Raw genomic sequence first — 115343 nt, 5'->3', positions numbered from 1 at the left:
AGTTGCTGAGACTGGTGATCCACTCGATCTACTCGAACAAGGACATCTTCCTGCGCGAGCTGATCTCGAACGCCTCTGATGCCTTGGACAAACTGCGGCTGGCATCGCTGACCGACTCCAGCCTTGCTGAGACCGATACCGCTGACCTGCACATCTCGCTGGAGGTCGACAAGGACGCCCGCACCTTGACCGTCCGTGACAACGGGATCGGCATGACCCGGGACGATCTCGTGGAGCTGATCGGGACGATCGCCAAGTCCGGCACCGCCGGCCTGCTGGAGAAGATCAAGGAGTCCAAGGATGCCGCCACCGCCGAGAGCCTGATCGGGCAGTTCGGCGTCGGCTTCTACTCGGCGTTCATGGTTGCCGACAAGGTCACCCTGCGCACCCGGCGGGCCGGCACTGACTCCGGCACCCAGTGGGAGTCCGACGGCGAGGGCACCTACGACATCCAGGCCGTCGACGGCCTGGATGTGGGCACCTCGGTCACCCTGCACCTCAAGCCTGCCGACAGCGAGGACGGACTCGCCGACTATCTGTCCGAGCCGAAGATCCGCCAAATCGTCAAGCGGTACTCGGACTTCATCCGCTGGCCGATCCGCATGGCCACCGAGCGCACGGACGCCGAGGGCGCGACCACCCGCGACATCGACACCCTCAATTCAATGAAGGCGCTGTGGGCCCGGCCGCGCAGCGAGGTGACCGAGGACGAGTACAACGAGTTCTACCAGCAGATCAGCCACGACTGGCTGCCCCCGGCCGAGACGATCCACATGCGCGCCGAAGGCACCTTCGAGTACGAGGCGCTGCTGTTCGTCCCTTCGCAGGCACCTTTCGACCTGTTCTCCCGCGAGACGAAGCGCGGCGTGCAGCTGTACGTCAAGCGGGTGTTCATCATGGACGACTGCGAAGCGCTCATGCCCAACTACCTGCGCTTCGTCAAGGGTGTCGTGGACGCACACGACCTGTCGCTGAACGTCTCGCGCGAGATCCTCCAGCACGACCGACAGATCCGCGGGGTACGCCGGCGCCTGGTCAAGAAAGTCCTCGGCGCCATCAAGGACATGCAGTCCAAGGACCCCGAGCGCTACGCAAAGGTGTGGGCTCAGTTCGGCCGGGCACTGAAGGAAGGCCTGGTCGAGGACACGGACAACACCGAGACCCTGCTGGAGCTGGTGTCGACCGCCTCCACCCACCACCCGGAGAAGACCACCACGCTGCGCGAGTACGTCGAGCGCATGAAGGACGGCCAGGACACGATCTACTACCTCACCGGCGAGAGTCGCGCGACGGTGGAGAACTCCCCGCACATGGAGGCCTTCGCCGCCAAGGGCTACGAGGTCCTGATCCTCACCGACCCCATCGACGAGGTGTGGGTGGACCAGGTTCCGGACTTCGGCGGTCACCGTCTGCAGTCCATCGCCAAAGGCCAGGTCGACCTCGACGAGTCCGCCGAAGGCGAGAAGGAGACCGGCGCCGACAAGGCCCAGCGCGAGAAGGACTTCGCCACCCTGCTGCCCTGGCTGACCACCACCCTGTCCGACCACGTCAAGCAGGTCCGCCTGTCGTCACGCCTGACGACATCGGCGGCCTGCATCGTCGGCGACGCCCATGACGTGACACCGACCCTGGAGAAGATGTACCGGGCGATGGGCCAGCAGATACCTCCGGTCAAGCGGATCCTGGAACTCAACCCCGTCCACCCCCTGATCACCGCGCTGCGCACGGCACACGCCGCGGGCGCCGACGCCCCCGCACTGGCGGAGATCGCCGAATTGATCTACGGCAGCGCGCTCCTCGCCGAGGGGGGCGACCTGCCCGACCCGGCCCGTTTCACCCGGCTGCTCACCGACCGCCTGACCCGCACCCTGTAACCACGGGTGCGGCCCGGCAGAACCGAAGCGTCCGGCCGCACCCACCGCTCGGGCGCCCCGTACGGGGCGTCCGAGCCGACGGATGCGTTCGTGACGGTACGCCCGCACCGGCGCGCTACGCCCGCACCGGCGCGCTACGCCCGCACCGGCGCGCTACGCGCGCCGAAAAACGCTGAGCCAGCACGACAATGGCCTGCGGCCGGTGGCCAAAGGGGTGATGACGATGGTTCCCCTCCTGCTGGTACGCGGCATTCCGCAGCGCCGCCCCCGGACGAACTGTACGTCGAGGGGACAACTCAAAACGATGCGAAGGCTGTGTGTACATCAGGCGGGGTCGGTGCGTCCGGCCGTGAACCGTTGGGCGACGTCACGCAGTTTGATCAGGGCGTGTTCGAGCCGGTTGATGGTGCGGGCGTCGGACAGCGCGATGGCGGCGTGGGAGGCCGGCAGCCAGCCCGCGGTCTCGATGTCCTTGGTGAAGGGGCCGGGGGAGCGGGTGTACCGGTTGAGTGCGCCGAAGTCCTCGTCGGCGTGCAGAGCAGCACGCCGGTCATGGTCCGGGCACCACAGGCCAAGGGCACCCCGGATTTGGAAGATCCGTTCGGGACGGGCGCCCCCGACGCGTCTTTCACGGCCGCCGGGTCTTTGCGCGGCCCGAACTGCCAGGGCCGCCACACTGACCTCAATTCGACACCAACGAGGTGTTGCGCCGGCTCGTGGCACTGCTCGTGCCCCGGCTTGCGGACTGCCGGCCGAGCCGGCCCGGCTGGCGATCTGCCTGGTCCGCTTCACCCCGGTGCCCGCACCAACAGGCACTGTCACGCAAACGGCCAGACCCTCTGCACTGCCGACGGTGTCGGCCTCGTCGCCCCTACGGCGGCCGACGGCGTACGTGTCGGCGCCGGCCAGACCCTCAAGTCCCCGTCCGGGGAGGAGTACTGGGCAGGACCTCCTCGGTGGCGCGGGCGGTGGCGCGAGCGGTGGTTCGGGTGGGTGATCGCGGCATCGCGGGATGGAGGCCGTGCACCGTTGGACAGATAGTCTCTGCACAGATAATCTATGGATAGATCACCTAGTCGAGGAGACCACTCATGTGGGAGTACGAGCACAGCATTGAGACCAGCGCCACCCCCGAGGCGATCTGGCGGCTCTGGGCGGACGTTGAGAACTGGGGCACCTGGAACGCCGAGATCGAGAAGATCGAGATGAATGGCCCGTTCGCGGCGGGCACGCAGATCACGATGACGCCGCCCGGGGACGACCCGGTACTGCTGCGCATCGCCGAGGCGGTCGAAGACGAACTATTCGTCGACGAGGCGCGCTTCAACGGCCTGCTGCTGCGCACCACCCACCGGATCGACCGGATCGAGCAGAACCGGATCCGCGTGGTGTACCGGATGGAGATCACCGGCACCGGCGCCGACGAGGCCGGCCCGCAGATCGGCCCGGGCATCACCGCCGACTGGCCCGAGACAATGGCCTCGCTGGCCGAGCTGGCGCTTCGCTGATGCCCCTCAGCCCCGGCGACAGCCCCGGATTCCTGCTGTGGCACGCCACCCTGCGCTGGCAGCGCGACATCGCCACAGCTCTGGCCCCGCTCGATCTCACTCACGTGCAATTCGTGCTGCTCGCCTGCACCTGGTGGCTCAACACCCAGGGCGAGCATCCCAACCAGCTGGCCCTCGCCCGCCAAGCCGGCACCGACGTCAAGATGACCTCCCAGGTCCTACGCACCTTGGAACACAAAGGACTCATCGAGCGTGAAGTCGATCCGGCCGACACCCGCGCCAAACGACTGCGCGTCACCGACAGCGGCGCCGACCTGGCCCCACGCGCAATTGCCGCCGTTGAGCGTGCCGACGCCCGGTTCTTCCGACCAGTGCCCCTCGACGACGCGGTAGCCCTGCTCGGCCGCCTGGCCCATCCCGAAACCTGAAACGCCCTCACCGACAACCGCAGGCCAACGAACCCGAACCCGCCGGTCGGTACCTGGCCGTGGACACCAAGGGCCTGACGCTGTTCGTCATGGCCACCCCGGCCGACGTGACCGGCCGCAACGCGGCCAAGGAAGTGCTGTCCGGCTGCGGCTGATGCACCTCGAAAGCACCACCGTCTGGGCCGACTCCGTCCATGCCGGACAGCTCGCGACCTGGGCGAAGGCCTTCCTGCACCTGACGACCAAAACCGTCAGCCGTCCGAGGGGCGCCTCGGGGTTCGTCCGCGATGACCTTGATGACCTTGATGACGAAGTCCAGCGGGACTGATCGTTCTCAGGATCAGGGCCATCACCTTGGCCTTGCCCCGGCCTGAACCGCGGCCCTGAGCACGAGCCGACTTACCCGGCAGCGATCCGCGCAAGGCAGTCTTGGAGTCGGCGGACGGCCTCCTCCGCCTCCGTGTATTCCTCAGGACTCCGCCGTCGCTTACACCGGACAGGAGGGCGTCCTCGGCAGCCCGCAGCGCACCAAGTAGGGGTTTCCCGGTGGCCAAGGAGCCCAGGGCAGCAACACATCAGGTCGATACCTCAGGTCGATACCCGCGGTCGCGAGACCGCCTTCGGGCACCGGGAAGGCGACGGGCGGGAGGTCCGGGACATCGCACGGATCACGGATCGCGGCCTTGCTGCATGGGTCGGCCGCCTGGTTGTCCAGTGTCACGCTGCAGGGCACGTCGTCGGTTGTCCCGCCCGCATAAGGAGCGAGCCGAGCGTACCGCTGGACGCTTTTCTGAGGAGTCTTACGGACAGCCACGTCATCGCCCCCTGGGGGTCAGGGTTGCACCTCGTCAGACCACTCTTCCTGAAATACAGCGCTCCGATTGGATCAAAATCTGTGCTCGCGAAGTGAGATTTTGACGGACCCCGTAGTGAGAGTTTTTGCCGCCCTGAGCAGAGCGAAATCGCTTATTGTGCACGGGGCGTTCCAGTGTGCTACTGTCGATCTCAGTTGCAGTTGTGGTTCCCGAAACTTCAAGTGTCCCATCCGGTTCTGCCGGTTGGAGCGCTTCTGTATTTCCGGTCGTTTCCGGCGGGGTAATCATCGCGGCGACGCGGCGTCCGCACGGTGCGGATGTCCGATGTACTGCCCCAAGGAGATATGACATGGCTGCTGGTACCGTGAAGTGGTTCAACGCGGAAAAGGGCTTCGGCTTCATCGAGCAGGAAGGTGGCGGCGCTGACGTGTTCGCCCACTACTCGAACATTGCCGCGCAGGGCTTCCGTGAGCTGCTCGAAGGTCAGAAGGTAACCTTCGACATCGCGCAGGGCCAGAAGGGCCCGACGGCCGAGAACATCGTTCTCGCCTGACGCTCACGCACAATCTGTAGCTGGGGCCCGCATCCCTCGGGGTGCGGGCCCCAGCTGCACGCGTCTCCCGCGTCGGTTTCACCCGCGGGACTACGCGGAGGAATCCGCAGTCCCAACACACGCGACTCCTCCTTCGGGCGTGCAGGCGCATCCTGAAGAGCTGCACCGCAGTCGACGCCCGGATCTCAAGATCCCCATTGCGTCCCCCCGCAGCGCCTGGGCCGCGGAGATTTCCGTAGGCCAGATCTGCTTTCTTTTGTCATCGGTCCATACTTGTAATTCTCCACGCCGCTCAATGCCGCAGGAATTCCTTGATATGTGCCACATCGAGGAAGGTTCCGCATGAACCGCACACGCACGAACGACCGATCCGTCCGCGCCCGTAAGGGCAGTGCCGACGCCGGAAAGGGCGGCAGCCGCTTCGCCTCGCAGGCACCGCACCGTTCCGGCGGCCCTGCCCGTTCCGGCGGTCACGGCCGCCGGGCCGCCGCAGTGCAGGGTGAGTTCGCGCTGCCCAGGACGATCACCCCCGTGCTGCCCGCCGTCGAGGCGTTCGCCGATCTCGGCATGCCCGCGCAGCTCCTGGCCGAACTCGGAAAGCAGGGTGTGACCACACCGTTCCCGATCCAGGGAGCGACACTGCCGAACTCCCTGGCCGGCCGTGACGTACTGGGCCGCGGGCGCACCGGTTCCGGCAAGACCCTCGCCTTCGGCCTCGCCCTGCTCGCCCGCACCGTGGGACAGCGTGCTGAGCCCCGCCAGCCGCTGGGGCTGATCCTCGTACCGACGCGTGAGCTGGCGCAGCAGGTGACCGACGCGCTCACACCGTACGCCCGTTCCGTCGGACTGCGGCTGGCCACGGTGGTGGGCGGAATGTCGATCGGCCGGCAGGCCGGCGCGCTGCGCGGCGGGGCCGAGGTCGTCGTCGCGACGCCCGGACGGCTCAAGGATCTCATCGACCGCGGCGACTGCAGGCTGAACCACGTGGAGATCACCGTGCTGGACGAGGCCGACCAGATGGCCGACATGGGGTTCATGCCGCAGGTCACCGCGCTGCTCGCCCAGGTGCGTCCGGAGGGGCAGCGGATGCTGTTCTCCGCCACCTTGGACCGTAACGTCGACCTGCTGGTGCGCCGCTATCTGACCGACCCCGTCGTGCATTCGGTCGACCCGTCGGCCGGTGCGGTCACAACGATGGAACACCACGTCCTGCACGTCCACGGCGCCGACAAGCACGCCGCCACGACCGAGATCGCCGCCCGCGACGGCCGCGTGATCATGTTCCTGGACACCAAGCACGCCGTCGACCGGCTGACCCAGGATCTGCTCAACAGCGGGGTACGGGCCGCGGCGCTGCACGGTGGCAAGTCGCAGCCGCAGCGCACCCGCACGCTTGAGCAGTTCAAGACGGGGCACGTCAGCGTGCTGGTGGCGACCAATGTCGCGGCGCGCGGCATCCACGTCGACAACCTCGATCTCGTCGTCAACGTCGATCCGCCGACCGACCACAAGGATTACCTCCACCGCGGCGGCCGTACCGCCCGTGCCGGCGAGTCCGGCAGCGTCGTCACGCTCGTCACACCGAACCAGCGCCGTGCCATGGTCCGCCTCATGTCGGACGCCGGAATCCGGCCGCAGACCACCCAGATCCGCTCGGGAGACGAGGCCCTGAGCCGGATCACCGGAGCCCAGGCACCGTCAGGCATCCCGGTCGTCATCACCGCACCGGTGGTCGAACGCCCCAAGCGCAACGCTTCCTCCCGAGGCCGACGCAGCCCTTCCTCGGCGACCCGGCGCGCCCCCGCACGCCGGCCTGTCCTCGACACAGTGGCCTAGGACCTTCGTGATCAGAAAATTGACCCATCTCTGCAGGAGGCACGTTTTGACGCTGATTCAGGTGCAGCTCCGCACGGCGGACGCCAACACGGTGCACAGGACGGCGGTGGAGGCCATGGACGCGGCCGGACCGCAGGTCTGTGACGACATGAGCGTCGAGGTCGCGCTGGCCGTCATGGCCGCCGCACGCACGGGCCGACTGGTCGTCTGCGACCAGGACGACCAGCGCATCGGTCTGGTGACCCGAACCGACCTCATCACCGTCCGCGACAGCGGCGCTCACACGGACAGCGTCCGCCTGCGCGACATCCGCGGCTTCCACGGATCGGTCACCCCACCCATGACCACGATGGCGAAGCCGAGCACGCGATGCGCCCCCGTCCCCTCGGTGCTCTGCGAGTCGTAGACGAGCAAGGGAGCGCCCCGGGCTCCCTGTCCTCTCCCGCTGAACCGCCTCGCCTTCTGGTCGGACCATTCTTCCCTTCTCCCCGCGAGGTCACATGCGCTGCGTCATCGCCCGCTTCCCCTTCGAACTCACCAAGGGCGGAGTTCTGGAATCGATGAAGGGCATCAAGCCCGAACCGGTCGCCGGAGAATCGGTGATCATCGGCCGCCGCCACTACCCCGTCAAGCAAGTCGGCCAAGTCATCACCCGCCAGGACCGTCGTGACTTCAGCGCCGCCGAAGTCCTCCGGGCCATGACCCAGCTCGGATTCACCTGCCGCCCCCTTACCAAGGCCGCGCCTCGGGGCATTCCCGGCTCGCCGCAGCACGCCTCCGCGATGCTCGGCACCCCCGTGGCGGTCTGACCGGGTCAACAGGCGCGATCCGACATCTGACCAGCAGTGGGGGCCGGACCGGTACGCCGGTCCGGCCCCGCACTACGTGCGGTGGGTTCCCGTCACCATCGCTCAGTGGTCGGAACAGCTGAAGTCGCCCGTAGTCCAGGCGCTGACGTCCTCGATCGCAACCCGGGACATCCCATCCATCTCCGGGATCCCCAGGGTGCTCTACGGGAACTGGGCGACCTGGAGGTCCGGATGCGTTGGCGGCCCGTCCTTCTGCAGTTCGTCGGGCTGCGACATGAGGCGGACCATGTTCGCCGGTCATCCGGCTGCGTGAGCGGTGACGCTACCAGGCAGGACAGGCGCTGACGGTCGTGCCGCCGGAGGCCCGGCGAGTGACCGTCGTGGTGTGAGCGAGGCGATCGACGATGGGCGACCGAAGCCTCCGGTGCCGCCGTTCAGGTCAGGGGTGCTCATGCGCGGCGCATGCCGACTGCCGTCTCGTGGACGGCCACCTCGATGGCCTCGGGTGCGCGGCCAGTTCCAGTGTGCAGCGGCCCCTGCCGTGGAGCAGGCATTGATGCTGCGGATCGGACGGCGGCGGCGCAGGAAAGCACCGTGATCATCAGGGTTCACCTGGTCTATGGATCGTCCACGCCCTGCCCGTGCCCACCCCACCTGTGCCCGGCCCTGCCACCCGCCGACGCCGCAGAGCCACAGTGCTTGCCTGAAGGGGGAGGACCACAGTCGTCGACTCATGACGGCACCTGACTGCCGTGAACCCCTGTCCCGGCGGCCCGCGGTTTGCCCGAGTCGGGGCAGTGCCGGTTCGCGCAAGCGGCCCATCCGCGGCGATACCGCCGGCCGGGCGAGCGCGAGAGAGTGATCGCGCGCTGAGGATGCGGATCCTCGTCAAGGCGCTGAGGCGGCAGCAGGGGCGTCGACCCGCGGATCGCGGCACTCGCGTGCACACCTCCACGACCTGGTCGACTGTCCTGGGATCGTCGGGGGCGGCGCAGACCCTCGTGCCGCGCCCGTCAGCGGCCGACCGAGGGGGGCATGGCTGGAAGCGTCCGTCCCGGTCGGCGGTGTTCTTCGCGAGACGCAGTGGCGGCCGGTGCCCGCCGACGGTAGCCGTGGCGCAGTCGGCGACGTCACGCTCAGCCCGAGGTGCTGTACGGCGGGGGCCAGTGTGAGCGCCGGACTGAGCCGCGGAGCTGCTTGAACCACCCATGGACCGGCCGAGGTGGATTACCTCGCCTTCGAGCATCCGGAAATCTATGCCAGCCAGAGTAGACATTAGGGGGCAGCGTGGTTATGGTTTCTGTCGTAGCCGAGATCGAACGAGCCCGGCAGAGATGAACTGCCGGGCAGCAACACCGGAGTTGCAGTTCGCAGGACGGTGCGGTGGTGGAGTTCCGAAGCCAGAGCGGTTACAGGATGGCGACGGGACTGACGACCGGACGGGGTGGCCCGCAGTGATCAGGGGTCACCATGAGCAGAACCGCAGTGGCAGTCCGATAAGTGCAAGTTCGCAGCACCCAGCAGTGAAGTGAGCAGTACCTCGGTGAAGGCGTCGGCTGCGGGCGCGCGCACCGGGAGGTTCGGCGGTGGGGTTCCAAGCCAGAGCAGACGCAGGACGGGCGACGGGGCTGGCTGCCGAAGAGTGGCCTGTTCGAGGCCGCCAGCAGTATGCGGTACCAGCAGTGCGCAGTTCCGTAGGTGAGTAGTTGATCAAGAGAGAAGAATGGAGGAGCCGAGCGCCATCAGGATCGTCCGGGTGGAAGTCCAGGACCCGGGTACCGCAGGACATCGATAGTGAGGTGGTCTCCGGTCAGACAACCGCGATCCCAGCGCTCCCGACAGTCTTTCGGTCGGGTCTGCGGAAACAGAGGGCCGGTGCAGTATCAGGTCCGGCAGATGGTGTAGTAGTTCCTCCGGGGCCCTGGTGCCAGTACGGCGCCAGGGCCCCTCGACGCGTTCCACAGTGAGGTGCAATGACAGCAGACGACACGTTCGGCCGTCTCGATGACGACGATTACCCCGCCTACACCATGGGCCGGGCCGCCGAGATGCTCGGCACCACGCAGGGCTTCCTCCGCGCCATCGGCGAAGCCCGCCTCATCACCCCACTCCGCTCCGCAGGCGGCCACCGCCGCTACTCCCGCTACCAGCTGCGCATCGCCGCCCGCGCCCGGGAACTCGTCGACCACGGGACCCCCATCGAGGCCGCCTGCCGGATCGTCATCCTCGAAGACCAGCTCGAGGAAGCCCAGCGCATCAATGCCGAGTATCGCCGCGCCGCCGAATCGGTGAACCCAACGGCAACGGCATGAGATGAGAGTGCCCGTCAGCGTCGGGCGGGCATCGCGCGCCCGGTTTCTCTGAGCGGCGTGATCATTCCTATGGTGACGCGGTGTGTGGGCGTGTAGCGTCTGTGTCAGCTGTCGTGGTTCGGAATTCCCTCTTGCCCACGCCTCCGGCGTGGACGTTTTGCTGTGCTGTGCCGCAGGAACCAGGGCGATCACCTCCGTCTGCCACAGGGAGTGGGAGGCGTTCATCGACTGGAAGGCATGACCATGGCTACGGGAACTGTGAAGTGGTTCAACGCGGAGAAGGGCTTCGGCTTCATCGCTCAGGATGGCGGCGGCCCGGACGTCTTCGCCCACTACTCCGCGATCAACTCGACAGGCTTTCGTGAGCTCCAGGAGGGCCAGACCGTGACGTTCGACGTCACCCAGGGCCAGAAGGGTCCGCAGGCCGAGAACATCAACCTGGCCTGATCTCGCAGACCTGCGCGAGGGATCTCGGCAACGGGTGAAATGCGGCCGTTGCCGACAAGGGATGCGCACGCCGCGTCCGGTGACCTCCGCCCGTGCGGGCCCTGCCGCCCACCTGGGTGAAGACGCTCGCTCTCGTGCCGGGCCGGGCACAGGATCAGGGACCGCGCAGCAATGGCCGCGCGGTCCCTGGTCCGTGGGGGCCCGGGGCCGGTATGGCCGGTGGCCGCATAGCCATCGGAGTGGAGCCGTCTCGAAAGTGGCGTCTACGCCGCCGATGGAGACGCGGCCGTCAAGGAGAGCCTCGATGTGCTCGTAGGTGTATGCGCTGACGCGTAGCGGCCGCCTACCGATACTTCGCGAGCAAGGATGAGATCATCCTCGCCATCGCGGAAGACGCCTTCCGGCTGGTCTTCGCCCCGGCACCCCGGCCTGCCCGTACTTCGACGGGTCAGCGTTGGCGGTGGCGGATGCCGTCGAGTAGGAGGGCGACGTGCCTGCGCCAATCGCCGGTACCAGTCATGTTGGCCATGGCGCCGCGGGTGATGAGGATGAAGTCCTCGGCGTGGAAGTCTTCCCGGAGGCAGCCGGCGCGGACGGCGCGCTGCACGACGCGTTCGGTGATCGCCGAGAAGTCGGTCTTCTCGGCGGCGATGTCGTTCCAGCGCGGCTCCTCAGGGCCGAGGAGCGCGAAGCGGAACGCGGCGTCGGCCTGCGCGGACTCCAGATAGCCGTAGAGCAGCGTTTCGAACGCCGTCCAGGGGTCCTCGGTCGCGTCGGCGGTGCGGGCGAGCGTGGTCATCTCCTCGAACCGGCGGCCGATGATGGCCGCGAGGAGCGCCCGCTTGTCGGCGAAGTGCCGGTAGAGGGTGCCGACGCCCAAGCCGGCCCGCTCGCGATCTCGTCATCTGCACGGTGTCGCCCCGCCGGGCGAAGAGTTCGCCGGCGGCGTCGAGGACGGCCTCGCGGTTGCGCCGGGCGTCAGCGCGCAGCGGGCGTTCGGGTGCGGTCATGGTCGCTCCACTGTAGTTGACGATGCGTGGAAGGCACCTTTGCATTCAGAACCGGAGTTCAGGTTCATGTTGTGGAGGGTTCGATGATCGTCGTCACCACCCCGACAGGCCAGATCGGCAGTCAACTGATCCGTCGGTTGCTCGACCTCGGTCCGCGAGCAGGTCGAGACCGTCGTCGGCTCCCACGGCGATCCCGCCGTGCTTGACCAGGCCCTGCCCGGCGCCGAAGCGCTGTTCTGGCTCGTGCCGCCGAACTCGCGGGCACCGAGCGCGCAGGCGCACTACCTCCATTTCGCGCGGGCAGGCGCCGCTGCCATTGCCCGCCACGACGTCGGCCACGTCGTCGGGGTCTCCAGCGCAGGACACGGTTGGCCGGCCCCGGCCGGCGTCCTGTCGGCGGCCTTCGCGATGGACGCCGAACTGGGCGCATCCGGTGCGGCGTACCGGGCGCTGTCCATGCCCTTCTACATGGAGAACCTCCTGCGACAGCTCGATGCCATCCGTGAGCAGGGTGCGTTCTACCTGACCTGTGCGGGTGACCTGCCACTGGCGTCGATCGCGACGAAGGACATCGCCGGTACCGCCGCCGACCTCCTCACCGATCTGTCCTGGGCCGGGCAGGAGAACCTCCCGGTGTTCGGCCCCGATCGGCTGTCCCCTGACGGTATGGCCGAGGTGATCAGCCCGAACTCGGGCGTCCGGTCACCTACCGCCGTATGGGCATCGACGACTACGCCTCACTGCTCCGCTCCCAAGGCGCCGGCGGCCAGACGGTCAAGGACCTGACCGAGGCGTTCGCCGCACAGGACCACGGCATCTATGACGAGGACTGGGCGACCGCCAAACCGACACCAACGGACTTCCGGACCTGGTGCAGGCACGTCCTCAAGCCCGCCGCGGTGGCCCGCCCGTCATGATCTGAGCGAGGCCCTGGCCCGTGGAGTGCCGCGCGATGTGCCACAGCGGGGGAGGCTCGCCGATGCGTGCTACCAGCGTGTCCCTGCCGAGCTGATCAAACGGTTCCGACGAAACCGTCCACTCAACCAGGAGGCAGCAGATGAGGTCTCACCGCGCAGCGGAAAGGGGGGAGACGTGACGGTCTGCTCGACGCTTCGCCATGGGAGACCGAATTCGGAGAAGGCAAGTCCAATGGGGATCATCGCCACAGGTACGCACCCGCCCATCGAGTCATCGGGTGAGCGCGTCCTCACGCTGGGCGCCTCGCCCGGAGAATTGGCACGGCTGGGCTTTTCCAGCCGGCGGGTCCAAGGCTCCGCGACCCGCCCGCTGATCACGGTCGTTAGTCTGTCCGGATGACTGAGATCTTCGACGAGGCCGTCCGCAGCCGGCTGCAAGCCGCCAACATCTGGTACGTCGGTACCGTGTTCGCCGACGGAGCGCCGCAGGTCAGCCCGATGTGGGTGGATCTGGAAGGCGAGGGGGAGCTGACGTTCAACACCTCGGTGGGGCGGGTGAAGGAGGAGAACCTGCGCCGCGACCCCCGTGTCTACCTTTCACATGCGGACGCCGCCGATCCCTTCGACCGGGTACAGATCAGCGGAGAGGTGGTCCGCTTCATCGAGGGGGAGGAGGCACACGACCGGATGGACCGGCTGGCCCGCAAGTACCTGGGCAGCGAGCGGTTCGAGTGGGTCATGCCGGGCGAGCAGCGGGTCGCGGTGATTGTGCGCCCGGTCAAGGTGCGGCACATCGTCGGCGTGGAGCGGTTCCGGCCCGGCGGTCCGGTTCCCGCGCCCTGAGGGGTCCGCCCGGGCGCCGCCCCACCCCACCCGGATGTACGGCTCCCCCGCTCCTGAGGGGTGATCCGGCCCACGCGATCAGCGTCGGCTGCGGCCCCTGCGGCGGCAGGGCCGTTTTGACAGGCCCTCTCAGCCGCCGGCCGCCGGCCGCCGGAGCGGTGCGCTCGCGGGCGCTGGCTCAGACGTGGGCGATGACGGGTGAGGTGGCGAAGACGACACCGAGCTGCGCGAGCCAGTCGGCCTCGGCCTCCAGCAGCTGGTGGAGCGCGTCCGTGCCGGTGGCATTGGCGTCGGGGGGTGTCGGGAGGGCGCCGACGGCCGCGCGTTCGAGGCCCCTGTCAGGGACGCGGCCTCGGCGATGAGGGAGACCTGCTCTGCGGCCGGGGGAAACCGACGGGTTGCCTCGGCAAGCCAGTCGAAGGTGCGGGGATCCGTGTAGTGACGGAGGATCATACGGGCATCCTGGATCTCGATGACTCTCCTGTAGAGCGCGAAGTGCACCTGGGACGGCCCGAACTGCCCTCGCGGCGGAATGAGCCTGATCTCCGGCAGTACGGCGCGCAGTTCGCCCCATAACGGGGTGAGTGCCCGGTAGCGGCGATAGGTGCCGAACCAACCGCGCACGGCGGTGGAGATCGGTGCCCACAACGTGGTGCCGGCCCCGGCCCCGGCCGCGAGCAGCCCGATGCACAACGCGCCCAGCACGGCGGACAAGGTGTCGTCCCCGCTGTCCTGGGGGCTGGTCATCGCCTCGCGGACCATGTCGTCGACTCCTGAGGCTCCCACGCCAGGCCGGCCGGGGTGCCGAGGGTGAACAGCCACATCGCGGTGCGCAGGAGGCCGGGTCCGGCCAGGCGGGCACGCCGGGCGAGCGGGCGGACCAAGGCAGCCAGGCAGTGGCCGAGACACACGTCGTGGTCGTCATCGACGCGAGCACGCGTGATGATCGCGTCGTACCCGACGAGGTACCACCGGTGCGACGGACTGGTGACCAGATCGCCGCTGACCAGCCGCGGACGAGCGAGGAATTCCAGTGCGCGTGAGGTCAGCAGGGCCCCTCCAGCCAGGACCAGTTCACGGCAGACGGCACATCGTGGCGGCTCCGCGGCGTACAGGGCGAGAGCGAGCAGCCGGAACGCACACGCCGCGAACATGTAAAGGACGGCACCCAGGAACACCGGCAGCAGGACCAGCCGTAGGCGCGCGGCACTTTCGATGGTCAAGGGATCGGGCAGGCTCAGTTTGGCGCCCAGTGCCGCCGCCGCGAGAGAGCCGTACCGGCGAGCGGCCGCGAGGCCCTCCCAGCGGACGCGGCGGAGGTAGCAGGCGCTGAGCAGGAACATCGCGGCGACCAGGTAGAGGGCGATGTCAGTCACGGCCGTCCTGGTCCGGTGCCGGAGCGAAGAAGACGTTGAGGCCCAGGAACCGCTCGCGGTGCAGCGACGCCATACCGGCTCGGGCCACCCTGCTCATGATCAGCGAAGCCGGCAGTTCGGCCTCCCGCTCCTGTGGTTCGTCGTAGCCGGTGCGTTCGAGCACCTGTCGTACCAGTTCGGAGGACAGGTGAGGGAGGAGCGCTTGGGACGTGGCCGGAGAGAGCGGTGTGATGCCGGCGTGGTCGAACAGCAGGTGGGCGGCCCCGCGACGGCGCAGCTCCAGTGGGCAACGGGAGGGTCGTGCCATGACTCAATCCTTACCTGGAGTCGAGTCTCCACCTGACACGGGGCGGTTCAGTGCGGTCAGTTGGTGCGGTCGGACCAGCCGGCCGGGAGGTCATCAGGGGCGACGGAGATGACGGAGTCGTCGTCGGTGCCGACGTACTCGAAGAAGGTGATCTTCGCGAACTCAGGGACGACGTAGATCGGGTAAGTGGGCCCCTGGTCGCGGTAGCGGCGCATGTCGTCCAGGTGGTCGTTCTGGAAGCATACGGTCCGCTCACCGTGCTCCTCGACCCAGTGTGGGAAGAAGATCACACCGTGCAGGCGCCGCTTGGCGGGCATGACGTTGACCGCGACGGAAGTGCCGGTGGGCTCGTTCCAGGAGACCTTGAAGTTGTCATCGTCCAACTGGACGAGGTCGACCTGCTGGTCCTTGACCCAGCGACCACCGACCATTCCGGAGTGGATCCGGTAGTCGATCGTGTGGTCGTTCTTCACGTACATCTCGTACTGCCAGCCGTTGGCGTAGGTGTAGATGAAGCGATGGCCGACGATCTTGGACAGGTCCTGTGGTGGGGCGGGCTGCTCGACGGTGGCCTGGAAGGCCCCGTTACTGGTGGTGCCGTCGTTTGTCATGGGTGACCTCCTTGGGTGGTGCTCGCTGACGTGGGCTGTTCGACCATTTCAGTTTGCCACAAAACTATTTTGCAGCAAAATCATTGGTGCGAGAGACTCGGCCCCATGGACACTGCCACCGAGTTCGGCCGCCTCATCGGCCCGCTACGCCGGGCCATACTGCGCACACGGCGCACTGCCGACCTCCCCGACCTGTCCGAAGCCCAAATCGAGCTACTCCGGGCACTCGCCGAAGCCGGGCCGCTGTCACCACGCCAGGCCGCCGACAGACTGCGTCTGGCCCCCTCCACGATCAGCAACCTCGTCCGCACCATGTCCGCCGCCGGCTTGGTCGAGCGCGAACCCTCCATGACCGACCTGCGCACCGTCCACCTCACCCCCTCACCCACCGCACTGGAGATGCTCCACACCTACGACCGGACCAGCACGGCCGCCCTGCACCGCGCCCTGGCCAATCTGACCCCGAACAGCCGCGAAGCGATCGAACACGCCCTACCCGCCCTCGCTGAGCTGCTCACCGTCCTCGAGAACGACTAAGCCCGGGATCCACCGCCTCTTGGTGTGGACGGATCACGGATTCGAACGGAAAGGTGCCCTCTGGCTTGGGATGATCTCGGTTGCTGAGGCCGAATCGTTCCGCGTCGAGAGGGCATCTGACTAGTGCGGGCTTCTCATGGGCTGGGCCGGGTGCCGGTGAGTTTCGACGAGCCGAACCTTGTGCCGTGCGCCGGGTCGCTGGCTCCGGCTCATCTCGCCCAGCGGACCGGCCTGGCAGAACTGGTCGAGAGCCGTGTGCACTTGCAGGTCCACGGAGCACACGGCGGAGCGAAGGCGCTCACGGTCATCGGGTCGGTGCTGGCCGGGGGGGTGACTCGATCGACGACACCGCCGTACTGCGGGCAGGTGCGACTGGTCAGGTCTTCAACGCCACTCGCGCTCCCTCCACCGCGGGCACGTGGCTGAGGTCGTTCCGCTGGCACAACATCCGCCAGCTCGCCGTGGTCTCCCGCGAGTTCCTCAAGCGCCTGTGGGCTGCAGGCGCAGGGCCCGCTGACCTGGCCGGACCGCTGACCGTCGACCTGGACTCCACCATCGTTCCGGTCTACGGACGGGCCAAGCAGGGTGCTGCCTTCGGCTACACCAAGACCCGCGGCTATCACCCGCAACTGGTCACCTTGGCCCAGAGCCGACAGGTGTTGTTCTCCCGCCTGCGAGGGCGGAAGCGCCGGTGCGGCCCGCGGAGCGAAGTCCTTCCTGACCGAGACCGTCAGCCGAACCCGCCACGCGGGACGGTCGGCGACGGCATCCGGGCAGCTGACCGTCCGGGCGGACTCCGCGTCCTACTCCAAGGGCGTGCTGCTGACCGCCCGCAAACTGGATGTGCGCTTCTCGATCACGGTCCGTCAGGACCCGAAGATCAAGGCCGCCATCGCCGCCATCCCCGACGACGCGTGGACGCCGATCCCGTACTGGCGGTCCACCCCGGACGTCTCCGGCGCGGACGTCGCCGAGACCACCTGCACCTGCTTCGCGCACACCAAGACACCGGTCGCCGTGCGGCTGATCGTGCGCCGGGTCCGCCCCGCTCCCGGCTCCCAACCCGCTCTGTTGATGGCGGTGTCGCCCGGCTGCCGTCCTCGAGGACGCCGCTTTCCTGCACTGCTTGTTCTTCTGTTGCCATCCTGCGTTCCTACCTGCTGTCACAGCGGAGTCACAGCCCGAAACTGCCCCGCCCCATCGCGGTCGGTCCAAGCCATGCCCACTTCTCGCCTGAATCGGTTCACACAGATCGACACGAAACGAGTTGATTCGTAAGCACACAGTAACGACACCCAGTACAAGGCAAGTCCGAATCCTCCGTGGCTGTCTCAAAGTGATCTGCGTGGCCGCGACGCAGGTGCCAACTCCTGGTGGCTTTGGCGGTTTGAGTAGGGGTCTGGCACAAGTTCCGTGAGCCGGTCACGCGTTGTAGTTGTTGATCTTCTTGCGGTGGGTGCGGAAGTCGCCTTGAAATCGTTCCTCGTGTGGGTGGCACGGCCGACATTCGGTGGCCGTGAACGAGGTGTTGTCCCGGCTCCAGGAGTTGTTGTTCCCGTCGGTCCCCGGCGTCGCCGTCGTGGCCGTAGATGCGCACGGCGAGGCGATACGCGTCGAGGCCCGGTGCACGCCCACCGGGGCCGCCTGTCCCGACTGCGCTCACTGGACGGACCGGGTCCACAGCTCCTACCTGCGGTTTCCGGAAGATCTGCCTGCCGCCGGGCGACGAGCACAGCTCGCGTTGCGGGTTCGGCGGTTCTTCTGCACGGCCTCGGCTTGTGGGCGGCGGACGTTCGTGGAGCAGGTGCCGGGGCTGACCCGCCGGCACGGCCGGGTCACCGAGCGGCTACGCCAGGCGATGAGTGAGATCGGGCTGGCCCTGGCAGGCCGGGCCGGTGCCCGCCTCGCCCGGGTCATGGGCATCACAACCAGCCGCACCACGCTGCTGCGCCGGGTGATGGACCTGCCCGACCCGGCAGCGACGCAGCCCCGCGCCGTCGGCGTGGACGACTTCGCGCTCCGGCGCGGCCACGTCTACGGAACGGTCGTGATCGACGCCCAGACCCACCAGGTCCTCGACCTGCTGCCCGAGCGCGATGCCGCCACCCTCGCCCCGTGGCTCGCGGCCCATCCCGGAATCGAGGTCATCTGCCGCGACCGCGCCGGCGCCTACGCCGAGGCAGCCAGCACCGCAGCACCCCAGGCCCTCCAGGTCGCCGACCGGTTCCACCTCTGGCAGAACCTCGCTACCGCGGTCGAGAAGACCGTCGCCGACCACCGCTCCTGCCTGCGCGACCTACCGCCGCCCAGCCTGGAACCCGAGCCCGCATGGGAGACGCCGGCCGAGGCAGCACCCGGCCAGGAGGCCGAAACGGATGACCCGACCGGCAAGTTCGCTGAACGGGCCCGCGCTCACCACGCTCTCGTCCACGATCTCCTCGCCCGGGGCATGAGCCTGCGGGGCGTTGCCCACCACCTGGGCTGGGGACGGCACACCGTGCAGAGGTACGCCCGCGCCGCTCGCTGGCAGGACATGGTCAAAGGCCGCAAGCGGCAACTCCCCAGCAAACTCGACCCGTTCAAGCCCTACCTGGCCGACCGCTGGGCCGAGACCGACGGGAACGTGGCCATCCTCGGTCTCCACCGGGAGATCACCACGCGCGGTTTCCGCGGCCACTACTCCACCGTCCGCGACTGGATCCGCCGCGATCTGCCGCGACAGGAAGGCTTCACGCCCGCCCCACCACCACTGTCGATACGACAGGTGACCGGCTGGCTCACCCGGCATCCCGCCACCCTGACGGAAGAGGAGAAGCTGCGCCGCAAGGCTGTACTCGACCGCTGCCCGGAACTGGCCTCCGCCGCAGAGCTGACCAGCTCGTTCGCGGAGATGCTCACCACCCTCAGCGGCGATCGCCTGCCCGAGTGGATTACCGAGGCCGCCGACGCCGACCTGCCCGGCATCAGCAGCTTCGCCGTCGGCCTGAACAGCGATTTCGACGCGGTGACCGCGGGACTGACCACCGACTGGAACTCCGGCCCGGTCGAAGGAGCAGTCAACCGGATCAAGATGCTCAAGCGGCAGATGTTCGGCCGCGCCGGCTTCGGCCTGCTGCGTAAACGGGTCCTTCTCTCCTGAGGGTGCGGTCAGACCGCGCCCTCCACCAGTCCGAAGCCGTCCGGGAACTCCTCCAGAAACGCTCGCCGCGACGGATCAGACTCCTCGCGGGCCATGGTGGCGAGTAGGGCGAGGAACTCGTCCTGCTGCTCACGCGACAGCTTGCTCACGACGTGAGCGACGCCCTCCAGGACCTTGACGGCGTCGTCTGGATCCATTTGCTCGTCTTCACAGCCTTCGACGAACCAGAGGACATCGACCAGAGCCTCGGCCAGAGCTCGCGTCAAGGAGGGGTACGCACCAGGCATCGAGACGATCTCCCAGCAAGTCGGCAAACAGAGTCCCGTCATCTCAACACATGCCGCTGACATCACGGTCAGCAACCGGGTCACGGAACTTGTGCCAGACCCTTGAAGTGGCCCCGGTTTCCGGGGCAAGTCGGCCCCGGCTCACAGCTGGCTCATCGCAGTAGAGGGTGTAGTCGGGGTCTCTCGGTTTTCGGGGTCGCTGGCACGGTTTTCAGGCTCGGCTGCGCTCCTGTCCGAGCGCGACCGGACGTGCGCCGCGGAACGAGCTATGCACCCTCGTGGTCATCGCGCAGGGAATGGATCATGCTCTGCAGGATCCGGAACGCGTCTGACTGCTCGGCCTCAGTCAGGCCGGCCAGCATTCTGGCCTCGATGGACCGGACGGCTGTGCTCGCCTTCCCGAGGCTTTGCCGGCCGCGAGGCGTGAGCTGCGTGGGAAGCACCTTCCCGACGGGTGGCTGCGCAGGCCTGGTGACGTAGCCGTCTCGTTCCAGGGCCTGGAGCAGTACGTTCATCGTCTGCCGTGTCACGAACGCGCCCCGCGCGAGCTCGGAGTTCGACAAGCCCGGCCGCTGCGCCAGCAGTTCGAGGCAGGAGTAGTGCGTCACGCTCATCCCGAGCGGCCGCAGCACTTCCTCCATGGCCGCACGGAGGGCGCTCGACGCTTCTTTGAGCAGGTAGCCCAGCGACGTCTCCAGGTCGACGCCGACATCTTCTTGACTCATGTCAGCATTCTGACATAGCTTGAGGCGTGTCAGAATACTGACATGTAAAGAAGGAGCGTCACCATGCCCGCCACCGGCCCCGACTTCATCTCGCTCCAAGTGCGCGACCTCGACGCTTCACAGGCGTTCTACGAGCAGTACCTGGGCCTCGTCCGCTCGCCGGCCGGACCTCCGCACGCCGTCGTCTTCGAGACGAAGCCGATCGCGTTCGCACTCCGCGACGTCATTCCCGGCACGGACCTCGCATCCGTTGCTCAGCCCGGCATCGGCGCCGCGATCTGGCTCCACGCCACCGACGTCCAGGCCATCCACGATGCGCTCGTCGCCGACGGTCACACCATCGTCTCCGCACCGATCGACGGCCCCTTCGGTCGGACCTTCACGTTCGCCGACCCCGACGGCTACCAGGTCACACTCCACGACCGCGCTTGATCGGCCAGGCGCCACCAGACGATCATCAGCGGTTGCGCCCTGGGCCCGTGCGTGACCGTGCGGCTCCCAGACACAGGTTTCGGCATTGCTTCCCCAGTCCCTGGGAGCCGCGGTTGGTGGGGATGCGGTTCGGGTGAGGCAGAACCGTGGCGAGTGTGAGGACTCGGCCGCGTCGGAGCTGAGTCCGTCGACGCGGGAAGGCAGCTGCGGCGAGGACTCCTGTGTCGACCTTGGCACATCCCTGGGTCAGCTCGCCAGGTACGCGGCGAACTGCGTCTCGAGGCCCGGGTACAGCAGGGTCAGGTCGTCGTGCAGCGGGGACTTCACGTTGCGACTGAGCTCATCGACGATGGCCTCGGGCCGACCTGTCTCCAGCGCGTCCAGGGCGCTGCGGGCCACGTCGGCGGGCGGGGTCTTGGCGATGTCGATGCCGGCTTGCATGTCCGTGTCGACCGGCCCGACGTGGACGGTGACGACTTCGGCCCCCTGCGTCTTGAGCTGCTGCCTGGCGGCGTTGGTGTAGCTCCATGCGGCCGCCTTCGACGCGCTGTACGTTGCGGCCACGGGGTACGCCGCCCAGGAGACGACCGAGAGCATGTTGACGAAGGCACCGCCACCGTTGGCTGCCACGACCGGGGCGAAGGCTTGCGTCATGGCGATGAGCCCGAAGTAGTTCACCTCGAGCTCGTTGCGCGCGACGTCGAGCGGTCACAATCCGCAATGCGGGAAGAAGGTCGGATTTATAGGACCCCGGGCCGGTGGTCTGCGACAGGGGCCGGCCGCCGCCCCCGTTGGTGTGGGCGGCGATTTCGGCTGTGATGGCGACGGCGGTCTCCTCGGGTGTTCGGGCGCCCAGGTCGAGGCCGATCGGTGAGTGCAGTCGGGCTGGCTTCTCCTCTGACATGTCTGCCTCGCGCAGCAGGCGCAGACGTTCGTCGTGGGTGCGCCGGGAGCCCATTGCGCCGATGTAGCCGGCGGGAAGACCGAGGGCCATGCGCAGGAGGGGAATGTCGAACTTGGTGTCGTGAGTGAGGACGCAGACGGCCGTCCCAGCGTCCACCCCGGTGTTCTCCAGGTAGTGAGGCCAGTCGGCCACGACCTCGTCCGCGTGCGGGAAGCGTGCCGCGGTGGCGAAGATGGGGCGGGAGTCGCACACGGTGACCCGGTAGCCCAGGAAGCTTCCGGCCTGGCTGAGGGCGGCGGCGAAGTCGACGGCGCCGAAGATCAGCATGCGCGGACGGGACATGTGGGCGTGGACGAGGACGGTTAGCGGTGCGGTGCAGTCGTGGCCTGCTCCGCCGATGGTCACCTGTCCGCTGAGGCCCGTGCGCAGCAGGGCGCGGGCCTGGTCCGCCACCGCCCGTCTTGTCGTCTCGCCTGCTATGTTCCCGTAGGCGGCGTGATCATCACCGAGGATGGTCAGCGTCGCGCCGATGAGGTGGCCGGGCCCGTCCACGACCTGAACCACGGCGGCGGGCCGGTCTCCGGTGAACGCGGCGAAGGCGCCGGTCAGATGGGGATGTTCGGTGGGTGGATGTACTGGAAGAGGACATACAGTTCGCCACCGCAGGTAAGACCGACGGCGAAGGCGTCCTCGTCGGAGTAGCCGAACCGGGCGTGCTGCGGGGCTTCCCGGTCGCGGAGTACCTCTTGGCGCAGTTCGTAGTCGGCTCCTTCCACGCAGCCGCCCGAGATGCTGCCGACCACGTTGCCGTCCTCGTCGACCGCGATGGACGTCCCGGCGGGCAGCGGTGCGCTGCCGCTGACCTCGACGACGGCGGCCAGGGCGAACGGGCGGTCCGCGCGGCACCAGTGGTGCAGTGGTCGGCGATGTTCAGCATCGGGCGTCTCCCGGGCAGGCACAGGTCTGTGGGGGCGGGCTGCCGCCGCGCCGACGGGGGCGGGTAGCGGCGGCAGCCCTGGATGGCCCGGCAGTCGTAACGGGGGGAGCGGCTGCCGGGCCGGTCTCGGTGCCGGGGATCAGAGCAATGCCTCGGCGGTGATGGGTAGTTCGCGGATGCGGCGGCCGGTGGCGTTGAAGACCGCGTTGGCGATCGCCGGGGTCACGCCGACGTGGACGACCTCACCCAGCCCCTTGACGGACGCCGAGCGGGTCGGCCTCCCGGTCCTCGCCGTCCAGGTAGATGCCCTTGACCTCGGGGACATCGGCGTTGACCGGGACCAGGTAGTCGGGCAGGTTCGCGTTGACGACGCGACCGTCGCGGTGGTCGGTGAGCGTGTGGTCGAGCAGAGCGGTGCCGATGCCGCCCACGATGCCGCCGATGGCCTGGCTCTCGCCGGCGGCGGCCTCGACGATCGCTGTGCCGTCGCCGTCCAGCCGGACCCGGGCCTCGGCGTGGTTGCGCTGGGTCTCGTAGACACCGGTGGCCATGCCCATACCGATCAGCCAGTCGCCGTCCCGCCGTGAGCGCGGCCTCTGCTCCCGGCGGTGCCAGCCGAACTCCCGGGCGCCGACGGTGTAGCACTCGGGTAACCGGCGGGTGGAGAACGGCAGGTTGGTCGACTCGTCCTCACGCGGCTCGTTACCACGGCGGAGCTCGATCGGGTCAATGCCGAGCTCCTCGGCGAGTTCGTCCAGGGCTGATTAGATGACGAAGGACGCATTCGCGAAGCCGGGCCCGCGCATCCAGATGGTGTGTATGCCTTCGCATCGTTGACGCAACAGCCGTACGTGCGGGACTGACTGGGGCAGCGGGCGCCGTCGCCGTGAGCCGGGGCCCGGCCGGTTCACGGCGACGAGGCACGTGCGACGACCTGCGTCAGAGGGTGAGGAGGACCTTGGTGGCGCGGCGCTCGTCCATGGCCTTGTAGCCCTCGGGTGCCTGGTCGAGGGGCAGGGTGAGGTCGAAGACCTTGCCGGGGTCGATCTTGCGGTCCCAGATGAGCTGGATCAGGTCGGGCAGGAAGCGGCGCACGGGGGCGGGGCCGCCGAGGGTGTGGATGCCGGCGAAGAACAGCTGGATGCCGGGGATGGTGACGTCGTAGTTCACGCCGACGTAGCCGAGGTGCCCGCCGCCGCGGGTGGCGCCGATGGCCTGCATGAAGGATTCCTGGGTGCCGACGGCCTCGATGACCGAGTGCGCGCCGAGCCCGTTCGTGAGTTCCTTGATCTTCGCGACGCCCTCCTCGCCGCGTTCCTCGACGACGTCGGTGGCGCCGTAGTAGCGGGCCAGCTTCTGCCGCTCGGGGTGGCGGGACATCGCGATGATGCGTTCCGCGCCCAGCTGCTTTGCGGCGAGGACGGCCATGAGGCCGACCGCGCCGTCGCCGACGACCGCGACGGTCTTGCCGGGCCCGGCCTCGGCGGCGACGGCGGCGTACCAGCCGGTGCCGAGCACATCGGAGGCGGCCAGCAGTGAGGGAATGAGCTCGGGGTCGGGCTGGCCCGGAGTGGCGACCAGGGTGCCGTCGGCGTGCGGGATTCGGGCCTTCTCGGCCTGGGTGCCGATCGTCTGCGCGACGAACTCGGCGTGGACGCACTTGGACTGGAACCCGGCCTGGCAGATCTCGCAGGTGTTGTCGGAGATGACGAACGACCCGACGACGAAGTCGCCGACCTTGACGTTCTTGACCTCGGAGCCGACCTCCTCGACGACGCCCGCGTACTCGTGCCCCATGACCTGGTGGTCGGCGGGCTCGATGCCGCGGTACGGCCACAGGTCGGAGCCGCAGATGCAGGTCGCGGTCAGCTTCACGACCGCGTCGGTCGGCTCGATGATCTTCGGGTCGTCGCGCTCCTCCACACGGACGTCGCCGGCGGTGTGCATCACTACTCCACGCATGGTGGCATCTCCTTGCTGATTGTTCTGGCGCCGTGGGGCGCCGGTTCTTGTTCAGGAAGGCACGGGACTGCCGCGGCTTCCACTGTTTGCGGGCCCTGACCGCGCCGAGCCCGCTGGAAGGGCGTAACCCGTCCCAGGGGCGAGTCCGGCCGGTTGGTCTAGGAGGACGGGGGCGATGGGCGGCGGCGCTGGGTGAGTGCGCTGGCGATGGTGGGGATCAAGGTCAGCGCGGCGATGACGGCGCCGACCGCGGCCGGGCCCGTGGCCCCTAGGGGTGATTCGAGGGCGAATCCGGCGGCCCAGGAGCCGGCGGCGGTGCCGAGGTTGAACGCCGACACCGTCAGCGCGGAGCCCAGGGTGGGGGCGCGGCCGGCGAAACGGACGGCCAGCGCGATGAGCACCGGGTTCGCGCCGAGCCCGAACAGGCCCAGCAGGGCGACCAGCATGATCGTCGGCACGGCCTGGCCGGCCGGCAGGCAGATCGCCAGCAGGAGGACCGTCGTGACCGCGGGGGCCACGATCGTCGTTGCGTACGGGCGACGGTCCCCGAGACGGCCTCCCACGAGGAAGCCCGCCAGGGCGCCGATCCCGAAGCCGACCAGGACCAACGGCACCAGCCTGGAGGCCAGACCCGCACGGTCGGTCAGCAGCGGCGAGATGTAGGAGTACGTCGACAGCACGCCGCCGGTGGTGGTCGCACAGGCCGCGAGCGCCAGCCACAGGCGTCCCGACCGCAGAGGGGACAGTTCCGACCGCACCGAGACCGCCTCCTGGGCGGGCCCGTCGTGCGGGACGTGGCGGGCGATCAGTGCCATGGCGGCCACGGCGAGGGCCGCGAGCGCCCAAAACGGGCCGCGCCAGCCCATGACCTGCCCGGCGAAAGCGCCGAGCGGCACTCCGACGACGTTGGCGAGCATCGCGCCGGCGCCCACCACGCCCAGCGCGCGGGAACTCGCGGCCGAACCGGCCGCGCGAGCGGCCACCACGTTGGCCACCGCCCAGAACGCACCGGTCGCCAGTGCCGTCAGGAACCGGGCCGCCAGCAGCAGCGCGAAGCTGGAACCGAGAGCCGCGATGACATGACCGACAGCGAACACGGCCAAGGCGAGGATCAGCGTCCATCGCCGTGACAGTCGCAGGGTCAGCATCGCCATCAGCGGCGCGCCGACGACCATCCCGACGGCGAACACCGTGATCAGCAGCCCGGCCCGGGCCACGCTGACCTGCACATCGGTCGCGATCTCGGGCAGCAGGCCCGCGACCACGAACTCGGTCGTGCCCATCAGGAACGTGGCCAGGGCGAGTACGTACACGACGAGTGGCAGCCGGGCGGGCGGACGCTTGTGGTCACCTGCCGAAAGGTCGGCAGGGGCGTGGAGGGTTCCTCCTCGCAGGGTCATGTGCGGTCTCCGCAGGGTTTCGACATCGAGGTGCGCGATCCACGAAACCGCTCCGGCTGTGTGCGCGGCAGGCTGCGTTTATGGGGGTACAGGCTCAACCCCCCTCCGGGCGGGGTCTGGCCGTAGCGTGGAAGGCATGGAACGCCGCTCCGACAACCGTGCCGACATCCGTGATTTCCTCGCCCGCCACCGTGCCCAGCTCACCCCGGAGCAGGTCGGGCTGCCCACCAGCGGCCGTCGCCGGGTCCCCGGACTGCGCCGAGAGGAGGTCGCCGTCCTCGCCGGGGTGAGTACCGAGTGGTACACCCGGCTGGAGAAGGGGCACATCAGCGGCGTGTCCGAGGAAGTCCTCGACGCGGTGGCCCGCACCTTGCAGCTGGACGACGACGAACGCACCTACCTTTTCGACCTCGCCAAGGCCGCACAGCCCAGCCCGAACCCCCGGCGCCGCCGCAAGGCCGTCGACGTCCCGCCCCGCGTGCAGTGGCTGCTCGACTCCATGACTCTGTCCGCGGCCTTCGTCACCAACGGCCGTCTGGACATCGTGGCCACCAACGCACTCGCCCGCGCCTTGTTCGTACCTGTGTTCGACAGCCCGACCGTCGGCGCGCGTGGCCGCCCCAACTTCGCCCGGTTCTGGTTCCTCGACGACGCCTCCCACGACTTCGCCGCCGACTGGGACGGAGCCGTCAGCATCACTGCCGCACTCCTGCGCGCCGAGGCCGGCCGTTACCCCAACGACGCGGCGCTGCGCGAGCTCATCGGTGAGCTGTCCACCCTCAGCCCCGAGTTCCGCTCCCGGTGGGCCTCGCACAACGTGCGCATCCATCACGGCGGCGTCAAACGCTTCCACCATCCCGAGGCCGGGGACCTGGAACTCATCTACCAGCCCCTGGACCTGCCCATGTCCGCCCGCGAGGCGCATTCCTTGACCATCTACACCGCCGAACCCGGCTCGCCTTCCGAAGACGGCCTACGCCTGCTCGCCTCCTGGGCCGCCACCGACGCGCCACACCCGCCCAATCGGCAGTCCCCGGCCCGCTGAAAGCCGTCCAGCACAGCCATTCCCGGCAACAACGCCAGGAGCTCCTTCCGTGCAGCACATAGGACGATCATGAGCCGGGTCCTCGTCACTGGTTCCGCGGACGGCCTCGGATATGCCACGGCGGAAGCGCTGCTGTCAGCAGGGCACGACGTCGTGGTCCACGCCCGCACCCCTCAGCGGGCCAGAACCCACGCCCCACTCGTCCGCCGCGGTGCAGGCATCGTCGTCGGTGACTTCACCGACCGTGACGCCGTACGGCACATTGGCGCCGAACTGGACGCCACACCACCGCTCGACGCAGTCGTCCACAACGCCGGCGTCTGGAGCGGACCTGCGGTCATGCCGGTCAACATCATCGCCCCGTACCTGCTCACCGCGCTCCGGCGCGGGCCGCGTCGCCTGGTGTACCTGAGCAGCAGCTCGCACTTCGACGGACGGCCCTCACTGGACGGCATCGACTGGCGTGGCATGAAGCCCGGGTGCGCCCTGGTGGTCAGCGGCCCGTTCGGCGCGGTCACGGAACAGGCCTCGGGGCTCTACGCCAACGAGTTCGCCCGCCGCGGCTACGTCGCCCTCGCTTTCGACCCCGCCGCGGACCGTCGGGACCGGCTCCCGCCCCTGTGGGCCGGAGTACTGACCGCGGTGGCTCTCAGCCTCGCCTTCGGCGCCGTGCTCACTTTCTTCTCCTCCCAGATGTCCTTTGAGGCCCAGGAGGCTTTCGGCCGGGCCGTCCGCGGCGCGACATTCCAACTGCCCTCGGCTGCCGTATCAACCGTCACCCTGCTCGATGGCGAGATGGATCGGCCCCCGGAGAACGGGGCTGGGCCGGTACGGCGGCGGGTCAGTGACCAGCCTGGGGCGGTCGAGCCGGCGTACCAACCCGGTCAGCGCGATCTGGGTTTCCCGCCGGGCCAGCGGGCCCCCGAAGCACAGGTGGATGCCGCTGCCGAACCCCAGGTGCTGGTTGTCATGCCGGTCCGGGTCGAAGCGGTCAGGATCGTGGAAGCGCTTCGGATCGCGGCTACCTGAGGCCAGCATGAGCATGATCTGGGAGCCCTGGGGGATGACGGTGTCGGCGACGGTGATGTCCCTGTATGCCACCCGCCAGGGAATGATGTGCACGGGGGGTTCGTAGCGCAGCAGTTCCTCGACCAGTGGCACGACGAGGTCCGGGTCGTCGTGCAGTCGATGCAGCACCTGTGGGTGGCGCAGCAGTGTCAGCATGCCGTTGGTGATGAGGTTGACGGTGGTCTCGTGGCCGGCGATGAGGAGCAGTCTGGCGGTGGCGACGATGTCGGCGTCGGACATCCGGCCGTCGTGCCCGTCGTCGTTGGCCAGCCGTGACAGCAGGCCATCACCCGGCCGGCTGTGGCTCCGTTCCACCAGTTCGCCGAGGCGCTGGCGCAGGTCCTTGCGGGCCTGTACGCCCTTGTCCAGTTTCTCCTTCGGGTCGGTTTCGGGGTTGTAGTCGACGGAGTTCATGATGTCGTTCACCCAGCGGTGGAACGTCGGTTCGTCCTCGCGTGGCACGCCGAGCAAGTGACAGGTCACGGTTACCGGGAGCGGGAAGGCGAAATCGTCGACGACGTCGATTTGCTCCTTGCCCGCACAGTCGTCGATCAGGCTGCCGACGGTGGCGGTCAGGTCGCTTTCCATGCCGGTCACCAGGCCCGGGGTGTGTGGGGGACCGAAGTGGCGCATCGCCATGCGCCGCAGCCGATCGTGCTCGGGCGGGTCCAGGTGGATGAACGACGACGTGGCCCCTCCGTCGACTGGGGGTATCGGATGCGACAGATTGCGCAGGTCGGAGCTCAGGTGCGGGTCGTTCAGCGTGTCCGCGATCTCACGATAGGTACTGATGACGTAGCTGCCGTCCTCCTGCCGAGCCACCGGCGTCTCGCGCAGCTCGGCATACAGCGGGTACGGGTCGGCCCGGGCGGAGTAGTCGAAGATCCGTTGCAGTATGCCAGCCGTCTCGGTCTTGGTCGTCCGGTCTTCCGCCTGCCGACGCCGGTGTACGGCCGTGATGCGGCGCCCACCCGGGTCATGGCCGGTGACGACCACGGTGGCGCTCTGAGCGAGCAGGGTGGGGCCGGGGAGGTCGACGGGCACCGGTTTCATGTCAGCCGGCTGGTCCGGCGTGGGGCAGGGGGGCGGGAACGGCGCGGCCGTCTCGATGAGACGTCGGTAGTGGTTCAGCCACTTCGCGTTGTTGAAGCTCACGGCGGCCGTGACGCGGCCCCGGTAGCCGTATGCGGTGACGAAGCGGTCATCGCCCAGCGATCCCTGGGTGACGGCCACTTCGTCGGCGAAGGTCGGCACTCCGACGGACTTGATGTTGACGCCGAACTGGATCGACCAGAACAGCGGGATGGACAGGTGGGGCCTGCGGTCCTCCGGGGCGCTGACCATGTTGTGTGCCGCGACCTCTGCCTGCTCGACGGCGTTGGCCCAGTGCTCCATCGAGATGAGCCGGTTTTCGTAGACGGGATTCGGGCAACGTGCCACGTCTCCAGCGGCGAAGACGTCGTCGGTGACGCGGCCGTTGATGTCGAGGGCGCGGCAGCCCGTGTCGCAGGTGATGCCCCATACGCCCGCCGCCAGGCCCGACTCCCGCAACCACTCGGTGTTGCGGATGCTCCCGAGTGCCACCACCGCCACATCGGCGTCGACCATACTGCCGTCGGCCAAGTGAGCACGGCGAAACCGTCCCTGCGCGTCGCCCTCCAGCCGGGAGACCTTGGCACCGCACCGTAGGTCGACACCGTGTGCGCGCTGCATGTCGGCCGCGACCTCACCGATCATGGCGCCGAGCGCCCCGACCAGCGGGGCCGGCGCGAGTTCGGCGACGGTGACCGGGATGTCCCGCTCGCGGCAGACGGACGCGATCTCGGAGCCGGTGAATCCCGCGCCGATGACCAGTACCCGGGAGGGTCCGGCGGCGAGGGCCCGCTGCAGGCTCTCGGCATGCTCGCGGGTCCGCACGACGAACACCCCGTCCAGGGCCGCCTCGGACTCGACGAACCACGGCCGGGCCCGTACCCCGGTGGAGATCAGCACCCGGTCGAAGGGAATCTCGCGTCCGTCGGCCAGACGCACGTGGTTCGTCGCGAGGTCCAGCCCGCTGGCGGGCACGCCCAGCAGCCACTCCGCGTCGATCTCACGGCGTCGCGGCAGCTTGGTCCCGTCGGCCGGCACCCACCCGGTCAGTACTTGCTTGGACAGGGGAGGCCGGTCGTAGGGCTCGGCCGACTCGTCGCCGATCATGGTCAGCGATCCGGTGAAGCCCTCGTCGCGCAGTGCCTCCGCGGCCCGCAGCCCTGCCAGCGAAGCCCCGACGACCACGATGCGGCCGTCGCGCTTGAACGCACGCAGGTTGTCGGCACTCGTCATGACGGTGACGCCTCCGCCGGTGCGTGCCGTGCCTTCATCTGATCGACCAGGATCGCTTGGACCGGGCACGCCGCCGCGGCGCGTTGCACCTGGTCGCGCCGGGCGTCATCCGGATTCGGGTCGTACATGAGCGCTTCCTCGCCGTGCATCCGGAACGCCTCCGGAGCCAGGAACGCGCACTGCGCATCCCCCGCACATCGGGAAAGATCAATGACAACCTTCACCCCGACCTCCACAGGGAGTGGGAGCTGCAGCCCCTCAGCCGGCACCCGGCGCGCAGGGAGGATTCGGCCGCTGTCCACCCCTGCGAAGTGCCGGGAGGTGCACCGCGCTCGTCGGGTCCCAATGGAAAGAACTGATCATCGCGGCGCAGGTGATCGGCGGCTGAACAGGACGTATCGCTGGTGCGGCTGCATTTCGGTTACAGGCGGCGCTTTTTTGGACTTGCCGTTTCGACGGAGACCGTGTGGCACGGTACGCCGGAAAGCCGTCACCACATCAGCGTACAGCGGCACCGATAGCGGCGAGTTCGATGGCCCGGGAGGTGAACGCCGGGTACCGCCAGGAGCTGCCCCGACTTCCCGTCCCATGACAGCTCTGCCGTCGTTGAGTCCGAGGAGCATGAGCGGGGCAGCGCCGGCACGACCCCTGTCTGACGCAGTCGGACTTGCGCCCGCTGCACGACTCGGCTGCTCCGGACGAGGACGACGATCAGCGGTGAGACAGAGCACGGGGGACAACGCCTGTCTCGGCGTGCCTGTCGGCCTGGCGCGCACAGCGGCGTGATCAAATAGGGTATGGCATCGTCCTGGACCGGTAATCGGGTACGCCTGCGGGCTGTCGAGCCCGACGACTGGACGGCGTTCGCGCGTTTCGCCGACGAGGACGGGACGCGAGCGGGCCGGCTGGATCTGCCGAGGTCCGCCGAGAGCTACCGTGCCTGGGCGAAGGAGCAGGCCGTTGCCGAGTGCGATGACGACCGCTTCCGGTTGGCGGTCGAAGCGACGGCCACGGGAGAGCTGGTCGGTACAGTCGGCTCACATCGCACCGGCCCTCGCTCAGGCTGGTTCGAGTTCGACATCACCATCAGCGCCGGCCACCGGCGCAAGGGCTACGCGACGGAAGCCGTGGTACTGCTGCTGCGCTTCATGTTCGCCGAGCGGCGGTACCACAAGTGCCTGGCGGCGGTTTTGGCCCACAACGAGGCATCGCTGGCACTGTTTCGCGGGCTCGGCTTCACCGAGGAGGGGCGCTTGCGGGAACACGTCTTCTTCGCCGGCCGACACCACGACCTCGTCATGATGGGCATGCTCGTCGACGAGTTCGACCGGCCACACATGATGAGCGAACCATGAGCCGGTGATCCGAGCGCGCGTGGAACGGCACTTGGACTTGATCGACGTTCGTTGTTCGCGGGTGGAGGCGGCCTGCCACCGGAAGCAGGACTGCCTTCAGTCGCGCAAGGTGGCACGCAGGTGCAGGCCGGCGGTTGCCAGACCTTCGAAGGTGGTGACCCGGTAGCCGGGTTCCGCGCCGGGCGGCTCACTCAAATGGTAGCGGCGGGCGGTCTGCGCGGTCATGAGCGTGAGCATGGCCATGGCCAGAGCGGCTCCCTCGCAGCCGTGCGGCCCGGTACCGAAGCCGAGGAAGGCCCCGGGGTTCGCCGGCGAGCCCGACTCGTCGAGCCAGCGTTCGGGCCGGAACCGGTCCGGTTCGGGGTGTTCCCGTGCGTCACGGTGGGCGGTGTAGGGGCAGACGAGAACGGTGGATCCGGCGTCGATGGTGTAGCCGGCGAGCTGAGTCTGCCGCGGGGCGCGCCGGGTGAGCAGCCAGCTCGGGGGGTGCAGTCGGAGCACTTCGCGTACCAGCGCCTGGGTGTACTGCAGGTTGTCGAGGTGGGTGCTGGTCGTCGTGGCCGGGTCGGCGGGCAGGAGGGCGGCTTCGGCCGCGACGCGGTCCGCGGCCCGGGTGTGCCGGGCCAGGTGGAGCAGGATCCATCCGGCTGCCCGGGAGGGTGTCTCGAAGGTGGCGACGGTGATTCCGGGGAGGGTGTCGAGGATGACTTCTTCCGACAGCGTGCCGTAGCGGGGGGAGGGCCGGAGCATCTGTCCCAGCACGTCGTCACCGAGCCGGCCCGATGAACGGCGTCGGCGGACGATGGGCCGCACGGCGTTGGTGAAGGCGACTTGCCGCCGTGTGCGGAACCGCCGTGCCGGTGTGGGGACCCAGCGCGGCCACACCCAGTGCGAGGGGCGTACGAGCACCTCCCGGGCCACGAAGAGCTGCCAGGCGAAGGGCAGCAGGGCGGGAGCGTCTTCGGAGAAGAGGTAGCGCACGCCGATCTCTGCCAGAACGGGCCGGACCAGGGGCAGAATCTCGACGTCCTGGCCCCTGGGCCACTGATCGGCAAACCGAGCGGTCCCGGACGCGATCTCACCGATCCGGGCCGCAACCGCCTGCGGGCGCAGTCCACGCATACGAGCGGCGCGAGCGTGCGCCCGCTCCTCGGGCATCGGCGCTCCGCCGGCCCGCTTCAACGGCGGGAAGAGGGGCGAGGACGGCTTGGGGAAGTCCTGCGCGCGGTGCAGGACCGCTTCACACACCCCGGCCGTGGCGGCTACGTAGACACCCGGCTCCAGCTGCCAGACGTCCCCGCACTCGTCAGCGCCACGGCGCGCGAGTGCCAGCCGGTCGCGGCTCCAGGCCGCGAAGCTGCCTCCGGGCAACCGCGGCGGCTCATTCACTCGGCCCATCAGATCGCCCCTGACCTCTCGTACCAGTCAGGCCGATATCGTCTGCGGCGCGGCCAGGAGTCGGCGGGAGCCCGGGGCGCCCGCCGAACGTGTGGTCACACCCTGTCGTCGCCGGTGTGCGTTCCCCAGTCGTGGGCGCCGTACGCACCGTAGTTGCGGGTGAAGGACAACTTGGCGAGCAGCTTGGCGATCATGAGGCACTCCTCTCGCTTACCTTCAGCACTATGTACCGTAGGTCCAATTTTTCGCATATGACACGTGGATTCAAGGCGCGTGTTTGCGGGCCGGGCCCGCAGCCAGCCAACGTCGCTCCGGCGCCGCTCAGTGCCGCACCTGTCCGCGAGATGCCGCGGCGCCGGGCATCTCAAGACCGGCGGCACCAAGGCGCCGGAGGAACGGAACGGCTTTCGTGCGAACCGGTCACCTCGGACCTCGGGAAGGCGGCGGGTCGGCGAGCTGTGACGACTGCCGATAGTGGCCGACGACGGCACCGATCCGGCGCCGTCCGCGAGGCCGGGCGCCCGGAAGCCGTTTAGATACCAGGACGCCGCCGAGTACCAAGCCAGGGCGATCACCGTGACAAGCGCGCCGCCGGCTTGCGGGAGCGCCCAGCCCCGGCCGGCGGCGGTGGCGCACCACGACGACCTTGGCGTCGAAGGCCCCGCAGAGAAAACAGCCGGCGAGCGAGTGCAGCGCCTCGCGGGGCCCGCTCAGGCTGACGCGGTAGGCGATGATGCGCTGCTGGGCGATCGGGACGAAGAACAGGAAAGCGAACAACCGATGAGGCGGTGCCCGGTGCCCACCGGGTGCGGCGCGGCGCGCAGACCGGGCAGCCGGTCGTACATCCACAGCGCGAGAAACAACTGGATCAGAGCCAGTCCCAACAGGACGCTGCCCAGCTGGGCCTTGAGCAGGGGCACGGCGTGGCCGTGCGCCGAAGAAGCTGCGCCGGTACTCCCGAGTGTGTACCCGGCCGTACCAGAGCAAGGCGGCGGTCACCGCCAGGGGCAGCAGCCACAGCAGCCACAGCAGCCCCAGGAGCTGCCGGGTTCGGTGCGGAGGGTGAGGCGTGGCACGTGATCAGCCGCTCCCGCCGTCGGCCTGGCCGCCCCGAGCAACGCCGGCCCCAGTGGACGCGAAGCGCGTCGGGCCGGTGATCAGAAAGCCGACGAGCGCGGCCACGGCGCCGACGGCCTCGGCGATCGCGCTGGCGGTCTTACTCGGCCCCCAGACCGGCTCGTACATGTTTGGCAGCGGACCGAACGTGCCCACGTTCACGAACTGATAGAGCAGCACGGCGCCCAGGGCGGAGACGGACACCAGGAAGGCGAACGCCCACACCGGCCGCCGGCGACCGAGGAGCAGGACCAGCAGCGCGGCCAGGGACGCCACGGCGGCTTCGAGGCGGAATACCGTTCCCTGGCTGATCTGCTGCCCGACCCGGTCATACGGAGAGGCGAGGCTGGCGTGCACGTAGGCGTCCACGGCCAGTGCGGCCGCGGTCACCGCTTGGAGCAGCAGGCGCACGACCGTGCGCCTGCTGCTGGCGGTGCGGTGCGGGCGGCCGCCGGGTCCGGGAGCCACCGCTACTGCCCGGTCGCCGTCACGGCGGCGCTGCCGGGGTCCCGTGACGCCGGGCCGTTCCCGCCGACCTGCGGGTGTGTGTCCATACTGAGTTCCCGGTGCTTGTCGATGGAGCACCCCAGTTCCTAGCCGTCGGCCTGGAGGCTGACGGCTGAGCCGCGCCTGGCGGAACTTCACTCCGTCGCGGGCGGGGCGCGGAGATCCGAAGCAGTGCACGGCCAGGTGTGGCGGGCCTCCCTTCCGCGACAAGACTGGCCTGCGCTCCCGGCCGCGCCAACGCCGACACTCTCCGCGGGCGCGCCATCACCCGATCGGGCCGCCGCAACCCCCAGCGCAACACGGGGCCTTATGAGGTGAAGCGGCGGCCGGGCGGGCTGGTCACCGTGTCGCCCTGCGATCGGTGCCCACGATCTGGAGTTGGTCGCCGGTCGCGCGCACGACCAGGTCCAGGACGTCGTCCAGGGCGAGCCGCAGCTCGCGTCCTTCCTCCGACACGGCACGGTCGGACCTGGTCGGGGCGATGGTCTGGCGTGGAGGGCTCTTGGGCGGATCCAGACCTCAGCTTGATCGTTATCCTCGCTGCTGTTTCAAGCGGACGTGTTCGGTGAGGGTTTCGGCTCGTTTCACGGTCTTCCCCGGTTCGTGGCGTGGGGCCGGCCTGCGGTTTTTCGAACCGTGTGGGCGCCCGGGGCCGGGCTTGGACGGTTTGGGAACTCGGGCGGGACGGGCGGTCTTCGCGCGGAGGTGGCGGAACCCCCGGCGGACCCGGGCTGGTGTGAGCCGGCGAGGCTCGGCCGGTCGTTCCCAGGGGCGGCGCAGGTCTTCGGCGAGGGGCCGGGCGAGGCGGAGCTGGGTGTGGGCGACGATGATCAGCCAGGTCCACAGGTCGGCGGTCGAGGGGTCGCGGACCTTGGGGACCGTCCAGCCCAGGGTCTGCTTGAACAGCCGGAAAGTGTGCTCAAGATCGAATCTGCGCAGGAACGCCTGCCGGCGCCCATCGACGTCTTCTCCGGTCAAGCCGGTGCGTGAGGACCACAGCCAGACGGGCTTCGGGTCGCGGTCACCTGGCAGGCGGCCCACCTTGAGACGGATCAACATGCCGTGGATCAATGGGAGTTCGCCGCAGTGGTCGAGCCAGGGGACGCGGGCGGTCAGACGGGGGTGTATCCGGTCCCAGGCGAAGGATTCGGCCCGGCCGTAGCGGGTGGTGTCGCAGGTGGTGGCCTGGTCGGGGGTGTGTCAGGAGTCCGGCTTGGAGAAGGTGAGAACGCCGCCGTGCTTGCGGGGCTGCCCGCCGCTCGGGGCCGAGCGGCGCGGGCCGGCGTCGCGGAGCATCACCCGGTCCGAGCCCATCCGGCCGACCAGCTCGATGGGCAGATCGGCCAGGACGTAGGCGAGGCGGGTGACGTCGTGGCCGGAGTCCATCACGACGAGGACGTCCGTGTCGCCCGGCCGCCACTGCCCGGCACGCACCAGTCGGGTGAAGACGTCGCGGATCTGGGTGGCGGTCACCGCCGTGGCGTCGTCGGCCGGCCCGAGCCGGATCGCGTCCAGTACGGCGGTCCACGAGGTGCGTCCCGTCTGCAGGGCGGCAACGAAGGAGTATGGCCAGCCGGGGATGAACTGATCCGCGCTACGGCCTCGCCCGTAGACATGGCAGAACAGCAGACCAGGACAGGTCGGTGCGTCGGGACGCAGCCAGTTGCTCACGTCGACGGCGAGGACGATCCGCCCGTCGGCGGCTCGCGGCAGCGGCGTGGAGCCGAGCAGCCTGCGCAGGCGCCGCGGTTCCAGCCAACCGTGGTTGACCGCGTCGTACATCGCACCGTGCCCGCGCCGGTGCTCCGCCGTGAGCGTCAGCCCGACCAGCGATGTCACCGGGCCATCGGCGCACAGCACCGCGTCGGTGAGCTCGAAGAGCGCATCCGCACGGCTGTAAAGACAGTCGCAGAACTCGACACGAAAGTGGGACAGCACGCTCAGCGCGGCGTCAGCGGGACCTGCAGAAGCCAGACTCTTCACCGCGGCCGTTCCTTCACGCGACGTTGCTCGACACCTCGAAGCGTGAAGAACGGCCGCCCCTGCTGTCTCACGAAACCGCCAAGATCAGCAGGTCAGGTGACCCGGCGAGGTTAAAGGTCAAGCCAAGCAAGCGGCGTGGACGGGTTCACCCAGAAGCGAGCCGTGGGCTTGGCTGTCCGAAGTGCCTTGTATGCCTCTGGCGCCATCACCTGGCGGCATGGGGCCGTGTCTGTGACACGTCGCGAAGCGTTAGGCCATGCGGTCACGGTCGGTCCGGATTACGACGGGGGAGGAGACGGGCGTGGAGATCAGGGATGTGCATCATGCCTACCATCGGCGTGTGGTTCTGCGGGGCGTTGACTTTCGGCTTCGGGCCGGAACTCTGTGCGGGATCGTCGGGGAGAACGGCGCCGGCAAGTCCACGCTGCTGAAAATTCTGTCCGGCGAACTGGCGCCCACGCGGGGATCGGTCCTTCATAGCGGCCGGTTCGGCTACTGCCCACAGCACGTGGTCCTCAACGACGCGCTGACCGTCCGGCAGCACCTGACGTTCTTCCAGACGGCCTACCGTCTCTCCGATGTGCGCTACGCCGAAGAGATCATGGAGGTGCTGGGCTTCACCGGATACGCCGATGAGCGGGCCGGGGTTCTCAGCGGCGGCACGCGTCAGAAGTTGAACGTGACGCTGGCGCTCATGCACGATCCGCAGGTCCTGTTGCTGGACGAGCCGTACCAGGGCTTCGACTGGGACACTTACCAGCGGTTCTGGGATCTGGCCGCGCGGCTGCGGGATGCGGGACGCTCGGTCCTGGTCGTCTCCCACCTCGCCTACGACACTGAGCGCCTAGACGAGCTGTGGCGCTTGGACAGCGGAATGCTGCGCGCGGACAAAGCGGGAGCCGTCGCGTGAGGTTCCACCTGACCCGCTTCGCTGTCGCCGCCCGGTTCACGCTCGTCGAACACGGCCGCAACCGGTTCGCCATGATTCTGGTGATCCTGTTCGTCCCGGTGTGGACCTCACTGGCGTACCTGGCGACGCCCGACACCCCGGCCCGAATGCGGCTTCGCGCCACCGGGGAAGCATTGGCCCCGCACGGCAATGAACTGACCGCGATCAGCGGAGCACTCAACGCCGTCACCCTGATCACCGGTTTCATGATGTTCGCCGCCACCTTCTCCGGCAGCGCCTTCGACCGCCGTCTGGCGATGGCTGGCTACCCCCGCGCCCACCTCGTCCTGGCGAAAGGCACCGCTCTGGCCCTGGTCTCGGCGGCGGTGGCGGCTTATGCCACCGCGGTCATCTGCCTGGCCTGGACCCCCCGCCAGCCTCTCCTGCTCGCCGCCTCCCTGTTATGCGCCGGGCTCACCTACGGCGCTCTGGGCGTCCTCTTCGGGTCCCTGCTGCGCCGGGAAGTCGAGGGGATGTTCGCCATCGTGATGACCAGCATCATCGATCTCGCGCTGCAAAACCCCATCACAAGTTCCGGGGCCGACAACCCGATCATGCGCTACCTGCCCTCGTACGGGGCCATGCAGGCCAGTACAGCGGCCGGATTCTCCACCAGCCCGGTCCCTGGGCATCTGGCCCTCCAGCTCACCTGGTTCGGGCTGGCCGCCCTCGTCGCCCTGCTGGGCTTCCGCCACAGCACCCGCAACTGCCTGCCGGCCGCCTCCACTGCGCCGCCCAGGCCGGGAAGCAGCGAACCCGGCATTCCCGCACCGCGCCAAACTGCCAGTCCATCGGCTACGGCGTCCGACACGAAAGCGCACTGAGGTCCCGGCTCCTGACATGCGCCCCACCACGCACTCCTCCACGGCAGACCTCGACGCCGCTCTTCCAGCACAACGAGCGCGACCCACTCACCGCCCGCCCACCGGCGACGACCCGTCTCTGCGGGCCGCGTACCGGCTGTGCCGGCGCATCACACGAGTCCACGATCCCGGGATCTACGTCCTCATCCAGCTGATGCCGACCGTGCTGCGCCGGGCCGGGTGGGCCTTGTGGGCGGCAGCGACTGTCCTGGACGACCTGGCCGACCAGCGGGATGCAGAGCGGGCCGAACGTGTGGCCCGCGTCGAAATGTGGACCCACGCACTGCAATGCGACCTGGCGGCCGGCACGAGCAGGGATCCGGTCCGGCACGCCCTGGTGGACACCGTCCTGCGATGGGGCCTGGACCTGTCCAGCTTACGAGGCGCCCTGAACAGCACACGCGATGACACCTGCGGCCGGCACTTCGCGGACTGGGCCGAGTGGCGGGTCTGGTGCGGCGAGGGGCTCGTGCCCTGGGTCGACCAGCTACGGCACCTGTTCGAACAGGCCGGAGCGCCGATGACGCTCCGGCTGGACCGGCAGCAGGACTACAAGCGGTTTATCGACGGAGCCCAGCTCACCGACATCCTCACCGACCTGAGCGCCGACCTCGCCCAAGGCGACCTGCTACTGCCGCAGGAGGCCCTGGACTCCTTCCCTGGCGCCGAGGACGACCTGCGGCAGGGGAGCTGGAGCCCGGCCACAGCGGCTTTGGTCCGGGAGCTGACGACTCTGGCCCGTCAATGGGTGACCAGGCCCGCAATGACCAGAGGTATGCACCCGGGCGCTGCCACGGTGCTCGACACTGCCGCCTGCCTGATGCGTGCCCAGCTCGATGCTGTCGAAGGGGCCGGCCCCTCCGTGCTAGAGCGCGTCCCGCGCCCCTCTCTCGCGGTCCGCACCCGCATCCTCGCCCCCGCCCGCATCCGCTCGAAACTGGCCTGGAGTCTGACGCCCCTGACCGTGCCCGGCCCCCGGCGACCCGCGGTGACCGTGAGCGGTCTGAGCCCTGAGGCCGAAAGCACCACCCTTCGGCCCCCGCCACCACACCGCGACGGTGCCCGGCCCCCGCAGATCGCGGCCCACCGGATGCCCGCCCACGTGGCGGTCATCATGGACGGCAACGGCCGCTGGGCCGAGCGGCGGGGCCTGCCCCGCCCGGAAGGTCACCGCGCCGGCACCGCCGCCGCCCGTGAGATGGTCTACGGCGCCCTGGAGATCGGCCTGCGCCACCTCACCCTCTACGCGTTCTCCACCGAGAACTGGAAACGCGACACCAAGGAGATCAACGCGATCCTGGAAGCGATGCGACGCGACCTCGACGAGGGACCCATTCGTGACCTCGACGTACGCCAGCGCTGGTTGGGCCGTCCCGACAAACTGCCCGATGAACTCGTCCAAGCTCTCATGTGCGCGGAGCGCCGCACCCGCAACCGCACCGGCCTGACCCTCACCGTCTGCATCAACTACGGTGGCCGCAGCGAGATCACACGGGCAGCCGCAGCCCTCGCCCAGGCAGCCCAGGCCGGCGACATCGACCCCCACCTCATCGGTGAAGACGACTTCGCCCGCCACCTGCCCTACCCCGACATGCCGGACGTTGACCTGCTGTGGCGCACCGGCGACGAACAGCGCACCTCCAACTTCCTCCCCTGGCACACCACGTATGCCGAGTTGTACTTCACCCCCAACTACTGGCCCGACGTCGACCGGCGTGATCTGTGGCAGGCCATCACCGAATACAGCCGGCGCCAACGACGCCACGGCGGCGCCACGATCATGGACACCGTGCTGGAAGAAGCTCTCCAACTCACCGAAGATCCCGAAGCAGAACCGACCGAGGCGGAGACGGGCACATGACCACGGTCGGCGACCCCACCGACGCCGTTCCCGTGCTGCGGGCCGGACGGCAAGAGCAGTGGGGTCTGCTCGACGAGACACAGGTGCGCCACCGCGTGGATGGCCGCCTTCATCGAAGCCCAGCGCCGCAGTGCGGGGCCGCGGCTTCCTACCGAAGTACCACACGTGCTCGGCGAGCTCCTCGCCGCCGACGGGAAACGAATCCGGCCTCTGCTGTGTGTGCTGGGCTGGCAGGCCGCCGGTGGAGCAGGCGATGCGGAGCAGGTAGTGCAAGTGGCGGCCGCGCTGGAGATGCTCCACGCCTTCACCCTCATCCACGACGATGTCATGGACCACTCCGAGCTCCGCCGCGGCCAGCCGACCGTGCACCATACCCAGGCCATCCGCTTTGCCCCAGGGCGTAGCCCCGCCGAGGCGGAGGAATTGGGGAAACACACCGCAGTCCTCATCGGGAATCTGGCCCTGTGCTGGTCCGACGGACTCCTGCACACCGCGCGCCTGACCCTCGAGCAGTCCGCCCGCGTACTGCCGCTGATCGACGATATGGGCAGCGAGGTGTTCCATCCTGAATCCGCAGGTAGTGGACCTGGAGTCGGTCGAGGACAGGGGACTCGGGCGGGTCGGGCCCGTAATCGCGAGGGGGTGATCGTCCGTCACCTCTGGATCTCGCTGTTGTGGGCGGTGGCGAGCCCTGTTGCTCGGCTAAGACGGCTGGGCAGTGGCTTCGGGCGGCAGCTCGGCGTCGGCGAACCGTCTGAGTAGACCTACGAGTTGGGACTGCTCGTCGTCGTCGAAGCAGGCCAGCAGGCGGGCTGCCGTCTCGTCGGCGACCTTGCTCGCGTCCGCGAACAGGGCCCGGCCTGCCCCGGTGAGTTCGACCGCGTACGCCCGCCGGTCGACCGGGGAGGGGTGGCGCTCGACGAGGCCGCGCGTCTCGAGATCGTCGACGGTGCGCACCATGGTCGACTTGTCGCTCGACGTCCGGTCGATCAGCTGGCGCTGGCTCAGCGGTCCGTGGAGGTTCAGGTTGAGCAGTACGCCGTAGTGCCGCCCATCGATGCCGAGCTGCTGCAGGGCCGCGCTGAAGGTGCGCGCGGCTCGCGTCTGGGCGCGGCGCAGCAAGGGGCCGATCAGTTGACCGGGTGCCGGGTGGCCGCGGTGGGGGCCGAATCCGTCTGCCGTGCTGGGTTCCTGGTTCATCGCAACCGAGCATACGGGATGACTGAGATGGTTTCGTATGGCACTATCTCATCGCTAACCAAATTCCTGTTGGGGGGAGTCCCGTGACGACCGCTGAGCGCATACCGGTCCGGCACTGGCCGAGAACCGTCTTTCGAACCATGGTGACCTGCGAGGCCGCCTTCGCACTGGGGCAGGCCGCCCTGGCGGGCAGTTTCCTGTCCGGGCACTACGGCGCCCTCGACCTGCACGCGCTCAACGCCACCCTCACCGGCCTCACCGCAGTCGTGCAGACCATCGCCGGCGTCCTGCTCTGGCGGCTCGGCGGCGGCCCTGCCTGGCCGGCCTGGACGAGTGCGCTGCTGTTCGCGGCCGAGGCCGGTCAGATCGCCATGGGATACGCCCGGGTGCTGGCCGTGCATGTGCCGCTCGGTGTGACGATCATCGCCTGCATCGCGCTGATGCTGGTCTGGGTCTGGCGGCCCGAGGGCGAGCGGGCGGTGGCGGCATGACGGAACTGCTGGGACGGCGGGGCTTCCTCGGCGCGGCGGCCGTTGCCGCAGTCAGCGGGGCCGGTTTCCTCGGGATGTCGGCCTGGTCACGCATGGCCGGGCTGCTCTCCCCGGGGGAGCCAGGACTTCTGCTGCCCAGCCTGACCCGGCTCCCCCGCCCGTACCAGACCGACCTGCCGATTCCGCAGGTGCTGGCCCCGGTCAGGACGGACACCACCACCGACTACTACGAGATCACCCAGCAGCCGTCCCAGCTGCGGATCCTGTCCGGCCTCGAGACTCCCGCCTGGACCTATCAGGACAGCTTCCCCGGGCCCACCATCGTCTCCCGCTCCGGACGCCGCACCGTCGTCCGGCACCGCAACGAATTGCCGGAGCCCGTGGTGGTCCATCTACACGGCGGCCACACCCCGCAGGAGAGCGACGGCTATCCGACCGACCTAATCCTGCCCGTCGGCACCGGGTCGGCCACAGCGGGTATGGCGGGCATGCCCGCGACACCGCCGCAGGGCATCGGTGGCGGCAGCGAGCGGACGTACACCTACCCGCTGGACCAGCGGGCCGCGACGCTCTGGTACCACGACCACCGGATGGGATTCACCGGACCGAACGTCTGGCGCGGACTGGCCGGGTTCCACCTGGTGCAGGACGAGGAGGAGGCCGCCCTCCCGCTCCCGCGCGGCGAGCGCGACATCCCGCTGATGATCGCCGACCGGTCCTTCGCCGCCGACGGGAGCTTCCGCTATCCGGCGCTCGGCGGCGGCCGCCCCGGCGTGACGGACGCCTACATGAACGGCGTCCTGGGCGACGTGATCCTGGTCAACGGCGCCCCCTGGCCGGTGCTGCGCACCGAGCGCCTGCGCTACCGGCTACGCCTGCTCAACGCCTCCAACGCCCGCCGCTACCGCCTCCAACTGGACCCGGCGCCGCCCGGCGGCGGGGGCCTGGTGCAGATCGGCGGCGACGGCGGCCTGTTGGAACGGCCGGTGACTCACGAGGCGCTGGAGATCGCCCCAGCCGAGCGGTTCGACGTGGTGGTGGACTTCTCCCGCTACCGCCCCGGTACCGCCGTCCGGCTGGTCAACCGGCTGGGCAGCGGCACCACCGGCGAGGTGATGCGCTTCGACGTCTCCGCCGCCTCGGGCACCCCGGCCGATGACACCGCCGTCCCCGAGCGGCTCTCCACCATCCCCGCACTGGACCCGGCCGAGGCGGTCGCCACCCGGACGTTCCTGTTCCAGCGCCAGGCGGGCTCCGCCGGCTGGACCGTCAACGGCCGTCCATACCAGCCCGGTCGGCCGCTGGCGACCGCACGGCTCGGGACCACCGAGGTCTGGCGGTTCGTCACCGACTTCCACCACCCCGTCCATCTGCATCTGAACCACTTCCAGGTGGTCGCCCGCAACGGTCGCGCGCCGGGACCGTACGACGCCGGCTGGAAGGACACCATCGACCTGCGCCCGGCCGAGTCCGCCGAGATCGTCACCCGCTTCACCGACCACCCCGGGCGGTACCTGCTGCACTGCCACAACCTGGAGCACGAGGACATGGGGATGATGGCCGACTTCGACACGGTCTGAACGTCCCGCACCGCGACAGCCCGAGGGCCGACGGGGCCGCGTGTCAGCGGCCTCCCAGTGTCCCGGAACGGCCCGTTCGTCGGGCTCGGCCGACCGTTCACTGATCAACATCTCGGGCGTGACGTGGGCCCACGACGTCCGCTTGGACCGAGCTTGCAGGGTCACTGATCAGGTCGGAAAGGGCTCACTGAAGTGCCTCCGGCCATTGCGATAACAAGGGGGTCAGGGATCCCTGCTTTCGCTGGCCGGAGGCACTTTCTAGATCTCGGAGGCAGGGTGAATGGTCACTCCGCATGAAAGCCCGAGGTCAGCTGTAGACGGTCAATTCTGCGATTGACCACCAGTTACTCGCGACATCGCCTGTGTTTACGATCTTGATGTAGCGAGCTGTCTGAGTCGGGAAGGAAATCAGCTCGACTCGCTGGCCGTCCGCTATGGAGGAAACCTTGGTCCAGTCGGTGCCGTTCGAGGAGACGTACACGTCCGCGCTTCGCGCATAGTCGTCAATATTGCTGCCGGAATCCAGCAGAATCTTGCCGAACGTCTGCGTCTGCCCCATGTCCACCTGGATCCACAGTCCGTCGTACTGGCCCCTTCCGGAGCTGTACCGGGTGCCGGCATCGCCGTCCAGCATGTTCGCGGGACCGTCGTTGTCAGGGCTTGCGTCGGAGGCCGTGGCGCTCCAGCCCGTGCGCGACAGCGCGGGCCCCAGGTCGATGACGTCGAACGAAGCTGAACCCGCTTCCGCTCCGCCGGCGCTGTTCACCGAGACCTTGTACGTACCCACTGCGAGACCGCTCGGCACGTACGCGCTGATGCTCGTGTCCGACCAGCTGTCGATTTCGGCGAAGAGCTTCCCGAAACGCACCGTACCCAGCCCCTGCGCGTCACCGAAGTGAGAACCGCTGATCGTGAACTTGGCGCGCGGTATGCCTTGCTTCGGCTTCAGGCTTCCGAAGACCGGTGCGGGGAAGCCGGACAGCTTCTGCGTGGTGAACATCGCCGACGTTCCGCTCGGCAGGGTGTAGGTGTACGAGCCGTCGGCGGACACCGGGAAGCTCCGGCTGCCGGAGGTGCCGTTGAACACCGCGGTGACCTGCTCCCCTTCCGGACTGGTCCAGGTCTTCAGCTGGAGGCCCTTGGGCACCGCTGTCGGGGCTGCGATGGAACCGGTGCCGCTCGAGGATCCGTATACGTTGATTTCGGCGATGCTCCACCAGAATCCGGATGCCGCGACACAGACGATGCGAATGTACCGTGCCGTCTGGGCCGGCAACGTGACGGCTATCTTCCCTATGTTTCCGCTGCCGTTCGCGACCGCGCTGCCCCAGTCGGCCCCGTCGTCCGAGACGTATATCTGGTACTTGGTGACGTAGTCGAAGGAGTTGCTTTCTCCGGTGGCGAAGACGATCTTGTTGAAGCTCGTCGGGCTCCCCAGATCGACCTGGAACCAGGCGCCGCTGGTCGTCCCCTGGCCGAGATTCCACCGGCTGTTGATGTCGCCGTCGAGCGCGTTCGAGGCCGCACCCCAGTCCGGGCTCGACGAGGCCGTGGCGGTCCACTTGCCACGGCTCAGAGACGTTCCGGGCGTCTTGATGGACGCTCCCATCGGCAGGGAGTACGTGAGCAGCTTGCTTCCGGTGCGGACGGCGTTCTGGTACTGCAGGAGTGCCGGGTCGTACGTGACCGTCATCAGCCCCGCCGACGATTTGAACGTGAAGTCATGGGTCGGGTCGGAGACGTTGGTCGCCGCGGGGGTCCCGCCGCTGCGAACACCCGTGTAGGTGAACGTGACGGCGTCGCCGGCGTTCAGGGTGTAGTCGAAGGACTGCTTCCCGTCCGCGACGCTGAAGTTCTTCGCGGCGCTGCCGGAGTTGTACGCGATCACGACCTTCGAGCCGTCCGGGTTGAGGAATGCGACACTCTCGATGCTTCCTTTCCCGAAGGTGTTCGAGTAGATGCGATGCGCTCCGGGCCTCACGAACCGGCTGGCGTGAGCGAGTGCGTGGTAGTCCACGTTGTAGGACACCTGCCCGCTGTCCGGATCGACCGTGACCAGTCCCCGGCACATGGGGATGCCGTTGGTGTCGCTGTTGAGGGGCCCCAGCTTGGGGTCGAGCGCGGTGTTCCAGAGCATCACACCGTTCGCCCAGTTGCGCATGCCCTTGATGATCCACGTGCCGAGTGCGTCACTGAACGCCGTCTCGTCGTCGCCCTGCCAGACGCCGCCGCTGGCTTCCGTGATGTAGGTTTCCTTGCCCGGATAGTCGTTGTGGACCAGGGTCTGGTACGTCGGGTTGCCGCTGTAGATGTGCCATCCGGTGCCGGCCGTGTACTGGGAGGCTGCGGGGTCGCTGAAGATCGTCTCGGGATAGGAGGGCACATCCCAGTTGTGGTCCCAGGCCAGGATCTTCGTGGAGATGCGGTTGGCCGCGAACGCCTGGCCGATCTCCTGGATCACCGCGGATTCCTGGTATGCGGACAGGAACATGCCGGGCCAGCTGGGGGTGCCCATGGGCTCGTTCTGCGGCGTGATGTAGGAGATGGGCACGCCGGCCTTGTCGTAGGCCTTGATGTACTTCACGAAGTAGTCGGCCAGCGTGGAGGCGTAGTCGCTCTTGAGGGTGCCGCCGATCATGGAGTCCGAGGTCTTCATCCAGCCTGGCGGGCTCCATGGGTTGGCCAGGATCTTGGCGGACGGGTTTTGTGCCAGAGCCTGCCGCAGGACCGGAAGGATGTACTTCTCGTCGTGCTGGACCGAGAAGTTGGACAGCGTCGGGTCCGTCTGTCCCGCCGGCATGTCGTCGTAGGAGTAGTTGCCGGACGCGTTGAAGTCCGTGGCGCCCATCGGCGTGCGGATCAGGCTGAGGCCGATGCCCTTCGAGGGGGCGTACAGCTTCTGCATCAGCTTCGCTCGGTCAGCGGTGGGCAGCTTGTTGATGAGCCAGGCGGAGGAGTCGGTCATGGCCGCCCCGAAGCCCTGGATCTTCTGGTACTTGACGCTGTCGTCGATCTTGATCGTGAGCGGGTTGTCCGTGTTCTTCGTCCGGAACAGCACATCGCGCTGGGCGACGACCCACTTCTTGGCCGATATGTCGGTCAGCCAGACCTGCACGGACGAACTACGCGACGAGGTGGCGGCGGAAGCGTTGCCGGAAACCTGGGTCCAAGCGGCGGCGACGCCGATGGCGGTGGTGAGGAACTGACGTCGTCCAAGACCGTGCGAGCTCATTGAGGATCCTCCTTCAGACCTGTTGGTTCAGTACTGCTCTGCGGTGCCGGCGGTCGGCGCCTTGATCACGAGCGGGTGCAGCTCCCACGCGTCGACCGCGTAGCGAAGGCGCGTGCCCGGTGCGGTGCGGGCCTGAAGTCGCCACGGGCCCTGCCCTGTCGGGTAGAACCGCAGCGTGAGGACCTGGCCGGTGGTGGTCAGGAAGACCTCGGCGATGGAGTGGTCGACGACCACGCGGAGGTCCACCGGCTGTCCGGTGGGGGAGGGAATCCGGTAGGCGCCGCCGTGGGCCCGTGTGTCCAAGGAGGCGTGGTGGCGGTCGACGACCAGTTCGCCCGCGTCCGGATCGAGGCGGATGTCGAGGTACTCGGATCCGTCCGGGGTGGTGAGCAGCCGCAGGCCGGCGGTCCCGGTCGGCTCCAGACGGGCCGTGAGGTCGAAGGCCCGTCCCATGCTGCCCAGTTCCACCGGCTCCGGGCCGTGGGTCGCACCCTCGGCCTGCACGGTGCGCTCACCGCGCAGCGCGAGCAGCTCGGTGGCGGGCCGCTGACGCAGCGTGCCGTCGCCGCCGACATGGATCTCGCGGGGCACGGTGAGGACCCCGGCCCATCCGCCGGCGACGGCCCAGGCCTGGTCGCGGGCCTCCCAGGACCAGCCCCACAGCAGCCATCTGCCGCCAGGTGCACGCAGCAGGGCGGGTGCGTAGCAGTCCGGGCCGTGGTCCGCCCACACCGGTGCGCCTGCCTTGAAGCGGCCGTCGTGCTCTTCGCCGATCAGAGCTGCGACGCGCATCGGGCCAGTGGGTTCGGTCCAGGTACTGAAGATGAGGGCTGCCTGTCCGCCGGCTGCCGGGAGGTACTGGGGGCATTCCCAGCCATCGCCGGTGAGCTGGTCGGTGCCGCTGATGGGCTCCGGATGACGGGCCACGAAGGGCCCTCGGTAGGCCCAGGTCTCCAGGTCGGGCGAGTCGTACAGGAGAGTGGCGGCGCGGCCGTCGGCGAGAGCGGCGCCGACCAGCATCCGCCAGCCGTCAACGTCCCGCCAGACGTACGGGTCGCGGTACATCGTGCAGCCCTCGGGCAGTTCGGGGATGAGCAGTTCGCCTCGTGGGCGGAAGGTCGTGCCGCCGTCATGGGAGACGGCGCAGGTGACCGGCTGGTGCTGGGGGGAGCGGGCCACGAGGTGCGCGGAGTAGAAGGCGACGAGCCGGTCGCCGTCGGAGACGGCGTTGCCGGAGAAGCAGCCGTCGCCGTCCACGCCGCCGGGCGTGGGGGACAGGGCGATCGGCAGCGGCTCCCAGCTCAGCAGGTCGGGACTGCGGAAGTGGCCCCAGTGCAGGTTCGCGTGTGTCGCGCCGTACGGGTTGTACTGGTAGGAGACGTGGTAGTAGCCGTCGTGAAAGACCAGCCCGTTGGGGTCGTTGAGCCAGTTGCGGGGCGGGCGCAGATGCGCGACGGGGTAGTGCGGATCGAGGGGTGGAGTGGACACACGCGTGCCTTTCGGTATGTCAGGCAGGGCCCGCCGGCTGCCCCCGAGGGCAACCGGGCGGCGGCCCTCAGGCCCGGATGCGGAATCCCGCGCTGAGCTGGTGCTCCCGTCGTGAGCTGGGGCCGACGCGGAGCATGAACTCGCCTGGTTCGACCACGCGACGGTTGTCGGCGGTGACGAGTGAGCAGTGTCCGGCAGGGATGCTGATGCCGACGGCGAGGGTTTCCCCGGGCGGGACTTCGGCCTGGGTGAACGCCTTGAGCTCCTGCTCGGCCCACGTGACGCTGGTGGTCAGGTCACTGACGTACGCCTGGACCGTCTCCAGGGCAGGGCGGCTTCCGCTGTTGGTGAGCCGCACCGTGGCGTGGACGGTGCCGTCGGCGGAGACCTCGTCCTCGTGCACGGTGAGGTCGGAGTAGGTGACGGTGGTGTAACTCAGGCCCTCGCCGAACGCGAACAGGGGGTCCTGGGTGAGGTCCGCGTAGCGGTCACCGTGCTGGCCCCGCACCTGGTTGTAGTAGACCGGCTGCTGCCCGACGTGGCGAGCGAAGGAGACCGGGAGCCGGCCGCTGGGTTCGATGAGTCCGAGAAGGAGTTCGGCGACGGCACGGCCGCCGCGCATGCCCGGGTTGAACGCCTCGATGAGCGCTGCCGCGTTCAGTGCCGAGTCGGGGAGGGTGCTCGGCTTGGACTGCAGCAGTACAACGATCATGGACGTGCCGGTGGCGGCGACCGCGTCCAGCAGCGCGATCTGGCCGCCCTGGAGGTCGAGGGTGGCCGTGGAGCGCACCTCGCCCGTGAGGGCGATGGTGTCCCCCACCACCACGACGGCGTAGTCCGCGGCCTCGGCAGCGGCGGTGGCCTCCCGAAGCTGTGCCTCATCGACCGGCGCGGGGAGGAACACGGGCGGCTGCGGCTGGCCGTCGGGCCCGGCGACCCACCGGTCGGGGTCGAAGGCGGGGCTTTCGATGTCGGCTCCGCGGGCGTGCGTGACCGTCCAGTCGGCGGGGACGACGGCGCGCAGGCCGTCCAGCACCGTCTCCACCAACTCGCGTGGATGTCCTTCGGGCATCCACGGCACCTGGCCGGTCGCACCCGCCCAGTCGCCGAGCATGGCCTCCGTGCTGTCGGCGTTGGGGCCGATGACCGCGATGGTGCGTGGCGTGCCCCGGCTCGCGGCGCGGCCGGTTCCGTCCGCGGTCAGCCTGCCTTCGAGGGGCAGGATCCCCTCGTTGCGCAGCAGTACGAGGGAACGTCGGGCGGTCTCCAGGTTGAGGTCGGCGTGTGCGCGGCAGCCGATCACCTGCGCCTGCCGCTCGGGGTCGGGGGCACGGGGGTCCTCGAAGAGCCCGAGCTCGAACTTCAGCCGCAGCACCCGCCGTACCGCGTCATCGATCTGCTTCTCCTCGACCAGGCCGCGGGCGACCGCCTCCTGCGCGCCCTCGAAGAACGCCGGCGTGGCCATGATCAGGTCGTTCCCGGAGTTGACCGCGACCGCCGCCGCCTCGGCGTAGTCGGCGCAGGTCCGCTGGTCGTAGACCATCCGGCCGACGTTGTCCCAATCGGTCACCAGCGTGCCGGTGAAGCCCCACTCGCCCTTGAGCACATCGTTGATCAGCCACTCGTTGGCGGTGATGGGCACCCCGTCGATCGACTGGTATCCCAGCATGAAGGCGCGGCAGCCGGCCTGGGCCGCCCGCTCGAACGGGGGCAGGAACCACGAGCGCAGCTTGCGCGGGCTGAGATCCGCCTCGCTGGCGTCGCGTCCGCCCAGGGTCTCGGAGTAGCCCGCGAAGTGCTTGGCGTACGCCAGCACGGCGGTCGGGTCGCCGAGGCCCTCACCCTGGTAGCCGCGCACCATCGCGGCCCCCAACTCGCCTATCAGGTACGGGTCTTCGCCGAACGTCTCGTTGATCCGGCCCCAGCGCAGGTCCCGGGTGATGCACAGCACCGGGGAGAACGTCCCGTGGATCCCGGTCGTCGAGATCTCGATCGCGGACGCACGGGCGACCCGGCGGATCAGAGCGGGATCCCAGGTGCAGGCCATGCCGAGCTGGGTGGGGAAGATGGTCGCACCGGGCCAGAAGGAGTGGCCGTGGATGCAGTCGTCGGCGGTCAGCAGCGGAATGCCGAGCCGTGTCCGCCGGGCCCGTTCCATGGCCTCCGGCATGCGCTCGGGCATCACATGCAGGACCGACCCGGCCAGCTTGGCCGACACGATGTCCTCCAAGTCCCCGTGCTGGGCGTCGAGCATCAGCAGCTGCCCGACCTTCTCCGCAAGGGTCATCCGGGACAGCAGATCCTCGGTTCTCGCTTCCACGGAGGCGTCCGGATCCAGGTACACGGCAGCGCGGACCGGCTGTCCCACGGTGGTCTCCAAGTCATGAGTCATGGCAGGTCAGAGAGTTGATGAGGGCGAGCGACGGAGGTCACTTCAGGCCCGTGGTGGCGATTCCGGCGACGAACTGGCGCTGGAAGCGGAGGAAGACGAGCATCACCGGCAGCAGGACGACCACGGCGCCGGCGAGCAGGATGCCGTAGCGCGTGAAGGACTGGCCGCTGCTGGCCAGGGCCAGGCCGACGGGAAGGGTGTACTGGTCCTGGTTCTGGGCCACTACCAGCGGCCAGAGGAAGCTGTTCCACGAGCCGAGGAAGGCGATGATCCCGAGCGTGGCCAGAGCCGGCTTGGTCAGAGGAAGGATGATCCGCCAGAAGATGGCCAGCTCACCGCAGCCGTCGACGCGGGCGGCGTCGATGAGTTCGTCGGGCAGGGTGGAGATGAACTGCCGCATCAGGAACACCCCGAACGGGCCGGCCAGGAACGGCAGGATCAGTCCGACCAGCGAGCCGGTCAGCTTCATGTTGGCCACCAGTACGTACAGCGGTACGAAGGTGACCAGGGCGGGGACCATGAGGGTGCCGATGACCAGGCTGAACACGACTTGTCGGCCGCGGAAGTCCAGCTTGGCCAGGGCGTAGCCGAGCATCGAGCAGAAGAGCAGGTTGCCCGCGGTGATGGCCAGGGACACGAGCACGGAGTTCGCGAACATGGTCGTGAAGTCGAGGCTGCGGAACAGCTGGCTGTAGTTGGCGGTCGTGGGTGCGGTGGGGATCAGAACGGGCGGCAGTCTGCGGATGTCGGCCTCGGGCTTGAAGGAACCCGAGAGCATCCACAGGAACGGCGCGATCATCAGCAGGAGGCAGCCGGTGAGCGGCAGATACAGCCAGGGCTGACCCCACTTCTGCCGGGCGCGGCGGCGCCGCACGGACCGGTCCGTGCCCGCGTGTCCGGTGCCAGGGTGCGTGAAGGTACTCATGGGATCAGTCCTTGTCTCGCAGTACCCGGAACTGCAGAACGGTCAGCGCGACGATGAGGACGAAGACGACGTAGCCGGCGGCCGACGCCAGGTCGTAGTTGCCGTTGCCGAACTGGTTGTAGCTGTACAACGTGGCCGACAGGGTCGAGTCCAGCGGTCCGCCGTTGGTCATCACGAACGGCTCGTCGAAGAACTGCAGATAGTTGATGCCGGTGGTCACCGCGGTGAGCAGCAGGGCGGGGCGCAGGAGCGGGAAGGTGACCCGCCAGAATCGTTGCCAGGCTCCGGCCCCGTCGAGTTCGGCCGCTTCCATCAGCGACTGGGGTACGGACTGCAGCCCGGCCAGCATGATGATCATGACGGTGCCGAGGTTGCGCCATACGGCCATCAGGATCATGACGGGAAGCGCGAACCGGGTGTCCGCCAGCCAGGCCGGGCCGTCGATCCCGAACCAGGCAAGGACGGTGTTCACCAGTCCCGCGCGCGGGTCCAGCAGCGTCTTCCAGATCACGGCGACGGCCACCACGCTGGTGATCACCGGCAGGTAGAAACCGACCCGGAAGACGGCCCGGAAGCGGCGGATGCCGCGGTCGAGGGCGACCGCCGCGGCGAGCCCCGCGGCCAGGGTCAGGGGCAGGCCGACCAGGACGAACACGCCGGTGTTGCGCAGCGCGTGAACGAACTGCTCGTCCTCGAAGAGCCGTACATAGTTGTCGAAGCCGATGAACGACACGTTCAGCGGTGTCCGCAGATCGGCGCTCTCTGTGTCGGTCATGCTCATCAGCAGCGACCAGACCACCGGCAACACCATGAAGGCCGCGAACAGAGCGAGGAAGGGCACGCCGAGGATCCAGGCGGCCCGGGCCTGCGCCCGCGCCGTGCGGCGGACCGCGGAGTGCCGACGGCAGGCACTCCCGTCCGGCCGCCCGGTGAGCGGCTCATGGACGTCGCCCCGCCCGGGGAGCGTTTTCGTGGACATGGGTGTCATCCGTCCGTAAGAAAGCCAAGAAGGCTGAGAAGGCTGCTGGAGGGCTGCGCACGCGCCGGCGCTCAGCGGCCGGTGCCGATGCTGGTGGCCTTGGACTGCAGCGTCTGCTGCACCTGGGCGACGGTGGCCTTGCCGAGGGACAGCTTCTCCAGTTCGGAGTCGATGGCGTCGGCGATCTGCTGCCAGGTCGTGATGGCGGGCGGCGCCTTGCTGACCTTCAGCTGCTCCTCGAACGCCTTCTTCGTCTCGTCCTCGGTCAGCTTCCCCTCGGACCAGGCGGCGGGCGACGGGGGCAGGTTGCCGGTGGCCTTGCTGTAGGCGGCGAGGTTGGCGGGCTCGGTCAGGAACTGGGAGAACTTCCACGCCGCCTTGGAGTTCTTGGCGCCCTTGAACACCGCCAGGTCGCTGCCGCCGGCGAACCCGGCGGGCTGCTCGCTGTACGGCACCGGCATGGTCTTCCACTTGCCGTCCAGCTTCGGGGAGTCCTTGTGGAAGGCGCCGCCGGCCCAGGCAGCCTCCTGGTAGACGGCGAGCAGCCCGTCCTGGAAGCCCTGGACGTTGTCCTCCTTGTCGGTCGGCGCCAGGTGCTGCTGGGGGACGCTCGCGTAGTACTCCAGCGCCTTGGCGACCTCCGGCGTGTCGAAGGTGAACTTCTTGGTCTTGGCGTCGTAGATGTCACCGCCCTGCTGCCAGACCATCGGCACCCAGAAGAGCCAGGAGTTGAAGCCGATCAACCAACCGCTGGCGTAGCGCAGCTTGGGGTTCTGCTTGCCGGCGGTGGCCTGGATGGCCTTGAGGTCCTTGATGTATCCCGCACGGTCGCTGGCCAGGGGGCCCTTGATGCCGGCCTTCTCGGTGATGTCGGTCCGGTAGTAGACCGCCGAGGTGTCGGCGATGAACGGGACGCCGTAGGAGGTGTTCTTGTACTTGGTGGTGTCCCACTGGCCGGCGTAGAAGTCCGACGACTTGAACGTCGTCGGGGTGGCCTGGAAGGCGTTCATGGAGGCCATCTCGGCCATCCACGTGGAGCCGACCACGGACATGTCCGGTGTGTTGCCGCCGGCGATCGCGGTAGTCAGCTTGTCATGGGCGGAGGCCCAGGGAATCGGGGTGATCTGGACCTTGACGCCGGGGTTCTGCTTCTCGAACTTCTTGGCCAGGCTCAACAGGGCCGGGTCGGTGTCGCCCATGGACCACATGACGACCCTCCCCGTGGCCTTGCCGCTGCCGATCTTCGCGGGTGCGTCCTTGCCTGGCCCGGAGTCGGCACTGCGGCCGCAGCCGGTGGCCATTAGGGCCGCGGTGATGGTGATGCACAGGACCTGGGCGGTTCTGACGGTGTGACGAGTAGAAGTACGCATGGGGCGGCTCCTTGCCGTTGAGCGAAAAAGGGCGCGGGGGGCGGCGAAGAGGTGGAAGCGGGCAGGCACCCGGATGGGCCGGCCCAAGAGGTGCGTTCGTCTGCAGCGGCATCGGTCGTCAGCCGCGGGTCGCGGCTGGAACGTCCGACCCGGAGCGGGCAGCGTCCGGGCGGGGTGTGCCCGGCGTACCGTTCGTGTGCCGGATCAGGTAGCCCACCGAGGGAAACCGCACCTCGGCGGTGACGCGTGAACACGGTTCCGCGTGGAGGGTGATGAAGTCGGCCGGCAGGCGAACAGGCCGGTCGGGGCCGCTGCGTGGAGCGGCTTCAGGTGGAGCTGGCCGACCTACCGCCCTGCCCGAGGGCCGGTAGGTCAGTTCATGGGGCGGATGGGGTCCGTCCCCGCCTGCGGGGCTGGGCTGGAGCGGCGGAGACGGACAGTCGGTGAGACGCCGACGCCGTACACATCCGGATGCCGCAGCGTCAGTTCGATCCCGGCCGTAACGTCGAGCCCCGGACCACGAGGCTGGTGGGGACGATGCACGAGGGGGCGGCCTTCGGCGATCCGCGCACGTGGTCCAGCAGCAGCCGCGCCGCCGCCTCACCCATCTCCCGCATCGGCTGGCGGATGGTGGTCAGTGCCGGGTAGGTGTACGACGCCATCTCGAGGTCGTCGAAGCCCACCACGGCGACATCCTGCGGAACCCACAGACCGGCCTCGTGCAAGGCGGCGAGCACGCCGGCCGCCGAGGGATCGTTGTGCGCGAAGACCGAGTCGAACTCCACGCCGTCCGCGCGAGCGCGCGCCACCGCGCTACGACAGCGTTCGAAGTCGAAGTCGCCGGGAATGATGCTGCGTTGGCCGATCTCGATCCCGGCTTCGGCGTAGACATCGACGAAGCCGTCCAGCCGTTCCCGGGTACAGCCGAACGCCTCGGGACCGGTCACCACCAGGGGACGACGGCGCCCGATCTCCAGCAGGTGCCGTGCTGCCTGCGCACCCCCCTCCCGATTGGTGGTGGCCACGTAGGGGAATCCCGGCCGCTGGAAGCGATCGTCGATCAGCACGACCGGCAGCCCCGCTTCGTGCAGCTCCGTGATGTACCCCATGGCACCCTCGGGCTCTATCACCAGCAGACCGTCGAACGACTTGGCGGCGACCTGCAGGCCGAGCCTGCGCAGTGACTCCTCACCGCGGTTCCAGGTCAGCATGCGCAACCCGAAGCCCTCGGCCTCCAGCGTTTCGACGACCGCCTGCACGATGCCGGCCCAGGCCCAGGCCATGTCCGGGACCAGCATGCCGATCATCTGTGTGGTGCCGCGTGCGAGCCCGACTGCTCCGGCGCTCGGCACATAGCCCAGCTCCGATATCGCCTCGCGGACCTTCAGGACGGTGTTCTCGTTGATCTCGCCTTTGCCGTTCAGCACTCGCGAGACCGTCGTCTTGCTGACGCCGGCCCGTGAGGCCACGTCGGCGATGGTGACTCCCATGCCACCTCCTCTCACTCCACGCAGAGGCGGAAGAACTTCCTCCCGCACCGAAGGACCGATCGTACAGAGATCGGTGGAATCGGTACCGGCAGCGGTTCCGGAACCGGTTTCGGTACCGGTTCCGGCAGTGAAGCACCGAGAAGCCCGACCCGTCAACACACCGGAAACAACTCGTTCACGGGGAAGTAGGGGGAAGTCGTCAGCTGTCCTCGGGAGCGGGGAGTTCGCCGGAGCCGCGGGCGAAGTAGCGGGTGGGCAGCACCCGGTGACGGGCGGGCCCGCCCTCGCCGTCGAGCCGGTCGAACAGCAGGTTCGCGGCCTCCCGACCGATGGCGGAGTGATCCTGGGCGATCACCGAGATGCCCGGTTCGAGCAGGTCGGCGAGGGGGAGGTCGTCGAAGCCGGTCAGCGCGACGCGGCGCTGCAGCTGGAGCTCCTGCAGGGCCATGCGGGCCCCGATGGTCAGGAGGTTCTGGCCGGAGACGAGTGCCGTGGGCGCATGGGCGAGCGCCAGGAGTCCGCGGGTGGCCTCCTGGGCGGCGTCCGCGCCGTGCAGGCCGCGCTCGACGAGAGAAGGGTGCAGGACGCATCCCACCGCGGCGAGCCCCTCCACGAACCCGGCGTAGCGCTCTTGGGCGGTCCAGATCGTGCGGAGGTCACCGAGGAAGGCGATGCGCCGGTGACCTGCCTCGTACAGCCTCTTCACCGCCGCCCGCACACCCTCGCGGTTGTCCACCGTCACGGTGTCCACCTGCGGCGCTGTGGTCCGGCGGTCCACGCAGACGACGGGTGTGCCGGCGCGGCGGGCCGCGTCCAGGTCGGTGTCGTTCTGCCCGGTGGGCACCACGATGAGGCCGTCGACCCGGCGGGCGGTGAACGTCTTCAGCAGGCCGCGTTCCCTGACCGGGTCCTCGTCGGTGGACCCGGCCAGGACCAGCATGCCCCGCTCGGCGGCGGCGTCCTCCACCGCGCGGTGCAGCGCGGCGGAGAAGGGGTTGGCCGCGTCCTCCAGGACCAGGCCGAGGGTGTGTGTGCGGCGGTCGGCCCGGCGCAGGCTGCTGGCCGTCAGATCCTGGCGGTAGCCCAGCTGCTCAGCGGCGCGCGTCACCCGTTCCGCCAGGTCAGGGGTGACGCGCTGGCCGTTGATGACCCGCGAGACGGTGGCGATGCCAACCCCGGCCATGGTCGCGACGTCGCGCATGGTCGCCGGTCGCCGACCCGTGTCGCTCTGCTCGCTGGACAACGATTTCTCCCGGGGATCAATGGCACGGTGCAGCCCCCTCATCCTCGCATTCAGGAGTTTTCCCGCACAGGGTCTGGACTTCGGCGACATGTTGCCCGTACGTTCGGCGAAACGTTTCCAGCCCCAATCCCTGGCTGGAGCCGCCGGTGCCGTGCTGCCCCCACAGCCGGGCTCGCCCGTGGCCTTGGACGAGGCCACGGCGCAACCGCCGCCCGCACCTGACACGCGTCAAGCGTCACTCGTCACGCGTTAAGTCCCCTACGGCTGAGCCGAAGCCCGCCCGTTTGCAAGGAGCGCCATGTCCAGAACCCTTCGTCCGCGCCGCAGACTCCTGGCCGCACTGGCCGTCCTGTCCGGGCTCGGCCTGGTCGCCGCCTCCCCCGCCACGGCCGACACGCTCTACCACGAGCAGTACCGCCCCCAGTTCCACTTCACCCCGGCCCAGAACTGGATGAACGACCCCAACGGCCTGATCTACTACAAGGGCAAGTACCACCTGTTCTTCCAGTACAACCCGTCCGGCAACACCTGGGGCAACATGTCCTGGGGCCACGCGGTCAGCACCGACCTCGTGCACTGGAAGCAGCTCCCGGTGGCCATCCCCCAGGACGACCAGGAGATGATCTTCTCCGGCAGCGTGGTGCTGGACAGGACCAACACCACCGGCTTCGGGACCAAGAAGAACCCTCCGCTCGTCGCCGTCTACACCAGCGCGCAGAAAGCCTCCGGCAAGCAGCAGCAGGCCCTCGCCTACAGCACCGACGGCGGCACCACCTGGACCAAGTACTACGACAACCCGGTGCTCGACATCGGCTCGAACAACTTCCGCGATCCCAAGGTCTTCTGGTACGCCCCCACGGGCCGCTGGCTGATGGCGGTCTCCCTCGCCGACCAGCACAAGATCTCCTTCTACAGCTCGGCCGACCTCAAGCACTGGACCCACCAGAGCGACTTCGGCCCGGCCGGCGCCACCGGCGGGGTGTGGGAGTGCCCGGACCTGTTCCCGCTCCCGGTCGACGGCGATCCGAAGAAGACCAAGTGGGTACTGGCCGTCAACCTCAACCCCGGCGGCATAGCGGGCGGTTCCGGCGCCCAGTACTTCGTCGGCGACTTCAACGGCAAGAAGTTCACCTCCGACGACGACGGCAGCTACACCCCGCCGAGCGGCACCGTGATGCAGGACTTCGAGTCCGGCTCGTTCGGCGACTGGAAGGCCACTGGTGACGCCTTCGGCAGCGCGCCGGCGACCGGGGCGGTGGACTGGCAGTCACAGGTCACCGGCATCGAGGGCAAGGCTTTCGCCAACAGCTTCCACGGCGGCGACGCCTCCACCGGCACCCTGACCTCGCCCGAGTTCACCGTGACCAGCGACTACATCAACTTCAAGGTCGGCGGCGGCAACCACCCGTACCAACCTGATACCGTCCTGGGCGACCAACCGGCACCCACCGGCGAACCCCTCGCCGACTTCGAGGGCAGCACCTACACCAGCCCCATCGGCGACTGGACCACCACCGGCGACGCCTTCGGCACCGGACCGGCCCAGGGCGCCCTCCCGGGCCAGCAGCAGGTCTCCGGCTACCTCGGCAACGGCCTGGCCAACACCTTCCTGAACGGGGACGCCTCCACCGGCACCCTCACCTCCCCGACGTTCACCATCGACAAGAAGTACCTGGACTTCCTCATCGGCGGCGGCTACCACCCCGCAAGCTCCGACGCCCCCACCGCGGTGGAACTCATCGTGGACGGCAAGGTGGTCCGCTCCGCCACCGGATCCAACGGCGAAGCCCTGCACTGGTCTTCCTGGGACCTGTCCGACCTGCAGGGCAAGCAGGCCCAGATCAAGGTCGTGGACGACAACTCTGGCGGCTGGGGACACCTCAACCTCGACCAGGTCGTCCTCTCCGACACCCAGGCGAAGCCCCCCTCCATCGAGACCGGCGTCAACCTGCTCGTCGACGGCAAGGTCGTGCAGAACGCCACCGGCGCCGACTCCGAGAACCTCGACTGGGCCTCCTTCAACACCACCGCCTACAAGGGCAAGAAGGTCCAGATCCAGATCGTGGACGCCAACTCCGGCGGCTGGGGACACGTCCTCGCCGACCAGTTCACCACCGCCGACAAGCCCGCCCTGAACACCACCCAGCGCGCTCACTGGCTCGACTACGGCGCGGACTTCTACGCCGCCAACACGTGGAACGACGCCCCCGGCGGCCGCCGCGTCATGATCGCCTGGATGAACAACTGGAACTACGGGCAGGCCATCCCCACCAGCCCGTGGCGCAGCGCCGACTCCTCCCCCCGCCAGCTCTCCCTGAGGACCGTGAACGGCAAGGTCCAGCTGATCCAGCGGCCGGTCCGCGAACTGACCACCCTGCGCGGCGCCGGCACCAAGGTGCCCAGCACGCGCGTCACGAACACCACCACCCCGCTCGCGGTGCACGGCAGCAGCCAGGAACTCCAGGCCGACCTCACCGCCGGCACCGCCGACCGCTTCGGCCTGGACGTCCGCACCGGCGCCGGACAGCGCACCCGCATCGGCTACGACACCGCCACGGGCGAGGTCTACATCGACCGCACCGCCTCCGGCGCCACCGACTTCGACCCCACCTTCTCCGGCGTCCAGCGCGCCCCCCTGGACCTGCACGGCGGCCAACTGAGCCTGCACGTCCTCGTCGACGCCTCCTCCGTCGAGGTCTATGCCCAGAACACGCGCGGCGAACAGGTGGTCCTCACCGACCAGATCTTCCCCGACCCCTCCAGCACCGGCGTCGCCGCCTTTGCCGAAGGCGGCAGCGCCACCCTCGACCACATGCAGGCGTGGCAGTTGAAGTCCATCTGGCCGTGACATGGGGAGTGTCAATTTGGCGGCCCTGCCTCACATTCGGTGGTGACGGAGAGTCGCGAGGGTCGTTGACCTTCACGTGATGGATGTCAACGAGCTTGCGCAGACGGTGTTTCCGGGTCTGCCACCGCTGGTCATGGAGGATGTGGCCGACGAGGGTGAGCGGATCGTGGTGCGGGCCCGGACGCCGTTGGACACCACGGTCTGCCCGGTGTGCGGGGGCTCGTCGGGACGGGTGCACGGCTACCACTGGCGGACGGTGGCCGACGTTCCGGTCGACGGGCGAGGGGTGGTGGTCCGTGTGCGGGTGCGGCGTCTGGTGTGTCCCGCCTGCGGCCGCCTGCACACCTTCCGCGAACAGGTACCCGGAGTGCTGGACCGGTACCAGCGGCGTACGACCCGCCTGACCAGGCAAGGCAAGGCCGTGGTCAAGGAGTTAGCGGGCCGGGCGGGGCGCGTTGCCGGCGATACCGGCGGTGAGCCTGTCGCGTCACACGGCCCTACGCGCCCTGCTGAGGATGCCGTTGCCCACCGGGCGGGTGCCCCGTGTGATCGGCGTCGACGACTTCGCTCTGCGCCGGCGCCACCGCTACGCCACCGTGATCATCGATGCCGAGACCCATGAACGGATCGACGTGTTGCCCGACCGCACGGCCGACACCCTGGAAGCGTGGCTGCACGAACATCCGGACATCGAGGTCGTGTGTCGTGACGGCTCGGCGACCTATGCCGAGGCCATCCGCCGTGCCCTGCCTGACGCGGTGCAAGTCGGTGATCGCTGGCATTCATGGAAGAACCTGTGCGAAGCCGCCCTGAGCGAGGTGAAGGCACACAGCGCCTGTTGGGCCAGCGTACTGGACGCGCCGATCTACGACGGGCCCCGCGCCGAGACCACCCTTGAACGCTGGCTCCGGACCACGGCGCCACCGCCGAGGCGGAGGTCGGACCGGGTCCGCGGGATGCGCAGGTGCGGTCGCCGCCTGGGGATGCGGCGAAGCCGAAGGCGCGGGTGCCGGTGTGGCGCCAGGGGTTGGCCTGGTCGGCGCTGTCGGCCGACTACCAGCGCATCCTCACGGCGCTCGCGGACGGGCCCGGCTCCGTCAAGGGCCGCTGACCTGCCAGGAGATGGCCGCCTTGTTCGGCATGGACGTGGTGCCGTCGCGGGTGGAGGCTCTGCGGTCGAAGGCGAAACGTCTGGTGGCCCGCGGCCGACTGGCCGAGCAGCAGCCGGGCCGGTTCACCCTCGCTGCAGGCGTGAGCGGACCAGGCGGCGGGTCATGAGCAGGGTCATCGGCCAGTAGATCATCGCCTCCGCGCTGGTGGTGCGCGCCGCTCGAAGTCGCGTACCAGACGGCGGCTTCGCGTCAGGTGGGCGAAGAGGCGCTCGACGATCCACCGCTTGAGCAGCATATGGCGCGGGTCCGACAAGTACAGCGCGCCCGCGTCAACCCTGAACTCGGGTGAGTAGAACGGCGGTTCACCAGGTCATCTCTTGTACGAAAACCGGAACTGACCTCGGCGACAACGCACCCGCTGGATCCCTCCCTCAGGAAAGTGCGCATGCGATAAGCTCCACCCGGTGAGGGGCTATCGGTTCATTCAGCCCTTACATTCAGTGGTTTTATTCGGCCTGGAAGACCTTGCTGCGCAAGGCGTGGCGTCGGCTTCACCTTGCTGCATGAGGCGCTCGAGACGACCACGCCCGGCGGACGCCTGGTCTTCCACGTGTTCGCGGCCCTAGCGGAGTTCATTCGCGAGCTCATCGTGCAGGGCACCAACGAGGGCCCGGACGCCGCTCGCGCCCGCGGCGCCCGGCTCGGCCGTCCGCCGGCGATGACGGAGGGACAGGTACGTCACGCCCGCGACCTGCTTGCCCGCCCGGAGAACACCGTCACCTCGATCGCGAAGCTCCTCGGCGGCTCCAGGAACACGATCCCGGGGACCCGGTTCGGCGCGTCCGCCTTCTCCTTGGGTGTCCGCACGCGCTCGTACACGCTCTCCACCTCCGTTGACGCCGGCCGACGCTGAATGCACCACGGTACCCGCCGTCGGGCCGGTGGTTGTAGAACCTGAGGGCAGCCGGAGGGGCAGGACCGGTTCCCCGATGAACAGCACCGGGGAACCGTGAGCCGGCGGTCGGGGCCCCTTCGGCTGGGAGTCACGCAGCCGAACCGATCACGACCGAGCCTTGTGCAGGGGAACGCCAAGGGGACACTCCCTCGGGCTGACCGGGCACACCCACCCCCGCAGTGAGGTGCCGATGTCGGCGGTGAGCCGGGAGCCGAGGGCTTCCACCTGGTCGAGGGGGTAGGTGTGATTGCCGGGGAAGAGGCGCGGGGTGGCCGGTTGGCTGCTGATGTCGTTCCACCCGGCCAGGGCCTGCGGGGATATGACCGGGTCGTCCTCGCCCCCGTAGAGCGCGAGTTGGGTGTCCAGCGGTGGTCCCTGGTGGGAAGGCGGGAACTGCAGGGCGAGCAGGAGATCGGCGAGCATCGGGACCCACGCGTTGATCAGCGCCCTGGGGTCGCGGCCGGCCTGGTCGGGCAGCCGGCCGAAGAGCTTCTCGATTCCGGCCCGGCCGCCGAGCAGGACGTCCGGAGCGCTTGCGGCGAAGTCGGGGTGGTGGGGGGCGGCCATCGCGGACAGGGCGAGCAGGGCGGGCGGGCGGTGCCCCTGCCGGGTGAGGCATGTGACGGTCTCGTAGGCGATGAGTGATCCGACGCTGTGACCGAACACGGCGTACGGGTGGCCGTCGTCGCCCTGCCGGATGCGTTCGGCGAGGAGCTGTCCCAGGCGGTGGGGGTCGGTGTGCACCGGCGTACCGATGGCGCGTCCGCGTCCGGGCAGTTGCAGGGCGTGCACGCGGACGGTGGTCGGCAGGTACGGGAGGAAGGCCTGGAAGTAGGGGGCGCTCATCCCTGCGGGTGGCATGCAGTAGAGGCGTAGGACGTGTGCGTCACCGGTAGCCGGGCTCAGGGCGACGAAGTCCGGTTGGTCGATGGCGGTGGTGAGGCGGGCCGGACCGTCCGCCGCGCCGTGGGTGTTCACGCGTTTTCACTCCGCTCTGGGACGGCGACCGTCCTGGTGGGATCGGGGGAACCGGGCTTCCGGATGCGCTGGAGGGCTCGCTTGGCGATGTCGGGGAGGTGGGCGGCGCCCATCAGTTCCAGGATGGGGATGTCACAGCCGAGGTGCCGGCGCAGCGCCGTGGAGAGTTCGAGGAACATCAGGGAGTCGATGCCGAGAAGTTCCAGGCGGCAGGTGCGGTCGAGGCGGTCGACGGAGGTGTGCAGGACGGCGGCGGCAAGCTCGGCGACCTCGTCCTCGAGCACGGCGATGGCCTGGTCGTCGTCCAGTGTGGCCACTTTGCCGCGCACGGTGGTGAGGCCGTCGGTGCCCACGTGGTGCTGTCCGAGCAGTGCTCCGGTCCGGGGCGCCTCGAGACGGGGCAGGGCACGGCTGATGCTGTCCCAGTCGAAGCGGCCCAGCGCGACGACGGGTCCCGTGCGGGTGTCGAGCAGCCGGTCGAGTGCGCTGAGCGCGTCGGTGGCGGTGACGGGGGCCATGCCGTAGGAGGCCATCTCGTCGGTGCGTCCGGTGCGGTGGACGTATCCGGCGTCCGCGATGACACCCCATTGCACGGCGAGGGCGGGACGGCCGCCTCGGTGTCGGGTTCGGACCAGCGCTTCCATCGCGGCGTTGGCGGCGACGTAGGGGGCTTGCTGGATGTTGCCCTCGAGGGCGGCCACGGAGCTGTAGGCGACGAAGAAGTCGGGATCGTGGTCTGCGGCGAGAGCGTCGAGGGCATGGAGTCCGGCGATCTTGGGGGCGAGGACGGATTCCAGGCCGGTGTCGGTGACGTCGGCCAAGGGAGCGTCCGCGAGGACCATGGCCGCGTGCACGACCCCGCCCAGGCGCCGTTTGCGCAGGGCGGTGCGCAGCGGATCGAGGGCGCCGGGCCGGGTGATGTCGGCAGCGTGCACGGTGACCTCGACGTGCGCGGCGCGCAGATCGTCGAGCAGGCGCGCGGCGCCGGGCGTTCGGGCGCCCCGGCGTCCGACGAGATGGAGGTGGCGGGCGCCGCGTGCGGCGAGGTGGCGGGCCGTGGCGGCACCGAATCCAGCGAGGCCACCGGTGATGACGTAAGCCGCGTCGGCGTCGAGCGCGCCCGTGGACCCGGAGTCGACGACCGGCGGCGGGGTGTCGAAGCTGATGACGACCTTCCCGGTGTGCCGGGCGTGGTGCAGCAGACGGAAGGCCTCACCGAAGCGGTGCGCGGGGAAGGTGTGATAGGGAACCGGCCTCAGTTCCCCGGCGGTGACGGCTTCGGCCAGTTCCGTGAAGTGGCGCCGGACCACGGGCGCCCGCCGGTAGTACAGGTCCAGGACGTCCACTCCGAAGAACGAGACATTGCGGGCCGGCGGGGAGACGGGCAGCGGATGGTCCCCCTCCCCGTCCCGTCGGCCGAGTTCGACGAAGCGCCCCTGCGGGGCGAGCAGGTTGAGGCTGCGCAGGCGGGCTTCGCCCGGCAGGGAGTTGAGGACGACGTCGACGCCGCGGCCGTCGGTCAGGTCGGCGACCTGCTCGGCGAAGTCCAGGGTGCGCGAGTCGAGCACGTGCTCGACGCCGAGCAGGCGCAGCAGGCTCCGTTTCGCGGGCGTACCGGCCGTGGCGATGACACGCGCCCCGGCTCGCTGTGCGAGGTGCAGGGCGGCCAGTCCGACACCCCCCGCGGCGGCGTGCACGAGGACGGTGTCGTCCTCGGTCAGGACAGCGCACTGCCGGAGGGCGTGGTGTGCGGTGAGGAACGCGGTGGGCAGGGTGGCTGCCGCGGTGAATTCCATGGTGCCGGGCAACGGTATGACGTGATCGCTGGAAGCGAGGACGTGGGAGGCCAGGGCGGTGTGGGCCATCGCCGCGACGCGGTCCCCGGGTGCCAGACCGGTGACACCGGGGCCGACTGCGGTGACGGTGCCCGCGCAGTCCAGGCCGAGGCCGAGGAACCCATGGCGCCGGGCTCCGGGCAGGGGCCTGTCACCGGTCGCGGTCAGCAGGTCCTGGTGGTTCAGCGCCGCGGCCGCGGTGCGGATGACGACCTCTCCTGCGGCCGGCCGGAGCGCGGTGGTGGCGCGCCAGGTGAAGACGGGATGTCGTCCGGGCACATCGACGTGCAGGGCGTAGGGGACCTCGGGTGCGGCTGTGTCCTCAGGGGCGGGCAGCGGTGTGACACGTGTGGCGAACCGTCCGTGCGGTGTGAGGACCACCTCGTCGTCGACGAGTTCCTCGGGGCTGCCGGCCGGGGCTGCGCTGCCCTGGAGATGGTGCAGTTCGTGCAGGAGACGCTTGAACGTTTCCTCGTTGCCGGGTTCGGTCAGGGCGATGCGACGGATGCTCAGTGAGGGGTGTTCGTTCGCCAGACTTCGCGCGGCGCCCCACAGCGGGGCGCAATGGACCGAGGGCGGCGGGGTGGGTGGCTGCTGACCGTCGACGTCGACGATCCAGACCCGCAGGCTGCCGTCGCGGGCCTGCCCGGTCCGGCTCCAGGCACGGGTGAGGTCACGCAGCGCGGCCAGCTGCCGTACGCCGTGGTCGGTGTGCTGCCGTGGCCCCGTTCCACCGGCAGGTTCGGCGAGGAGGACCACGTCGCTCACCGGCAGGGGTGCCTCGGTTCCCTCGGCCGCGCCGGTCAGTTCGCGGATCCAGGCGTCCGCCCCGTCCGCTCCCGCGAGGTGGCGGACGCGGCCGTGGGGGCCTGCGGTGAGCAGCGCTCGGGTCAGCCGGTGCGCCAGCTCGGTGGGGGCGTCGGCGGTAGGGGTGCTCAGCAGCCAGGACCGCTGCGTCTCGTTGTCGGGCGCTGCTGGGGCGGACGGGTGCCACACCTCCGATGCGGCGGCCGACGCACGCTCCGCCGCCTCGTCGAGGACGGCGTCGGCGCCGCGCTCGGCGACGATGAGGGAGACGTAGGGCCGTTCCGCGGTGGTGTCGTCGTAGTGTGCTGTGGTGGCGAAACCGCAGGTGGCGAGGAGGCCGGGCCAGCGGTCGCAGGGCACCAGGGGACCGTCGGGGCGGATGTCCCGGTCGGTGGGGAGCCAGAAGGAGTCCAGCAGGCCGAACACCGGGGCCAGGAGTTCCATGCTGTGGGTCTCCAGGGCGATCAGGTGGCCGCCCTCGGCGAGCAAGGTGGCCATGCCGCGCAGGGCGCGGGAGAGGTCGCTCGTGGCGTGCAGGATGTTCGCGGCGATGACGAGGTCGTAGGCACCTGGCTCGAAGCCTTGGGCCACGGGGTCGCTGCCTGCGTCCAGGACCCGGTGGACGAGGAAGTCGTAGGTGTGGAAGCGCTTCTTGGCGGCGGGAAAGAACGCCGGTGACACGTCGGTGAAGGTGTAGTGGACCCGCTCGAGCGGCAGGTGCGGCAGCAGGGCCGCCGTGGTGGCGCCGGTGCCCGCGCCTACCTCGAGGATGCGCAGCGGCCGGTCGGCGGGCCAGCCGTCGACGACGCCACGGATCCAGCGGACGAGCGCATGGGTGTGCGGGGCGAAGAAGGTGCTGGCCTCGTAGAACCGCTGGAGGAGGCCGTCGGACTCGGAGAAGAGCAGCTCCAGGGGGTTGGCGTCACCGGTGAGGACATCGGCAAGGCGGCCCCCGCACACACCGTAGGTGAGGAGGGTGACGGACTGGCCGGGGAAGTCCTCGAGCAGGCGGCTGAACAGTTCCTCGGCACGGGGCGCGGCCGGGATGCTCCAGGAGCCGGGCCCGGTGGCGGTGAGGGCGCCGTGGCTGACGGCCTGGGGCAGCAGGACGTCGAGCAGCTTGGCGTGCTTGGCCTCGACTCCCGCGTCGATGAGGTCGGTCAGGGCGAATGAGGAGTGTTTCACGGCCGGGAGCAGTCGGCGCACGGCCTGGGCCGTGAAGTGGGCGCAGACTTCGAGCAGTCGCGGCCGGAGCGCGTCGCTGAGCCGGTGCAGCCGGCCCAGATGGGCGTCGTCCGGCCTCCTGACCCGCTGCGGCAGCGACTGGGGGGAAGGCAGCGGGCTCCGGCCGGCCCCGGGCGGCCCGGGTACGGGTGCCGCGCGCAGGACTTCGGTGAGGCGGTCCTGCTCGTCGACGGTCGCGGTTTCGAAGCGTCGCAGTTCGCAGCCGAGCAGTTCCATGCACACGTGACCGTCGTCGTCGCACACGGCGATGTCCCACAGGGCGTCGGGGCCGGTGGCGCGGGTGACGTGGGTGAAGCCGGAGGAGGGCAGGGCCCGCCAGCTGCGGACGGTGGTGACGCGGGCGGGCAGGAACGGGGCCGGGCGGTCCGCGGTGAACATCAGCGGCAGACAGGTCTGCAGGGCGCCGTCCACCAGTGTGGGGTGGGCGATGACTCCGGCCTCGGGCCGGATCGGCGCGGAGCACTCGTAGCGTCCCAGGGTTTCGTCCGGCCCGGTGTGCAGATGTGTGACGGTGCGGAACGCCGGTCCGTAGTCGAGACCGGCCCGCTGGGCGGCTGCGTAGTGGTCGGCGGCGGGATGCTCGTCCGGCAGGCGGCGTTCCAGGGCGGCGACGTCCAGACGGGGGCGCTGTGGACGCAGCAGGCTCCGGACGCCGGCGCGGACGTGCTCGGTCCAGTCCTGTCCACCCGTGCGGCTCCGGATGGTCAGGCGACCGTCCTGGGCGAGGTGGGTGGCCAGGTGGACGTCGTCCCCGTCCGCGGGGCTCGCCGGGGCGGCGCTCCAGTCGAGGGTCAGGGCTCGGTCGATGGACAGGCCGGTGATTTCCAGTGGTCCGTCGTGCCGGCTCCGCGCGGCGGCCAGAGCCATTTCCACGAAGCCCGCGGCGGGCCAGACGACGGCGTCCGCGACGCGGTGGTCCTCCATCCAGGACAGCCGCTCGGCGTCCAGACGGTTCAGCCACGCGGCCTCGGGTCCGGCTTGACGCGGACCGAGCAGAGGGTGGACTTCGGCGGTGTCCTCGTCGGGGGCGTCTTCCTGCCACCAGGACGCGTCGCCGTTCCAGTGCCGCTCCCGCTGCCACGCCACCGTCGGCAGGTCGGCCACCGCGCCGGGACGGGGGAAGTAGCGGTCCCAGTCCACCGCCGCCCCGGCGGCGAGTACGCGCAGGACGGTCTGTTGCAGAGCGTCCGCGGTGGCGAAGGTCCGGGACAGTGTGGGAACGATCACGCCGGGGGCGGGAGCGCCGGCGGTGGCACGTCGCAGGTAGGTCGTCAACACGGGGTGAGGGCCTACTTCGACCAGGACGTCACAGGCGGCGTCCCCGGCCGTCAACGCGGTGGCGGCCTGGTGGAAGCGGACGGGACGGCGGATGTTGGCCCACCAGTAGCCGGCGTCCAGGGCGTCCCCCGAGACGGCGCGGCCGGTCACCGTGGAGATCATCGGAATGCGGAAGGACCCGGGGGCGAGGGAATGCAGTGCACGAGCCAGCTGGTCGCGCACGGGGTCCATGGCTGCCGTGTGGAAGGCGTAGTCGAGGCGCAGGTCCCGGAAGAAGACGCCGTCGGCATCCAGTGCGGCGCCCAGGACCGCGAGGTCCTCGTGCGGGCCCGCGAGGGTGACGTCCTGGTCGGAGTTGACCGCGGCGATCTCCACGCGGCCGTCCAGCCGGGCCTGCTCGAGCCGTTCCCTGGCGGCTTGTTCGCTCAGGCCCACCGCGGCCATGCCTCCCGAACCCGCGGTGCCGGCCTGTGCGAGGCTGCGGGCGGCGATGACGCGGCAGGCCTGGGCCCGGGTGAGGGCACCCGCGCAGTACGCGGCGGCCACTTCCCCGACGCTGTGTCCCATGACGGCGTGCGGATCGACGCCCCGGGCGGACAAGGCGGCGACCAGGCCCGCCTGGACGGCGAACAGCATCGGCTGCGCGACTTCCGTGCGGTCCCACCGGGACGCGTCCGCGCAGGCCAGTTCCTCGCGTACGCTCCAGCCGAGGAGGGGCTCGAGTGCGTCGCTGAGGGCTTCGACCTCGGCGGTGAACGCATCGTCCCGGCCGAGGAGTTCGGCCCCCATGCCCGCCCACTGCGAGCCGTTGCCGCAGAAGACGAAGCCGATCCGGCCTCCGCTCACGAGGCGTTCGGTTGCGGTGCCGGTTTCCTGTCCCCGTGCCGCCCGGGCCAGGACTTCGGCGGCCTGGGCCAGGCCGGTTGCGAAGAAGGTCGTACCGTGGCGGCGCCGGGTCCGTCGTCGGCATGCGGTGAAGGCGGCGTCGTACAGGGCCTCGGGCCCCAGCGAGGAGTCGGCGGCCATGGCCGTGAAGTGCTCCGCCCAGGACTCCAGGGCGGCGGTCAGCGCCTGGGGAGTGTGCGCGGAGACGAGGACCGGCACCGGCCGCTCTGCGGTGCTGACGGCCGGCGCCGCGGCGCCGTCGCTCGCTGCGGCGCTGTCGGTGGCACCGGCCCGCGCGGGACCTGCCGACGGCACGGGCGGTGCGGCCAGGACGGCGTGCGCGTTGGCACCGCCGATGCCGAAGGAGTTGATGCCGATCACGACCCGGCCGGTGCCGGGAACGGGGCGGGCGGTGAGTACCGGTTGCAGGCCGAGGCCGTCGAAGTCGATCTTCGGGTTGGGCGGGTCGGCGTGCAGAGTGCGCGGTAGGGAACGGGACTTGATCACGACCAGTGACTTCAGGATCCCCGCCATCCCGGCCGCTGCTTCCAGGTGCCCGAGATTGGACTTGATCGAACCGATCGGGAGCGGTGCGTCGGCACGCTGGCTGCCGAGCACCTCCCCCAGCGCCGCGCACTCGACGGGGTCACCGACCAGGGTGCCGGTGCCGTGCGCCTCCACGTAGGTCACGTCACGCGGGTCGATGCCGGCGGTGGCGTACACGCGGCGCAGCAGAGCGGCCTGGGTGTCGGAACTCGGTGCGGACAGGCCGACGGTGCGGCCGTCGGAGTTGAGAGCGGTGGCCAGGACGACGGCGTGCACCCGGTCGCCGTCGGCGAGTGCCGCGGCCAAGGGCTTCAGGACGAGCATGACGGCGCCCTCGGAGCGTACGAAGCCGTCGGCCGCGGCGCCGAAGGGGTGGCAGCGCCCGGTCGGCGAGATCACTCCGGCCTGCTCATAGCCGACGAAGAGGCCCGGCGACAGCATCAGGTTCGCCGCGCCTGCCAGGGCGAGCGGGCTGCGGCCCGTGCGCAGGTGCTCGCACGCCTGGTGCAGCGCGGTCAGGCCGGAGGAACAGGCGGTGTCCACGGCGCTGGACGGCCCGGTCAGATCCAGTTCGTACGAGACGCGGTTGGCGGTGATCGACAGGAATCCGCCGGTCGTGGTGTAGGGATTGCTCGCCCGCAGGCGGCGCGCCTGGAGGTCGGCGTAGTCGTGGGTGGAGACACCGGTGATGACGGCGGTTTCGCTGCCGGCCAGGGCAGTGATGTCGAGGGCGGCGTCGTCGAGGGCCTCGACCGCGCACTCGAGCAGCAGACGCTGCTGCGGGTCGATGCGGGAGGCTTCCTTGGGGGTGATGCCGAAGTACGAGGTGTCCAGGCCGGTGACTTCCCGTTCGGGCAGGAACCCGCCCGCGAGGGAGTGGAACTTGCCCGGTTTTCCCCGACGGCGGGCGTGATGGGCACCGATGTCGAAGCGGTCCGGGGGCATGGTGCCGACCAGGTCGCGTCCCTCGTGCAGGGCCTGGCCGAGCTGGTCCAGGCGGTGGATGCCGCCCGGCAGACGCATGCCCACCCCGATCACCGCCACCGCGTCGGCAGGCGGAGCGGCGGGGTCGGGGGCGATGGGGGAGTACGGAGTGGATGGACGGGGTTCAGCCATGGAGGCCTCCACGTAAGCGGCGCATGCTCGGATCCCGAGGGTGGTGAGCGGCAACAGGGTGTGTCGGGTCAGCGTTCGAGCGCTGGGGAAGGTGCACGGACCGGGGCGGCGGAGGCCGCTCCCGGAGCTGTCAGGCCGGGGAACTGCCAGGCTGCTGCGCGGGCTTGCGGCCCCATACGGAGACGGCGTTCATGCCGAGGTCGGTGAAGTCCGGATGGTCGATCAAGGACAGCGCCGCGTCCAGCTCGGCGGCCAGGGAGGAGTCGCTCCGCGCATGGAAGTCGCGGATCTGGGCGAACGACAGACGCCAGAACTCGTCCGCGGGGCCGCCGTCACCGATCAGCACCGGCTGCACCCCCATGCCGCCCGAGGTGAGGCCGCTGTCGGTCACCAGGCTCTGCAACCGTCGGCCCAGGCGGAGGTCGCTGCCCTGGGACGCTCCGAGGATCCGTTCGGCGACGTGCATGCCCCGACGCATCACCGGGTGGGGCAGGGCGTCGACGGGTCCCAGGTCGAGGTCCTCGACCAGGAGGAGACCACCGGGGCTCAGCCACTCGGTCATGGCGGCCAGCACGTGTGCGGGGTCGGCCAGATGGCACAGGACCATTCGGGCGTGGATCACCTCGAAGGAAGCGGCGGGAAAGCCGTCCCGGGTCACGTCGTGGCGCAGGACGGTGATGCGTTCTCCGGTCGCGAGCTCCTCGAAGAAGCGGGTGTCGATGTCGGTCGCGGTGACCTCACCGCTCGGGCAGATCCGGGCCAGCATCCGGGCCACCGACCCGGCGCCTGCCCCGACTTCCAGACAGCGGGCCGTGGCGGGCACGCCCGCCTGTCTCAAGCAGTGCTCCGTGAACGGGTCCCACAGGTCCTCCAGCGCACGCAGCCGACCGTGTTCGCCGGTCCTCCGGTGGCCGAAGGCCCCGGTCGTGTAAGCGGGCACGTCCGCGGATGCGGGGCGTCGTCGGGTCGTGGGATCGAGTCGGGTCAAGGAGGTTGCTCCTAGGTCGAGTTGAGTGTCGGACGTGCTGGTCGCAGCCGCTGGTGACGGCTGTTCCGGGAACGAGGGCGACGATGGCCTCGTGGTGGACGGCGGGCCTGGCGTGTCTCGCGGCCCCGGCAGGCTGGCCCTCGGGGTGATCGATGCCGCGCTCGACGGTGTGCGGAGCCTCGCAGCCCTCGGTGTCGAACGTGTGCCACCGACCGCCAGGAAGGCCGAACGTCATGCGATCCCGGCTCCGGGCCGCGATCCGCAGGTGATCGCCGCTGACCTCACGTGTTCGATCCGCACCGCAGCCGGCTGCGGCAGCGGATCCTCCAGCCGTGCCCGGACCTCGCCGGCGGAGGCGCGGACGACTGGCCCCGCCCCGTGCAGCGTCGCCGGGGCTGCGGTCGCGATCCTCGGTTGCCCCGGGGGAGGCGACCGTCACTGTGCCCCGGTCCCACCGGTCCCGCCTCTTCGACCGCCGCGGTGGCGCAGGGGCCGAACTCGGGAAGGCAGCTTCCTCGAGCAGTCACGCGCCGGCGCCCCCCGGGGCCACCGTGACCACGGCGCCGGAGGCCCCGTCAGCGGGCCCGTTGACACCCAGTGACATGAGGCGAGCGTGCGACTCGTCGGGCGAGGTGACCTCGACGCTGGGGAACCTCACCCGCTGCCACGGGGCGCCGGCCGCACCTCGGGCACCGCACGCGGTCAGCGCCGGCCCCTCGGGGACGGCCGCGGTGACCGGCAGACCTCGGCGGGCGGCTTTCGTGCGCATGGGTGTCCATACCCCTCATCACTTTCGATACGGTCGCCCCGCGTCCTGCGGCGGCCCTGTCCGGTCCGACCCGGAGGAACACGATCAGTGGTGGCTGCAACGACTTTGGCACACGCGACCCGATCGGGTCGCCACCTGTTACAGCCCCATGACACAACGCCGAAGGTCTGGCGACAATCGACGCCGGGGCACCGTCCTGGCCAGGGCCCCCGCCCGACCCGCACGGTTCCTCCGGCTCATGACGGCGCGTTCGCCCTGCCTGCCGGGCCCGGCAGGGGCGCGGGCCAGGCGGCGGCGCCCGGCCTGTTCCGTGTCGTTCGACCGGCCCAAGCCGGACGGGGCAGGCCCCATCGCCGTACCCGCGGCGCAGGCCGCGCTGGACGGGCGGGCCGGGCATACCGGGCCACGGAACGACGCGGGAGCCGGCGCGAGGGAACCGCGATTGGGCGCACACCACTCCTCAGAAACCGCGCCCTGCTGAGGCCGGTGACGCCGAATCGATCCTGCGTCCTCCGCACGGGTGAACGCCCGCATACGGCCTGCGGAGCCTGGAGAAGTAGGGGACGCGTGATCCTTTGCTCTTCGTGAGGGACCGGACCTTCAGGAGTTCTCGTGCGTGCTCTCCTGTCCCGCCCCCGTCGCCGACTGCTCGGGCTCGCTGCCCTCATCGGGGTGTTCCTGACCCCCGCCGCCACCGCCACCGCTGCGCCCGCCGTAAGGGCGGCAGCGGGCAGCGTGCGGTTCATCAGTGTGTTCAACGGGGCGCGCACAGCCGCGTTCGCCGACAGCAAGGGCGGTGATTTAGCCCGGTTTCGCCGCTGTTTTCGACAACGCTGAAGTCGGTGATGCGCCGCGAGTCTTCTTGTGGGCCCGCCACGCACCCCCAGCGCCCTAGCAATTCCTCCACGATCCCGGGCCTCACCGTCGCCGCCCAGTCAGCCAAGGGCCTGCGCCGCCGTTGCGAGCAACTCCGCGGATGTCCCCGGCAGGCGGGGCGTGTGGCGAAGCTCGCGCAGTTCCGGGGGAGAGCCCGGAACTGCCACTCGGCCCCTGCCACGGAGCTGAGGGCCGCCACCGCGGACAGCCCACAGCGCCATCCATGGAGGTCAGGTCCGCGCAGAGACCTCAGTGTGGGCAGCGCGCAGCGAGACCTTGTCGATCTTGCCGACCGCGTTCTTCGCGATGGCTTCCACCACGAAGAACGCGGTCGGGCGCTTGAAGCCCGTGAGGCTGCGTGCGCAGAGAGACTGCAGAGCCGAGGGATCGACGGTCGAACCCGGTCGGGGCTGGACGTAGGCGACGACGACTTCTCCCCATTTCTCGTCGGGGACGCCGATCACGGCGGCCTCGAGCACCGATGGGTCACCGACGAGGACGTCCTCGATCTCCTTGGGGTAGATGTTCTCCCCGCCACGGATGATCATGTCTTTCGAACGTCCGACCAGGGTCAGGTATCCGTCGGCGTCGAGCCGGCCCACGTCGCCGGTGTGCAGCCAGCCGTCGACGAGGACTTTGGCTGTTTCTTCCGGGCGGCCGAGATAGCCCCGCATGACGTTGGGTCCCCGCACGACGACCTCTCCCTCCACGCCCGGCGGCACCTCGCTGCCGTCGGCGTCGACGATCCGGATCTCCTGGCCGGGGAAGGGCGCTCCCACGGTTCCGGCGCGTCGGGGGCCCGCAACAGGATTGATGGTGGATGCGCAGGTTCCCTCGGACAGCCCGTACCCCTCGACGAGCGGAAACCCGTAACGGGCCTCGAACCGGGTCAGCAGCTCGGCGGAGGCGGGTGCCGCGCCGCAGACTCCGAAGCGCAGGGACGACGTGTCCGGGCGGACCTGGTCCGGAAGCGCCGCGAGCATGCTGTAGATCGTCGGCACGGCGCTGAAGAAGGTGGGGCGCTCGCGCTCGACGACGTCGAAGAAGGTCTCGGGATGGAACCGGTCGGCGATGACGACGCTCGCGCCCGCCAGCAACGGTATGAGGGTGCCGACCACGATGCCGTTGACGTGGAAGAGCGGCAGGATCAGCAGGCACCGGTCGGCCGGCCCGACCTCCAGCGCCCGACGCCCCATGTCCGCCATGGCGTCGATGTTGGCGTGGTCGAGCATCACCCCTTTGGGAACCCCGGTCGTGCCGCTGGTGTAGATGAGCAGGGCCAGCGCGGACGGGTCCGCAAGGGGTGCTTGATCCGGCTCCGCCGCTGCGTGGTGCAGTTCGCCGACGGCGAGGACGGCAGTCCCGTCCGCCACGGCGGTCTCACCGTCCTCGCTCACCAGGAGGCGTGCGCCGGAGTCTGTGAGCTGTCGGGCCACTTCGACGTCGGTCATGCTCGGATTGACCGGCGTGATGGTGGCGCCGAGCCGCCAGGCGGCGAACAGCAGGAGCACGAACTCGACGCGGTTGGTCAGCCTGAGGGCCACGACGTCGCCGGGGCCGACCCCGAGGTCCTGCAGGTGACGTGCCGCCGCCTGGACGCGACGCAGCAACTGGACGTTGGTGAGGGCCTGGCGGCCGTCCGAGACCGCAACCCCATCAGGGTCGAGGGCCGCGCGGCGGTCGGGCAGAGGACCTGGAGCCTGGGGTACCGGCGGCGAACGCGTCCCAGGGCGGGGGGCGAAGGCGGTGCCGCAGCCCCGCCGTGGCCGCCGGTAAGCTCGTCGAGCCGCTCCGCGCCTTGTGCAAGGACCTTGAGGTGCCTGGTGCCTACCCCTCAAGCCCGCGGCGCCGACAGCGAGTCAAGGAACGTGATGGCCACGACAGCCAGGTCCGCGGGGACGAGATGACGAGCCATGCCTGACACCGCTGCGGCCGAGATTCTCGCCGACATCCACCGGGGCGTCGGCCGCATCCTGCTGAACCGGCCCAGGGCGCTCAACGCCCTGACCACAGACATGGTCTCCGCCATCGACCGTGCGCTCGCCTCATGGGAGCACGCACCGCTGTCCGCCGTGGTGCTCGCCAGTACCAGCACGAAGGCGTTCTGCGCCGGTGGGGACATCCGCACGATCCGCGAGCACAGCCTCGCCGGCGATGCCGAGGCCAGTGAGCGGTTCTTCGCCTCCGAGTACCGACTCAACGCCCGGATCGCCGAGTATTCCGTGCCGGTCGTGTCGCTCATCGACGGCCTGTGCATGGGCGGCGGTCTGGGGCTGTCGGTCCACGGTGGCTTCCGTGTCGTCACCGAACGCGCGGTGCTGGCGATGCCCGAGACCGGGATCGGGTTCTTCCCGGACATCGGGGCCAGCTACTTCCTGCCGAGGCTGCCCGGCGCGATCGGCATGTACCTGGGACTGACCGGGCAGAGGATCGGCGCGGCCGACGCCCTGTACACGGGGCTGGCCACGCATTTCGTTCCCGCGGACCTGCTGGACACGGCGGGGGACGCCCTGGCCGACAGCCCCGACGAGCCGGTGGACGTCGTCCTGAACCGTCTCGCCGGCCGTTCCCCGGTGGCGGAGAGCAGGCTGGCGGAGGTTCGCGGGGACGTGGACTGGGCTTTCGGCGCCCCGACCCTCGGCGAGATCGACAAACGCCTGCGTCACCTCGACACCCCTTGGGCGGCAGCCGCGTTGGGCGCCCTGGAGTCCGCCTCGCCGCAGAGCCTGGAGATCACCCACGCCCTGCTGGCCCGAGGCAGACAGCGCACGTTGCGCGAGTGCCTGGAGGCCGAACTCGCCCTCACGCGCACGACCATCCGCACGCCGGACTTCCTGGAGGGCGTCCGGGCCGCCCTGGTCGACAAGGACCGCACTCCCACCTGGCAACGTGCGTCGCTCGACGGACGGACGCTGCCGTCCTGAACACGTCCGCCGTGAGCAGGACATCGCCTTGCGCGAGGGGAGGGGCAGAAGGGCCGCGCGTCAACGAAACGGGAACGTATGGGGAAACGGGAACGTATGGCCTCGCAGACTGCAGCGGCAGATGTTCGACCGGGCCGCGAGACATGCGGCAGCCATACTGTCCATGACAGCCGGTTTGCCGCTGATGGGAGCGGTCTGACCGCGTCCGTACAGAGCCGGATCTCATCGACCACGCCGACAGCGTGCCACCGTTGTCGCGGTTGCGCGCGTTCTGGACCGAGTGGTGGCGAGGAACGATCTACCGGGATTTGGGGCCGCAGGGCACACTTCGCGCGGGCATCTCAAGCCGCGCGCCGCGCTGTGCCTCGGGCATACGGCGTGCCGAATGACCCGAACCCCTGCAACTGCAGCTCTCCGCGACATAGTTGCGATGTGGACCGCCAACGGGGTGGTCCTCTGATGGCCGTGCCGGAACGGAGGGGCTGTTGCCGGCCGCGTCTCAGTCGTTGTCGGGAACCATGGAGACCACGACCTTGCCGGCCTTGGTGCGGCCCTGCTCGACATATGCCATCGCCTCGAGCGTCCGGTCGAAGGGGAAGGTGCTGTCGATGACCGGGCGGAGCTTCCCGCTGTCGTAGAGGGCACCGAGTTTGCGCAGCTGGGCGCCGTTGGCCTCCATGAAGAAGAACTCGTAGCGCACGCCCAGCGTCTTGGCCCGCTTGCGGATCTTGCGGCTGAGGGTGTTCATGACCAGGCCCAGGAAGGCGGGGGCGCCGAGCTGCTTGGCGAAGGCGGCGTCGGGTGGGCCGACGACACTGATGGCCAGGCCGCCGGGCCTCAGCACGGTCAGCGACTTCTCGAGGTTCGCCCCGCCCACGGAGTCCAGCACCAGGTCGTAGCCGGAGAGCACCTTCGAGAAATCCTCCTTGGTGTAGTCGACGACGAGGTCGGCGCCGAGGTTCCTGACCAGCTCCTCGGTCTCGGTGTTCGTGGTGGTCGCCACCGTGGCGCCGAGGTGCTTGGCGAGCTGGATGACCGTCGACCCGAGGCCCCCGGCTCCGGCGTGGACGAGCACCTTCTGCCCCGGCTTCACGTGCGCGCGCTCGACGAGGACCTGCCAGGCGGCCAGGGCCACCAGCGGCACCGCGGCTGCCTCCTCCAGGGAGAGAGGGGCCGGCTTGGGCGCGACATCGTCCACGTCGATCGCGATGAACTCCGCGAAGCCCCCCACCCGCAGGTCGCGCGGACGGGCGTAGACCTCGTCGCCGACCTCGAAACCGCGTACGGCGGAACCGACCCGCGTCACCACGCCCGCCACGTCGTGACCGAGCACGAACGGAAGCTTGTACTTCAGCAGCTGCTTGAACTCCCCGTTGCGGACCATCTTGTCCAGCGGGTTGATGCCGGCGGCGCTCACTTTGACCAGGACGTCGCGGTCTCCGACGGTGGGCTCGGGTACCTCTGCGGCGCGTACGCCGTCCTTGCCGTACTTCTCGACGACGAACGCCTTCATGCCGGCGGCCTTCCTGTGTGGGTGTCCGGGTGGTTGATGCGATTCTTCCGGCAGGTCCCCCTGCGCGCCCGTTTCTCGGGCGGCCGGGTTGATGTGCCGACCATGACGCTACTTGCTGAGTATGGAAAAGTAAACTCAGGTGAGGTTAGAATCACCCCATGGATGCAACGACCGAAGCTCTGCAGGACGCCGGCGTGGACCCCCGACTCGACCGGGACGCGTCGAACTGCTCGATCGCCCGGACCCTTGAGGTCGTGGGGGAGAAGTGGACGATCCTGATCCTGCGCGAGGTCTTCTACGGCTCGTCCCGTTTCAGCGAGTTCGAACGCGTCCTCGGCTGTCCCCGCAACCTCCTCGCGGCGCGGCTTCGGATGCTCGTGGAGGAGGGGATCCTGGCCACCGAGACCTACAAGGAGCCGGGCTCGCGGAGCCGGCCGAAGTACGTGATCACCCCCAAGGGTGTGGATCTGGTCCCGGCCGTGATGGGGCTCCTGCAGTGGGGCGACCGCTACCGCGCCGACCCGGAGGGCCCGGCCATGCTGTCCAGGCACCGTGGATGCGGCGCGCACGTCGACGCCCAGATCCGCTGCGACCGGGGCCACGCCGTACAGCCGGAAGACATCGAGAGCATCCCCGGCCCCGCCTTTCGTCTGAGGTCCGCCGAGTGAACTGACCGCGGTCGATGCCCGGCAGAGGGGAGGCGGCGACAATGTTTCCTATGGCGGGGGCACATACGAAGGCGCTGCTTGCCTTCTTTCGGCAGGCCGAGCCTCGCACCGCCCCGTCCGGCTGGGGGATCGCGCTGGACGGAGCGATCGCGGCGGGTGCGGCCGTCGCCGCTGTGTTCGAAGCAGCACAGACCCCCAGCCATGGGCCGGTTCTGGCCTTCGTGGCGCTCACCGCGCTGCCGCTCGCGCTGCGGCGGGTGTTCCCCATCGCCGCCTGGCTGTTGATCGTCGCCGCCATCATGGTCGTACAGCAGACGACGGTGCCGCCAGTGGCCCTCGGCGCTGCGGTGTTCGCCGCCTACAGCGCCGTCGCCTACAGCAAGTACCGGAACCTGGCCATTGCCAGCGTAGTGGGCGTCACGCTGGCCGCCACTGCGTATTCCCCCCTGCCCAGGTTCCCCGGCCGACTCACCGCGGTGCTGACCGTCGCGCCCACGGTGATCGCCGGGCTCGGTATTCGCGAACTGCGGGGGCGGCTCAAAGACTCCACCGCGAGGCTACGGCGCGCCGCGGAGGAACAGGAGACCGCGACCTTGCAGGCGATCGAGACCGAGCGGGCCCGGATCTCGGCCGAGCTGCACGACGTGGTGACGCACAACGTCAGCGTGATGGTGATCCAGACCGGCGCGGCACGCAAGATGCTGAAGACCTCCCCGGGCGAGGCCGAGGAGGCGCTGCTGGCCGCGGAGGCCGGCGGCCGTGTCGCCATGGCCGAGCTGCGGAACCAGCTCGGGCTCCTCAGCGCGGCGCAACGGGACGGCGAGAGCGCCGCTCTGCACCCGCAACCGGGCCTGCACGACCTGCCTGCCCTGATCGAGCGGGTTTCCGCCGCGGGGCTTCCAGTCAAGCTGGATGTCAGCGGCAACCCACGGCCGCTGCCACCGGGCGCAGACCTCGCCGCCTACCGTGTCGTTCAGGAAGCCTTGACGAACGTTCTGCGACATACTGCGAACGCGGCCACCGCCGTCACGATCCACTGGGGAGACGAACTCGTGATCACGATCAGCGACAACGGCCCAGGCACGGACGGCAACTGGGGCCGAGGGCTGCTCGGACTGCGGGAGCGGCTGGCGCTGTACGGTGGCGAGTTCGCCGCAGGGCCGTGCCCGGAAGGCGGCTGGCGGGTGCGGGCGGTCCTGCCGGCATGAAGGTCGTCATCGCCGATGATCAGGCGCTGGTCCGCGGCGGGTTCCGGCTGATCCTGCGGGAAGCGGGAATCGACGTCGTGGCAGAGGCGGCCGACGGAGCGGAGGCGGTCGCGGCCGTCGCCGAGCACCGGCCGGACGTGGCGCTGATGGACATCCGCATGCCCGAAGTGGACGGGATCGAGGCCACTCGCCGCATCCTGGCGGACGGCCCAGGCGGGCCCGACGGAGTGCGGATCATCATCCTGACCACGTTCGACCTGGACAAGTACGTCTACGAGGCCCTGGCCGCCGGGGCCAGCGGGTTCCTGCTCAAGGACATCTCACCCGAGCAGCTGGTCGCCTCGGTCCAACTCGTCCGCGCCGGCGACGCGCTGCTGGCGCCCTCGATCACCCGCCGCCTGGTCCATCGCTACGCGGCGCGTCCCGGTACGGTCCCGACCGCTGCCAGTGACGCCCCGGCGGGAGAACGGGACCTGTCCGCTCTCACGCCGAGAGAGCTCGAGGTGCTCGGGCTGGTCGCACGTGGCCTGAGCAACGCCGAGATCGCCGCCTCTTTGACGCTCAGCGAGGCGACGGTGAAGACGCATGTGGCACGGCTCCTGACCAAGCTGGAGCTGCGCGACCGGGTCCAGGCGGTCGTCCTCGCATACGAGATCGGGCTGGTACAACCGGACGCCGTGGCGTGGGGCCCCTCCGCACCGTAGGTATCGCTGGATCCCGCAGCGATCGTCAGCACGCCTATTCCTGAGTTCGACCCTTCGGGACTGGACGGAAGGGCACTCGGGAACCAGAGCCTTTTGCGTGATGGCGATTGGTTCCGCTTCACGCATGACGAGACGTCATGTACCGTGTCGGGCCCGGGAAGCAGTGCGGGCACGGCCTCGATGATCATGTGGGTGTCGAATCCGTTGGCCATCGAGCGAGTCCGTGTCTGCCCCTCAATCATCCCCCCTGCCCGCGGCGCTGGAGCACCTGGCCCGCGTTGATGGTCCAGCGCCGGTTCATGACGCCGCCCGCCTTCTGAATTTCCTGGAGTTGCTGCCCGATCCCCGCGGCCGACGTGGCCGCCGCTACCCGCTTCGTGCACTGTTGGGTGTCGCAGCCGCGAGCGTGCTGGCTGGCGCCCGATCCCTGGTTGCGATCGGCGAGTGGATCGCGGAAGCTCCCTGCTGGGCGCTGCGCACTCTGGGTTTCCCACCCGACCCACTCGCCGGCCATGTGCCCGCACCGCATCCGGCCACCCTGCGTCGCCTGCTCGCCCGGCTCGACGGGGACGCCCTCGATGAGGTGATCGGTGCCTTCCTGACCAGCCGTGCCGCAAGACCGGGCCGCGAGGCCGGCCGGCGTGCGGTTGCGGTGGACGGCAAGACACTGCGCGGCTCGCGCCACTCAGGCCAGGCGGCCGTGGCGTTGCTGGCGGCGATGGAGCACAGCGGCAGCGTGCTCGCTCAGCGGCAGGTTGCCGACAAAAGCAACGAGATCCCCACCTTCGCTCCGCTGCTGGACACCGTGGACCTTGCCGGCGCCGTGGTCACCGCTGACGCCCTGCACACCCAGCACAACCACGGCACCTACCTGCGCGAGCGTGACGGTCACTACCTGGCGATCGTAAAGAAGACCATCCCGGCCTGTTTGACTGCGTCCGTCACCTGCCCTGGCGCGACATCACCCGTGACCACTATGACCGCACCCGCGCCCACCATCGCATAGAGATCCGCCGTCTGAAGACCGCCGCCTTCGCCCATCTCGACTACCCCGAAGCGCGCCAGGCTCTGCAAGTCGTCCGCTGGCGGCGCGAACTGGGCACCGGCAAACTCACCATCGGACGTGTCTACCTGATCACCAGCCTAGCTCCGGGTGAGGCCACCGGAGCCCAACTCGCCTCCTGGATCCGGGGCCACTGGCACATCGAGAATCTCCTGCACCACGTCCGGGACCGGACCTACCGCGAGGACGCTTCGAAGATCCGCACCGGGCGCCTGCCCCGCACCATGGCCAGCCTGCGCAACCTCGCGATCAGCGAGCACCGGCAGGACGGCCGCACCAACATCGCCGCCGTCCTCCGGCACACCGCACGCGACTACCAACGGCCCCTGTCATCACTCGGCCTCACGTGACGAAACCGGACAGAACGCGATCACGCAAAGACCCTGGGGTACTGGCACTGGCTGTTCCAGATGCAACCCGACCTTCCAGAGCGCCTCGTGGGACGCGACATCCGCGGATATCTCGAGTACTTCTTCGAGCGCTGGACCTACAACCGCCACGGCCTGACACCCGAAGCAGTCGACGCCTACGTCCGGGCGTTCTCCCGTCCGGGTGCCCTGCGCGCGAGTTTCGACGACTACCGCGCCATGGAGCAGGACGTCGCCCTGGACGACATCGACGCCGCCGAGGGCCGGCGCCTCACCATGCCGAGACTGCCGCTGAGGAAGCCGACGAATACCGGGAATGCCGGCGCGACGATGCGGCACCTCGCCGCGAAGAACGTGATGTCCCTCCGGCGGCCCAAGCGGTCGGCCAGGGTTCGAGGACGAGGAGGAAGCTGACCGAGTACCTGTTTTCAAGCCTCCGGGTGGCATTAACCCAGGTCAGTAATCGAACAGGGCCGGGATGAGGGCAGGGCGCAGGCCGGGACAATGAGCTGATCGGGTGTGAGGAGGTAGGGGTATCAACGTCGGGGCATGTCCTGAGCGGTCTGTGGGCTCGGGCGGGGTGTTGATACTTGCCGCCCGAGCCCGGGGTGGCTATTCGGGCAGGGGCAGGTGCCCGATGACCTTCTGGCCGACGAACGCGGACATCCGCAGCGCGTGGTAGGCGTACTCGCGCATGGCCTGTTCGTAGGCGGCGATGCCGTCGAGGAGCGGCTGGTCGCCAGCGGCGACGGCGAGCAGTTGATCGCCCAGGGTGTGCGCGTCGCGCAGTGCGGTGTTGGCTCCGATACCCAAGGCGGGACTCATGGCGTGGATCGCGTCGCCCATCACGGTGATGTTGGACGGTTCCCAGTCGTCGACGGGTACGCAGCTGCGGCACTTGAGGGCCTGCACGGTGGCGGTGTCCCAGAGCCGGACGGTGTCGACCAGGGCCGGGTGCCAGGTGGCGACACGCTGCAGCGCGTGTGCTTTGAGCTGATCTGGTGTGGCCGTGAAGAGTTCCTCGTCGGAGAGCATCCCTTCGGGGAGGGAGTTGAAGATGCTCAGCGCGTAGTCGGCGGTGGCCTCGTGCTGGAAGCCGGGGGCCTGCTCGGCGATCAGCGGCGAGGCGGGGTCGGTGCGTTCCAGCGGGCCGAGGGTCAGGCCGGTGAAATCGGCGTCGTAGGCCAGGGAGAAGGCGTTGAACAACTGCGCGGGCAGTTTGGCCTTCGCTTCGTCGGTGAGATGGATCTTTGCGGCGATGTGCCGGGAGCCAAGGTCCGCGACCTGGACCTGGGGCAGACGTTGTGCGCGGACGGCGGAGTTGATGCCGTCCGCGGCAATGAGGACGTCGGCCTCGACCGTGTCGCCGTTCTCCAGCAGCACAGTGACCGTCGCGTCAGGGTTGGTGCGGTATCCGGTGACCTTGGCGCCGAAGTGCACGGCCGGTTCCAGGCCGAGGTGGAGGATGCGGCGCAGGGTGGAGCGGCACACCACCAAGTGCTCGGGGATGTCGGCGGGTACGCCGGTGCCCTCGGTGGCGGCCCTGTCCCGGCCAGGGCGGAGGTTGAGCTGTTCGTCGAAGAGGAGCATGTCGTCGCTAGGCATGCCGCAGGTCGCCAGGAACAGGTCCCACAGGCGCGGCTCCAGGGCCGCGTGCAGCGCGGAGGTGCCGGTGGAGTTGATGTGGATCCGGTATCCGGCCTCGCGTGCCGCGATCCCGGCGTCGCGTTCGTAGACGACCACGTCCAGGCCGTGCCGGTTGAGATGGTGGGCCAGCGTCAGCCCGGCGAGTCCACCGCCGGTGATGACAATACGCATTCCAGACACAGTACTCCCAGTGCAGATTTCTTCTCGTACTCGGAGCACACCGGGACTCCCACTCGGGGAGGGTGTTGGCGCAGATCAGGAAAACCGTGACCTGCGGTCCGGACTACCAACCGGAAGGCAATTTTGTGTGCCCCAAAAATATACATCAACGGCCTCGATCAGCGGCGGATCAGTGTTGTGATGTGCGGTTTTTCACTGATCACCGGTTCCCTGAGGCGACTGCCGACCGACGGCGAATCCGCCCTTGACGAACCGATTCAATTATGGTCAGCAAGGATTCGATTTGACCGTACCGGCGTTTTCTGCTCGCCTTCCGCATGGATCATGCCCACAATTCAAACGGGACCTGCTTATTGGACTGACGGGCCTGTGTCGACGGTGGGAGGATCGGCAGCACCGCGGGTTCAGGCCGGTGCGGGCCAAGGGGCGATCGGTCTGGCTGAGGGCCCTGCGGCCTCTTGGTGGGACTGCTGACCGTCAGTGACGGGATGATCAGTCACGGTGGATTTCGCGGGAGGCTGGCTGTCCGCTCCTGCGGGAGCTTCGGCGGGTGATGCGCCTGGTCATCAGAGTGATCGCGGCCCAGGTGATGAGCGATTCCGAGTGCTGGATGAGTCGTTCGTAGTCCCGTGCGTGCCGACGGGCGTGCATGACCCAGGCGTGCGAGCGTTCGACGACCCAGCGCCGGGGCAGGACGACGAACCCGGGGACGTTCTTCGGGCGGCTGACGGTCTTGATCGTCAGGTTCAGGTGAGTCTTTGCCCAGGTCACAAGCTGTCCGGCAGAGGCGGAGTCGGCCCAGACGATGGTGATCTCGGGGTGCATCAGCCGCAGCCTGAACAGCACTTCCTTGGCCGCGTTGCGGTCGGTCATGTCGGCGGGGGTGACCATGACGAACAGCGGCAGGCCCCTGGTGTCGACGACCAGGTGCCGCTTGCGGCCGTTGATCTTCTTGCTGGCGTCGTAGCCGCGGGAGTCCTTGCCGACGGTGTCGGCGGCCTTGACCGACTGGGAGTCGATGACGGCGGCGACCGCCCCGGGCGCTGTCCTCAGTCATGGGCTTCTCACCCTCAACTGCGAGCTCTGGCAAGGCACTTAGGGCCGTGGCGACTCGCAGCCCGCCTCTCGACCGAGAGTCAGACCGAAAATCCTGAGATCACAACGATCGACCGGAAGTGACCGGAATCTGATCGAAGATGCGATTCGGATGCGTTCGCGTTGCGGTCACTGTGACCATTCGCCGAACGATTCCTTCCAGGCCCGCCAGGCCCTCGTGACGCACCGCCGCGAGCAGTCGGGGTGGAACAGTGCCTGCACCGCGGCCAGGTGGCCCCTGGCTCCGGCGGTCGGTGCGGCGACGACGGTGGGCCGGGGCAGGCCGTAGCGGTCCGCGACCGCGTGGGCCCTGTCCCGCTCACCCCGTGCCAGCAGCACGCCGGGCGCTTCCGGCAGCAGTGTGAGCAGCAGAGGCACGGCGATCACGGCCGGCGGTACGCCTGCCCAGAAGACCCAGTGCCAGCCCGCGGCCGGAGCCAGAGTCCGTCGCCGCCATGCCGCCGGCGTGGTACGAGGTCATGAGCAGGCCCGTGGTGAGGGCGGCTCTGCGCGGTGGTGCGAACTCCATGACCATGGCCAGGCACAGCGGCATGGGCCCGCCCAGCCCGAGGCCGGCGATGAACCGGCTGCACCCGATCAGTCCGACCCCTCCCGCCGTGGCGCAGATCGCCGAGCCGCAGTGAGCGCACCCGCGAGCATGCCGAACGTGGTCCAACTGCCCATGGTGCCCGCCCGCACTCGCCTGGGTCAGGCCGAGTCCCGCGTTGTCGAACATGTGGGGCATCACGGCGCCGTAGAGGTTGATGTCCATGCCAGTCGAAGATCACGGCCAGCCAGCACAGGGCCAGCACAGGGAACACCTTGCGGAACGTGCGGGAGGGAGCCGACGCGGCGGACGAGGGGGAAAGAGAGCATCTGCGTCCTTGGAGGATGTGGGGGCCTCGAAGCGTGAGTCTGTCGACAAGTCGGTTCGTCTAGTGAAATATGGTTCACCTCAAGGTGCGCATGAGTCTCGGACGACGGTCGGCCGGGTGTCAATGGGACCCGCTGGTACTCCGTCTCGGTCACCCCACTTGCATCCCGTGCATGGACCGTCTGCCCGCAGGCCGGTCCTTTGAGGAGTCATGATGAGCAGTAGCGAGTGTCCTGAGGTCAGGACGGCGGCGGGCGCGGTGCGCGGTCGCCGCGAGGGTGGCCGGGAGGTCTTTCGGGGCATCCCGTTCGCCCAGCCCCCGGTGGGTGCGGCGCGTTTCACGGCGCCGCGACCGGTGGACCGCTGGGACGGAGTGCGTGAGGCGTTCGCGTTCGGACCGCCGCCCCCGCAGGAGCCGATAGGCCCCGAGGCGGAACTCCCCGCCGGCCTTCCGGCAGGTGACGACTGGCTGACGGTCAACGTCTGGACGCCGGAGACGGACCCGGCCGCACGCCGGCCGGTGATGGTGTGGATCTACGGTGGCGCCTACAAGTTCGGCTCCGCCGACGACCCGGCCTACGACGGCAGTCGGCTCTCCCGCGACGGTGACCTGATCGTGGTCACCCTCAACTACCGAGTCGGGATCGAGGGGTTCGCCCTGATCGACGGCGCACCCGCGAACCGCGGACTGCTCGACCAGGTCGCCGCCCTGGAGTGGGTGCGCGAGAACATCAGCGCCTTCGGCGGCGATCCCGACCAGGTCACGGTCTTCGGCGAGTCAGCGGGCGCCGGGTCCGTCGCCGCGCTGATGGCCATGCCGCGAGCGCGGGGTCTGTTCCGGCGGGCCATCGCCCAGAGTGTGCCGGGTACGTTCTTCTCCGCCGGGCTGGCCGGTGACATCGCCGAAGCCCTGGCCGGCGGGCTGGGGCTGCGCCCGACGGTCGCAGATCTGTCCGGTGTGGACCCGCGCAAGCTGCCCGAGGCAGGAGCCGCACTGACCGCCGGGATGCGCGGGTACGTCGACCGCTGGGGCCCGGTCGCTCTGACCCCGACCCCCTTCTCGCCCGTCGTCGACGGTGAGGTCCTGCCCACCACCCCGTGGCAGGCACTCGCGAGCGGTGCCGCGCGGGACGTGGAGCTGATCGCCGGGCACAACCGGGACGAGTACCGTCTCTTCCTCATGCTCGGTGGGCTGCTCGGACAGGTGGACGAGGCCCTGGCCTCGATGGCGCTGGGCCTGTTCGGACCGGCACCCGACGGCGAAAAGACCTATCGTGCAGCGTTCCCGGACGCCTCGTCGGAGTACCTGTTCGAACTGGTCCAGTCCGACTGGCTGTTCCGCATGCCCTCCCTTCACCTGGCGGAGGCGCAGGTGGCGGGCGGCGGCCGGGCGCACGTGTACGAGCTGACCTGGGCCGCACCCGCCAACGGCGGCGTTCTGGGCGCCTGTCACGGACTGGACGTACCCCTGACCTTCGGTGTGTACGGCGGCCTCGGCGCCATGCTGACCGGGTCCGTGCCCTCGCCCGAGACCGAGGCGCTCTCCGCCCGTTTCCGCTCCGCCTGGACCAACTTCGCCACCACGGGCGACCCGGGCTGGCCCGCGTACGACGCCGAGCGCCGCCTCGTTCAACTCCTCGACGCCGAACCGACGGTCACCAGGTACCCGGAAGAGGCCGCCCGCCGCATCTGGGAACACCACGTGTTCGCCCCGCTGCCTCTGACAGCGGCGTAGCCCTGCCACGTCGGGATTGCTTCGCTCCATGGTCGGCCAGGTGATGACCGGTCGGCCATGGCGACCCTGGCCCGCTGTCACCCTTCGCCGCGAATCGGATAGATGACGGGATCCCTCCTGGCGTGGGGCGCCGCCCGCGCGGCTCAGCCGGATGCCGTCCTCAAGCCCGGTGCGCACGGCCCGGTCGCCGCCTTCTGCCTCGACACTCTCAGGCTCGGTGCCGCCGAGGCCGGAGTGCACGAAGCCGACGGGGCGTCGGCCCGCCGTCGATGAGGACTGAGCGGGCATAGATCACCGCGCCGCGGCGCTGAAGCTGACGTCGGGAAGCCGCTGCCGAGATGGCGGACCATACGGTCGCCTCCACCGTTTCCCCGCTGCGGGAGGTGGCGGATGCCGCCGCCGGCGTGTTGATGAACAGATCGTTCGATCGGGAGCGCGTCCGCCCCTCGCGGGGGCGGGCCGTCCCAGCGGAAAGGAAGCCGTCCATGGACGAGCAGGGTGAGCGTTTCGACGTCGTCGTACTCGGCGCGGGCCCCGGCGGATACGTAGCCGCCATCAGGGCCGCCCAACTGGGCAAGAGCGTCGCGGTCGTCGAGGAGAAGTACTGGGGCGGCGTCTGCCTGAACGTGGGCTGTATCCCCACCAAGGTCCTGCTGCGCAACGCCGAGCTCGCGCATCTCTTCACGCGCGAGGCGAAGACCTTCGGCATCAAGGTCGAGGGTGAGGTCTCCTTCGACTACGGGGAGGCCTTCCGCCGCAGCCGGAAGGTCGCGGACGGCCGGGTCAAGGGCGTCCACTTCCTGATGAAGAAGAACAAGATCACGGAGATCAGCGGGCGCGGCACGTTCCTCGACCCGCACACGCTCCAGGTGGCCGACTACGAGGGCAACACCCGCACCATCGGCTTCGATCACTGCATCATCGCCGCCGGGGCGAGCCCCAGGCTGCTGCCCGGCACCCGCCGCACGGCGCGCGTGGTGACGTTCGAGGAGCAGATCCTCGCCGAGGACCTGCCGCAGTCGATCGTGATCGCCGGTGCCGGCGCGATCGGCGTTGAATTCGCGTATGTCCTGCACAACTACGGTGTGCAGGTCACGATCGTGGAGTTCCTGGACCGGATCGCCCCGCTGGAGGACGTCGAGGTCTCCGCTGAACTCGCCAAGCAGTACCGGAAGTTGGGGATCCAGGTGCTGACCTCGACGCGTGTCGAGTCGATCGACGAGTCGGGCGCGCAGGTCCGGGTCACGGTCACCGGCAAGGACGGCGCGCAGCAGGTCCTGGAGGCGGACAAGGTCCTGCAGGCGATCGGCTTCGCGCCGAACGTCACCGGCTACGGCCTGGAGAACACCGGCGTGCGGGTCACCGAGCGCGGCGCGATCGATGTCGACGGCCGCTGCCGCACCTCCGTCCCCCACATCTACGCCATCGGCGACGTCACCGCGAAGCTGATGCTCGCGCACGCGGCCGAGGCGATGGGCGTGGTCGCCGCCGAGACACTCGCGGACGCGGAGACCATGGAGCTGGACTATGTGATGATCCCGCGGTCCACCTTCTGCCAGCCGCAGATCGCGAGCTTCGGTTACACGGAGGCGCAGGCGAGGGAGAAGGGCTTCGACGTCCAGGTGGCCAAGTTTCCGTTCACCGCGAACGCCAAGGCCCATGGCCTGGGCGACGCGAGCGGGTTCGTGAAGCTGATCAGCGACGCCAAGTACGGCGAGCTCCTCGGCGGTCACCTCATCGGACCCGACGTCACCGAACTCCTGCCCGAGCTGACCCTGGCCCAGCAGTGGGACCTCACGGTCCACGAGGTCGCCCGCAACGTCCATGCCCACCCCACCCTCGGTGAAGCGGTCAAGGAAGCCGTCCACGGCCTGGCCGGCCACATGATCAACATGTAGGGGGATGCTCGCCGCAGCGGAAACAGGGCCCGTGGGGCTCGGACGGCTTCGCGCCCTCGAGCTTCCGAGGGCCCTGATCCTTTGGTGCGGGGCGATCCGGGGCGGGGGTTCTCGGAGGCATTTGAGAAGCTCAACGCCGAGATGTCCTTGGTCCAGGCGTCTACAAGAACGCGGGCCGTCAGTGTCGCCGCCAGCGTGACCACAAGCAGGTGGGTATCCGGGCTTCCCCGAACAGGAAGGCCCGGCAGGATCGCCCTGTACGAGATCTACGACCTGGCCACGCCCTTGGCTGGGTCGCGATCCGGCTGGCTGCGGCGCCGAAGACGTCGTGTGCGATGCGGTCGTCGCTGACGAGGTCGCGGTGTGCTCTGGAGAAGTGGCAGGCGGAATCCGGCGGCGGCCGTGACACGTGCGGGTCGGGTGGTGTGCGTCGTTTTTCCTGGTTCCCCGGGTTGGGCGGTCAGATCTGGACGAGGGCCGGAGGGGCGGCACGAACCCGTCTACTTACCGGCCGAGCAGCGCGGCGAATTCGATGGTGGTGAGATCGCCTCCGCTCGGGCCCATGGGCTGCAGCCCGATGGGCAGTCCGCTTCTGCCCTTGCGCACGGGGATGGTCGTTGCCGGTCCTCCGGAGACGTCGGCGACGGCGCTCCACTTGACCTGGTCCCAGTAAGGGCGTCGTACACCGTCGACCTCGAAGGGCCGCCCGAACCAGTCGATCAGTTTGTTGTGATGAGCGGGGGCGGCCGTCGGCGTGGCCGGCATGGGCACGATGTCGAAGTCCTGGAAGAACTCGAACCATCACTGCCGGATCTCGTTGCGCACCATGTGGGCCTGCAACCAGTGGAAGTGGGACTGGAAGGTTCCGCGCAGGGCGGGTCCGGCGTCGCCCCGCGGGTGCTGGACGAACCGGGCCAGGGTCGCGGCACTGGGGGCAGGGGCGAGGCCGGTGCGGTCGCCCGCGCCGAAGAGGAGGGGCGAAAAGGCCTTGTGGTGATTCGTCGCGATGTCGACGGGGAGGCTCGCGGGCTGGACGGTGATCTTTGCACCGGCCCTGCGTAGCACGGTGACCGCGTCGTCCATGGCCTCCATGATGTCGCTGCAGCAGTGGACCTGACCATTGATCTTCCGTGGCTGCTGGAGCTTGCCCGCACCCAGCTGGGTGACCCGGACGTGACGGACTGGGGAGCCATGGAGGCCGCCCGAGCGCGGCACTGCTTCCGCGTGATGGACGACCTCATCTACGACCAGCCTCACCACCGCGCCGCCGCGCTGTTCCACTCGTTGTGCCGCGTCCCGGCGCTCGAGCACAGCAACGCCCTGTTCGGCACCACCGTCGCGGCTGGCTACCTGCACGCCAGCGGCAGGACGGCACGGTTCACTGCCAAGGAGGCGGCCGACCTGGCCGAGCAGGTGACGGCCGGGGACGTGGACATACGGGCCCTCGCTGACACCCTCAGGGAGTGGACCGAGCGGGCCTGAACTCTGGCTCGGTCCAGGAGAGACGATGGGATCTCCGCCGGGGAACAAGCGTCATGCCACCGTCGCTTCGGGCAGTTGGCCCGGCTTGGTCTCCACGATCTGCACGTCGCTGCATCCAGCGTCTTCGAGTGCTTGCTTTCGTCTGCCAGCGCTCGGCTTGTCATAGGCGACGGCGGAGGAGCGCGGGGTGCCGTCCGGGTCGGTCCAGGCGAGCGCAAAGTTCTGCATCGTGATCGTCATGAGGCCATCATGGCCGTCGCCACTGACAACGCCCTGAGCTCACGGTGCGGATCAGCACGGTGATCGATGCCTGCGCACCCAAGCTCCTGGGTCTCTACGGCGTCGGTCCGGACACGGCCGCGGCCTTGTTGACCGCGGCCGGCGACAACCCCGAACGCCTGGCCAGTGAGGCATCCTTCGCCGCCCTCTGCGGCGTCAGCCCCGTGGAAGCATCGTCTGGAAAACCCAGCGCCGCAGGCTCAACCGTGGCGGCGACCGTCAAGCCAATTCAGCGCTCTACACCATCGTCATCGCCCGTCTGCGCTGTGACGCCCGCACCCGTTCCTGCGTGGAACGACGCGTCACCGAGGGCAAGACACGACGCGAAGCTATCCGATGCCTCAAACGCTACGTGGCCCGCGAGATCTACCAAGCCCTCCTCACATCCAGGAGGCACTACCCGGGACCAGCCCCTGCCAGTTGACATCCATAGGGGCATCAAGCATGCCTACATCTTCCACGGCACCATCATCATCGCCTCGATTCGACTCTGGCTGCGCCCATGATCTGGGACAGACCTGGCGTACTCAAGGCCGGCACCAGTACCGGAGCGGCCGCATCTCCCCTCAATGCTGCTCTGGACATGCTTGCTCAACCGGTATGGGTCACCATGGCATCGATGAGCTCGGGCCAGAGTTCACGCGGGCGATCGTGGCCCATGTCAGGGACCAGCAGGAGTTCGGCGCCGGGAACCAGCTCCGCGGTGCGTTTCCCGCCGCTGGGGGCGATCAGCGTGTCGTCCAGGCCGTGGATCACCAGCGTCGGCACCCGCAGCTCACGCAGTGCATCCGCACGTGAACCGCTGAGGATCATCGCGCCGAGCTGCCGCCCGATCCCCTCGGGGTAGTAGGCGCGGTCGTAGCTCGCGGCGGCCAGCTCACGCAGCACCGAGGCGTCGCCGTATCGCTTGGAGGCCCACACCAGTTCCCGCTCCGCCGCCGCAACGTATCCCTCGCGGTCCGCGGGCTTGGGACTGAACAGCACCGCCTGGGCCTCCGGGCTGGACTGGCCGTATTCGCTCTCGCCGGTCGAGGACATCATCGACGTCAAGGTCAGCACCCGCTCCGGGCAGGAGAGGGCCATCACCTGGGCGATCATCCCTCCCATCGAGGCACCGACCACGTGGGCGCGTTCGATACCGAGCGCAGTGAGCAGGCCGAGGCCGTCACCCGCCATGTCAAGAAGCCGATAGGGAACCATGGCGAGGGCGGCGGGAATGTCTCCCGAGCTGACGGCGGCGATGAACTTGCCCATGTCCACAGGATGATCGTCGAACTTGGTGGACAGCCCGCAGTCCCGGTTGTCGTACCGGATCACGTAACGGCCGCGGTCTGCCAGTGCTCGGCAAAAGTCCTCGTGCCAGGCGAGCATCTGCGCGCCGAAACCCATCACCAGCAGGACTGGCGGGTCTCCAGGGTCGCCGAAACTCTCGTACGCGATGGACACCTCAGGGGACACGTCAACGATCGACATGCACGGAGACTGTCATAGTCATCCACGGAGCGCACCCAGAATATCGCCGGGCGACCTGCGCATACTTTCCTGGCTTCTGCCCATGATCCGTCGGACAGGCCCTAGCCTGGGGTCGCGCCGTCGCGGGCGGTTGCACGGTGAGAGGAAGTCGATGACTGACCGGCCAACCAGGTCTGATGCCAAGGCGGATCCCAGCATCCTGACGTTGGAGTTTCGGCATGTCCACCGGCTTATCGATCGCGCCGCGGAGGGCGTGCAGACGTGGCAGGTCTCCCTCCTCTCCGAGGACGAGACGGTGGCCCGTGTGCGTGCGACGCGCGGCCTGTACTGGAAGGCCTACAACCTTCACGAGCGCATCGCCGACGAGCAGTCTTTTCCCGCGGTGGTGGCGGAACAGCGTCTTCGACGCTGAAGGCCAGTTCACGCCGGAGTACGAGAACGTCGTCGACCTGCCGGGCAATGTCCTCGTGGTCGACGACCTGCACATTGCCGCGCCCTGGGATGACCCCTGGGTCGCGGCCGGGCTGATCTCCAGCATCATCGACCGGCTGACCGATAACCAGTACACGGTGGTCCTGCCCCGTGTCTCCGGCGACACGGAGGCGGCCCTTCTCACGGAGGCCGCCGTCCTGCTGAGCGCCGAACCGTTCTCCGACGAGCTGCTGATCATCGACACGGCGCTCGCCGCCCCCGAGGAGGCCGCGCACCGTGTCCGTGAGCAGCTGCGCTCCCGCGCCCGCTACGGCGGAGCCGGTCCCTTCAGCGATGACTGGGACGAGGAAGGGGAGGAGATCCTTACCGCGCGCACGCGAGCGGTGCTGCATTTGGCCCTTCAACAGCTCTCGGAGCAGGCGTGGCAGGAGGTGTCCGCGCTGGGGGATCAACCGGCCCAGCGGAGCGCCGGCGGTCTCTTCGGCTCGCTGCCGCGGGTGACCTGGAACCAAGACGGTAACTGGCGACGGCAGATGGCCCGGGCTTTCGACGACCTCGCCGCCGACTGGCGGTGGGTGACGAACACCGGCCCACGGGTGCGGCCTTTGAGGAGCCGGGGCAGCAGCCGGGCGGTGCCAGCGTCCCAGTACACGGTCTCCAGAACGTAGTCCTCGCGCGCCTGGCCCCGGCGGCGGGCCTTGGTCCGGGCGCCCTTCGCCTTTACCAGGCAGCGGCGCCCGGCGAGGTCCAAATCCTCGATGTTCACGCCGAGGATCTCCTCCGCCCGTCCGGCGGTCTCGTACAGCATCCGCCACAGCGTCTTCTCCCGCAGGTGCACCTCGCGCCGCGCGATCAGCCGGTCAATGGCCATCTTTGAGCGGGCGAGGGTCTCAGAGTCCGGCACCGTCAGCCGCTTCGCCCAGGCCGGGACCATCGGCCCTTCGTAGCCGCGATCCCGGCACCAGCCGAGCCAGGACAGCACCCCCGCCCGGCGGGAGTTCCAGGTGTTGACCGCCGCGGTGCCCCAGAGCAGTTCGAGGGCTTCGCCGATTTCATCGTCCGCGACCGAGGCCAGCGGCTGGCCCTCGCCGATCCGCTCGGCGGTCTTGCCCACCCCGATCCCGTAGTTCCGGGCCGTATTCGGGTTGCCGAGCGAGTCGAGGAACACGTCCGCCGCCGCGCGGACGGTCAACGCCTTCCAGTCGGCAACTGCACGATGGTGGGCACCGCTTCCCCCTTGCCGCAGATAACAGGGCCGCTTCACGCAGCGACCGGAGACCGTCACCGCAGGTGACGGGTGTTAGGCGGGCCTCAACGCGCTGATCACAGGGCTCCGCGCGCTGATGCCCTCCTCCCGGCAGTGACCGCGTGGTCACAGCCCCGCTCGGCCGGCGGCGGCGTCGGCCCGAGTGCTGCCTTTCATGACGATCGGGAAGAGCGGCCATGCTCGCCGGCGCATACCTCATGACGCACTGCGGCTGCTCCGCAGTCGATGTTGACCAGGTCGCCGTCGCGCAGGCGGTGGTCGTCGGGGATGCCGTGCGCGACGGCGTCGTGCACGGGGGCTCCGAAGGTGGCGAGCAGGACATGTCGGCGTGCCCGTGAAGCGCGCGCCGTAGGGCCGGGAACGGGAACGGGACGTTCCTGACGCGGCACCGCACGAGCGTGTGCCGGTCCGTGCCGGGCGCTGAAAGCGTCCGGTAAGGAAGCTCTCCCTACCTTCCGTCAGTGAGGTGAGCAGCGGCTGCCGCCGCTGCCGGTCACTGGGAGGGAATCGTGGAGAAGCTGAGCGGATGGGTGATCCGCCATCGGCTGGTGGTGGGTCTCAGCTGGCTGGTGCTCACGGTGGTGGGCATGCTGGTGGCGCCGTCGCTCTCGGGCCGGCTGCAACCGGGCACCCATGTCACCGGCCCCGGCTACGCAGCCAACGTGCAGATCGCCCGGAGCTATGGAGGTGCGACCCAGGACCCCGCTGTCGTGGTCCTGGACCTCCCGACCGGACAGACCGTCAATTCGCCGCAGGCGCAGGCGAAACTGCGGGCGGTGGACAGGGGCATCGCCACGGCGGCGCCGAGCCTGCGCCTGGTCTCTTATGCCTCGACCGGCAGTCGGACGCTGGTCGGGAACGGTGGGGCGAGCACGATCGTCCTGGCCTATCCGCCGAAGCCGGGTGACGACATGGCCACCGATCAGGTCGACGCCCTCACCAGGGCTGTCACAGCCGCGGCGCCAGGTCTGACCGTGCACGGCACCAGTCTGCGGGCTCTGGAGGCCGGCAACACCACCGGCGGCGGCAACTCCAGCGTCACCGGTGAGCTGATCATCGGAGCGATCGGCGCGCTGGTGATCCTGGCCTGGGTGTTCGGGTCGCTGCTGGCACTGTTGCCGCTGGTCATGGCCCTGATCTCGGTGCTGACGATGCAACTGCTCGTCTACGGGCTGACGTTCCTGATGCCGTCGTCCTCGCCGATCCACCCGGCCGTGCAGTACATCGTGGCGTTGCTGGGCCTGGGCCTGTCGATCGACTACTCGCTGCTGGTGGTCACCCGCTGGCGCGAGGAGCGCGCGGCTGGCAGGAGCAACGATGAAGCGGTGCGCGCGGCCGTGCAGCGGGCCGGGCACAGCGTCTGGTTCAGCGGCATGGTGGCCTCGCTCGGCCTGTTCGCGCTGACCGTCATCCCCAACTCGATGGTCCGCGGCATCGGTGTGTCCGGGCTGTTCATCCCCTCCACCGCGACCCTGGTCGCGCTGACGCTGCTCCCCGCGGCGCTGTCCAAGATCGGGCCGCGGATGGACTGGCCGCGGCGAGCGTCGCGACGGCAGGCGGACAGCCGGTTCTGGACCGGCTGGTCGAAGTTCGTGATCAAGCACCGCGTGGCTTCGGCGGTCGCCGGCCTGGGCATCCTGGCTGCGCTGACCGCCACCGCCGCGACCATCGACATCAGCACGCCGAGCAGCCACGCACTGGCCACCGCCGGCGCCTACACCGACGGGCTGCACACCCTGGAAACCGACGGATTCCCGTCCGGGACGTTGACCGCGGTGCCGGTGTACGTCCCGAACGCCGTCGACGCGGGGAACACCGTGAACGCCCTGGACACCGTTTCCAGCCTGCGCGGCGCCGCAGCCCCGGCAGGACCCGCCTGGCACACCGGGGGCAGCGCGATGGTCATCGCGATCCCGTACCACGAAGTCGGCAGCGCCGACGGCGGCACCTCGCTGGCCGACATCCGCCGCAGCGTCCCACCCGGTGTGCTGGCCGGTGGCGAGGGCGCACAGAAGATCGACGAGACCAGCGCCACCTACGGCTCGTTCCCGCTGCTGTTCGCTGTGGTCGCGGTGGTCACCTTCCTGCTGCTGACCCGCGGGATGCGGTCGGTCCTGCTGCCCGCCAAGGCCGTGCTGCTCAACATGCTGTCCGTGGCGGCCTCCTACGGCCTGCTGGTGATCGTCTTCCAGCACGGCATCGGCATGAAGGCGCTGTGGGGCGCGTCCACCTACGGCGCGATCGACCCCCTTGCCCCGGTGCTGATCTTCGGGTTCCTGTTCGGCGTGTCCATGGACTACGAGGTGTTCATCCTGGCCAGGGTCCGCGAAGGATACGACCGCACCCAATCCACGCGGGAGGGCATCATCGAGGGTGTGTCGCGCACCGGCCGCCTGGTGACCTCCGCCGCGTTGATCCTGTTCTTCGCGCTCGCCTCGCTGGCCACGGCGAACGACGTCACCGTGCGCGAGATCGCCATGGGCCTGGCGTTCGGGGTGGTGCTGGACGCTATCGTGGTCCGGATGCTGCTGCTGCCCGCACTGGTCTCGCTGTTCGGCGACTGGAACTGGTGGCTGCCGGACCGGGCCGCGCGACTGCTCCGGCTCCCGGTGACGCGGCCGGCGGACGAGGCCCGTCCGGAGCCGGTTGTGCAGCGGATCGGGGAGGCATAGGCCGTGCGGGTGCTGGTGGTCGAGGACGAGCCGGACGTCGCCGAAGCCCTGGTCTGGGGTCTGCGGGCCGAGGGATACGTCGTCGACGCGACGGACGACGGCACGAATGGGCTGTGGATGGCGACGGAGAACGCCTACGACGTCATCGTGCTGGACGTCATGCTGCCCGGCCTGGACGGCTACCAGGTGGCCAAGCGCCTGCGCGAGCGCGAGCGCTGGACGCCGATCCTGATGCTCACCGCCATGGACGACGACCTCGACCACGCCGAGGGGCTGGACTCCGGTGCGGACGACTACCTCTCCAAGCCCTTCTCCTACCCGGTCCTCCTCGCCCACCTGCGCTCCCTGACCCGACGCACCCTCGGTGCCAGGCCGGCGGTACTCATCGCCGCCGGCCTGGCACTGGACCCCGCCGGGCGTACCGTCACCCGCGACGGTGCGCCCCTGGAGGTGACCGGCCGGGAGGCCGCCGTGCTGGAGTACCTGCTGCGGCGCAAGGGCTCCGTCATCTCCAAGGCCGAACTGCTGGAACACTGCTGGGACGCCCACTCCACCGGCGACCCGGCGATCGTCGAGGTCCTCGTGCACCGGCTGCGGCGCAAGATCGAGAGGCCGAGCGGGCCGACCGTCATCGAGACCGTGCGCGGCAAGGGATACGTCATCAGAAGCGAGGAACCATGACTGGGCCTGCGCGCGCCTGGCGCCGTCTGGCACACGGCGCGCGCCCTCGCACCGTGCGGACCCGCGTCACGGTCATCGCCGGTCTCGCGCTCACCGCGGCCGTCATCATCGGGCTCCTCGTGATGTACCTGCTGCAGGTCGGCCAGGCCAAGCGCACCATCGCCGGGCAACTGCGCACCTACGCAGTCCAGATCGAGCAGTCGGCCACCGGCGGGATGTTCCCGCAGCCACTGCCGCCGTCGGTGCTCGACGCGCAGGCCCAGTCCCAGGTCCTTGCGCCGGACGGGACCGTCATCGCCTCGACACGCAGTCTGGCCGGCAGACCGGCTGTGTTCACGCTTGCGGCGCATGCCACGACCCCTGTTCGGCAGAAAGCCGCCGACGGCGTCCTTCCCGGCGAGCTCTCCGTCCTCGGCGAGCACACCAAGGCCGGCGGCCGACCGGTCACCGTCATCACCCTGACTGCCAGCAACCAACGCGACCAGGTCGACGAGACCTTCGCCCGGCTGCTCGTCATCGGCGTGCCGGGCACGCTCCTGGTGGCGTGCGGCACCGTGTGGTGGGTGGTCGGCCGCGCGCTGCGGCCGGTGGAGCAGATCCGGCGCACCGCCACCGCCATCACCGCCGCCGAGTTGTCCCAGCGCGTCCCCGAGCCCGGCACCGACGACGAGATCGGCCACCTGGCCCGCACCATGAACGACATGCTCGCCCGGCTGGACGACTCCGCCGCACGGCAACGCCGCTTCGTCGCCGACGCCAGCCACGAACTCCGCAGCCCCCTGACGGCCATCCGCACCGGCCTCGAGGTCGGACTCGCACACCCCGACCGCGCACCCTGGCCCGACATCGCCTCACGGGCCGCCCGGCAGACCGAACGCCTCGAAGCGCTGATCTCCCAACTCCTCGCCCTGGCCAGGGCCGACGCCGGAAAGCTGGCCGCGCGCCGGCAAACCGCCGACCTGTCCGCGTTGCTCGCCGAGATCCGGGCGACAACCACGGCGCCGCACCTGAAGATCGAGCTTGCGGTCCCGGCGCACACCACGGTGACCGGCAACCCGGAGGACCTGTCCCGGCTGTTCCGCAACCTCATCGACAACGCCGCCCGGTACGCGCGGACGAGGGTGTCCGTCACGGCGGAGGTCGAACCCGACGGCATCCGGGTCGAGATCGGCGATGACGGACCGGGAATCCCGCTCGACGAACGCGAACGGGTCTTCGACCGCTTCGTCCGCCTCGACGCCGACCGGGGACACAGCACCCGCTCCACCGGGCTCGGGCTGCCCATCGCCCGAGAGATCGCCACGGCCCACGGCGGCACGATCACGCTCACCGAGACCGACGACGGCGGAACGCGCGCCGTGGTGGCCCTGCCGCGCTGACCTGAAGCGTGGTGTCTGAAGGCACAGGTGCCCCTGTTGCCCATTGAGCGGTGTGCATCGTGAATCCGCAGGTCAACAGTCTCGTGTGTGCGTGTTCGGCCAAGTTGTGCCCCCGCACGATCCCGTCCGGAGTGAAGAACACTTCGGGGCCGGCCGGGCAGGGAAACCCCTGGCTCAAGGGCGCTCTCGGTGAGGCCGCCAACGCCGCCGCCCGCACCGACACCTTCCTCGGCGCCCGCTACCGGCGCATCGTCAAACGCCGCGGGCATGCCAAAGCCCTGGTCGCCGTCGCCCGCTCGATGCTCGTCATCGCCTGGCACCTGATCAACGAGCCGGACGCCTCTTACCAGGAGCTCGGTGCCGACTGGCACTGCCGCCACCTCGACCCCGCCCGCAAAACCCGCGACCTCGTCCGCCAGCTCCAGGCCCTCGGCCACCTGGTCGCGCTCAGCCCGGCATCAGCCTGACCGTCCCGTCTCACCGACATCCGGTCCGCAAGCGGCCCGGATGCTGCCGCCTGCCCTCCCGCACATCGATTTTCCGATCAGCGTCAACGCGATGATGGAGTCCTTCTGGGCCCGGGTCCAGGTCGAGCTGCTCAACCGCAGACGGTGGCGGACGCGTCTGGAGCTGTCCACCGCGCTCTTCGAGCAACTGGAAATCTTCCACAACCGACAACGCAGGCACTCCGCGCTGGGCATGCTCAGCCCGGTGGAGTACGAACTCCGCATCCCGCCAGTAGCCTGCAATCAAGCAACTCGACTCCATCCAACTCGGGGCAGTCCGGAGCCTCCATCAGCCCCGGAGCGGTTCAGGGCCGAGTGCCGAGGGCTTGTCGGCGGTATTCGCTGGGCGTGGCGCCGTACGTCTCGCGGAACGTACGGCTGAAACCGGTCGCGCTACTGAACCCCCAGCGGATGGCAATCGTCTGGAGGGACACCTGGCTTAGCTCAGGGCAGGCTAGATCGGTGCGGCAGCGTTCGAGGCGACGTCGACGGATTGATGCCGCGACGCCTTCGTGCTGGCCCTCGAAGAGCACGTACAGGCTGCGAAGCGAGATGTGGTGGTGGTCGGCGATGACCTGCGGGGTCAGGTCGGGATCGCCGAGGTTGTGCTCGATGAAGTCGTTGATCCGGCGCAGCAGAACGTGAGCCCGGAGCTCCGCGGGATCCTTGCGCACGGCACCGAGCTGCTGTGCCAGGCAGGAGCCGGCCAGCTCGACGGCCATGCTTCCGAGCCCACCGAGTTCCTGGGGCCGACAGTCGGGGCCGTCGCCCGCCAGCGTGACCAAGAACCGGGCCAGGATCGCTCCCAGGCCCGCGTTGGCGGGGATGCGTCGGCCGAGAAGTCGGTCAAGTTGCTGAGATCGAAGCGGAATCCGCTCCTTGGGTATCTGCAGGACGAACGCCTCTACCACCGGGGCCGAGCGGTCCGACCCGGACTCGAAGGGGCGGGAGGTGTCCCACAGCACCATGTCCCCGGAGAACAGGCCTGACTCGCCACCGGACTGCGAGAGCCACATGGACCCTCGGGTGACCAGTCCCAGCTGATACTGCTCCGGGTCCATCCTTCGGATCAGCGCCGGAGTCCGCCGCGCCTGGATGGGGGAGTACGAGAACCGCGAGAGCTGGATGCCTTCAAGGTCCAAGGCGGCCCCTTCCGCATGGAATTCGGGCGCGTCTGCGGTGGTGAGTGAGACCGGAGCCAGCGCCCCGGCCACTACATCGACGAACCAGTCGAACCGGTCCGACGCAGGAACCACTGTCGCCGACCCACCAATCCACACTGTCAAGCCCCCGTCCAACACTCGCCGCCAGGCCTCCGTGCTGGCTGCGATTCGCATTGTGCTGCACGCACCAAGATCGCGCCAAGAGGACCCGTCGCGGAAGCCGGAACCTCGCTGCACGCAACGACAAGGAAGGTTGCACGCCATGCACACTCGACCACCAGGGCCCTACCTAGTCTTTCCTCGGGCCGGTTGAAGGCCGCGGCCAAGCAATGAACTCAGCTTCGTCTTTTGGAGGAACTCATGCGCAAGGCGCGTATCGCCAAGACCGCCGGTGTGGCCGCAGCAGTCCCGGCGCTGGTCTTCACGGCCACCACGACCGCCTCCGCCGACACAGTCGGCTCCTTCTCTCGGCAAGGGGCAGATCCTCCACGCGGGCGACTACCTGTGGCGCGCGTGCGCGGCGAGCCAGGCCCACACGACTCCGTACCCACGAACGGGCGACACGGATCCGCCAGAACGGCCATACCGTCCGCTCAGGGGCGTGCCTTGACACCGTTGAGGAAGTAGTCGATACGGGCTGTGTCGTCGGGGTCGAGCGGAGTGGAGCCGAGCAGAAGGCGATGATAGATGGGCCCGAAGAGGGTCTCGATCATGGCTCCTACGGGAAGGTCTCCGCGGAGTTGGCCTGCGGCGACCGCAGTATCGAAGCGTTCCTGCCAGCGCTGGTTACGGGGCTCGAAGAAGGTGCGGCGCAGTTCCTCGGCGAATCGGTGATCGGTCTGGGCCTCCGCCAGCAGGGCACGCCATACCGTGCCCAGGTCGGTGGCGAGGAGGCGGACCACGGCCTGAACTGCCACGGTGAGATCCGCCCTGATGTCTCCGGTATTCGGAACCTCCCGGGCCGGGCCGGTTCGGCCGTTGAGCGCCTCCAGGACGACGTCCGCCTTTCCGGGCGATGGTCTGCTTCCCCACGCCTGCCGACATGGCGATGGCTTCCACGGTGAGCTTGGCATAGCCGTCCGCCAGGGCCAGGCCTAGCGCCGCGTCGAGGATTGCCCTACGCGATCGCTGGTTGCGCAGTTCAGGGTTGGGATTCTGGGCCCTGGTCGGATCTTACGGTGGACGAGACGACGCGCCCTTGACACGGTCTGCCAGTGGGGCAGTGATCACCAAGGAACGAAACGAGACGTATCGTCTCGTCACGTAGCAGGGCGCCATCGGACATGGGTGGCGGCTCAATCAGACGGGGGCGGGATCATGAAGTCCATGCGTAAAACGACCAAGGTACTCATTGCAGGCGCCGTGGCGGCGGCAGCCGTTGCCGGTCTTTCTGGAACAGCCTCGGCGACCGACATGACTGAGTTGCCCAGGGGTCAGGCCCTCTATCCCGGGGACTCGATCTGGAGCACGGACTGGGGTAACGGGATCACGTTCCAGCTGATCCTGCAGACGGACGGAAATCTCGTCGAGTACAGGCACATCTCCGGGCACGCGGGCGTTGCGGTGTGCTGGGCAACGGGTACAAACGGGTCCGGCGCGACCCAAGCGATTTACCAGACGGATGGCAACTTCGTGCTCTACAACGGCGATCGGGCGCTGTGGGCGTCGGACACCCAGGGGGAGGCGGGGTCGACCGTCGACGTCAGCTCGATTGGCCAGGTATGGGTCGGCCAAACGCCAAAGACCGGTTCGTGCTGACCGATCTCCTGGGGCGACCGACGAGTCGGTGCCGTCCCGCGATGGCGTGCGTCCACCGCGTCGTGTAGCCGATCACGTTGAGGTGGGCCGGGGTGCACACCCGCACGTGGCCAACGCTTCCTGAGCGCGAGCTGGCCTGACTGTAACTCTCCCTCATTGAAGTGCCAGTTCGATCAGGGAGAGTCACACGGCGGCCATGTCGACCCACGCCGAATAGTCAACAATATGCGCCGCATCATAGTTTGGGTGCGTTTCACGGCGCCGCACCCGTATATAGCTCAATCATGCTGGCCACCAACATGGGTGGCGGCTCAATCAGACAGGGATTGATCATGAAGGCCATACGCAAAGCGACCAAGGTACTCATTGCGGGTGCCATGGCGGTGGCTGCCGTTTCCGGTATCCCTGGAACCGCCTCGGCTAACGACCTGGATCACTTGAACAGGGGCTCCAGCATGTATCCCGGTGACTCGATCTGGGGCGTGTCAGCCGACCAGCAGACTACGTACCAGCTGATCCTTCAGACGGACGGCAATCTTGTCGAGTACAAGCACACCGGCGCGAGCACTTGGGTGTGCTGGGCGTCGGGTACAAACGGGTCCGGCGCGACCAAGGCGATTTACCAGGCGGATGGTAATTTCGTGCTCTACAACGGCGGTTGGGCACTGTGGGCTTCGGACACCCAGTGGAAGGCGGGGTCGACTGTAGACATCAACTCGGTTGGCCAGGTATGGGTCGGTCAAACGCCAAAGACTGGTTCGTGCTGACCGATCTCCTGGGTCGACCGACGAGTTGATGCGCCCCGCGATGGCGTCCCACTGCGGGCGTGAGCCTGGCGGGCGGCTTCGGTGACTCGTTCGCCGGCGCGCAGTTCGCGGTCCGAGTAGCCGATGTGCATCGGCAGCTGCGCCTGTGGTCAGTCACCTCGCGAAGGGCGGCCAGTGCGGGGGCGGCCACGGGGACCAGATCGGTCAGTAGTTCGCAGGCGTACGGGCCCAACAGGTCGTCGCCCAGGTAGTGCGGGAGCATGGTGAGGATGAGGTCGGCCGCCTCCAGCCCGGTGGTGCGACAGGCGCCCGAGCACGTCAGGTGGGGCGGTGGATCGACCGTCGACATCAACGGACAAGGTGTCGTGTACGTCGGGCACCACGCCGATCACCGGGTCGTGCCACTGGTGACACCCGTCAGGGCCGGTATCGGTTGCGGGATCGCGGCAACCTCGTCCCAGAAGAACTCCCAGCACCCTCGCAGTTGAACAACGCTTGCCCTCGGTAGCCGCACGACGTGTTCCGGTAGCCGAGGCCAGTGATCTGAAGGTTTGAACCAAGGGGCGACTGCATGTCGCCCTCCATGACAGGGGGATTTGAATGCGTTCTCGCGTCATCCAACTCATCGTCGGCGTACTGGCGGGGGTCTCTCTCGCGGCCGGTGTCGCCTTCGTGTCGTCGTCAGCCGCCCAGCCACGGCCGGCCTCGCCTGCGTATCAGCACACAGCCCTGGCGGACCCGCCTGGCTGCTGCTGAGCGGTATCTGCGTGGCCCGGCGCCAGGCCCTGGCCGGGGTTCGGACACAGGGCACCGAGGTTGCTACTGCCGGTTGCTGCTCGGGACTGCTGCTTGGGCTTGCTATTCGCGGTTGCGTCAGACCGCACCACCGAAAGCAAGAGAGCTCGGGGAAATGATCTCATTCCTGGATGGATTGATGAAAAGTCAGACACGATGGCCGGTCGTGGCGGCCGCTGCCGCGCTCACCGCCGCCACGCTCTTGACCGCCACCAGTAGCGGCGCCGCCGAGGCCGCCGTCACCGTGCGCGGGGGGCTGCCGGGCTTCAAGGACGGCTACGCGACCAACGACGGTCTGCGGATCCACTACGCGGTGGCCGGCCACGGCCCGGCCCTGGTCCTGCTGCACGGTTGGCCAGAGACCTTGCAGGCATGGGAGCAGGTGGCGCCCGCACTGACCGAGGACCACACCGTGATCGCGGTCGACCTGCGCGGCCTGGGGCGCTCGCAGCCCTCCAACAGCGATGCCTACGGCAGCTACACCGCCCTCACTCAAGCGTCGGACGTGCACGCTGTGGTGGATCAGCTCGGCTTCGGCGGCACCAGGATCTCGGTGGCTGGCCACGATGTCGGCGGCGCGGTGGCGCTGGCCTACGCGGCCGCCTACCGCGACCAGGTGAGCCACCTGGCGATCCTGGAGGCACCGCCGACCACCTGGTACCTGCAGCTGGTGGCCGACAAGCCGGACTTCTTGTGGTGGGACTCGTTCATCAACGGCCAGCAGCAGGGTGTGCCCGAGCATCTGGTGGCGGGCCGGGAGAAGACCTTCTACGGCTCGGTCCTCAACGCGGGCGGCGCGAGCGGGGCGCCTAGCGCCAAGAGTCAGAAGGAGTACGTCGCCGCTTACAGTCGGCCCGGCGCCACCCGTTCGGGCTTCGACTTCTTCCGCCAGCAGGACAAGGGCGAGAGGCAGGTGCAGGCGCTGCTCGACAACAACCCGCTGACCGTGCCGGTGCTCGGCCTCGGCGGCCAGTACAGCATGGCCGGCGCGATCGGCGCGGACATGAAGAACGTGGCCGTGCCCGCGAACGTGACCACGGCGGTGGCGCCGAACGCGAACCACTGGGTGCTGGAGGAGAACCCTCAGTTCGTCATCGCCCAGCTGAAGCAGTTGCTGGCCCGCTGACCGGCCGATACCGACCGCGGGCCGGCACCGCGGCACGGGCGTGCGCGAGGGAGCCGAACAGCGGATCGCGGCGCGCGATCGCGCAGGACTGAGTAGCCTGTGCTGCTGCCACGCTTCCGGAGTGGTGACCGACCTGGTGCGCAAGGATCGCCGTGGAGTTCCGCACCCGCATCAGTGCCACGGGGTCCTGCGACAGCCCCGCCAGGGGAAGGGCCTCGTTCACATGCAGGCGGGCGCGATCGAGCTAGCGGCGCTGCGGGTCTTGCGGAAGTCCCGCGCCTCGGCTGCGGCGAGTTCGACCAGGATCCGGTCCGTCTCCACCTGAAGCTCCTCCACCCGCACTCGGACAACGGCTTCCCGCTCCTCCAGCAACCCCATCACCGATGCCACCGGCCACCCCCATCGTCGAGGACGAACTGATCGCCCGAACACTCCCACGACGACGCCGGAACCATGCCTGAACAGCGGAAACTCAGTGATCACATCCGGTAAGACAACGGCTTCTGACAGCGGGGCTGGACGAGATTGCCTAGCCCCGCTGCGGCTGCGCCGTCATTGAGCGCGTTTCAGCCTGAAGTTGCTGGTCGTGGGGCTGGTATGAGTGAGGTGGTCGGTGCTCGCGCAGGTCGTGAGGGGTTGGCGAGCGCGTTGATCGTCTGACAGCCGCCCCGCGGGTGGGATTTCGTGATTCTGCTGCCGGAGTATGCTCCGGATTCAAACGCTCCATCCGGATCTTCCGGGAGGGGCGGCCGTGGATGACGTACTGGAGTGGATCACCGCACGGCGGGCGGAACTCGATGCGGCAGAAGAACGGCTGGCCAAGGAACTGGAGGCGGTTCGGGCCGAACGGGATGAACTCGCCGGCGCGGAACGGGTGCTCATCCGGCTGAATGCGCAGGCCGAAGCGGAATCGGACGAGACGTCCGCCCCGGCTGCCGGGCAGGTCGCGGGCCGGGCGTTGCTGCTGGTACCGCACCGGGAGAAAGGCATGGACGAGAAGGCTCTGCCCGAGGAGTACCGGAAGGTCTTCGCCGTCGTCCGCTCAGCCGACGAGCCGGTGATGGCCCAGGATGTGTGCCGACTGCTCTCGATCGGTGCCGAGCCGCAGGTCCGTGAGGCGATGCGGAGCCGGCTGAACCGGCTGACCGAGCGGGGCTGGCTGCACAAAACCCCGACCGGGCGGTTCACCACCGTGCTGTGAACACGGCAAGCGCAACCCGGCATCTTGCCCGTAACTGAAGTGCCCCCGGCGGGAGTTGGGGTTACATGCGAAAGAACCTGAACTCCGCCGAGGGCACCGAGGCCCCTGTCTACCAAGTCCGCCTCCCGCTGTCCACGGCCACCATCTCCACCGTCACCCACCTGATTCGCGCCCACCTCAAGAAGATCGGGTCGCGGTGGCGGAAGCTCCCTGCCGGCCGCATCGCGGTCATCGTCCTGGCCGTCCTCCGCCACGACCAGCGGCTTTGCGACATGGCCGGCGGCAACCACATCTCCGCCAGCACGGTCCGCCGCTGGCTGCTGGGGGTGACCGGCCTGCTGGCCGCCCGCGCCGAGCGCCTCGATGGGGCTTTGAGGAGAATCATCCGAAGGGGTGGCCATGCCGTCCTGCTCGACGGCAGCCTGGTGCGCACCCGCCGCCGCACCGGAAGCGACAACCGCCGCAACTACAGCGGGAAACACAAGTCCCACGGCCTGCTGTTCCTCAGCATCACCGACCCCCGCGGCTGGCTGATCTGGATCTCCGCCGCCCGCCCCGGGCGGTCCTCGGAGATCACCACCGCCCGCCACAACCACATCGCCCGGCATCTCCGCGAGGCCGGACTCGGCGCCATCGCCGACCTCGGCTTCACCGGCCTGGACGACGACCCCGACAACCCAGTGATCATCACCGGCTTCAAGGCCGCCCGCACCAAGCCCCTCACCACGGCGAAGAAGCAGGTCAACAAGCTGATCGCCGCCGAGCGCGCCGCCTGCGAGCACGCATTCGCCCACCTGAAGAACTGGCGCATCCTGGCCAAGCTCCGCCTGGACGCCCGGCACGCCACCACCCTCCTGCGGGCCCTCCTCGTCCTCACGAACATCGAGGTCGCCCGCTGACAGGTGATCTACAACCCGGACAACCAGCCACGACCAGTACGAACACGAGCCGAAGCCATCACACCAGCCCCGCGACCAGCAACTTCAGGCTGAAACACGCTCACTGAGGACGCAGCCTGGTCGGTGCGAAGAGTTCCTCCGCGCTGCGGCGCATCATCAGGTGCCACTCGATCGTGTCCGAGCCCGGGGAGCGTTCAGATGTCCATCGAGAGCGGCGTACCGATGAGGCCGAGGACGAACAGGGCGGTGCCGCCAGGCGTGACGGTCAGCGGCCAGCGCTGGCCGCCGTACAGGAGCGTCCCGCAGGACACGGCCCACAGCAGGACGGGGGCGATCAGGGGGAGGTAGCGCATCAGGCGGTGCAGTCGGCTCCGCCGCGGCGCCCCCGCTTCACCCTCGGGGGGCCGGTCGTTGCTGGTGTCAGTCACGCTTCCCCTCCCTGACCGGGCTGCCGTCCCGCGCACTGCATCCGGTCGCCCTCGGGCCGGCCGGACCGGTGTTCACACAGCCGTACGGCCCTGGTCAGTGCCATACGAAAGGGCTGCCGGGCAGCGGCCGCTGCCGACTTCGCCCCCGCGCAGGTCACCGTTCAGGCCACAAGTCGGCCAACGTCATCGCCTATTATCCGAAGCGACGACAAAAGGGCGTGATCGCTCGTGTGCGCATCCATGGGAAGGGAGAAGATCTTGCTACCCAAGGGTCCGGCCCATGAGAACGGCGCCGATCTCGTCGGCAGACACACGCAGGTCGAGTGTCTTTCCGCGGTCGTACAGGATCTGACCGACGGCCGGGGAGCGGTCCTGGAGGTCACCGGTGAGCCGGGGATCGGCAAGACCGCCCTGCTCGGCCTGCTCGCCGAGCAGGCGGCCGGGGCAGGGGCACTGGTGGCGCGAGCCCATGCCGCGCGCGGTGCGCCACAACTCGGTCGGTTTGTCGGAGAGGTGCTGGATGCCCTGGAGGTGCGGGACTCCCCGATCGCGCGGGAGTCCGGCGCCGGGGCGGGCGCCGAGGTGCGAGGCGTGCTGGGGCGCTGGGCGGCCGGGCGCGGCGGTGTGCTCGTTCTCGACGACGTGCATCTGTGCGACGAGCATTCCGCGAGACTGATCGCGCAGCTCGTGCGGTCACCCCCGCCCGGCCCGTTCGTCCTGGCGCTGGCGCACCGCCCACGGCAGTCCAGCCCGGTACTGAGAGAAGCGCTCGAACACGGAGCCGAGACCGGCTCGGTCATCCGCCTGGCCCCCTCCTCCTTGGATCTCCGGGCGATATCCACCTTCCTCGACCACGGGGGGGCGCACGCCGACACCACCTTCCGCCACGCCTTCTCCCGCTCGGCGCGCGATCACGCGTACACCGAGTGGAGCGCCTGCCCGGCACCGGTGACCGACGGCAGATACGCCGAGCAGCTGCACGCAGCCTCCGGCGGCAACCCGCGGATGCTGCGGATCCTGGTCGCGGCGCGGTGGGACCCGGACGAGTGGCCGCTGAGTGCCGGTCCGGACCGGGACGGCATGTTCCGGGAGGCCGTCCCCGTCGTCACCGAGCTGGACTCCCTCACCGCTGACGCCGCGCTCTCGGCCCAGGTCGCCGCCGTCCTCGGCGATCCCTTCCAGCCGGACGACATCGCCGCGGTCTCCGATCTCGGCCTGCAACGGATTCTCGAAGCCTTCACCGAACTCGTCGCAGCGGACTTGATACGGCCGCTGCCCTGTGGCGGAGGCTACGCCTTCCGGCATCCGGTGCTCGGCCACGTCGCCCTGGAACACGCCTCTCCGTCGCTGCGGGCCAACGCCCACCGACGGGCCCTGGACCTGCTCACCGCGCGAGGAGCGTCGGCGCTCCGACGTGCCCGGCAGGCCGAGCACCTGGTGGGCTCGGGCAGTGTGGAGGCCCGGCGGGTTCTGGTCGAGGGTGCGGCGGAGGCGATGGCCAAGTCCCCGGCCGTCGCCGCCCGCTGGCTGCGCCTGGCGCTGGACCACCTGCCCGCCGGGGGCGGGATCAGCGCCCTCCGGGTCCGTCTGGTGCTCGACTGTTGCCGGGCTCTCAGTGCCGTGGGCCGCCTGCGGGAAGCCCGTTCCCTGGTGCACGATCTGCTGCAGCATCAGTCGGATCTCCCCGAGGACCTGCGGCTGAGTGCCTACGCCGTCTGCGGGGAGCTGGAGCGGCTGCTGGGACGCCATCAGGAGGCCGAAGCGGTCGTCCGGACGGCACTCGAACTCGTGCCCCGCCCACTGCCCGTTCCGCTGTCGGCGCCGGTGGCCGAACTGATCACCGCATACGGGCGGGTGGAGTTGTTCCGGGGCGCCTACGGCGTGGCACGTGACGTGGTCCGTGAGGCGGTCGAGGCTGCCGGCGCAGTCGGCCCGGCGGTGCCCTACCTGCGGGTCCTGGGCGCCCTCGGTGATACCCAACTCGGGCTGCTGCCCGAGGCCGTCGCCGAGGTCACCGAGTGTGCGCGGATCGTGGACGCCCTGCCCGACGCCGCGGCCGTCACCATGCCCGACGTCCTGGCGATGCTCGGCTGCGCGGAGCTGTTCCAGGAGCGGTTCCATGACGCCTACCGGCATCTGGAACGAGGACTGCAGGCCACCACGGGTGCCACCCGGAGGTTCATCCGGATCAACCAACTGGTGGCCCTGTGCCATCTGGACCAGACGACGGGGCGTCTGGAGTCGCTCTGTCGCCGTGCCGGCGAGGCCGAGCTGCTCGCCCGGATGACCGGGGCCGACGAAGCCGCCGGGATCGCCATGATCCTGCGGGCGACGGGAATGCTGTGGACACGACCACGGCGGGACACCGACAGGCTGCTCGAACTCGCGGGGGAGGGACTCTCCCTCGCCTTGCGCAAGCGGGGCTGGCGGGCAGCTGTAGCAGTCGGCCTGCGCGCCCAGGCCCAGTTCCTCGGCGGGGACCCGGCAGGCTGTCTGCGCACCCTCGTGGAGGAGGGCGGCCCGCGGCTGCAGCGGCTGCTGCGGGCCTGGCAGCCCTCTCTTCTGGCCCTCGCCTCCGTCGCGGCACTGCGGTGCGGTGACATCGACGCCGCCCGTGACTGGGCCAGGACGGGGGAGGCCGTGGCCGAGCGGCTGGGGCTGCCGCTGCAACAGCAACACGTGCGCAGAGCCCGGGCCACGCTCCATGCCGCCGAGGGAGAACACCACCTGGCGGCAGAGCTGTTCCACGAGACCGCGGAATCGTTCCGCCGCGCGGGCCTGCCGGTGGAACATGCCTGGACCCTGGTGACCGGGGCGCCTTCGGTGCGCGCGGCCCACGGCACCCGGCAGGCGCTGGAGTGGCTCGATACGGCGGGAAAGGCCGCTCGGACCTGTGGCGCGCAGCGGATCCGTGAGGAGGCGGCAAGGGTCAGGATCCTGCTGCCGGCGTCCCGCGCCGCCGCCGGTACGACGGTCGTGGCGGCGCAAGACACGGGCGTCCCGGCGACCATTGACCTTCTCACCGAGCGCGAGCGGGAGATCGCGGAACTGGCGGCAGGGGGCAAACGCACCAAGGACATCGCGGAGCAGCTCTTCGTCAGCACCAGGACGGTCGAAACCCACCTCGGGCGCATCTACCGCAAGCTCGACATCCCCTCCCGGGCGGCACTGCCGCGCGCACTCGGCCGAGTGGTTCACCGGCCGACCGGCTGACCGGTCCCTCTCCTCCCACTCCGTCGCCGGCGGCCCCGCGGTCTCGTTCCGCGGCCGTGGAAACCGGTGGTCGGTCCACCGGGACAGGTGCCGAGGGCCTGACGCGCCGCGGCCCTGTGGCACAGGTGCCGGCGAAGCCGTCCTGGCCCGGGGCGGCAGCAGGGCCGTCCGGCTGTGGGACATGGCCACCGGTGAACCGTGGCGCCGCCCATGGCAGGACCGACCAGCGAAGTGAAGGCGGGGGCGGCGGGATGCCGGACGGCCGCCCCCGTCGTCGCCGCCGGGGGCGGCGACGGAACCGTGCGGGTATGGGACGCGACCAGCGGGCAGCAGATCGGTGACTACGCCTTTCCTGCCGCTGTCAGGCGACTGGCGTAGCGCCGGACGGGCGGCTGGTGGCCGGCTTCGGCTCGGATGACTGGGCGTGTGAATCGATGTAGTCTCCGGCCAACGCCCTTGACCTGCGCCGGCGGGCAATGAGCAGACGAACCGGGAGTTCTCTCATGTTCCGCACCATGTTCAAGTCCAAGATCTAGCGTTTGGGTGTTTCCACAGGTCAGGGCCTTGATCGACGTGAGGGGGTCAGCAATTGGTCAGCATGAGGCCGGACGGCGTCCCGGCTTGCCGACCTGGTGACCAAGGAGGCGACCTGTGCGCAGTCACCCGACTCCCGCTCGGCAGGTCCGCTTCGTAGCCCCAGGGCTCGCCCGCAGCATGAACTCGTCCTGCGAGGGCTGAGGTTCCGCCACACCCATCCGGTGACGGCACCTCTGTGCGCTCTGTTGCAGGGAACGCGCTGGGCAAGCAGTGCGTGGAGGCCGGCTTCGGCGCGCAGGTCGATGCAATCCAGCGCCTCCCGCAGATACCCGCGAAGGAGAAACGGACGGCGCCGTCTGTAGGCGAGGCCTCCCAGGAGGTGGCGCAGCAAACGGTCGCGCATTACGCGAAGCAGTGGCGGACCGCCTCGACGCGTGCCAGTCGGCGCAGGTCGGACAGGTCCGCTGAACACGGTCTCGGGCTGGCTGTCGCCCAGTCCATCACATGGACGCACTCGGGCACCCCCGCCGCGGGTGCCACACTTGGCCATGTCCCGGGCAGTCGATGAGGGCCGACCGGGACGTCGGGCTCAGGCGAGGTCGAACCGGTCGAGATTCATCACCTTGTTCCACGCTGCAACGAAGTCACGCACGAACTTCTCTCCCGCATCCTGGGACGCGTAGACCTCCGAGACGGCTCGGAGCTGGGAGTGCGCACCGAAGATCAGGTCGACTGCGGTGGCGGTCCACCTGGCCTCGCCGGTGGCGCGATCCCGGCCTTCGAACACGTTCTCGTCCGTAGTTGACGCCTTCCACTCCGTGCCCATGTCGAGCAGGTTGACGAAGAAGTCGTTGGTCAAGGTTCCCGGCCGGTGGGTGAAGACACCGTGGGGGGATCCTTTGAAGCCGGTGTTCAGGGCCCGCATGCCGCCGATCAGCACCGTCATCTCGGGGGCGGTCAGCGTCAGCAGGTTGGCGCGGTCCAGCATGAGGGTCTCCGGCGAGAGCTTCTCGCCCGCCGGAAGGTAGTTTCGGAAGGCATCCGCCTTGGGCTCCAGCACGGCGAACGATGCCGCGTCGGTCTGCTCTTGCGAGGCGTCCGTACGCCCCGGTGCGAACGGAACCGTGACGTCGTACCCGGCGTTCCTCGCGGCCTGCTCGACGGCCGCGCACCCGCCGAGGACGATCAGGTCGGCGAGCGAGACCCGCGTTCCGCCGGTCTGGGAGAGGTTGAATTCCTGCTGGATCCGCTCGAGCGTGCGCAGTGCCTCGGACACCTCGGGGAGGTCGTTGAGCTCCCAATCCTTCTGCGGTGCGAGCCGGATCCGTGCCCCGTTCGCCCCGCCGCGCTTGTCGGTGCCGCGGAAGCTCGCCGCCGACGCCCAGGCGGTGGTGACCAGCTGGGAGATGGAAAGGCCCGAGGTCAGGATCCTGCCCTTGAGGGCGGCGATGTCCTCATCCCCGATCAGTTCGTGATCGACGTAGGGAACGGGGTCCTGCCAGAGTTGCGGCTCGGGAACCCAGGGGCCGAGGTAACGTGAGGGCGGTCCCATGTCGCGGTGCAGCAGTTTGTACCACGCCTTGGCGAACGCCACAGCGAGTTCGTCCGGGTGCTCGTGGAACCTCTTCGTGATCGGGCCGTAGACCGGGTCCATCTTCAGCGCGAGGTCCGTCGTCAGCATCATGGGGGCGTGCCGCTTCGACGGATCATGGGCGTCGGGCACGGCGTTCCTGGCTGCGGGATCCTTGGGAGTCCACTGGTGGGCGCCGGCGGGGCTGCTCGTCAGCTCCCACTCGTACCCGTAGAGATTGACCAGGTACCCGTTGTCCCACCTGGTCGGCTCGGTGGTCCATGCGCCCTCCAGACCGCTGGTGAGCGCGTGGGGGCCCGTGCCGCTGCCGTATGTGTTCCGCCAGCCGAGGCCCTGCTGCTCGATGGGGGCGGCCTCGGGTTCCGGGCCGATATAACTGGGGTCGACCGCGCCGTGACACTTGCCGAAGGTGTGGCCGCCGACGATGAGTGCGGCCGTCTCCTCGTCATTCATCGCCATGCGCCTGAACGTCTCCCGAACGTCCCGGGCGGCAGCCATCGGGTCCGGGTTTCCGTTGGGCCCCTCCGGATTGACGTAGATCAGTCCCATCTGTACGGCGGCGAAAGGACCGGTGAGTTCCCTGTCGCCGCTGTAGCGCTCATCTCCGAGCCATGTGTCCTCGGGCCCCCAGAAGATCTCCTCGGGTTCCCAGATGTCCTCTCGTCCGAAACCGAACCCGAATGTCTTGAATCCCATGGATTCCATGGCGCAGTTCCCGGCGAAGACCAGAAGATCGGCCCAGGAGATTTTCCGGCCGTACTTCTGTTTGACCGGCCACAGTAGACGGCGCGCCTTGTCCAGGCTCGCGTTGTCCGGCCAGCTGTTGAGGGGGGCGAAGCGCTGTGCGCCACTGCCACCACCGCCGCGGCCGTCCTCGATGCGGTACGTTCCTGCGGCATGCCAGCTCATCCGGATGAAGAGCGGCCCGTAGTGACCGTAGTCTGCGGGCCACCAGTCCTGGGATGTCGTCATCACCTCGAAGACGTCTCGCTTCAGCGCGTCGACGTCGAGGGTCGCGAACTCTTCCGCGTAGTCGAAGTCCTCGTCCATCGGGTTGGATCGGGGCGAGTGCTGGTGGAGGACCTGAAGGTCCAGCTGATCCGGCCACCAGTCCCGGTTCGTCCTGGGTCGCCGAGTCGGCGTGGGCGTCGGTGAAGGGATTGCTGGATTCTCGCTCTCACTGCCGGACATGCCCGTCCTTCTTCCTTTATCGGTGTTCCTTCTGCCAGCTGCCGCTCTTGACGTCGTTGGCTTTGCAGGTGCCGAGCACGCCGCCCCACACAATCAGCTCGTCATGGCGTCCACCAGCTGGAAAATATGCTGTGCCGCGTCCTTATGGTCGCGCACCGCAGGGCCACACCTCTATGAAACACGCAGAGCACGCCGCTTGACAGACGAAAAGGGCGCCTTCCGCTCCCGTGCCGACTTCCGACGCAAGCCGAATCGCATACGACAGCCCCCGGGCGTGCCGGAGGGGCCTGGCTGGTGGCCGCCGTGGGGCAGGCATGTCTCGACCGGTGGGCGAGCGATCAGAATGTTTGAACAGCGTGTATGAGCAGTCGTTCATCTCGATCGTCGTCTGCGGCACGTAATGCCAAGTGAAGTGGATCAACCGGCCGTCGAGGAGCAACATCGTCGGTCGGCAGGTTTCCGGTACCCAGAGACGGCTACGGATGGGCACTCGCCTGGCTCTGTGTCAGAAGACTCAGCAAGCGGTCAGCGTCATACAGACATCGCCAGCGGAGTGGAGCGCCCGCTCTTGTAGAGTGACTGCACGCCTTTGACCTGCACAGAGCGGGCAGGGAGCTACTTCTAGGAGTGCTGAATGCTCCGCACCATGCACAAGTCCAAGATCTAGCGTCTGGATGTTTTTGCAGGTCAGCGGACCAGCGCATCTTCAGCGACCCGGGCCGCGCCTTTGCGGCCTACGCCGACTCGGCCGCCGCTCTGGACGCGTGGCACGACGGCGGCCGTCACGGTCCACGACCGTCGGGACGGCTGCGCACCTATCACCCGCCGCATCTGTCCCGCATCACACGGGCCCTGACCGACCCGCTCTACCGGGCCGTCGCCGATCCCGACGGCCGACCGCGCTCCCTGCGTCGGCAGGGTGCCTACTGACAGTGTCCCGGAGGTGGACCAGGCAGGACAGTCGGCCATACCCCAGTCCAGAACCCCTGGCGGGGGAAGGGCGACTGTCCAACTGGCAGCCGTGGCAGATGATGCTCCCCGAGGCTGATCAGGTCGCGGTGCAGGCGGCGTACCGCAGCGCCAGGTCGAGGTGGATGCGGGCACGTTTGTCGCGGACCTCGGCGATCGTGCGGGCATTGACGTCCAGGTGCTGGGCGTGTGTGGTGGCGGGCCATCCGGCACGAGCCAGGTTGGCCAGCAGCCAGGATGCTTCCGCGGAGTCGGTCAGGATTCCTCAAAGGAAGTACACATAGCGGCGGCGTAAGCGCCTGGTGGATGGTGCGGGTCTGCCTCGTTCGACGGCCGCACCTCGAGTCGGCCGGGCGGGGTCTGTTTGACCAGGCCGACGATCCTCGAGCGTTCGGCCTCGGTGATCCTTCGCTTGCGTCCCTGCCCGCCCAGATCCTCCAGTCCCTCCAGCCTCAAGCGATTGAAGCGGTGCAGCCAGCGGCGCAGGCCTCTTTCAGGCGTCGTTGTCTTTCCGAACCTGAAAGCGGCGTTTTAGCTGGTCAGGCATAGGGCCGGTGATTCCGTGGGAGTGGTGGCGTGTCGTGTCGTTG

Annotated in this window: 91 protein-coding genes and 15 pseudogenes (1 of these 106 running past the window's edge); 55 read left to right on the top strand and 51 right to left on the bottom strand. The window is 69.1% G+C overall.

Features of this window, described 5'->3' with window-relative positions; genetic code table 11:
* On the top strand, positions 1-1874 hold the 3' portion of the coding sequence (gene htpG / locus ACFYMM_RS35065; protein ID WP_388394320.1) for a molecular chaperone HtpG. 46 nt of this gene lie to the left of the window's left edge; only the last 1874 of its 1920 coding nucleotides appear in the window; its start codon lies off the left edge, out of view; the stop codon is at positions 1872-1874.
* A 324-nt stretch (positions 1875-2198) separates the two neighbouring features.
* On the opposite strand, the gene ACFYMM_RS35060 is transcribed toward htpG, so the two are convergent.
* Positions 2199-2549 carry a hypothetical protein gene (locus ACFYMM_RS35060; RefSeq protein WP_388394317.1) on the bottom strand — a complete coding sequence of 117 codons (351 nt, stop codon included), beginning with the start codon at positions 2547-2549 and terminating at the stop codon, positions 2199-2201.
* A 416-nt stretch (positions 2550-2965) separates the two neighbouring features.
* Here ACFYMM_RS35060 and ACFYMM_RS35055 point away from each other — a divergent pair, with 416 nt between their 5' ends.
* The 9 genes from ACFYMM_RS35055 (at position 2966) to ACFYMM_RS35015 (ending at position 10582) form a co-directional block, all read left to right on the top strand.
* On the top strand, positions 2966-3382 hold the full coding sequence (locus ACFYMM_RS35055; RefSeq protein WP_388394314.1) for a polyketide cyclase: 417 nt from the start codon (positions 2966-2968) through the stop codon (positions 3380-3382).
* Positions 3382-3810, top strand: coding sequence for a MarR family winged helix-turn-helix transcriptional regulator (locus tag ACFYMM_RS35050; RefSeq protein WP_388394312.1), 429 nt, complete (start codon positions 3382-3384; stop codon positions 3808-3810). Before ACFYMM_RS35055 ends, ACFYMM_RS35050 begins: the two co-directional genes overlap by 1 nt.
* Before the next feature lie 154 nt (positions 3811-3964).
* Positions 3965-4138 carry a hypothetical protein gene (locus ACFYMM_RS35045; protein WP_388394310.1) on the top strand — a complete coding sequence of 58 codons (174 nt, stop codon included), beginning with the start codon at positions 3965-3967 and terminating at the stop codon, positions 4136-4138.
* An 836-nt stretch (positions 4139-4974) separates the two neighbouring features.
* Positions 4975-5178 carry a cold-shock protein gene (locus ACFYMM_RS35040; RefSeq protein ID WP_153547601.1) on the top strand — a complete coding sequence of 68 codons (204 nt, stop codon included), beginning with the start codon at positions 4975-4977 and terminating at the stop codon, positions 5176-5178.
* A gap of 342 nt (positions 5179-5520) precedes the next feature.
* Positions 5521-7014 carry a DEAD/DEAH box helicase gene (locus ACFYMM_RS35035; protein ID WP_388394307.1) on the top strand — a complete coding sequence of 498 codons (1494 nt, stop codon included), beginning with the start codon at positions 5521-5523 and terminating at the stop codon, positions 7012-7014.
* Positions 7015-7060: 46 nt separating this feature from the next.
* Complete coding sequence (locus tag ACFYMM_RS35030; protein WP_388394305.1) at positions 7061-7420, top strand: CBS domain-containing protein; 360 nt, start codon at positions 7061-7063, stop codon at positions 7418-7420.
* A 94-nt stretch (positions 7421-7514) separates the two neighbouring features.
* Positions 7515-7823, top strand: a complete 309-nt coding sequence (locus ACFYMM_RS35025; protein WP_388394302.1) for an SCO5918 family protein — start codon at positions 7515-7517, stop codon at positions 7821-7823.
* A 1973-nt stretch (positions 7824-9796) separates the two neighbouring features.
* Positions 9797-10135, top strand: coding sequence for a MerR family transcriptional regulator (locus tag ACFYMM_RS35020; protein ID WP_388394299.1), 339 nt, complete (start codon positions 9797-9799; stop codon positions 10133-10135).
* A 243-nt stretch (positions 10136-10378) separates the two neighbouring features.
* The gene (locus ACFYMM_RS35015) at positions 10379-10582 is read left to right on the top strand and encodes a cold-shock protein (RefSeq protein ID WP_055603386.1); all 204 of its coding nucleotides are present in this window, start codon (positions 10379-10381) and stop codon (positions 10580-10582) included.
* Positions 10583-11030: 448 nt separating this feature from the next.
* Here ACFYMM_RS35015 and ACFYMM_RS35010 read toward each other — a convergent pair whose 3' ends face one another.
* Complete coding sequence (locus ACFYMM_RS35010; RefSeq protein WP_388394297.1) at positions 11031-11462, bottom strand: TetR/AcrR family transcriptional regulator; 432 nt, start codon at positions 11460-11462, stop codon at positions 11031-11033.
* 328 nt (positions 11463-11790) lie between these two features.
* On the opposite strand from ACFYMM_RS35010, the gene ACFYMM_RS35005 reads away from it, so the two are divergent.
* Positions 11791-12378 (top strand): hypothetical protein, encoded by a 588-nt coding sequence (locus ACFYMM_RS35005; protein WP_388394295.1) that lies wholly within the window; start codon positions 11791-11793, stop codon positions 12376-12378.
* A 527-nt stretch (positions 12379-12905) separates the two neighbouring features.
* A complete protein-coding gene (locus ACFYMM_RS35000) occupies positions 12906-13352 on the top strand; it encodes a TIGR03618 family F420-dependent PPOX class oxidoreductase (RefSeq protein WP_388394292.1) in 447 nt (148 codons plus the stop codon).
* A gap of 129 nt (positions 13353-13481) precedes the next feature.
* Here ACFYMM_RS35000 and ACFYMM_RS34995 read toward each other — a convergent pair whose 3' ends face one another.
* The 4 genes from ACFYMM_RS34995 to ACFYMM_RS34980 are packed head-to-tail and all read right to left on the bottom strand — an operon-like array spanning position 13482 to position 15646.
* A complete protein-coding gene (locus ACFYMM_RS34995; protein ID WP_388394359.1) occupies positions 13482-14099 on the bottom strand; it encodes an MAB_1171c family putative transporter in 618 nt (205 codons plus the stop codon).
* A complete protein-coding gene (locus ACFYMM_RS34990) occupies positions 14096-14728 on the bottom strand; it encodes a hypothetical protein (protein ID WP_388394290.1) in 633 nt (210 codons plus the stop codon). The genes ACFYMM_RS34995 and ACFYMM_RS34990 overlap by 4 nt, the downstream gene beginning before the upstream one ends.
* Entirely contained in the window at positions 14721-15035 is a 315-nt protein-coding gene (locus ACFYMM_RS34985; RefSeq protein ID WP_388394287.1) for a hypothetical protein, read from the bottom strand. Before ACFYMM_RS34985 ends, ACFYMM_RS34990 begins: the two co-directional genes overlap by 8 nt.
* A gap of 56 nt (positions 15036-15091) precedes the next feature.
* On the bottom strand, positions 15092-15646 hold the full coding sequence (locus ACFYMM_RS34980; RefSeq protein WP_388394285.1) for a phenolic acid decarboxylase: 555 nt from the start codon (positions 15644-15646) through the stop codon (positions 15092-15094).
* Positions 15647-15751: 105 nt separating this feature from the next.
* Here ACFYMM_RS34980 and ACFYMM_RS34975 point away from each other — a divergent pair, with 105 nt between their 5' ends.
* From ACFYMM_RS34975 to ACFYMM_RS34965, 3 genes are all read left to right on the top strand, one after another.
* A complete protein-coding gene (locus ACFYMM_RS34975; RefSeq protein WP_388394283.1) occupies positions 15752-16183 on the top strand; it encodes a MarR family winged helix-turn-helix transcriptional regulator in 432 nt (143 codons plus the stop codon).
* Between the two features lie 816 nt (positions 16184-16999).
* A complete protein-coding gene (locus ACFYMM_RS34970) occupies positions 17000-17461 on the top strand; it encodes a hypothetical protein (RefSeq protein WP_388394281.1) in 462 nt (153 codons plus the stop codon).
* A gap of 238 nt (positions 17462-17699) precedes the next feature.
* On the top strand, positions 17700-19322 hold the full coding sequence (locus tag ACFYMM_RS34965; protein ID WP_388394278.1) for an ISL3 family transposase: 1623 nt from the start codon (positions 17700-17702) through the stop codon (positions 19320-19322).
* Between the two features lie 8 nt (positions 19323-19330).
* Here ACFYMM_RS34965 and ACFYMM_RS34960 read toward each other — a convergent pair whose 3' ends face one another.
* Positions 19331-19519, bottom strand: a complete 189-nt coding sequence (locus ACFYMM_RS34960; protein ID WP_388394276.1) for a hypothetical protein — start codon at positions 19517-19519, stop codon at positions 19331-19333.
* A gap of 356 nt (positions 19520-19875) precedes the next feature.
* Complete coding sequence (locus ACFYMM_RS34955) at positions 19876-20334, bottom strand: MarR family winged helix-turn-helix transcriptional regulator (RefSeq protein ID WP_388394273.1); 459 nt, start codon at positions 20332-20334, stop codon at positions 19876-19878.
* 63 nt (positions 20335-20397) lie between these two features.
* Between ACFYMM_RS34955 and ACFYMM_RS34950 the strand changes: the two genes are divergently transcribed.
* The gene (locus tag ACFYMM_RS34950) at positions 20398-20766 is read left to right on the top strand and encodes a VOC family protein (protein ID WP_168512773.1); all 369 of its coding nucleotides are present in this window, start codon (positions 20398-20400) and stop codon (positions 20764-20766) included.
* A gap of 246 nt (positions 20767-21012) precedes the next feature.
* On the opposite strand, the gene ACFYMM_RS34945 is transcribed toward ACFYMM_RS34950, so the two are convergent.
* The 5 genes and pseudogenes from ACFYMM_RS34945 to ACFYMM_RS34925 all read right to left on the bottom strand — a co-directional run bounded on the left by ACFYMM_RS34945 (position 21013) and on the right by ACFYMM_RS34925 (position 25969).
* Positions 21013-21444, bottom strand: a complete 432-nt coding sequence (locus ACFYMM_RS34945) for an SDR family NAD(P)-dependent oxidoreductase (RefSeq protein ID WP_388394270.1) — start codon at positions 21442-21444, stop codon at positions 21013-21015.
* A 73-nt stretch (positions 21445-21517) separates the two neighbouring features.
* A pseudogene (locus tag ACFYMM_RS34940) lies at positions 21518-22607 on the bottom strand (XdhC family protein); the annotation flags it as partial.
* Between the two features lie 139 nt (positions 22608-22746).
* Positions 22747-23470 (bottom strand): annotated as a pseudogene (locus tag ACFYMM_RS34935) (molybdopterin cofactor-binding domain-containing protein); the annotation flags it as partial.
* A 76-nt stretch (positions 23471-23546) separates the two neighbouring features.
* Positions 23547-24569, bottom strand: coding sequence for a zinc-dependent alcohol dehydrogenase family protein (locus ACFYMM_RS34930; RefSeq protein ID WP_388394267.1), 1023 nt, complete (start codon positions 24567-24569; stop codon positions 23547-23549).
* 158 nt (positions 24570-24727) lie between these two features.
* The gene (locus tag ACFYMM_RS34925; protein WP_388394265.1) at positions 24728-25969 is read right to left on the bottom strand and encodes an MFS transporter; all 1242 of its coding nucleotides are present in this window, start codon (positions 25967-25969) and stop codon (positions 24728-24730) included.
* 136 nt (positions 25970-26105) lie between these two features.
* On the opposite strand from ACFYMM_RS34925, the gene ACFYMM_RS34920 reads away from it, so the two are divergent.
* Positions 26106-27014, top strand: a complete 909-nt coding sequence (locus ACFYMM_RS34920) for a helix-turn-helix transcriptional regulator (RefSeq protein WP_388394263.1) — start codon at positions 26106-26108, stop codon at positions 27012-27014.
* 69 nt (positions 27015-27083) lie between these two features.
* Positions 27084-27383, top strand: a pseudogene (locus tag ACFYMM_RS34915) (SDR family NAD(P)-dependent oxidoreductase); the annotation flags it as partial.
* A gap of 399 nt (positions 27384-27782) precedes the next feature.
* Here the strand turns inward: ACFYMM_RS34915 and ACFYMM_RS34910 are convergent.
* The 3 genes and pseudogenes from ACFYMM_RS34910 to ACFYMM_RS34900 all read right to left on the bottom strand — a co-directional run bounded on the left by ACFYMM_RS34910 (position 27783) and on the right by ACFYMM_RS34900 (position 30631).
* On the bottom strand, positions 27783-28904 hold the full coding sequence (locus ACFYMM_RS34910; RefSeq protein WP_388394357.1) for a cytochrome P450: 1122 nt from the start codon (positions 28902-28904) through the stop codon (positions 27783-27785).
* A gap of 132 nt (positions 28905-29036) precedes the next feature.
* A pseudogene (locus ACFYMM_RS34905) lies at positions 29037-30407 on the bottom strand (NAD(P)/FAD-dependent oxidoreductase); the annotation flags it as partial.
* A complete protein-coding gene (locus ACFYMM_RS34900) occupies positions 30404-30631 on the bottom strand; it encodes a ferredoxin (RefSeq protein WP_388394260.1) in 228 nt (75 codons plus the stop codon). The pseudogene ACFYMM_RS34905 and the gene ACFYMM_RS34900, both read right to left, overlap by 4 nt.
* Positions 30632-31204: 573 nt before the next feature.
* Between ACFYMM_RS34900 and ACFYMM_RS34895 the strand changes: the two genes are divergently transcribed.
* Positions 31205-31762, top strand: a complete 558-nt coding sequence (locus ACFYMM_RS34895; RefSeq protein WP_388394258.1) for a GNAT family N-acetyltransferase — start codon at positions 31205-31207, stop codon at positions 31760-31762.
* 96 nt (positions 31763-31858) lie between these two features.
* Here ACFYMM_RS34895 and ACFYMM_RS34890 read toward each other — a convergent pair whose 3' ends face one another.
* From ACFYMM_RS34890 to ACFYMM_RS34875, 4 genes and pseudogenes are all read right to left on the bottom strand, one after another.
* A complete protein-coding gene (locus ACFYMM_RS34890) occupies positions 31859-33133 on the bottom strand; it encodes a cytochrome P450 (RefSeq protein ID WP_388394256.1) in 1275 nt (424 codons plus the stop codon).
* A gap of 708 nt (positions 33134-33841) precedes the next feature.
* Positions 33842-34080: pseudogene (locus ACFYMM_RS34885) on the bottom strand (DUF6529 family protein); the annotation flags it as partial.
* 160 nt (positions 34081-34240) lie between these two features.
* Positions 34241-34687, bottom strand: a complete 447-nt coding sequence (locus ACFYMM_RS34880; RefSeq protein WP_388394253.1) for a hypothetical protein — start codon at positions 34685-34687, stop codon at positions 34241-34243.
* A gap of 627 nt (positions 34688-35314) precedes the next feature.
* Positions 35315-36766: pseudogene (locus ACFYMM_RS34875) on the bottom strand (NF041680 family putative transposase).
* A 301-nt stretch (positions 36767-37067) separates the two neighbouring features.
* Here ACFYMM_RS34875 and ACFYMM_RS34870 point away from each other — a divergent pair.
* From ACFYMM_RS34870 to ACFYMM_RS34855, 4 genes are all read left to right on the top strand, one after another.
* Positions 37068-37676, top strand: coding sequence for an ABC transporter ATP-binding protein (locus ACFYMM_RS34870; protein WP_388394251.1), 609 nt, complete (start codon positions 37068-37070; stop codon positions 37674-37676).
* Positions 37673-38539: an ABC transporter permease gene (locus ACFYMM_RS34865; protein ID WP_388394248.1), complete on the top strand. Its 867-nt coding sequence runs from the start codon at positions 37673-37675 to the stop codon at positions 38537-38539. The genes ACFYMM_RS34870 and ACFYMM_RS34865 overlap by 4 nt, the downstream gene beginning before the upstream one ends.
* A gap of 16 nt (positions 38540-38555) precedes the next feature.
* Positions 38556-40439 carry a polyprenyl diphosphate synthase gene (uppS, locus tag ACFYMM_RS34860; protein ID WP_388394245.1) on the top strand — a complete coding sequence of 628 codons (1884 nt, stop codon included), beginning with the start codon at positions 38556-38558 and terminating at the stop codon, positions 40437-40439.
* Between the two features lie 99 nt (positions 40440-40538).
* Positions 40539-41201 (top strand): polyprenyl synthetase family protein, encoded by a 663-nt coding sequence (locus ACFYMM_RS34855; RefSeq protein ID WP_388394243.1) that lies wholly within the window; start codon positions 40539-40541, stop codon positions 41199-41201.
* On the opposite strand, the gene ACFYMM_RS34850 is transcribed toward ACFYMM_RS34855, so the two are convergent.
* Positions 41142-41639, bottom strand: a complete 498-nt coding sequence (locus ACFYMM_RS34850; protein WP_388394240.1) for a MarR family winged helix-turn-helix transcriptional regulator — start codon at positions 41637-41639, stop codon at positions 41142-41144. The genes ACFYMM_RS34855 and ACFYMM_RS34850 overlap by 60 nt on opposite strands.
* Positions 41640-41779: 140 nt before the next feature.
* Here ACFYMM_RS34850 and ACFYMM_RS34845 point away from each other — a divergent pair, with 140 nt between their 5' ends.
* Positions 41780-42130: a hypothetical protein gene (locus ACFYMM_RS34845; protein WP_388394237.1), complete on the top strand. Its 351-nt coding sequence runs from the start codon at positions 41780-41782 to the stop codon at positions 42128-42130.
* Positions 42127-43710 (top strand): multicopper oxidase family protein, encoded by a 1584-nt coding sequence (locus ACFYMM_RS34840; protein WP_388394234.1) that lies wholly within the window; start codon positions 42127-42129, stop codon positions 43708-43710. The genes ACFYMM_RS34845 and ACFYMM_RS34840 overlap by 4 nt, the downstream gene beginning before the upstream one ends.
* Positions 43711-44017: 307 nt before the next feature.
* On the opposite strand, the gene ACFYMM_RS34835 is transcribed toward ACFYMM_RS34840, so the two are convergent.
* The 8 genes from ACFYMM_RS34835 to ACFYMM_RS34800 all read right to left on the bottom strand — a co-directional run bounded on the left by ACFYMM_RS34835 (position 44018) and on the right by ACFYMM_RS34800 (position 56829).
* On the bottom strand, positions 44018-46942 hold the full coding sequence (locus ACFYMM_RS34835; RefSeq protein WP_388394232.1) for a discoidin domain-containing protein: 2925 nt from the start codon (positions 46940-46942) through the stop codon (positions 44018-44020).
* Between the two features lie 27 nt (positions 46943-46969).
* On the bottom strand, positions 46970-48430 hold the full coding sequence (locus ACFYMM_RS34830; protein WP_388394229.1) for a glycoside hydrolase family 32 protein: 1461 nt from the start codon (positions 48428-48430) through the stop codon (positions 46970-46972).
* Between the two features lie 67 nt (positions 48431-48497).
* The gene (locus ACFYMM_RS34825) at positions 48498-50822 is read right to left on the bottom strand and encodes a glycoside hydrolase family 3 N-terminal domain-containing protein (protein WP_388394227.1); all 2325 of its coding nucleotides are present in this window, start codon (positions 50820-50822) and stop codon (positions 48498-48500) included.
* A gap of 37 nt (positions 50823-50859) precedes the next feature.
* Positions 50860-51747 (bottom strand): carbohydrate ABC transporter permease, encoded by an 888-nt coding sequence (locus tag ACFYMM_RS34820; protein ID WP_388394224.1) that lies wholly within the window; start codon positions 51745-51747, stop codon positions 50860-50862.
* A gap of 4 nt (positions 51748-51751) precedes the next feature.
* Positions 51752-52735, bottom strand: a complete 984-nt coding sequence (locus ACFYMM_RS34815; RefSeq protein ID WP_388394221.1) for a carbohydrate ABC transporter permease — start codon at positions 52733-52735, stop codon at positions 51752-51754.
* A 62-nt stretch (positions 52736-52797) separates the two neighbouring features.
* Complete coding sequence (locus ACFYMM_RS34810) at positions 52798-54096, bottom strand: extracellular solute-binding protein (protein WP_388394219.1); 1299 nt, start codon at positions 54094-54096, stop codon at positions 52798-52800.
* Positions 54097-54578: 482 nt separating this feature from the next.
* Positions 54579-55586: a LacI family DNA-binding transcriptional regulator gene (locus tag ACFYMM_RS34805; RefSeq protein ID WP_388394216.1), complete on the bottom strand. Its 1008-nt coding sequence runs from the start codon at positions 55584-55586 to the stop codon at positions 54579-54581.
* Positions 55587-55785: 199 nt separating this feature from the next.
* Positions 55786-56829: a LacI family DNA-binding transcriptional regulator gene (locus ACFYMM_RS34800; RefSeq protein ID WP_388394213.1), complete on the bottom strand. Its 1044-nt coding sequence runs from the start codon at positions 56827-56829 to the stop codon at positions 55786-55788.
* 298 nt (positions 56830-57127) lie between these two features.
* Here ACFYMM_RS34800 and ACFYMM_RS34795 point away from each other — a divergent pair, with 298 nt between their 5' ends.
* The 4 genes and pseudogenes from ACFYMM_RS34795 to ACFYMM_RS34780 all read left to right on the top strand — a co-directional run bounded on the left by ACFYMM_RS34795 (position 57128) and on the right by ACFYMM_RS34780 (position 61702).
* A complete protein-coding gene (locus tag ACFYMM_RS34795) occupies positions 57128-59677 on the top strand; it encodes a GH32 C-terminal domain-containing protein (RefSeq protein WP_388394210.1) in 2550 nt (849 codons plus the stop codon).
* A 79-nt stretch (positions 59678-59756) separates the two neighbouring features.
* A pseudogene (locus tag ACFYMM_RS34790) lies at positions 59757-60657 on the top strand (ISL3 family transposase); the annotation flags it as partial.
* Positions 60633-60955: pseudogene (locus ACFYMM_RS34785) on the top strand (hypothetical protein); the annotation flags it as partial. The pseudogenes ACFYMM_RS34790 and ACFYMM_RS34785, both read left to right, overlap by 25 nt.
* A gap of 342 nt (positions 60956-61297) precedes the next feature.
* Positions 61298-61702 carry a recombinase family protein gene (locus tag ACFYMM_RS34780; RefSeq protein ID WP_388394355.1) on the top strand — a complete coding sequence of 135 codons (405 nt, stop codon included), beginning with the start codon at positions 61298-61300 and terminating at the stop codon, positions 61700-61702.
* A 147-nt stretch (positions 61703-61849) separates the two neighbouring features.
* On the opposite strand, the gene ACFYMM_RS34775 is transcribed toward ACFYMM_RS34780, so the two are convergent.
* The 5 genes from ACFYMM_RS34775 to ACFYMM_RS34755 form a co-directional block, all read right to left on the bottom strand.
* Entirely contained in the window at positions 61850-62722 is an 873-nt protein-coding gene (locus tag ACFYMM_RS34775; protein ID WP_388394207.1) for a thioesterase II family protein, read from the bottom strand.
* The gene (locus tag ACFYMM_RS34770) at positions 62719-70434 is read right to left on the bottom strand and encodes an SDR family NAD(P)-dependent oxidoreductase (RefSeq protein WP_388394205.1); all 7716 of its coding nucleotides are present in this window, start codon (positions 70432-70434) and stop codon (positions 62719-62721) included. The genes ACFYMM_RS34775 and ACFYMM_RS34770 overlap by 4 nt, the downstream gene beginning before the upstream one ends.
* 130 nt (positions 70435-70564) lie before the next feature.
* Positions 70565-71374 carry a class I SAM-dependent methyltransferase gene (locus tag ACFYMM_RS34765; RefSeq protein ID WP_388394203.1) on the bottom strand — a complete coding sequence of 270 codons (810 nt, stop codon included), beginning with the start codon at positions 71372-71374 and terminating at the stop codon, positions 70565-70567.
* 571 nt (positions 71375-71945) lie between these two features.
* A complete protein-coding gene (locus tag ACFYMM_RS34760; RefSeq protein ID WP_388394200.1) occupies positions 71946-72191 on the bottom strand; it encodes a hypothetical protein in 246 nt (81 codons plus the stop codon).
* Positions 72192-73297: 1106 nt separating this feature from the next.
* On the bottom strand, positions 73298-74755 hold the full coding sequence (locus ACFYMM_RS34755; protein WP_388394352.1) for a class I adenylate-forming enzyme family protein: 1458 nt from the start codon (positions 74753-74755) through the stop codon (positions 73298-73300).
* 225 nt (positions 74756-74980) lie between these two features.
* Here ACFYMM_RS34755 and ACFYMM_RS34750 point away from each other — a divergent pair, with 225 nt between their 5' ends.
* The gene (locus ACFYMM_RS34750) at positions 74981-75991 is read left to right on the top strand and encodes an enoyl-CoA hydratase/isomerase family protein (RefSeq protein WP_388394197.1); all 1011 of its coding nucleotides are present in this window, start codon (positions 74981-74983) and stop codon (positions 75989-75991) included.
* Positions 75992-76490: 499 nt separating this feature from the next.
* On the opposite strand, the gene ACFYMM_RS34745 is transcribed toward ACFYMM_RS34750, so the two are convergent.
* Positions 76491-77504: an NADP-dependent oxidoreductase gene (locus ACFYMM_RS34745; RefSeq protein ID WP_388394194.1), complete on the bottom strand. Its 1014-nt coding sequence runs from the start codon at positions 77502-77504 to the stop codon at positions 76491-76493.
* Between the two features lie 158 nt (positions 77505-77662).
* Here ACFYMM_RS34745 and ACFYMM_RS34740 point away from each other — a divergent pair, with 158 nt between their 5' ends.
* The 6 genes from ACFYMM_RS34740 (at position 77663) to ACFYMM_RS34715 (ending at position 81929) form a co-directional block, all read left to right on the top strand.
* Complete coding sequence (locus ACFYMM_RS34740) at positions 77663-78172, top strand: winged helix-turn-helix transcriptional regulator (protein ID WP_388394192.1); 510 nt, start codon at positions 77663-77665, stop codon at positions 78170-78172.
* A gap of 50 nt (positions 78173-78222) precedes the next feature.
* On the top strand, positions 78223-79380 hold the full coding sequence (locus ACFYMM_RS34735; RefSeq protein ID WP_388394189.1) for a sensor histidine kinase: 1158 nt from the start codon (positions 78223-78225) through the stop codon (positions 79378-79380).
* On the top strand, positions 79377-80084 hold the full coding sequence (locus tag ACFYMM_RS34730) for a response regulator (RefSeq protein WP_388394186.1): 708 nt from the start codon (positions 79377-79379) through the stop codon (positions 80082-80084). The genes ACFYMM_RS34735 and ACFYMM_RS34730 overlap by 4 nt, the downstream gene beginning before the upstream one ends.
* 223 nt (positions 80085-80307) lie before the next feature.
* The gene (locus ACFYMM_RS34725) at positions 80308-81090 is read left to right on the top strand and encodes an ISAs1 family transposase (RefSeq protein WP_388394183.1); all 783 of its coding nucleotides are present in this window, start codon (positions 80308-80310) and stop codon (positions 81088-81090) included.
* A 281-nt stretch (positions 81091-81371) separates the two neighbouring features.
* Positions 81372-81497 carry a hypothetical protein gene (locus ACFYMM_RS34720; protein WP_388394181.1) on the top strand — a complete coding sequence of 42 codons (126 nt, stop codon included), beginning with the start codon at positions 81372-81374 and terminating at the stop codon, positions 81495-81497.
* Between the two features lie 87 nt (positions 81498-81584).
* Positions 81585-81929 carry a hypothetical protein gene (locus ACFYMM_RS34715; RefSeq protein ID WP_388394178.1) on the top strand — a complete coding sequence of 115 codons (345 nt, stop codon included), beginning with the start codon at positions 81585-81587 and terminating at the stop codon, positions 81927-81929.
* 198 nt (positions 81930-82127) lie between these two features.
* On the opposite strand, the gene ACFYMM_RS34710 is transcribed toward ACFYMM_RS34715, so the two are convergent.
* The 3 genes and pseudogenes from ACFYMM_RS34710 to ACFYMM_RS34700 all read right to left on the bottom strand — a co-directional run bounded on the left by ACFYMM_RS34710 (position 82128) and on the right by ACFYMM_RS34700 (position 84824).
* Positions 82128-83333, bottom strand: coding sequence for an FAD-dependent monooxygenase (locus tag ACFYMM_RS34710; RefSeq protein WP_388394175.1), 1206 nt, complete (start codon positions 83331-83333; stop codon positions 82128-82130).
* 406 nt (positions 83334-83739) lie between these two features.
* Positions 83740-84383: pseudogene (locus ACFYMM_RS34705) on the bottom strand (transposase); the annotation flags it as partial.
* A 183-nt stretch (positions 84384-84566) separates the two neighbouring features.
* Positions 84567-84824, bottom strand: a complete 258-nt coding sequence (locus ACFYMM_RS34700; RefSeq protein WP_388394173.1) for a hypothetical protein — start codon at positions 84822-84824, stop codon at positions 84567-84569.
* Positions 84825-84916: 92 nt separating this feature from the next.
* On the opposite strand from ACFYMM_RS34700, the gene ACFYMM_RS34695 reads away from it, so the two are divergent.
* From ACFYMM_RS34695 to lpdA, 4 genes are all read left to right on the top strand, one after another.
* A complete protein-coding gene (locus ACFYMM_RS34695) occupies positions 84917-85081 on the top strand; it encodes a hypothetical protein (RefSeq protein WP_388394171.1) in 165 nt (54 codons plus the stop codon).
* A gap of 444 nt (positions 85082-85525) precedes the next feature.
* Positions 85526-87046: a carboxylesterase/lipase family protein gene (locus tag ACFYMM_RS34690; RefSeq protein ID WP_388394349.1), complete on the top strand. Its 1521-nt coding sequence runs from the start codon at positions 85526-85528 to the stop codon at positions 87044-87046.
* Positions 87047-87148: 102 nt separating this feature from the next.
* Entirely contained in the window at positions 87149-87319 is a 171-nt protein-coding gene (locus ACFYMM_RS34685) for a hypothetical protein (protein ID WP_388394169.1), read from the top strand.
* 212 nt (positions 87320-87531) lie between these two features.
* Complete coding sequence (gene lpdA, locus ACFYMM_RS34680) at positions 87532-88944, top strand: dihydrolipoyl dehydrogenase (RefSeq protein ID WP_388394167.1); 1413 nt, start codon at positions 87532-87534, stop codon at positions 88942-88944.
* Between the two features lie 504 nt (positions 88945-89448).
* On the opposite strand, the pseudogene ACFYMM_RS34675 reads toward lpdA, so the two are convergent.
* Positions 89449-89727: pseudogene (locus ACFYMM_RS34675) on the bottom strand (amidase family protein); the annotation flags it as partial.
* 18 nt (positions 89728-89745) lie between these two features.
* The gene (locus ACFYMM_RS34670; RefSeq protein ID WP_388394164.1) at positions 89746-90027 is read right to left on the bottom strand and encodes a hypothetical protein; all 282 of its coding nucleotides are present in this window, start codon (positions 90025-90027) and stop codon (positions 89746-89748) included.
* 24 nt (positions 90028-90051) lie between these two features.
* Here ACFYMM_RS34670 and ACFYMM_RS34665 point away from each other — a divergent pair, with 24 nt between their 5' ends.
* The gene (locus ACFYMM_RS34665) at positions 90052-90426 is read left to right on the top strand and encodes a fic family toxin-antitoxin system, toxin component (protein ID WP_388394162.1); all 375 of its coding nucleotides are present in this window, start codon (positions 90052-90054) and stop codon (positions 90424-90426) included.
* Between the two features lie 51 nt (positions 90427-90477).
* On the opposite strand, the gene ACFYMM_RS34660 is transcribed toward ACFYMM_RS34665, so the two are convergent.
* Positions 90478-90666, bottom strand: a complete 189-nt coding sequence (locus ACFYMM_RS34660; protein ID WP_388394160.1) for a hypothetical protein — start codon at positions 90664-90666, stop codon at positions 90478-90480.
* A gap of 35 nt (positions 90667-90701) precedes the next feature.
* Between ACFYMM_RS34660 and ACFYMM_RS34655 the strand changes: the two are divergent.
* Positions 90702-91129 (top strand): annotated as a pseudogene (locus tag ACFYMM_RS34655) (transposase); the annotation flags it as partial.
* Positions 91130-91296: 167 nt separating this feature from the next.
* Here ACFYMM_RS34655 and ACFYMM_RS34650 read toward each other — a convergent pair.
* Positions 91297-92178 carry an alpha/beta fold hydrolase gene (locus ACFYMM_RS34650; RefSeq protein ID WP_388394157.1) on the bottom strand — a complete coding sequence of 294 codons (882 nt, stop codon included), beginning with the start codon at positions 92176-92178 and terminating at the stop codon, positions 91297-91299.
* A 151-nt stretch (positions 92179-92329) separates the two neighbouring features.
* Here ACFYMM_RS34650 and ACFYMM_RS34645 point away from each other — a divergent pair, with 151 nt between their 5' ends.
* Complete coding sequence (locus tag ACFYMM_RS34645; protein WP_388394154.1) at positions 92330-92590, top strand: hypothetical protein; 261 nt, start codon at positions 92330-92332, stop codon at positions 92588-92590.
* Between the two features lie 585 nt (positions 92591-93175).
* On the opposite strand, the pseudogene ACFYMM_RS34640 reads toward ACFYMM_RS34645, so the two are convergent.
* Positions 93176-93837: pseudogene (locus ACFYMM_RS34640) on the bottom strand (site-specific integrase); the annotation flags it as partial.
* Positions 93838-94089: 252 nt separating this feature from the next.
* A pseudogene (locus ACFYMM_RS34635) lies at positions 94090-94176 on the bottom strand (M24 family metallopeptidase); the annotation flags it as partial.
* A gap of 210 nt (positions 94177-94386) precedes the next feature.
* On the opposite strand from ACFYMM_RS34635, the gene ACFYMM_RS34630 reads away from it, so the two are divergent.
* The 5 genes from ACFYMM_RS34630 to ACFYMM_RS34610 all read left to right on the top strand — a co-directional run bounded on the left by ACFYMM_RS34630 (position 94387) and on the right by ACFYMM_RS34610 (position 99497).
* Positions 94387-96549 carry an MMPL family transporter gene (locus ACFYMM_RS34630; RefSeq protein WP_388394151.1) on the top strand — a complete coding sequence of 721 codons (2163 nt, stop codon included), beginning with the start codon at positions 94387-94389 and terminating at the stop codon, positions 96547-96549.
* Positions 96550-96552: 3 nt separating this feature from the next.
* Positions 96553-97230 carry a response regulator transcription factor gene (locus ACFYMM_RS34625; protein ID WP_158917085.1) on the top strand — a complete coding sequence of 226 codons (678 nt, stop codon included), beginning with the start codon at positions 96553-96555 and terminating at the stop codon, positions 97228-97230.
* Positions 97227-98609, top strand: coding sequence for a sensor histidine kinase (locus ACFYMM_RS34620; RefSeq protein WP_388394148.1), 1383 nt, complete (start codon positions 97227-97229; stop codon positions 98607-98609). Before ACFYMM_RS34625 ends, ACFYMM_RS34620 begins: the two co-directional genes overlap by 4 nt.
* 131 nt (positions 98610-98740) lie before the next feature.
* Positions 98741-99076: a hypothetical protein gene (locus tag ACFYMM_RS34615; protein WP_388394146.1), complete on the top strand. Its 336-nt coding sequence runs from the start codon at positions 98741-98743 to the stop codon at positions 99074-99076.
* A 40-nt stretch (positions 99077-99116) separates the two neighbouring features.
* Entirely contained in the window at positions 99117-99497 is a 381-nt protein-coding gene (locus tag ACFYMM_RS34610) for an IS3 family transposase (RefSeq protein WP_388394144.1), read from the top strand.
* Here ACFYMM_RS34610 and ACFYMM_RS34605 read toward each other — a convergent pair.
* The 3 genes and pseudogenes from ACFYMM_RS34605 to ACFYMM_RS34595 all read right to left on the bottom strand — a co-directional run.
* Positions 99421-100395: a helix-turn-helix domain-containing protein gene (locus ACFYMM_RS34605; protein WP_388394346.1), complete on the bottom strand. Its 975-nt coding sequence runs from the start codon at positions 100393-100395 to the stop codon at positions 99421-99423. The genes ACFYMM_RS34610 and ACFYMM_RS34605 overlap by 77 nt on opposite strands.
* Before the next feature lie 476 nt (positions 100396-100871).
* Entirely contained in the window at positions 100872-101351 is a 480-nt protein-coding gene (locus ACFYMM_RS34600) for a TetR-like C-terminal domain-containing protein (RefSeq protein ID WP_388394141.1), read from the bottom strand.
* Positions 101305-101418, bottom strand: a pseudogene (locus tag ACFYMM_RS34595) (TetR family transcriptional regulator); the annotation flags it as partial. The pseudogene ACFYMM_RS34595 and the gene ACFYMM_RS34600, both read right to left, overlap by 47 nt.
* 186 nt (positions 101419-101604) lie before the next feature.
* On the opposite strand from ACFYMM_RS34595, the gene ACFYMM_RS34590 reads away from it, so the two are divergent.
* The 3 genes from ACFYMM_RS34590 (at position 101605) to ACFYMM_RS34580 (ending at position 104724) form a co-directional block, all read left to right on the top strand.
* Complete coding sequence (locus tag ACFYMM_RS34590) at positions 101605-102036, top strand: hypothetical protein (RefSeq protein WP_388394139.1); 432 nt, start codon at positions 101605-101607, stop codon at positions 102034-102036.
* A gap of 284 nt (positions 102037-102320) precedes the next feature.
* Positions 102321-102803, top strand: coding sequence for a hypothetical protein (locus ACFYMM_RS34585; protein WP_388394137.1), 483 nt, complete (start codon positions 102321-102323; stop codon positions 102801-102803).
* Positions 102804-103764: 961 nt separating this feature from the next.
* On the top strand, positions 103765-104724 hold the full coding sequence (locus tag ACFYMM_RS34580; RefSeq protein WP_388394135.1) for an alpha/beta fold hydrolase: 960 nt from the start codon (positions 103765-103767) through the stop codon (positions 104722-104724).
* Between the two features lie 219 nt (positions 104725-104943).
* On the opposite strand, the gene ACFYMM_RS34575 is transcribed toward ACFYMM_RS34580, so the two are convergent.
* Positions 104944-105114 carry a hypothetical protein gene (locus tag ACFYMM_RS34575; protein ID WP_388394132.1) on the bottom strand — a complete coding sequence of 57 codons (171 nt, stop codon included), beginning with the start codon at positions 105112-105114 and terminating at the stop codon, positions 104944-104946.
* 361 nt (positions 105115-105475) lie between these two features.
* On the opposite strand from ACFYMM_RS34575, the gene ACFYMM_RS34570 reads away from it, so the two are divergent.
* Positions 105476-105925, top strand: coding sequence for a hypothetical protein (locus ACFYMM_RS34570; RefSeq protein ID WP_388394129.1), 450 nt, complete (start codon positions 105476-105478; stop codon positions 105923-105925).
* A gap of 65 nt (positions 105926-105990) precedes the next feature.
* Complete coding sequence (locus ACFYMM_RS34565; RefSeq protein ID WP_388394126.1) at positions 105991-106824, top strand: transposase family protein; 834 nt, start codon at positions 105991-105993, stop codon at positions 106822-106824.
* A 203-nt stretch (positions 106825-107027) separates the two neighbouring features.
* Here the strand turns inward: ACFYMM_RS34565 and ACFYMM_RS34560 are convergent.
* Positions 107028-107252, bottom strand: a pseudogene (locus ACFYMM_RS34560) (metallophosphoesterase); the annotation flags it as partial.
* Positions 107253-107510: 258 nt separating this feature from the next.
* Between ACFYMM_RS34560 and ACFYMM_RS34555 the strand changes: the two are divergent.
* Complete coding sequence (locus tag ACFYMM_RS34555) at positions 107511-110465, top strand: LuxR C-terminal-related transcriptional regulator (protein WP_388394123.1); 2955 nt, start codon at positions 107511-107513, stop codon at positions 110463-110465.
* Between the two features lie 210 nt (positions 110466-110675).
* The gene (locus ACFYMM_RS34550) at positions 110676-110843 is read left to right on the top strand and encodes a hypothetical protein (RefSeq protein WP_388394120.1); all 168 of its coding nucleotides are present in this window, start codon (positions 110676-110678) and stop codon (positions 110841-110843) included.
* A gap of 748 nt (positions 110844-111591) precedes the next feature.
* Here ACFYMM_RS34550 and katG read toward each other — a convergent pair.
* Positions 111592-113784 carry a catalase/peroxidase HPI gene (gene katG, locus ACFYMM_RS34545; protein WP_388394117.1) on the bottom strand — a complete coding sequence of 731 codons (2193 nt, stop codon included), beginning with the start codon at positions 113782-113784 and terminating at the stop codon, positions 111592-111594.
* 1224 nt (positions 113785-115008) lie between these two features.
* A complete protein-coding gene (locus ACFYMM_RS34540) occupies positions 115009-115227 on the bottom strand; it encodes a helix-turn-helix domain-containing protein (RefSeq protein WP_388394344.1) in 219 nt (72 codons plus the stop codon).
* Between the last annotated feature and the right edge of the window lie 116 nt (positions 115228-115343).

The sequence above is a fragment of the Streptomyces sp. NPDC006739 genome (genome assembly GCF_042869815.1).
GTDB lineage: Bacteria > Actinomycetota > Actinomycetes > Streptomycetales > Streptomycetaceae > Streptomyces.
This window is presented reverse-complemented; position numbering and strand designations above follow the sequence as displayed.

Coding starts and splice junctions, on each gene's coding strand:
- ACFYMM_RS35055 (WP_388394314.1), top strand. CDS start 2,966: ATGTGGGAGTACGAGCACAGCATTGAGACCAGCGCCACCCCCGAGGCG.
- ACFYMM_RS35050 (WP_388394312.1), top strand. CDS start 3,382: ATGCCCCTCAGCCCCGGCGACAGCCCCGGATTCCTGCTGTGGCACGCC.
- ACFYMM_RS35045 (WP_388394310.1), top strand. CDS start 3,965: ATGCACCTCGAAAGCACCACCGTCTGGGCCGACTCCGTCCATGCCGGA.
- ACFYMM_RS35040 (WP_153547601.1), top strand. CDS start 4,975: ATGGCTGCTGGTACCGTGAAGTGGTTCAACGCGGAAAAGGGCTTCGGC.
- ACFYMM_RS35035 (WP_388394307.1), top strand. CDS start 5,521: ATGAACCGCACACGCACGAACGACCGATCCGTCCGCGCCCGTAAGGGC.
- ACFYMM_RS35025 (WP_388394302.1), top strand. CDS start 7,515: ATGCGCTGCGTCATCGCCCGCTTCCCCTTCGAACTCACCAAGGGCGGA.
- ACFYMM_RS35020 (WP_388394299.1), top strand. CDS start 9,797: ATGACAGCAGACGACACGTTCGGCCGTCTCGATGACGACGATTACCCC.
- ACFYMM_RS35015 (WP_055603386.1), top strand. CDS start 10,379: ATGGCTACGGGAACTGTGAAGTGGTTCAACGCGGAGAAGGGCTTCGGC.
- ACFYMM_RS35000 (WP_388394292.1), top strand. CDS start 12,906: ATGACTGAGATCTTCGACGAGGCCGTCCGCAGCCGGCTGCAAGCCGCC.
- ACFYMM_RS34995 (WP_388394359.1), bottom strand. CDS start 14,099: ATGACCAGCCCCCAGGACAGCGGGGACGACACCTTGTCCGCCGTGCTG.
- ACFYMM_RS34985 (WP_388394287.1), bottom strand. CDS start 15,035: ATGGCACGACCCTCCCGTTGCCCACTGGAGCTGCGCCGTCGCGGGGCC.
- ACFYMM_RS34980 (WP_388394285.1), bottom strand. CDS start 15,646: ATGACAAACGACGGCACCACCAGTAACGGGGCCTTCCAGGCCACCGTC.
- ACFYMM_RS34975 (WP_388394283.1), top strand. CDS start 15,752: ATGGACACTGCCACCGAGTTCGGCCGCCTCATCGGCCCGCTACGCCGG.
- ACFYMM_RS34960 (WP_388394276.1), bottom strand. CDS start 19,519: ATGGATCCAGACGACGCCGTCAAGGTCCTGGAGGGCGTCGCTCACGTC.
- ACFYMM_RS34955 (WP_388394273.1), bottom strand. CDS start 20,334: ATGAGTCAAGAAGATGTCGGCGTCGACCTGGAGACGTCGCTGGGCTAC.
- ACFYMM_RS34950 (WP_168512773.1), top strand. CDS start 20,398: ATGCCCGCCACCGGCCCCGACTTCATCTCGCTCCAAGTGCGCGACCTC.
- ACFYMM_RS34930 (WP_388394267.1), bottom strand. CDS start 24,569: ATGCGTGGAGTAGTGATGCACACCGCCGGCGACGTCCGTGTGGAGGAG.
- ACFYMM_RS34925 (WP_388394265.1), bottom strand. CDS start 25,969: ATGACCCTGCGAGGAGGAACCCTCCACGCCCCTGCCGACCTTTCGGCA.
- ACFYMM_RS34920 (WP_388394263.1), top strand. CDS start 26,106: ATGGAACGCCGCTCCGACAACCGTGCCGACATCCGTGATTTCCTCGCC.
- ACFYMM_RS34895 (WP_388394258.1), top strand. CDS start 31,205: ATGGCATCGTCCTGGACCGGTAATCGGGTACGCCTGCGGGCTGTCGAG.
- uppS (WP_388394245.1), top strand. CDS start 38,556: ATGCGCCCCACCACGCACTCCTCCACGGCAGACCTCGACGCCGCTCTT.
- ACFYMM_RS34855 (WP_388394243.1), top strand. CDS start 40,539: ATGGCCGCCTTCATCGAAGCCCAGCGCCGCAGTGCGGGGCCGCGGCTT.
- ACFYMM_RS34850 (WP_388394240.1), bottom strand. CDS start 41,639: ATGAACCAGGAACCCAGCACGGCAGACGGATTCGGCCCCCACCGCGGC.
- ACFYMM_RS34845 (WP_388394237.1), top strand. CDS start 41,780: ATGGTGACCTGCGAGGCCGCCTTCGCACTGGGGCAGGCCGCCCTGGCG.
- ACFYMM_RS34840 (WP_388394234.1), top strand. CDS start 42,127: ATGACGGAACTGCTGGGACGGCGGGGCTTCCTCGGCGCGGCGGCCGTT.
- ACFYMM_RS34835 (WP_388394232.1), bottom strand. CDS start 46,942: ATGAGCTCGCACGGTCTTGGACGACGTCAGTTCCTCACCACCGCCATC.
- ACFYMM_RS34825 (WP_388394227.1), bottom strand. CDS start 50,822: ATGACTCATGACTTGGAGACCACCGTGGGACAGCCGGTCCGCGCTGCC.
- ACFYMM_RS34820 (WP_388394224.1), bottom strand. CDS start 51,747: ATGAGTACCTTCACGCACCCTGGCACCGGACACGCGGGCACGGACCGG.
- ACFYMM_RS34815 (WP_388394221.1), bottom strand. CDS start 52,735: ATGACACCCATGTCCACGAAAACGCTCCCCGGGCGGGGCGACGTCCAT.
- ACFYMM_RS34810 (WP_388394219.1), bottom strand. CDS start 54,096: ATGCGTACTTCTACTCGTCACACCGTCAGAACCGCCCAGGTCCTGTGC.
- ACFYMM_RS34805 (WP_388394216.1), bottom strand. CDS start 55,586: ATGGGAGTCACCATCGCCGACGTGGCCTCACGGGCCGGCGTCAGCAAG.
- ACFYMM_RS34795 (WP_388394210.1), top strand. CDS start 57,128: ATGTCCAGAACCCTTCGTCCGCGCCGCAGACTCCTGGCCGCACTGGCC.
- ACFYMM_RS34770 (WP_388394205.1), bottom strand. CDS start 70,434: ATGGCTGAACCCCGTCCATCCACTCCGTACTCCCCCATCGCCCCCGAC.
- ACFYMM_RS34760 (WP_388394200.1), bottom strand. CDS start 72,191: ATGCGCACGAAAGCCGCCCGCCGAGGTCTGCCGGTCACCGCGGCCGTC.
- ACFYMM_RS34750 (WP_388394197.1), top strand. CDS start 74,981: ATGCCTGACACCGCTGCGGCCGAGATTCTCGCCGACATCCACCGGGGC.
- ACFYMM_RS34745 (WP_388394194.1), bottom strand. CDS start 77,504: ATGAAGGCGTTCGTCGTCGAGAAGTACGGCAAGGACGGCGTACGCGCC.
- ACFYMM_RS34740 (WP_388394192.1), top strand. CDS start 77,663: ATGGATGCAACGACCGAAGCTCTGCAGGACGCCGGCGTGGACCCCCGA.
- ACFYMM_RS34735 (WP_388394189.1), top strand. CDS start 78,223: ATGGCGGGGGCACATACGAAGGCGCTGCTTGCCTTCTTTCGGCAGGCC.
- ACFYMM_RS34730 (WP_388394186.1), top strand. CDS start 79,377: ATGAAGGTCGTCATCGCCGATGATCAGGCGCTGGTCCGCGGCGGGTTC.
- ACFYMM_RS34720 (WP_388394181.1), top strand. CDS start 81,372: ATGGCCAGCCTGCGCAACCTCGCGATCAGCGAGCACCGGCAGGACGGC.
- ACFYMM_RS34710 (WP_388394175.1), bottom strand. CDS start 83,333: ATGCGTATTGTCATCACCGGCGGTGGACTCGCCGGGCTGACGCTGGCC.
- ACFYMM_RS34695 (WP_388394171.1), top strand. CDS start 84,917: ATGAGCAGGCCCGTGGTGAGGGCGGCTCTGCGCGGTGGTGCGAACTCC.
- ACFYMM_RS34690 (WP_388394349.1), top strand. CDS start 85,526: ATGAGCAGTAGCGAGTGTCCTGAGGTCAGGACGGCGGCGGGCGCGGTG.
- ACFYMM_RS34685 (WP_388394169.1), top strand. CDS start 87,149: ATGACGGGATCCCTCCTGGCGTGGGGCGCCGCCCGCGCGGCTCAGCCG.
- lpdA (WP_388394167.1), top strand. CDS start 87,532: ATGGACGAGCAGGGTGAGCGTTTCGACGTCGTCGTACTCGGCGCGGGC.
- ACFYMM_RS34670 (WP_388394164.1), bottom strand. CDS start 90,027: ATGGACGACGCGGTCACCGTGCTACGCAGGGCCGGTGCAAAGATCACC.
- ACFYMM_RS34660 (WP_388394160.1), bottom strand. CDS start 90,666: ATGACGATCACGATGCAGAACTTTGCGCTCGCCTGGACCGACCCGGAC.
- ACFYMM_RS34650 (WP_388394157.1), bottom strand. CDS start 92,178: ATGTCGATCGTTGACGTGTCCCCTGAGGTGTCCATCGCGTACGAGAGT.
- ACFYMM_RS34645 (WP_388394154.1), top strand. CDS start 92,330: ATGACTGACCGGCCAACCAGGTCTGATGCCAAGGCGGATCCCAGCATC.
- ACFYMM_RS34620 (WP_388394148.1), top strand. CDS start 97,227: ATGACTGGGCCTGCGCGCGCCTGGCGCCGTCTGGCACACGGCGCGCGC.
- ACFYMM_RS34610 (WP_388394144.1), top strand. CDS start 99,117: ATGCTGCCGCCTGCCCTCCCGCACATCGATTTTCCGATCAGCGTCAAC.
- ACFYMM_RS34600 (WP_388394141.1), bottom strand. CDS start 101,351: ATGCCAAGCTCACCGTGGAAGCCATCGCCATGTCGGCAGGCGTGGGGA.
- ACFYMM_RS34590 (WP_388394139.1), top strand. CDS start 101,605: ATGCGTAAAACGACCAAGGTACTCATTGCAGGCGCCGTGGCGGCGGCA.
- ACFYMM_RS34585 (WP_388394137.1), top strand. CDS start 102,321: ATGCTGGCCACCAACATGGGTGGCGGCTCAATCAGACAGGGATTGATC.
- ACFYMM_RS34565 (WP_388394126.1), top strand. CDS start 105,991: ATGCGAAAGAACCTGAACTCCGCCGAGGGCACCGAGGCCCCTGTCTAC.
- ACFYMM_RS34550 (WP_388394120.1), top strand. CDS start 110,676: ATGGCAGGACCGACCAGCGAAGTGAAGGCGGGGGCGGCGGGATGCCGG.
- katG (WP_388394117.1), bottom strand. CDS start 113,784: ATGTCCGGCAGTGAGAGCGAGAATCCAGCAATCCCTTCACCGACGCCC.